At 70.6% G+C, this 115343-nt stretch carries 94 protein-coding genes and 1 pseudogene (2 of these 95 cut by a window edge); 41 read left to right on the plus strand and 54 right to left on the minus strand.

Features of this window, described 5'->3' with window-relative positions; all coding sequences use genetic code 11:
• A protein-coding gene (locus tag ABH927_RS01905; protein ID WP_370017657.1) for an alpha-mannosidase crosses the window boundary here: on the plus strand, nt 1-1199 show its 3' portion. Its footprint begins 1138 nt before the window's first position; only the last 1199 of its 2337 coding nucleotides appear in the window; the start codon falls outside the window, past its left edge; it ends in the stop codon at nt 1197-1199.
• Here ABH927_RS01905 and ABH927_RS01910 read toward each other — a convergent pair.
• The gene (locus ABH927_RS01910) at nt 1090-1401 is read right to left on the minus strand and encodes an endonuclease domain-containing protein (RefSeq protein ID WP_370017658.1); all 312 of its coding nucleotides are present in this window, start codon (nt 1399-1401) and stop codon (nt 1090-1092) included. The genes ABH927_RS01905 and ABH927_RS01910 overlap by 110 nt on opposite strands.
• A gap of 324 nt (nt 1402-1725) precedes the next feature.
• Entirely contained in the window at nt 1726-1935 is a 210-nt protein-coding gene (locus ABH927_RS01915) for a ubiquitin-like protein Pup (protein WP_370017659.1), read from the minus strand.
• Between the two features lie 301 nt (nt 1936-2236).
• Between ABH927_RS01915 and ABH927_RS01920 the strand changes: the two genes are divergently transcribed.
• Nucleotides 2237-3121, plus strand: a complete 885-nt coding sequence (locus ABH927_RS01920) for a serine/threonine-protein kinase (protein ID WP_370017660.1) — start codon at nt 2237-2239, stop codon at nt 3119-3121.
• 140 nt (nt 3122-3261) lie between these two features.
• Here ABH927_RS01920 and dop read toward each other — a convergent pair whose 3' ends face one another.
• The 4 genes from dop to ABH927_RS01940 form a co-directional block, all read right to left on the minus strand.
• Nucleotides 3262-4779, minus strand: a complete 1518-nt coding sequence (dop, locus tag ABH927_RS01925; protein WP_370017661.1) for a depupylase/deamidase Dop — start codon at nt 4777-4779, stop codon at nt 3262-3264.
• 82 nt (nt 4780-4861) lie between these two features.
• Nucleotides 4862-6037 carry an acyltransferase family protein gene (locus tag ABH927_RS01930; RefSeq protein WP_370017662.1) on the minus strand — a complete coding sequence of 392 codons (1176 nt, stop codon included), beginning with the start codon at nt 6035-6037 and terminating at the stop codon, nt 4862-4864.
• Nucleotides 6038-6217: 180 nt separating this feature from the next.
• Nucleotides 6218-7981: a proteasome ATPase gene (gene arc, locus ABH927_RS01935; protein ID WP_370017663.1), complete on the minus strand. Its 1764-nt coding sequence runs from the start codon at nt 7979-7981 to the stop codon at nt 6218-6220.
• Between the two features lie 205 nt (nt 7982-8186).
• Nucleotides 8187-9050, minus strand: a complete 864-nt coding sequence (locus ABH927_RS01940) for a tRNA (adenine-N1)-methyltransferase (protein ID WP_370017664.1) — start codon at nt 9048-9050, stop codon at nt 8187-8189.
• A 306-nt stretch (nt 9051-9356) separates the two neighbouring features.
• Here ABH927_RS01940 and ABH927_RS01945 point away from each other — a divergent pair, with 306 nt between their 5' ends.
• Nucleotides 9357-10466, plus strand: a complete 1110-nt coding sequence (locus ABH927_RS01945; RefSeq protein WP_370017665.1) for a GNAT family N-acetyltransferase — start codon at nt 9357-9359, stop codon at nt 10464-10466.
• Nucleotides 10467-10775: 309 nt separating this feature from the next.
• Here the strand turns inward: ABH927_RS01945 and ABH927_RS01950 are convergent, their stop codons facing one another.
• Both ABH927_RS01950 and ABH927_RS01955 read right to left on the minus strand, forming a co-directional pair.
• Nucleotides 10776-12008, minus strand: coding sequence for an aminotransferase class III-fold pyridoxal phosphate-dependent enzyme (locus ABH927_RS01950; protein WP_370017666.1), 1233 nt, complete (start codon nt 12006-12008; stop codon nt 10776-10778).
• A gap of 104 nt (nt 12009-12112) precedes the next feature.
• A complete protein-coding gene (locus ABH927_RS01955; RefSeq protein WP_370017667.1) occupies nt 12113-13015 on the minus strand; it encodes a carbohydrate kinase family protein in 903 nt (300 codons plus the stop codon).
• A gap of 55 nt (nt 13016-13070) precedes the next feature.
• On the opposite strand from ABH927_RS01955, the gene ABH927_RS01960 reads away from it, so the two are divergent.
• Entirely contained in the window at nt 13071-13661 is a 591-nt protein-coding gene (locus ABH927_RS01960) for a TetR/AcrR family transcriptional regulator (RefSeq protein ID WP_370017668.1), read from the plus strand.
• Nucleotides 13662-13777: 116 nt separating this feature from the next.
• On the opposite strand, the gene ABH927_RS01965 is transcribed toward ABH927_RS01960, so the two are convergent.
• Together ABH927_RS01965 and ABH927_RS01970 are read right to left on the minus strand one after the other, a co-directional pair.
• On the minus strand, nt 13778-15418 hold the full coding sequence (locus tag ABH927_RS01965; RefSeq protein ID WP_370017669.1) for an FHA domain-containing protein: 1641 nt from the start codon (nt 15416-15418) through the stop codon (nt 13778-13780).
• A 256-nt stretch (nt 15419-15674) separates the two neighbouring features.
• Nucleotides 15675-16802: a site-2 protease family protein gene (locus tag ABH927_RS01970; RefSeq protein ID WP_370017670.1), complete on the minus strand. Its 1128-nt coding sequence runs from the start codon at nt 16800-16802 to the stop codon at nt 15675-15677.
• Nucleotides 16803-16957: 155 nt separating this feature from the next.
• Here ABH927_RS01970 and ABH927_RS01975 point away from each other — a divergent pair, with 155 nt between their 5' ends.
• The 5 genes from ABH927_RS01975 (at nt 16958) to ABH927_RS01995 (ending at nt 23412) form a co-directional block, all read left to right on the plus strand.
• Nucleotides 16958-17818, plus strand: coding sequence for a RecB family exonuclease (locus ABH927_RS01975; protein WP_261588135.1), 861 nt, complete (start codon nt 16958-16960; stop codon nt 17816-17818).
• Between the two features lie 111 nt (nt 17819-17929).
• Nucleotides 17930-19144, plus strand: a complete 1215-nt coding sequence (locus tag ABH927_RS01980) for a sensor histidine kinase (RefSeq protein WP_370017671.1) — start codon at nt 17930-17932, stop codon at nt 19142-19144.
• Between the two features lie 52 nt (nt 19145-19196).
• Entirely contained in the window at nt 19197-19880 is a 684-nt protein-coding gene (locus ABH927_RS01985; RefSeq protein WP_370017672.1) for a response regulator, read from the plus strand.
• 173 nt (nt 19881-20053) lie between these two features.
• The gene (locus ABH927_RS01990; protein ID WP_370017673.1) at nt 20054-20878 is read left to right on the plus strand and encodes an ABC transporter ATP-binding protein; all 825 of its coding nucleotides are present in this window, start codon (nt 20054-20056) and stop codon (nt 20876-20878) included.
• Nucleotides 20875-23412: an ABC transporter permease gene (locus ABH927_RS01995; RefSeq protein WP_370017674.1), complete on the plus strand. Its 2538-nt coding sequence runs from the start codon at nt 20875-20877 to the stop codon at nt 23410-23412. Before ABH927_RS01990 ends, ABH927_RS01995 begins: the two co-directional genes overlap by 4 nt.
• Before the next feature lie 101 nt (nt 23413-23513).
• Here the strand turns inward: ABH927_RS01995 and ABH927_RS02000 are convergent, their stop codons facing one another.
• The 8 genes from ABH927_RS02000 to metH form a co-directional block, all read right to left on the minus strand.
• Entirely contained in the window at nt 23514-24557 is a 1044-nt protein-coding gene (locus ABH927_RS02000) for an ABC transporter ATP-binding protein (RefSeq protein WP_370017675.1), read from the minus strand.
• Complete coding sequence (locus ABH927_RS02005; RefSeq protein ID WP_370017676.1) at nt 24554-25582, minus strand: ABC transporter ATP-binding protein; 1029 nt, start codon at nt 25580-25582, stop codon at nt 24554-24556. Before ABH927_RS02005 ends, ABH927_RS02000 begins: the two co-directional genes overlap by 4 nt.
• The gene (locus tag ABH927_RS02010) at nt 25579-26598 is read right to left on the minus strand and encodes an ABC transporter permease (protein WP_370017677.1); all 1020 of its coding nucleotides are present in this window, start codon (nt 26596-26598) and stop codon (nt 25579-25581) included. Before ABH927_RS02010 ends, ABH927_RS02005 begins: the two co-directional genes overlap by 4 nt.
• Before the next feature lie 63 nt (nt 26599-26661).
• Nucleotides 26662-28440 (minus strand): ABC transporter substrate-binding protein, encoded by a 1779-nt coding sequence (locus ABH927_RS02015; protein WP_370017678.1) that lies wholly within the window; start codon nt 28438-28440, stop codon nt 26662-26664.
• 53 nt (nt 28441-28493) lie between these two features.
• Nucleotides 28494-29495: an ABC transporter permease gene (locus tag ABH927_RS02020; RefSeq protein WP_370017679.1), complete on the minus strand. Its 1002-nt coding sequence runs from the start codon at nt 29493-29495 to the stop codon at nt 28494-28496.
• A gap of 317 nt (nt 29496-29812) precedes the next feature.
• Nucleotides 29813-30331: a cellulose synthase gene (locus ABH927_RS02025; RefSeq protein WP_370017680.1), complete on the minus strand. Its 519-nt coding sequence runs from the start codon at nt 30329-30331 to the stop codon at nt 29813-29815.
• Nucleotides 30332-30486: 155 nt separating this feature from the next.
• Complete coding sequence (locus ABH927_RS02030; protein WP_370017681.1) at nt 30487-31128, minus strand: HAD family hydrolase; 642 nt, start codon at nt 31126-31128, stop codon at nt 30487-30489.
• Nucleotides 31129-31249: 121 nt separating this feature from the next.
• Entirely contained in the window at nt 31250-34714 is a 3465-nt protein-coding gene (gene metH, locus ABH927_RS02035) for a methionine synthase (RefSeq protein ID WP_370017682.1), read from the minus strand.
• Nucleotides 34715-34924: 210 nt separating this feature from the next.
• Between metH and ABH927_RS02040 the strand changes: the two genes are divergently transcribed.
• Nucleotides 34925-35779: a PAC2 family protein gene (locus ABH927_RS02040; RefSeq protein WP_261585664.1), complete on the plus strand. Its 855-nt coding sequence runs from the start codon at nt 34925-34927 to the stop codon at nt 35777-35779.
• A 288-nt stretch (nt 35780-36067) separates the two neighbouring features.
• Here ABH927_RS02040 and ABH927_RS02045 read toward each other — a convergent pair whose 3' ends face one another.
• The 7 genes and pseudogenes from ABH927_RS02045 to ABH927_RS02075 all read right to left on the minus strand — a co-directional run bounded on the left by ABH927_RS02045 (nt 36068) and on the right by ABH927_RS02075 (nt 41797).
• Nucleotides 36068-36304 carry a hypothetical protein gene (locus ABH927_RS02045; protein ID WP_370017683.1) on the minus strand — a complete coding sequence of 79 codons (237 nt, stop codon included), beginning with the start codon at nt 36302-36304 and terminating at the stop codon, nt 36068-36070.
• Nucleotides 36298-36927, minus strand: coding sequence for a hypothetical protein (locus ABH927_RS02050; protein ID WP_370017684.1), 630 nt, complete (start codon nt 36925-36927; stop codon nt 36298-36300). The genes ABH927_RS02045 and ABH927_RS02050 overlap by 7 nt, the downstream gene beginning before the upstream one ends.
• A 38-nt stretch (nt 36928-36965) precedes the next feature.
• Nucleotides 36966-37832, minus strand: a complete 867-nt coding sequence (locus ABH927_RS02055) for a sirohydrochlorin chelatase (protein ID WP_370017685.1) — start codon at nt 37830-37832, stop codon at nt 36966-36968.
• Nucleotides 37829-38992 (minus strand): uroporphyrinogen-III synthase, encoded by a 1164-nt coding sequence (locus ABH927_RS02060; protein ID WP_370017686.1) that lies wholly within the window; start codon nt 38990-38992, stop codon nt 37829-37831. The genes ABH927_RS02055 and ABH927_RS02060 overlap by 4 nt, the downstream gene beginning before the upstream one ends.
• Nucleotides 38989-39348: a nitrite reductase small subunit NirD gene (gene nirD, locus ABH927_RS02065; RefSeq protein WP_370017687.1), complete on the minus strand. Its 360-nt coding sequence runs from the start codon at nt 39346-39348 to the stop codon at nt 38989-38991. The genes ABH927_RS02060 and nirD overlap by 4 nt, the downstream gene beginning before the upstream one ends.
• A gap of 73 nt (nt 39349-39421) precedes the next feature.
• Nucleotides 39422-40808 (minus strand): annotated as a pseudogene (locus ABH927_RS02070) (molybdopterin oxidoreductase family protein); the annotation flags it as partial.
• A gap of 224 nt (nt 40809-41032) precedes the next feature.
• On the minus strand, nt 41033-41797 hold the full coding sequence (locus tag ABH927_RS02075; protein ID WP_370017841.1) for a hypothetical protein: 765 nt from the start codon (nt 41795-41797) through the stop codon (nt 41033-41035).
• A gap of 301 nt (nt 41798-42098) precedes the next feature.
• Between ABH927_RS02075 and ABH927_RS02080 the strand changes: the two genes are divergently transcribed.
• The 4 genes from ABH927_RS02080 to ABH927_RS02095 all read left to right on the plus strand — a co-directional run bounded on the left by ABH927_RS02080 (nt 42099) and on the right by ABH927_RS02095 (nt 48919).
• A complete protein-coding gene (locus ABH927_RS02080) occupies nt 42099-42575 on the plus strand; it encodes a peptide deformylase (RefSeq protein WP_370017688.1) in 477 nt (158 codons plus the stop codon).
• 212 nt (nt 42576-42787) lie between these two features.
• Complete coding sequence (locus ABH927_RS02085; RefSeq protein WP_370017689.1) at nt 42788-43927, plus strand: N-acetylmuramoyl-L-alanine amidase; 1140 nt, start codon at nt 42788-42790, stop codon at nt 43925-43927.
• A 522-nt stretch (nt 43928-44449) separates the two neighbouring features.
• On the plus strand, nt 44450-45169 hold the full coding sequence (locus ABH927_RS02090; protein WP_370017690.1) for a glycosyltransferase family 2 protein: 720 nt from the start codon (nt 44450-44452) through the stop codon (nt 45167-45169).
• A gap of 132 nt (nt 45170-45301) precedes the next feature.
• A complete protein-coding gene (locus ABH927_RS02095) occupies nt 45302-48919 on the plus strand; it encodes a lipopolysaccharide biosynthesis protein (protein ID WP_370017691.1) in 3618 nt (1205 codons plus the stop codon).
• Nucleotides 48920-48961: 42 nt separating this feature from the next.
• Here the strand turns inward: ABH927_RS02095 and ABH927_RS02100 are convergent, their stop codons facing one another.
• From ABH927_RS02100 to ABH927_RS02110, 3 genes are read right to left on the minus strand one after another with little or no spacing between them, the layout of a single operon-like run.
• Nucleotides 48962-49867, minus strand: coding sequence for a glycosyltransferase family 2 protein (locus tag ABH927_RS02100; protein ID WP_370017692.1), 906 nt, complete (start codon nt 49865-49867; stop codon nt 48962-48964).
• Between the two features lie 54 nt (nt 49868-49921).
• On the minus strand, nt 49922-51334 hold the full coding sequence (locus ABH927_RS02105; protein WP_370017693.1) for a GH39 family glycosyl hydrolase: 1413 nt from the start codon (nt 51332-51334) through the stop codon (nt 49922-49924).
• Nucleotides 51335-51344: 10 nt separating this feature from the next.
• Nucleotides 51345-52607: a cytochrome P450 gene (locus ABH927_RS02110; RefSeq protein WP_370017694.1), complete on the minus strand. Its 1263-nt coding sequence runs from the start codon at nt 52605-52607 to the stop codon at nt 51345-51347.
• Between the two features lie 185 nt (nt 52608-52792).
• On the opposite strand from ABH927_RS02110, the gene ABH927_RS02115 reads away from it, so the two are divergent.
• Together ABH927_RS02115 and ABH927_RS02120 are read left to right on the plus strand one after the other, a co-directional pair.
• Nucleotides 52793-53878, plus strand: coding sequence for a GNAT family N-acetyltransferase (locus ABH927_RS02115; protein ID WP_370017695.1), 1086 nt, complete (start codon nt 52793-52795; stop codon nt 53876-53878).
• On the plus strand, nt 53875-54945 hold the full coding sequence (locus ABH927_RS02120) for a GNAT family N-acetyltransferase (RefSeq protein WP_370017696.1): 1071 nt from the start codon (nt 53875-53877) through the stop codon (nt 54943-54945). Before ABH927_RS02115 ends, ABH927_RS02120 begins: the two co-directional genes overlap by 4 nt.
• A gap of 407 nt (nt 54946-55352) precedes the next feature.
• Here the strand turns inward: ABH927_RS02120 and ABH927_RS02125 are convergent, their stop codons facing one another.
• The 9 genes from ABH927_RS02125 to ABH927_RS02165 all read right to left on the minus strand — a co-directional run bounded on the left by ABH927_RS02125 (nt 55353) and on the right by ABH927_RS02165 (nt 65043).
• Entirely contained in the window at nt 55353-57185 is a 1833-nt protein-coding gene (locus ABH927_RS02125; RefSeq protein ID WP_370017697.1) for a DUF222 domain-containing protein, read from the minus strand.
• Between the two features lie 799 nt (nt 57186-57984).
• The gene (locus tag ABH927_RS02130) at nt 57985-58176 is read right to left on the minus strand and encodes an NmrA family NAD(P)-binding protein (RefSeq protein WP_370017842.1); all 192 of its coding nucleotides are present in this window, start codon (nt 58174-58176) and stop codon (nt 57985-57987) included.
• A gap of 202 nt (nt 58177-58378) precedes the next feature.
• Nucleotides 58379-59740: an LVIVD repeat-containing protein gene (locus ABH927_RS02135; protein WP_370017698.1), complete on the minus strand. Its 1362-nt coding sequence runs from the start codon at nt 59738-59740 to the stop codon at nt 58379-58381.
• 320 nt (nt 59741-60060) lie between these two features.
• Nucleotides 60061-61281, minus strand: a complete 1221-nt coding sequence (mshC, locus tag ABH927_RS02140) for a cysteine--1-D-myo-inosityl 2-amino-2-deoxy-alpha-D-glucopyranoside ligase (RefSeq protein WP_370017699.1) — start codon at nt 61279-61281, stop codon at nt 60061-60063.
• Nucleotides 61282-61315: 34 nt separating this feature from the next.
• Nucleotides 61316-62104 carry an NRDE family protein gene (locus ABH927_RS02145; protein WP_370017700.1) on the minus strand — a complete coding sequence of 263 codons (789 nt, stop codon included), beginning with the start codon at nt 62102-62104 and terminating at the stop codon, nt 61316-61318.
• 26 nt (nt 62105-62130) lie between these two features.
• The gene (locus ABH927_RS02150) at nt 62131-62892 is read right to left on the minus strand and encodes an SCO1664 family protein (RefSeq protein WP_370017701.1); all 762 of its coding nucleotides are present in this window, start codon (nt 62890-62892) and stop codon (nt 62131-62133) included.
• Between the two features lie 49 nt (nt 62893-62941).
• On the minus strand, nt 62942-63517 hold the full coding sequence (locus ABH927_RS02155; protein ID WP_370017702.1) for a DUF3090 domain-containing protein: 576 nt from the start codon (nt 63515-63517) through the stop codon (nt 62942-62944).
• Between the two features lie 9 nt (nt 63518-63526).
• The gene (locus ABH927_RS02160; RefSeq protein ID WP_370017703.1) at nt 63527-64228 is read right to left on the minus strand and encodes a histidine phosphatase family protein; all 702 of its coding nucleotides are present in this window, start codon (nt 64226-64228) and stop codon (nt 63527-63529) included.
• Entirely contained in the window at nt 64225-65043 is an 819-nt protein-coding gene (locus ABH927_RS02165) for an undecaprenyl-diphosphate phosphatase (protein WP_370017704.1), read from the minus strand. The genes ABH927_RS02160 and ABH927_RS02165 overlap by 4 nt, the downstream gene beginning before the upstream one ends.
• A gap of 35 nt (nt 65044-65078) precedes the next feature.
• Here ABH927_RS02165 and ABH927_RS02170 point away from each other — a divergent pair, with 35 nt between their 5' ends.
• From ABH927_RS02170 to ABH927_RS02180, 3 genes are all read left to right on the plus strand, one after another.
• Nucleotides 65079-66020, plus strand: a complete 942-nt coding sequence (locus ABH927_RS02170) for an aldo/keto reductase (RefSeq protein WP_370017705.1) — start codon at nt 65079-65081, stop codon at nt 66018-66020.
• A gap of 189 nt (nt 66021-66209) precedes the next feature.
• Nucleotides 66210-67229: a hypothetical protein gene (locus ABH927_RS02175; RefSeq protein WP_370017706.1), complete on the plus strand. Its 1020-nt coding sequence runs from the start codon at nt 66210-66212 to the stop codon at nt 67227-67229.
• Nucleotides 67230-67735: 506 nt separating this feature from the next.
• Complete coding sequence (locus ABH927_RS02180; protein WP_370017707.1) at nt 67736-68509, plus strand: nuclease-related domain-containing protein; 774 nt, start codon at nt 67736-67738, stop codon at nt 68507-68509.
• A gap of 23 nt (nt 68510-68532) precedes the next feature.
• On the opposite strand, the gene fabI is transcribed toward ABH927_RS02180, so the two are convergent.
• Both fabI and fabG read right to left on the minus strand, forming a co-directional pair.
• Nucleotides 68533-69297: an enoyl-ACP reductase FabI gene (fabI, locus tag ABH927_RS02185; protein ID WP_370017708.1), complete on the minus strand. Its 765-nt coding sequence runs from the start codon at nt 69295-69297 to the stop codon at nt 68533-68535.
• 65 nt (nt 69298-69362) lie between these two features.
• Nucleotides 69363-70067: a 3-oxoacyl-[acyl-carrier-protein] reductase gene (gene fabG, locus ABH927_RS02190; RefSeq protein ID WP_370017709.1), complete on the minus strand. Its 705-nt coding sequence runs from the start codon at nt 70065-70067 to the stop codon at nt 69363-69365.
• Nucleotides 70068-70143: 76 nt separating this feature from the next.
• On the opposite strand from fabG, the gene ABH927_RS02195 reads away from it, so the two are divergent.
• Together ABH927_RS02195 and ABH927_RS02200 are read left to right on the plus strand one after the other, a co-directional pair.
• A complete protein-coding gene (locus ABH927_RS02195; RefSeq protein ID WP_370017710.1) occupies nt 70144-71637 on the plus strand; it encodes a TldD/PmbA family protein in 1494 nt (497 codons plus the stop codon).
• 82 nt (nt 71638-71719) lie between these two features.
• A complete protein-coding gene (locus ABH927_RS02200) occupies nt 71720-73102 on the plus strand; it encodes a metallopeptidase TldD-related protein (RefSeq protein ID WP_370017711.1) in 1383 nt (460 codons plus the stop codon).
• 91 nt (nt 73103-73193) lie between these two features.
• On the opposite strand, the gene ABH927_RS02205 is transcribed toward ABH927_RS02200, so the two are convergent.
• Nucleotides 73194-73406, minus strand: coding sequence for a dodecin (locus tag ABH927_RS02205; protein WP_370017712.1), 213 nt, complete (start codon nt 73404-73406; stop codon nt 73194-73196).
• Between the two features lie 144 nt (nt 73407-73550).
• Between ABH927_RS02205 and ABH927_RS02210 the strand changes: the two genes are divergently transcribed.
• Nucleotides 73551-73826 carry a DUF3099 domain-containing protein gene (locus ABH927_RS02210; RefSeq protein WP_370017843.1) on the plus strand — a complete coding sequence of 92 codons (276 nt, stop codon included), beginning with the start codon at nt 73551-73553 and terminating at the stop codon, nt 73824-73826.
• Between the two features lie 230 nt (nt 73827-74056).
• On the opposite strand, the gene ABH927_RS02215 is transcribed toward ABH927_RS02210, so the two are convergent.
• The 3 genes from ABH927_RS02215 to moaA are packed head-to-tail and all read right to left on the minus strand — an operon-like array spanning nt 74057 to nt 75950.
• Nucleotides 74057-74314, minus strand: coding sequence for a DUF6457 domain-containing protein (locus tag ABH927_RS02215; protein ID WP_370017713.1), 258 nt, complete (start codon nt 74312-74314; stop codon nt 74057-74059).
• A gap of 9 nt (nt 74315-74323) precedes the next feature.
• The gene (locus ABH927_RS02220) at nt 74324-74944 is read right to left on the minus strand and encodes a molybdenum cofactor guanylyltransferase (protein WP_370017714.1); all 621 of its coding nucleotides are present in this window, start codon (nt 74942-74944) and stop codon (nt 74324-74326) included.
• 16 nt (nt 74945-74960) lie between these two features.
• Nucleotides 74961-75950, minus strand: coding sequence for a GTP 3',8-cyclase MoaA (gene moaA, locus ABH927_RS02225; protein ID WP_370017715.1), 990 nt, complete (start codon nt 75948-75950; stop codon nt 74961-74963).
• A 350-nt stretch (nt 75951-76300) separates the two neighbouring features.
• Here moaA and ABH927_RS02230 point away from each other — a divergent pair, with 350 nt between their 5' ends.
• A complete protein-coding gene (locus ABH927_RS02230; protein WP_370017716.1) occupies nt 76301-76480 on the plus strand; it encodes a hypothetical protein in 180 nt (59 codons plus the stop codon).
• 7 nt (nt 76481-76487) lie between these two features.
• On the opposite strand, the gene ABH927_RS02235 is transcribed toward ABH927_RS02230, so the two are convergent.
• Entirely contained in the window at nt 76488-76829 is a 342-nt protein-coding gene (locus ABH927_RS02235; RefSeq protein ID WP_370017717.1) for a hypothetical protein, read from the minus strand.
• A 413-nt stretch (nt 76830-77242) separates the two neighbouring features.
• Between ABH927_RS02235 and ABH927_RS02240 the strand changes: the two genes are divergently transcribed.
• Nucleotides 77243-77758, plus strand: coding sequence for a hypothetical protein (locus ABH927_RS02240; RefSeq protein WP_370017718.1), 516 nt, complete (start codon nt 77243-77245; stop codon nt 77756-77758).
• 147 nt (nt 77759-77905) lie between these two features.
• Nucleotides 77906-79060 carry an RtcB family protein gene (locus tag ABH927_RS02245; RefSeq protein ID WP_370017719.1) on the plus strand — a complete coding sequence of 385 codons (1155 nt, stop codon included), beginning with the start codon at nt 77906-77908 and terminating at the stop codon, nt 79058-79060.
• A 249-nt stretch (nt 79061-79309) separates the two neighbouring features.
• Here the strand turns inward: ABH927_RS02245 and ABH927_RS02250 are convergent, their stop codons facing one another.
• The gene (locus ABH927_RS02250) at nt 79310-80242 is read right to left on the minus strand and encodes a helix-turn-helix domain-containing protein (protein WP_370017720.1); all 933 of its coding nucleotides are present in this window, start codon (nt 80240-80242) and stop codon (nt 79310-79312) included.
• A 130-nt stretch (nt 80243-80372) separates the two neighbouring features.
• Between ABH927_RS02250 and ABH927_RS02255 the strand changes: the two genes are divergently transcribed.
• Complete coding sequence (locus tag ABH927_RS02255; protein WP_370017721.1) at nt 80373-83645, plus strand: S8 family serine peptidase; 3273 nt, start codon at nt 80373-80375, stop codon at nt 83643-83645.
• A 68-nt stretch (nt 83646-83713) separates the two neighbouring features.
• On the opposite strand, the gene ABH927_RS02260 is transcribed toward ABH927_RS02255, so the two are convergent.
• Both ABH927_RS02260 and ABH927_RS02265 read right to left on the minus strand, forming a co-directional pair.
• Nucleotides 83714-84646, minus strand: a complete 933-nt coding sequence (locus tag ABH927_RS02260; protein ID WP_370017722.1) for a DUF72 domain-containing protein — start codon at nt 84644-84646, stop codon at nt 83714-83716.
• A 123-nt stretch (nt 84647-84769) separates the two neighbouring features.
• Nucleotides 84770-86524 (minus strand): choice-of-anchor P family protein, encoded by a 1755-nt coding sequence (locus ABH927_RS02265; RefSeq protein WP_370017723.1) that lies wholly within the window; start codon nt 86522-86524, stop codon nt 84770-84772.
• 594 nt (nt 86525-87118) lie between these two features.
• Between ABH927_RS02265 and ABH927_RS02270 the strand changes: the two genes are divergently transcribed.
• From ABH927_RS02270 to ABH927_RS02280, 3 genes are read left to right on the plus strand one after another with little or no spacing between them, the layout of a single operon-like run.
• A complete protein-coding gene (locus tag ABH927_RS02270; protein ID WP_370017724.1) occupies nt 87119-88513 on the plus strand; it encodes a DUF2079 domain-containing protein in 1395 nt (464 codons plus the stop codon).
• Between the two features lie 43 nt (nt 88514-88556).
• The gene (locus tag ABH927_RS02275; RefSeq protein ID WP_370017725.1) at nt 88557-88895 is read left to right on the plus strand and encodes a PadR family transcriptional regulator; all 339 of its coding nucleotides are present in this window, start codon (nt 88557-88559) and stop codon (nt 88893-88895) included.
• Nucleotides 88896-88927: 32 nt separating this feature from the next.
• On the plus strand, nt 88928-90043 hold the full coding sequence (locus tag ABH927_RS02280; protein WP_370017726.1) for a hypothetical protein: 1116 nt from the start codon (nt 88928-88930) through the stop codon (nt 90041-90043).
• Nucleotides 90044-90105: 62 nt separating this feature from the next.
• On the opposite strand, the gene ABH927_RS02285 is transcribed toward ABH927_RS02280, so the two are convergent.
• Nucleotides 90106-91005 (minus strand): UbiA family prenyltransferase, encoded by a 900-nt coding sequence (locus tag ABH927_RS02285; protein WP_370017727.1) that lies wholly within the window; start codon nt 91003-91005, stop codon nt 90106-90108.
• A 117-nt stretch (nt 91006-91122) separates the two neighbouring features.
• Here ABH927_RS02285 and ABH927_RS02290 point away from each other — a divergent pair, with 117 nt between their 5' ends.
• The 8 genes from ABH927_RS02290 to ABH927_RS02325 all read left to right on the plus strand — a co-directional run bounded on the left by ABH927_RS02290 (nt 91123) and on the right by ABH927_RS02325 (nt 101620).
• Nucleotides 91123-92238, plus strand: coding sequence for a type III polyketide synthase (locus ABH927_RS02290; protein WP_370017728.1), 1116 nt, complete (start codon nt 91123-91125; stop codon nt 92236-92238).
• Between the two features lie 21 nt (nt 92239-92259).
• Entirely contained in the window at nt 92260-92820 is a 561-nt protein-coding gene (locus ABH927_RS02295) for an isoprenylcysteine carboxyl methyltransferase family protein (protein ID WP_370017729.1), read from the plus strand.
• Nucleotides 92817-93923, plus strand: coding sequence for an NAD(P)/FAD-dependent oxidoreductase (locus ABH927_RS02300; protein WP_370017730.1), 1107 nt, complete (start codon nt 92817-92819; stop codon nt 93921-93923). Before ABH927_RS02295 ends, ABH927_RS02300 begins: the two co-directional genes overlap by 4 nt.
• Before the next feature lie 226 nt (nt 93924-94149).
• Nucleotides 94150-94869 carry a sensor histidine kinase gene (locus ABH927_RS02305; protein ID WP_370017731.1) on the plus strand — a complete coding sequence of 240 codons (720 nt, stop codon included), beginning with the start codon at nt 94150-94152 and terminating at the stop codon, nt 94867-94869.
• Nucleotides 94870-95201: 332 nt separating this feature from the next.
• Entirely contained in the window at nt 95202-97850 is a 2649-nt protein-coding gene (gene lanKC / locus ABH927_RS02310; protein ID WP_370017732.1) for a class III lanthionine synthetase LanKC, read from the plus strand.
• Nucleotides 97850-97981 carry a SapB/AmfS family lanthipeptide gene (locus ABH927_RS02315; protein ID WP_370017733.1) on the plus strand — a complete coding sequence of 44 codons (132 nt, stop codon included), beginning with the start codon at nt 97850-97852 and terminating at the stop codon, nt 97979-97981. Before lanKC ends, ABH927_RS02315 begins: the two co-directional genes overlap by 1 nt.
• 145 nt (nt 97982-98126) lie before the next feature.
• The gene (locus ABH927_RS02320) at nt 98127-99860 is read left to right on the plus strand and encodes an ABC transporter ATP-binding protein (protein ID WP_370017734.1); all 1734 of its coding nucleotides are present in this window, start codon (nt 98127-98129) and stop codon (nt 99858-99860) included.
• Nucleotides 99857-101620 (plus strand): ATP-binding cassette domain-containing protein, encoded by a 1764-nt coding sequence (locus ABH927_RS02325; protein ID WP_370017735.1) that lies wholly within the window; start codon nt 99857-99859, stop codon nt 101618-101620. Before ABH927_RS02320 ends, ABH927_RS02325 begins: the two co-directional genes overlap by 4 nt.
• Here the strand turns inward: ABH927_RS02325 and ABH927_RS02330 are convergent.
• The 3 genes from ABH927_RS02330 to ABH927_RS02340 all read right to left on the minus strand — a co-directional run bounded on the left by ABH927_RS02330 (nt 101522) and on the right by ABH927_RS02340 (nt 105634).
• Complete coding sequence (locus tag ABH927_RS02330; RefSeq protein ID WP_370017736.1) at nt 101522-102178, minus strand: DNA-binding response regulator; 657 nt, start codon at nt 102176-102178, stop codon at nt 101522-101524. The genes ABH927_RS02325 and ABH927_RS02330 overlap by 99 nt on opposite strands.
• 272 nt (nt 102179-102450) lie before the next feature.
• Nucleotides 102451-103521, minus strand: coding sequence for a hypothetical protein (locus ABH927_RS02335; RefSeq protein WP_370017737.1), 1071 nt, complete (start codon nt 103519-103521; stop codon nt 102451-102453).
• A 277-nt stretch (nt 103522-103798) separates the two neighbouring features.
• A complete protein-coding gene (locus tag ABH927_RS02340) occupies nt 103799-105634 on the minus strand; it encodes a long-chain fatty acid--CoA ligase (protein ID WP_370017738.1) in 1836 nt (611 codons plus the stop codon).
• 143 nt (nt 105635-105777) lie between these two features.
• On the opposite strand from ABH927_RS02340, the gene ABH927_RS02345 reads away from it, so the two are divergent.
• Together ABH927_RS02345 and ABH927_RS02350 are read left to right on the plus strand one after the other, a co-directional pair.
• Nucleotides 105778-107262: a peptide MFS transporter gene (locus ABH927_RS02345; RefSeq protein WP_370017739.1), complete on the plus strand. Its 1485-nt coding sequence runs from the start codon at nt 105778-105780 to the stop codon at nt 107260-107262.
• A 6-nt stretch (nt 107263-107268) separates the two neighbouring features.
• Nucleotides 107269-107883 carry a trimeric intracellular cation channel family protein gene (locus ABH927_RS02350; RefSeq protein WP_370017740.1) on the plus strand — a complete coding sequence of 205 codons (615 nt, stop codon included), beginning with the start codon at nt 107269-107271 and terminating at the stop codon, nt 107881-107883.
• A gap of 23 nt (nt 107884-107906) precedes the next feature.
• Here the strand turns inward: ABH927_RS02350 and ABH927_RS02355 are convergent, their stop codons facing one another.
• Nucleotides 107907-109334, minus strand: coding sequence for a PLP-dependent aminotransferase family protein (locus tag ABH927_RS02355; RefSeq protein WP_370017741.1), 1428 nt, complete (start codon nt 109332-109334; stop codon nt 107907-107909).
• 63 nt (nt 109335-109397) lie between these two features.
• Between ABH927_RS02355 and ABH927_RS02360 the strand changes: the two genes are divergently transcribed.
• Together ABH927_RS02360 and ABH927_RS02365 are read left to right on the plus strand one after the other, a co-directional pair.
• The gene (locus ABH927_RS02360) at nt 109398-110003 is read left to right on the plus strand and encodes a YitT family protein (protein WP_370017742.1); all 606 of its coding nucleotides are present in this window, start codon (nt 109398-109400) and stop codon (nt 110001-110003) included.
• Between the two features lie 23 nt (nt 110004-110026).
• Nucleotides 110027-111781, plus strand: coding sequence for a glycoside hydrolase family 15 protein (locus ABH927_RS02365; protein ID WP_370017743.1), 1755 nt, complete (start codon nt 110027-110029; stop codon nt 111779-111781).
• Nucleotides 111782-111787: 6 nt separating this feature from the next.
• Here ABH927_RS02365 and ABH927_RS02370 read toward each other — a convergent pair whose 3' ends face one another.
• Both ABH927_RS02370 and ABH927_RS02375 read right to left on the minus strand, forming a co-directional pair.
• Nucleotides 111788-113524: a hypothetical protein gene (locus ABH927_RS02370; RefSeq protein ID WP_370017744.1), complete on the minus strand. Its 1737-nt coding sequence runs from the start codon at nt 113522-113524 to the stop codon at nt 111788-111790.
• Nucleotides 113525-113527: 3 nt separating this feature from the next.
• Nucleotides 113528-115343: the 3' portion of a glycoside hydrolase family 2 TIM barrel-domain containing protein gene (locus ABH927_RS02375; protein WP_370017745.1), read on the minus strand. Its footprint extends 1055 nt past the window's final position; only the last 1816 of its 2871 coding nucleotides appear in the window; its start codon lies off the right edge, out of view; the stop codon is at nt 113528-113530.

A 115343-nucleotide genomic window follows, 5' to 3' on the forward strand; every position in this document is an offset into this window, starting at 1 on the left:
TGACCGCCCGCCCCTTCGACGGCTCCGCCCCCGCCCCGGCCCTCCCTCCCGGCGCCTTGTACGGCTACCGGCAGGCGCCCGAGGGCACACTCGACAACGGCCTGCTGCGGGTCCGCGTCGCCGCCGACGGGACGCTGTCCATCCGCGGCCGGGACGGGACCGAGGTCCACGGCATCGGGCGCATCGCGCATGGCGGGGACATAGGCGACACCTACAACTACGCGCCCCCGCCTGAGGACGTGATCCTGGACAGCCCCTCGGACGTGCGGGTCGAGGAGATCTGCTCCGGGCCGCTCGTGTCCGTGCTCGAGGTCACCCGGACGTATGACTGGCCAGACCAGGCCGGGCTGGAGCCCGATGCCCCCGGCGCGACCGTGAACACCGTCGTCACCACGCGGGTGGAGCTGCGCGCCGGCGAGCCGTACACGCGGCTCGAGCTCACCATGGACGTCCGCTGCCGCGACCATCGCATCCGCTGGCACGCCCCGCTGCCGTCACAGGCCGCCGAATCGTTCGCCGAAGGCCGGCTCGCCGTCGTACGGCGCGGCCTCACCGCCGAAGGCGGATGCGGCGAGAAGCCGATCCCCACCTTCCCCGCCGAGTCCTTCGTCGCCGCGGGCGGCCTCGCCGTGCTCCTCGACCACGTCACCGAATACGAGCTGGTCCGCCACGCCACGCCCCTCGCCGGCGAGCTGGCGCTCACGCTGGTGAGATCGGTGGGCCACCTGTCCAAGAACCGGAACCCCTACCGGGACGAGCCCGCCGGGCCGCAGCTCGCGACGCCCGCCGCCCAGTGCCAGGGCCCGCTGTCCACCCGCTTCGCCGTGCTGCCCTACTCCGGGAGCTGGCACGAGGCCGGACTGCCGCGCCTGGCCGAGGAGTATCGCCATGAGCTGCCGGCCTTTCCCGGGACGGGATCCCCGGCGGCGGCCGCCACCGCGCGGGAGCCGATGGCGCCGGTGATCTCCGGAGACGGGGTCATGATGGCCGCGCTGAGAGAAAGGGACGGATGGCTGGAGATCCGCCTGGTGGCCGAGCATCCGGTAGCCACCGAGGCCGTCCTCCACGGGGGTTTCACCGCCGCGCGTCTCACCGACGCGCTCGGCTCCCCCGCCGCCCCGCTTGAGGTCTCGTCAGGCGCGGTACGGCTCCCGCTCCGGCCTTTCGAGATCGCGACAGTTCAGCTGTCGTGGGTGTAGGCGAACTTCCACTCGGCCTTCCGGTAGAACCGCCGGAGCGTCCGCTCCGCCTGGTTCGCGGCCACGCTAGATCCCCCTGGTCCCTGAACTGCCCAGGCCCGAGTTGCAGGGCATACCGGACCGCACCGGTGTCATGGTCGTGGTCGACGTGCTCGGGAGGCCGCTTCCAGCACACGGCGCACAGCCCCTGCTGCTCGGCCATCGTCCGATCGGCGTCGGCCCTTCTGCGAGCGGTTCTGGCCGAAATCGGCGTGCTGCTTGATCTCCTTGCACCGTGGACAGAACTTGTGACCCTCGGGAACGTCAATACGCTCCCGGACGGTCTTTCCCTGCTCCGCCTTCTTCTTTCGATAGCTGGCGGTGGACCGGATTCGGAAGCAGGCCTTGCGGTACCTGGCGCGGCCGTCCGGCATGCGCTTGTTCAGTCCGAATTCGGAGAGTTGCTTGCTGACACCACAGTCCGGGCACGTCTTCGTGCCGTCCTGCGAACCCACCCGATTTAACCTCCCCCTGTGTCCGGTTTGCTCTACTCTCCGCCCTTTTGGACGTAAGAGCGCACAAACTCCTCTGCGTTCTCTTCGAGAACTTCGTCGATTTCGTCCAGAATCGCGTCGACGTCGTCGGTGAGCTTCTCGTGGCGCTCCTGCACGTCCGGGGACGCCTGCGCCTCGGTCTCCTCGACCTCGTTCTCCTGGCGGCCGGCCTGCTTCTGCCCGCCGGTGTCCTTGGTCGCCATCTCCGCTACCTCCGCTGCTCGGGGGACCCTCTTCCCCATATCTTCCCCGAACCGGGCGACATTGCGCGCGAAAGGGCTCGCGATCTTCGCGGCCCGGTGCCGGGGCGTCTCGCCAGACAACCCTCTGCACGGCGTCAATGCAACCCACGGGCAGAATGATCCTCGCCGGGGCCTGCCGTACATCGGATCGTTATCCCGGCGGAGCCGCCGGTCGCCCGGAATCACCGTCGCCCCGGAGCGGCTCGGACCACAATGTGATCCCGGGTTCGAGATGCCGGTGCGGGGACGTGGACGGGGGCTGATGGCAACGGGCCGTGCGCGGCATCTGCTGGGGGATCGCTACAGGCTGCTGTCGCCCGTCCGCCGCGACGGCGGGGGAATCCTGTGGCACGGCCACGATCTGCTGCTCAAGCGCGACGTCGCCCTCAAGGAGGTGTCGCCGCCGTACGAAGTCGACATGCCGGACCTCCCGGCGGCGCGGCGGCAGGCGCTGCACGAGGCCCGGGCGGCGGCCCGGCTGAGCCATCCGGCGATCATCACGGTGCACGACCTGCTGGAGGACCGGGGCCGGCTGTGGATCGTCACCGAGCTCCTGTCCGGCCTGACCCTCGACGAGACGGTCGAGCATGTGGGGCGGCTTCCGGTCCGCTGGGCGGCGTGGGTGGGTTTCCAGCTCCTGGCGGGCGTGCGGCACGCGCACGCGACGGGGGTCGTTCATGGCGACATCAGGCCGGGCACCGTGCTGCTCACCGGGGATCGGGTCGTGCTCACCGACTTCGGGATCGCCGCCATGGGGAGGGACGCGGGCGGCTCCGCGCCGCCGCCTGCCCGGTCGGCGGCATATGTCGCGCCTGAGCGGATGCGGGGGGCGCCGGCCGCCCCGGAGGCCGATCTGTGGTCGTTCGGGGCGACGCTGTACTGGGTGGTGAAGGGCAGGGCGCCCTTCCCGGGCACGGGACCGCTGGCGGAGCGGGGAACGGCCGACCCGTGCGAGCCGGACCCTCCAGATGAGGCGGGGCCGCTGCGGCCGGTGCTGGAAGGGCTGCTGCGGCGGGATCCGGCCGAGCGGCTGACCGCGGAGGAGGCGACGCGCCTCCTCGTGGGCGTGCTGCGGCGGGAGGGCATCGCGGCCGCTCCGCCCGGCCGGCGGGCCGAGGAGCTCCCGCCGGACGCCTTTACGATGTAGATCCGGAACCCCGGGATCGCGCCCAGATCCGGGCCCGGCGCTGTTTCGTGGCCCCCTTGGAACCGCGTGACGCCTACGCGCGCCGGCGAGGCCGCGGAGGCCACCCGGCGCGGGCGGGGCGGGCGTCCGGGCCGACCGGCTCAGCCTTCGCCGGTCAGGGCGGCGACGAGGTCGGCGGCGGTGCGGCAGCGGTCGAGGAGGTCGCCGACGTGGGCCTTGGTGCCGCGGAGGGGCTCCAAGGTGGGGACGCGCTGGAGGGACTCCCGGCCGGGGATGTCGAATATCACCGAGTCCCAGGAGGCGGCGGCCACGGACTCGCTGTACTGGCGCAGGCAGCGGCCGCGGAAGTAGGCGCGGGTGTCGGTGGGCGGCATCTCGATGGCGCGCTCGATGTCATTGTCCGTCACCAGCCGCTGCATGCGGCCGCGGGCGACGAGGCGGTTGTAGAGGCCGCGCTCGGGCCGGATGTCGGTGTACTGCAGGTCGACGAGCTGGAGCCGGGGGTGGGACCAGGGCAGGTTGTCGCGGGTCCGGTAACCCTCCAGGAGCTCCAGCTTGGCGACCCAGTCGAGCTCTCGGGACAGCTGCATGGGGTCCTCGGCGAGCCGGGTGAGCACGGACTCCCAGCGGTTGAGCACGTCCTTGGTCATGTCGTCGACGCTGGAGCCGTACCGGTCCTCGACGTACTTGCGGGCCTGCTCGAGGTATTCCATCTGGAGCTGGATGGCCGTCATCTTGCGGCCGTTGCGCAGGGCGATCTCGTACCGGCAGGTGGGGTCATGGGAGACCGCCCGCAGGGCGGCGACCGGAGACTCGACCGACAGGTCGGTGGTGAGGAACCCGTCCTCGATCATGGCGAGGACGAGTGCCGTCGTCCCTAGCTTCAAATATGTCGAAATTTCCGACATATTTGCGTCGCCGATGATCACGTGGAGCCGGCGGTACTTCTCCGGGTCGGCGTGCGGCTCGTCGCGGGTGTTGATGATGGGCCGCTTGAGCGTGGTCTCCAGACCCACCTCGACCTCGAAGAAGTCGGCCCGCTGGCTGATTTGAAAGCCCTCTCCGCGAGAGTCCTGCCCGATGCCGACCTTGCCCGCGCCGCAGACGATCTGGCGGGACACGAAGAACGGCGTGAGGTGCCGGACGATGTCGGCGAACGGCGTCGCCCGGCGCATCAGGTAGTTCTCGTGGCAGCCGTAGGAGGCGCCCTTGGCGTCGGTGTTGTTCTTGTAGAGCTGGATGGGGGCGTTGCCCGGCATGGCCGAGGCGCGGACGGCGGCGTCGTGCATGACCCGCTCTCCGGCCTTGTCCCAGATGACCGCCGCCCGGGGGTTGGTGCACTCCGGCGTGGAGTATTCCGGGTGGGCGTGGTCGACGTAGAGCCGCGCGCCGTTGGTGAGGATCACGTTGGCCAGGCCGAGGTCCTCGTCGGTCAGCTGGCTCTGGTCCGCCACCTCGCGGGCCAGGTCGAACCCTCGGGCGTCGCGGAGCGGGTTCTCCTCCTCGAAGTCCCATCGAGCCCGGCGAGCCCGGGCGGCCGATGCCGCCAGGTACGCGTTGACGACCTGTGAGGAGGTCACCATCGCGTTGGCTCCCGGCTGACCGGGTACGGCGATGCCGTACTCGGTCTCGATGCCCATCACCCGCCGAACCGTCATGCGCACCCCGCCTGTTTCAGGCTGTCGTTCCGCCGTTATATCCCCGAGCCTAGCCTCTTCTCTATGCCCTGCTACCCGACACTTACGGCACGGATGCCTCGTGACTTTGCGCCGGGACGGGCGGCCGGTCCGGGGAATCGGGCCCCGGGCGGCGTCCGCGCCGGGGCCGCGCGTGTCCCAGGAGGGCCCCCAGACCGGCCCGTAGCCACCGCTGACCAGGCCTGTCGACGAGCCGGTACACGAGGTAGGCGAGCGCGATCGAGACCGTCATGGTGATGGCGACGAGCAGCCAGGGGTCGATCTCGTCCCGGTAGGAGGGGATGAGAACGGCCGAGACCGTCTGGTGGAGAAGGTAAAGCGGGTACGTCAGGGCGCCTACGGTGACCAGGGGCCGCCAGCGGAGCCACCGCAGCCAGCCGAGGGCGACCGCGGCCATCAACAGGAAGATCACTGTGATGGCGACGATCACTGCCTCCGGCGGGGCCGGGTAGTGCGCGAGGCCGATCGCGTCGACGCGCTCCCCGACCCGCCTCACGGCGGTGTGGAGGGACAGGCCGTACGACGCGGCGACGAAGATCCAGGCCGGCCCGGAGCGGAACCGGTGGATCAGGTAGAAGGCCATGCCCCCGATGAAGTACGGCGCCTGCTTCGGCAGGAACAGGAAGTCGAGCACGGCGTTCTGGGTGACCTCCGCGGCGATGACGAGGACGACCCAGGCCGACATGAAGACCAGGCATCGCCGTACCGTGATCCCGAACAGGGAGAACACCGCGACGAGGACGTAGAACCGCAGCTCCGCCCAGAGCGACCAGAAGACGCCCCCGGCGTGGCCGATGCCGAACGCGCCCTGCGACATCGTCAGGTTGACGACGTACTCCCCCGTCGTGAGCTTGGGGTCGAAGGCGGTGACGCCGCTGAACCGGTACATGATGAAGATCACGACGACGGCGAACCAGTACGCCGGGTAGAGCCGGGACACGCGGGAGACGGCGAACTCGCCGATGGTGTGCCCCCACACGCTCATCAGGATGACGAATCCGCTGATGAGGAAGAACAGCTCGACGCCGAGGATGCCGAGCGACGTGAAGCGGCTTACGGCCGGGAACAGGGTCACCGGGAACTCGCCCCAGAGCGACTTGCTGGCCGCCATGAAGTGGAAGGACATGACGGCGAACGCGGCCACGAACCGCAGAGCGTCCAGCTCGACGAGGCGCGGCCCTCTGGCCGTCGGGGGGGTCGTGCGACCACGGGGAGCCACAGGAGTCACCCGCGCACGCCTAGGGAGATCACGCACCTTTGACGTGATCGGATCCGTCCGGGTTCCCGGGGAAAGCCGCGTTTCCACGCAGCCGCCCCTTCCATGGCCGGTTCCGGGACGAACGGAACGGCGCGGCCCCTGGGGGACCGCGCCGCTCGTCTCTCTTCCGAGCCGGTGGGACTACAGGTACTGGCCGGTGTTGGCGACCGTGTCGATCGACCGGCCGGCCTCGGTGCCCTGCTTGCCCTGCACGAGGGTGCGGATGTAGACGATCCGCTCGCCCTTCTTGCCGGAGATGCGGGCCCAGTCGTCCGGGTTGGTGGTGTTGGGCAGGTCCTCGTTCTCGGAGAACTCGTCCACGCAGGCGGCCAGCAGATGCGCGATCCGCAGGCCCTTCTGCCCGGTCTCGAGGAACTGCTTGATGGCCATCTTCTTGCCCCGGTCCACGATGTTCTGGATCATGGCGCCGGAGTTGAAGTCCTTGAAGTAGAGGACTTCCTTGTCGCCGTTGGCGTAGGTCACCTCGAGGAAGCGGTTCTCCTCGCTCTCGGTGTACATCCGCTCGACGACCCGCTGGATCATGCCGGCGATGGTGCCCTCGCGGCTGTCGCCGTGCTCGGCGAGGTCGTCGGCGTGCAGCGGCAGTTCGCTGATGATGTACTTCGAGAAGATGTCCTTGGCCGCCTCGGCGTCCGGCCGCTCGATCTTGATCTTGACGTCCAGGCGGCCGGGCCGCAGGATCGCCGGGTCGATCATGTCCTCGCGGTTGGAGGCGCCGATGACGATGACGTTCTCCAGGCCCTCGACGCCGTCGATCTCCGACAACAGCTGAGGGACGATGGTGTTCTCCACGTCGGAGGAGACGCCCGAGCCTCGGGTGCGGAAGATCGAGTCCATCTCGTCGAAGAACACGATCACCGGGGTGCCCTCGGAGGCCTTCTCCCTGGCCCGCTGGAAGACCAGGCGGATGTGCCGCTCGGTCTCGCCGACGTACTTGTTGAGGAGCTCGGGGCCCTTGATGTTGAGGAAGAAGCTCTTGCCTGACTGGCCGGTCTTCTCCGCGACCTGCTTGGCGAGGGAGTTGGCGACCGCCTTGGCGATGAGCGTCTTGCCGCAGCCGGGCGGGCCGTACAGCAGCACGCCCTTGGGCGGGCGGAGCTTGTGCTCCCTGAACAGGTCGGCGTGCAGATAGGGCAGCTCGATGGCGTCCCTGATCTGCTCGATCTGCCGGCTGAGGCCGCCGATCTCCTCGTAGGAGATGTCGGGGACCTCTTCGAGGACGAGCTCTTCGACCTCGGACTTCGGGATCCGCTCGTACACGTAGTTCGAGCGGGGTTCCAGCAGGAGCGAGTCACCGGCACGGATGGGCTGGTCCAGGAGCGACTCGGCCAGCTTGACCACGCGCTCCTCGTCCGCGTGCGAGATGACCAGGGCGCGCTCGCCGTCCTCGAGGAGCTCCTTGAGCATGACGATCTCGCCGACGTCCTCGAAGCCGAGGGCCTCGACCACGTTGAGCGCTTCGTTGAGCATGACCTCCTGGCCACGCTTGAGCGAGTCGACGTCCACGGCGGGGCTGACGTTCACCCTCAGCTTGCGGCCTCCGGTGAACACCTCGATCGTGCCGTCATCCCTGGCCTCGAGGAACACGCCGAAGCCGGACGGCGGCTGTGCCAGCCGGTCGACCTCCTCCTTGAGGGCGACGATCTGGTCCCTGGCCTCCTTGAGGGTGGAGACCACACGCTCGTTCTGGCTCGTAAGGGCGGCCACCTGGGCCTGTGCCTCATGGAGACGTTCTTCGATGACCCTGGCCTGCCGGGGAGACTCGGCCAGCTTCCGGCGCAACGCGGTGATCTCCTCCTGCAGGAAGGAGACCTGTGTTGTGAGATCTGCGACCTCCCGTTCGCGCTGCGCGGCTCGAGCCTCAGCGTCGTCGCGAGCTGCCACGCCCCGTCACCTCCTTCCCCGTCGAGAACGACTACTCAAGACCCTACCTATCTTGGCGCTGTACGTAACCTGGCCGGGCAGTGTTCGTGTAGTTACGTTGGGTGTTCGGCGTTTGATACCTTATGAACCTTTTATTCGGGTAATCATAAGGAACACACCCTTATGTTCCCGTGTCACGCGGCTTTGCCGGTTTGTGGCTGAATCGTCACAGTGGTTCGATCCCCTCTCCATACGCTCCCTTGGCCGGGCGCCTGCGTCGCGGCGGGGGCGTCACGCCGTCCGCCATGCGACGGGCGCTGACGAGGAATCCCGTGTGGCCGACCATGCGGTGGTCCGGCCGTACGGCGAGCCCCTCGACATGCCAGTCGCGAACCAGGGTCTCCCACGCGTGAGGCTCCGTGAAACTCCCGTGTTCCCTGAGGGTCTCGACGGTTCTGGACATTTGAGTCGTTGTCGCAACATAGCAGCAGATAACGCCTCCCGGAGTGAGCGCCTTCGCGGCGGCGTCGACGCATTCCCAGGGGGCGAGCATGTCGAGGATCACGCGATCGACGTCCACCTCGTCGAGGGCGGAGACGAAGTCCCCGACGACCAGCCGCCACTGGTCCATGGGGCCCCCGAAGAACTTCTCCACGTTCTTGGTCGCCACCTCGGCGAAGTCCTCGCGGCGCTCGTAGGAGGTGACCGAGCCCTCCGAGCCGACCGCGCGAAGCAGGAAGCAGGTCAGCGCGCCCGACCCGACGCCGGCCTCCACGACGCGCGCGCCGGGGAAGATGTCGGCCATGCCGACGATCTGGGCCGCGTCCTTGGGGTAGATCACCGCCGCGCCGCGCGGCATGGAGACCGCGTAGTCCTGCAGCAGGTGCCGGAACGCCAGATAGGCGGTGCCGCCGGAGGAGCGCACCACGGATCCCTCGGGCTGCCCGATCAGGTCGTCATGCGGGATCGACCCCTTGTGCGTGTGGAAGACGCCGCCCTCTTTCAACGTCACCGTGTGCCGCTTGTTCTTCGGATCGGTGAGCTGAACCTGATCTCCGGCCTGGAACGGGCCGTGCCTGCGAAAACCCATGGTGAAAAGGCTATCGGTGATTGCCGTGTACGGCTGTCGCCCGCGGGAGCCGTACAGGCCCCGAACATAGCGCGACACACTGTGTCGCCGGGTTTCCTTTGCGTAATATCCCGATATCCCGGTTGCGACCGCAGCACGCCTCGAACAGGTCCTGGACGAGGTCCCCGGCATCGCGGCCGTAGCCGTTGAGGAAGAGATCACATCGGCGCCGTCGCCGGCGAGCTGCCGCGCGGCGTGCCGTACCGAGACGGGCCGTACGGGGAAATGGGATGGCCGCGGAAGCGGGGCGGCTGGTAGCAATGGGACATGTTGCCCCACGAGGTCATTTCCGCCGGTCCAGTGGTTCTGCGGACTCCCGAGAAGAGCGACGTGGACGCGATCACGCGCGCGTGCGCCGATCCGGATATCGCCCGGTTCATTCCCCTTGTCCCGTCGCCGTACACCCGTGACGACGCGCTGATGTGGATCACCGAACTGGCGCCCGGCGGCTGGGAGGCGGGCGGGGCCGAGTTCGTGATCGCCGGGCCCGGCGACGGGGAGTTCCTCGGCGTGATCGGGCTGAAGCCGGTCGACCGGCTCGGCAACGGCGAGATCGGCTACTGGGTGGCGCCATGGGCGCGGGGACGGGGGGTCGCGACGGCCGCCGTCCGGGCGCTCTCCGAGTGGGCGTTCGCCCACGGCCTGCCGCGTCTCGCGCTGCTCGCCGAGGTCGAGAACGTCGTCAGCCAGCGCGTCGCCTACGCGGCCGGGTTCGAGCGCGAGGGGGTGCTGCGCGGGGCGCAGACGTCGCGGGACGGCTCCCGCGCCGACGTGGTGGCCTTCGCCCGGCTGGCCACCGACCCCGGCGACCCCGTCCCGCCGTTCCTGCCGTTCTTCCCCGGGGGCTTCCCCGGCGGTTCGCTCACCGACGGCGTCGTGCTGCTCACGCCGCTCACCACGGGCGACGCAGCCGACTACCAGGCGGTGGCGTCGGTGCCGGACGTCGTCGAGCACCACGTCCCGCCTGTGACGCCGGACTACGCGGAGACCGTGGCGCGCTGCCGCCACGCGGGCCACCGGTGGCTCGCCGGGCAGATGGCCTCGATCGCCATCCGGGACGCCGAGACCGGCGCGTTCGCGGGAGACGCCCAGCTCACGAACATCATCCCGCCCCTCCGCCAGGCCATGGTCGGCTACAGCCTGCACCCGCGCTATCGCGGGCGGGGCTTCATGACCCGCACGGTGAACCTACTCATCGAGTGGGCCTTCGACAACACCTCGCTGCGGCGGATCGTCGCGGGCACCGCCCCGGACAACACCGCGTCGCACCGGGTGCTCGAACGGGCGGGGTTCACCCGCGAGGTTCTCGTCAAGGACTTGCTGCCCGGCCCCGGCGGCACCCGCGTCGACGACCTCCAGTGGGCCCGCACGCGCTGACCAAGAGCCCCAACGCCCATCCGTGGAACATCCAGCGAGTCGCCCAGGCCGTCGCCGTGATCATGCAGGATTTCCCGGGAAGCTCGGGGACGTGGGATTTCCCGGATCGTGATCATGCATGGATTCCGCCGTACGCGGTCTGATCAGTGCCGGCACCGTTTGTGATCATGCGATGTCCGTCCGTCGGGCGCACCCTCGTCATGCATGATCACGCCGCACAAAGCGTCAGGGAGGACGGTGCGCGCGGGAACACGCGCATGATCACGCTACACAAAGCGCCAGGCAGGACGGTGCGTGCGGGCTCTTGCCTCAATCGGCGCCGAAGGCGGCCCTGAGCTTGGCGAAGGCGGCGTCGGTGCCCCGCAGCGCGCGGTCGATCTCCGCGTCGGTGTGGGCGGCCGACAGGAACCAGTTGTGCCACGGGTGGAGGTAGACGCCCTCGTCCAGGCAGGCTCCGGCCCAGTGAATGGCCTTCTCCAGGGTCGCGTCGCCCTCGAAGGACAGCCACGGCACCTGCACCGGCCCGGTCTGGTTGACCACGAACCCGTGGGAGGCCGCCTGGGCCGCCAGCCCTTCCCGCAGGCGGGAGCCCGCGCGGTGCATGAGCGCCACGCCGTCGGTCTCGCGGAGGATCTCGATCGTCGCCCTGGCGGCGGCCATCGCGGTGGCGGAGAACCAGAACGACCCGGTCGAGTAGAGCGACTGGGCCGCGCCGCGCAGCGCGTCGGTGCCCGTGACGGCGGCGATGGGGAAGCCGTTGGCCATGGCCTTGCTCCAGGCCGTCAGGTCGGGCCGGACGCCGAGCGGCTCCCAGGAGCCCCGCAGGTCCAGCCGCCACCCGGCCCGCACGTCGTCGATGACGAGGGCCGCGCCGAGCCGGTCGGCCAGGGCGCGGACCCCGGTGGCGAAGCCCGCCTCGGCCAGCTCCTGGTCCTCGAACGAGTCGTGCTTGAACGGCGTGACCAGGATGGCGGCGACGTCTCCCTCCGCCTGGGCCGCGGCGGCCTCGGCGGACGCGAGGTCGTTGTAGGTGAACTCGATGGAGTCGGCGCGCTGGTTGGGGGTCACCCCGGACAGACCGGGAGTGCACCACGGGTCCGCGCCGTGGTACGCGCCGTGGGCGACCAGGACCTTGGTCCGGCCGGTCGCGGCCCTGGCCACCATGAGGGCCTGCGTGGTGGCGTCGGTGCCGTTCTTGGAGAACATCGCCCAGTCGGCCGACGGGATGAGGTCGACCAGCAGCTCCGCGAGCTCCACCATGACCGGGCCGGGGCCGTTGAGGCAGTCGCCGGACGCCTGCTGGGCCGCGGCGGCCTCCTCCACCCGGGGGTTGCGGTGGCCCACGATCATCGGCCCCCAGCTGCACATGAGGTCGACGTACTCGCGGCCGTCGGCGTCCCACTGCCGCGCGCCTTCCGCCCTGACGAAGAACTGCGGGTACTTGTCACCGTGCAGGGCCGCGTTGAGGTGGCCGTACATGCCACCGGGGATGACCTTGGCGGCGCGTTCCCGCAGTGAGGCGTCGCCGGGGATCTCGGGCATGGGTTCTCCTGTTCGAAGTCGTCGATGGCGGGGCCTCCCGCTGGGCCGGGCCCGCGCGGTCCGCGCCGTACGGCCCGCGAGAAAGGGGGGCCGGTACGGCGTGCCTAGCCGGTGACGGGGCCGTCGAGTCCGGCGTCGGAGCCCAGGCCGCCGGCCACCCGGGCCGCGACGGCCGTGCCGAGCTCGGCGGCTCCCACGACGTCGCGCCCGTCGAGCAGCCCGGCGGCGAAGCCCGCGCAGTAGGCGTCGCCGCAGCCGGTCGTGTCCACCACCGGCACGTCGAGCGCGGGGATCCGCGTGTGCCCGGACTCGGTGGCGACCAGGCTGCCCTCTGCGCCCAGCGTGACGAGCACGCCCCGGAGCCCCTGGCGGAGCAGCGCGGCGGCGGCCTCCTCGGCGGTAGCCGCCCCGGTCAGCATGAGCGCCTGCTCCTCGTTGGGCAGCAGGTAGTCGACGTGGGGCAGGAACGCCACGACACCCGGCATGAGATCGGGCATGTTGGACAGCAGGTCCATGGTCACGACGGCGCCGTTCTCGCGGACCTTGTCCAGCAGCGCGAAGAACGCGGGGTCGTGCAGCCCCCAGGTGACGTCCATGCCGCCGAGGTGCACGATCTTCGCGCCGGTGATCCGTTCCTGGTCGAGATCGGCCACGGAGAACCCGAGGTTGGCTCCCGGGACGTGGAAGGAGGGCCGCCCTCCGTCCGGCCTGATGGGGAGGATGGAGGCCGCGGTCTGCTCCCCCGGCTTGCGGACGATCCCGCCGACGTCGACGCCATGCCGTTCCATGATCATGATGAGGAAGTCGCCGAGCTCGTCGTCGCCCACCGCGCCCAGAGACGCCACGGGAACGCCGATCTTGGCGAGGTCTACCGCGGTGCCGGCGGCGGCGCCCGCCGCGGTGATGCGGATCTGCTCCAGCAGATGCGTGTCCTGACCCGCCGGAAGGGACTCCACCGGGCGCGCCAGGACGTCCACGATGTGGACGCCAACCGTGACAACCGTCATGTGCGGATAATAGACGGGCGCCCGACTAAAATGTCAACGGGAAGGGGGCGCCGGAATGCCCAAGATCGTTGACCATGAGGAGCGGCGCGGCGAGGTCGTCGCGGCCGCCCGCCGGATCATCCTCCGCGACGGCATCGAGGCCGCGACCACCCGGGCCATCGCGAAGGAGGCCGGATACTCCAACGGGGTGCTCACCCATTACTTCGCCGACAAGGACGACATCCTGGTCTCGGCCCTGGAGGCGTCACACCGCCGGATCGCCGAGCGGCTCGCGGACAAGCTGTCCGGCCTCGGCGGCCTCGCGGCGCTCCGGGAGGTGCTGCTCGACAACGTCCCGCTCGACGACGACCGGGTCCAGGAGACCGGGCTCGAGATCGGGTTCTGGGGCCGCAGCCTGACCAGCCCCGACCTCCTGGAGGTCCAGCGGCGGGAGGCGGCCGAGCTGCGCTACCTCGTGCTCAGCCTGCTCCAGTCGGCCGCCGAGGCGGGAGAGATCCGGACGGACGAAGACCTCGAAGACATCGCCGAGCGGCTGCTCGCGCTCGTCGACGGGCTCAGCGTCCACCGGCTGCTCTATCCGGGCAGGGTGACCGATGACCGCCTCGAACGGCTCATCCTGCGCGAGCTGGATCACCTCAGCCCATGAGCACCCGTCACCCCAAGCTCGCTGCTCCAGCCGGTCGGCTCGTACGGCTCATCCCGCACGAGCTCGATCACTTGGACCTGTGAGCGCCGGCCGGGCGGAGGCGCCCGGTTCGGGCACTACGCGTCGCGGTGGGACTCGTACCGCATCGTCCGGGACACCCCGAGGCGCACCGTCGTCCCGGGAGGGATCGGCACGTGCTCGTTCGGCGGGATGTCGTAGAAGTTCGGGTCGCCGGGCGGCTGGATCTGCGTGCCGTTCACCGACTCCAGATCGATGAGGGTGACGTCCCAGTTGTCGAGGGCGACCCGCAGGTGCCGCCGTGATACCGAGCCGTCGGGGCTGGTCACCCGGGCCGGGCGCGCCTCGCCGGACTGCACCTCCGGCGCCCGCTCGGGGTCGCGCCCCAGCACGTAGTCGGTCTCCAGCGGCAGCGTCATCCCGTCGTCCAGTAAAAGCACGCCGAGCGACGGGCGGGGCCCCTTGTACGGCACCACCGAGCGCTGGTCGATCGGGATGCCGCAGACCGCGCAGTACGGCGCGCGCGGGTCGTTGAAGTGGTCGTTCTTGCAGTCCACGCCGTACACCATGGGCCGCGGCCCAAGGTCGGGGGTGGCGTCGAACTGGGTGGCCTCCCCCGGGTCCTCGTCGCCGGCGGACCGGAACGGCTCGAACGGCGTGCCGCCCGTACCCCCTGTGCCACCCGTGCCGCGCCCGCCGTCCCGGCGCTGCGAGCCGTCCTCGACCGGACCGGACGCGGGGCGGGGCTCCGACAGCGGCGGGGACGACGATCCAGAGATCGGGCCTGACACCTGCTCCGAAGGCGGCGCGGGCGGCGAGACCGGGAACGGGTCGGAGGAGGGCCCAGAAGACAACCCAGAAGACGGGCCGGTTGACGGCAGGGGGGGCACGGGCGGCAGCGGCGACACCCGAGGCACCGGCGGCAGCGGCTGCGACGACTGAGATCCAGGCGGTGGCGACCCGGGCCCTTGGGACCCCGGCGGCTGCGACTGCGGCGGCTGAGAACCCGACGGGCCCGGCGGGCCGGACGGCGGGAGCGGCTGCGGCCCGGGACCGTGCGCGGGCTGGGGCACGTGCGCCGGCGCGGAGTCTCGTGGCGGGCCTGCCGGGGGCATCGGCGGCAGGGGCGGCATCGGGGGCGGCGGCACGATGGGCCCGCGCGCGGCGATGGGCTCCGGCGGCCCCACTGGAGGGAACTGCGGCGCCTGGTGCTGCGCCGACGGGCGCGGCGGCGGCAGGTAGGCCACGTCGCCGCCCTGGGCGAAGTCGCACTCGACGCCCGCTCCGGCCACGACGCCGCCGTCCAACCGGGAATACGGGCTCGACGGCCCCGCCCCGGGGAGGCGCAGCTCGATCCTGGCCACGGGCCCGTTGACGAGCCGGTCGGTCCAGGTCAGGGCGTCACGCCCGCTGAGGTGGACATCGCCGTCGGGGCCGCCGGACACAGTCGCGGTCGCGGCGCCGCTGACCAGCACCGCGACACCGCCTCCCGCCGGGCCGGCGATGGCGCAGGCCACCGGCTCCCCCGCGCCCGGCCCGTCCATGGCACGCGCGAGGACCTGGGCCGCCCGCCGCGCCAGCGCGCGGCCGTCCCCGCCGGTCGCCGCGGTTTCCCGCAGCGCTCCCAGCAGCTCTTCGACCAGCGGACCGGCTGCGCACACCAGCAGCAAGCCGTTCAGATGGGCGACAACGCCTTCACCCGGCAGCGGGCGGACCACCCCCACGCCCTGTTCCGTCACAGAACTCTCCCTCCCGGAAACGCCACCGGACGACCGCATTGATCACCACAGAACGTAGCAAAAAGAACGGTAGACGGCGTTCCGGAGTCGACGCCACCCGGCCGAACAGCCTGGAACGCAGGGTGGCGTTCAACGTCACCGGCACCTGACGGGCTCGCCACTTCACACTCCTGATCAGTTCACCAGAACCCTAGCTCCAGGCGACCCGGAAGACGAGTGCGACAAAACGGGTGCGGCACAACAGGGGGCGGGCCGTTCAGACACCGGAGAACATGCGGTTGACATCGGCCGTGGCCAGCACGCCGTAGATCTCGCCGCCGCGCTCGACCAGCAGGTACTCCCCCGATGGTGTGCCGCGCATGGCGTCCAGCAGCGACTCGCCCTCCAGATCGGCGCCGAGGACCAGGGAGGGCTCCAGGGTCCGGGCCAGGGAGCCGACGTTGACCCACGGCCTGCGCTGCTCGGGGGTGGCGTTGATGGCGGCCTCGTTGACGATGCCGAGGGGCCGGCCGTCGTGGTCGACCACCACCATGGCCCCCGCGCCCGCGTCCTTCGCGCGCCGCAGCGCCTCCGACAGCGGGACCTCGGCGGTGACCGGGAGCGCCCTCCTGGCGAGCAGGCGCGCGCGGAGCTGCGGCAGCCGGGCCCGGACCCGGGCCACCCTGAGCGACTGGGACGCCCCCATCCAGATGAACGACGCGAGCACGACCGACCAGAGGATGTCCCAGGTGCGGGGCTCCTGCCCGGCCATGAGGTTCAGCAGCAGGGGGATGACGACCACGGCGACCGCCACGCCGCGGCCCACCCAGGCGGCGGCCACGGTGCCCGTCGTCGAGTCCCGGGTGATCTTCCACACTCCCGCTCTGAGCATCCGGCCGCCGTCGAGCGGCAGCCCTGGCAGCAGGTTGAAGATGCCGACGATCAAGTTCGACACGTAGAGCTGCCAGATCAGCACGGCGACGATGCCCTCGGACGGGAGGTACCGCGACACCAGGTAGCCCATCCCCGCCAGCCCCAGCGAGACCAGCGGCCCGGCGAAGGCCACGTTGAACTCCCGCCCCGCCGTCTCGGGCTCGCGCTCGATCTCCGAGACCCCGCCGAGCAGGTAGAGCGTGATGCGGCGCACCGGCAGGCCGTAGTGCTTGGCGACCACGCAGTGGGCGAGCTCGTGCAGGAGGACCGAGAGATAGAGCAGGACGGCGAAGGCGAGCGCGACCGCGTAGGTGGCGATCTCGTTGTAGCCGGGCAGTCTTCCCGCGAACCACGGCTGGAAGCTGATCGTGATGAAGGCCGCCACGATGAGCCACGTCGGCGAGACGTATACCGGAATGCCGAACGGGCGCCCCATCCGCAGCCCCGGGGACCCGTTGACAGGTGTGCTCATGATGGCCGCCTTCCCTCCTTGACCTCGATGCTACGCGCGACGAGGTGAGATCAGCCTAGGTCGTGTCTCTTGGATCTCGCGCGCGACCGGCGAACCGCCGCCGCCCGGGCCGCGGCCGGGCGCGTTCTGTCGCCCCGGTGTCCTACAGTGCGGGCATGACCCTCGCCGAAGAGCGCGCGATCATCGGCGCCCTTTCCCCCTCTCGTGCCGGTGATTTCATGACCTGCCCGCTGCTCTACCGGTTCAGGGTGATCGACCAGCTTCCCGAGCGGCCCTCCCCCGCGGCGGTCCGCGGCACGCTCGTCCACGCCGTGCTGGAGCGGCTGTACGACCTGCCCGCCGAGGCGCGGACGGTCGCGGCGGCGCAGGGCCTGCTGGAGCCCCAGTGGGAGCGTCTGCTGGCCGAGGAGCCGGAGTACGCCGGGCTCTTCACGGCCGACGAGGAGCGCGACGCGTGGCTCGGGCAGGCCCGGGGGATGGTCGAGCGCTACTTCACGCTGGAGGACCCACAGCGGCTGGAGCCCGCCGAGCGGGAGATGTACGTGGAGGCCGTGCTCGACAGCGGCCTGCTGCTGCGCGGCTACATCGACCGGCTCGACGTGGCCCCCACCGGCGAGGTCCGGGTCGTCGACTACAAGACGGGCACGGCGCCGCGGCGCGACTTCGAGGCCAAGGCGCTGTTCCAGATGAAGTTCTACGCGCTGGCCCTGTGGCGGGTGAACGGGACCGTGCCGCGGATGCTCCAGCTCATGTACCTGGGCAACGGGGAGATCGTCCGGTATGTCCCGGACGAGGCCGACCTGCGGGCCACCGAGCGGAAGGTCGAGGCCCTGTGGGTGGCGATCGAGCGCGCGATCCGCACCAAGGAGTGGCGCCACCGGCCCTCGCGCCTGTGCGACTGGTGCGATCATCAGGCGCTGTGCCCGGAGTTCGGGGGCACTCCCCCGCCCGTCCCGGACCGGGAGCCCGGCATGTCGCCGCGCGTCTCGAGAAGGTCCGCCACGGACGAGCTGTGAAGACGTGTGAGCTGTGAAGACATGCTGGGGGCGCGGTCTCATCCGATCGAATGAGCGGGATATCCGTCGCGAGCAGGGTGGTGTGATCCTGTGACGTCCTAAATTTGATACGTGCGCACCACCCCCGGCGACTACCGGTCCTGGCTCCGAGCTCATCCCTTCATCGGTGACCTGATCCTCGCGGTGGTGCTGACGGCCGGCTCATCGGCGCTGATCCTGCTCACGAGCCCCGAGATGCTGGCCCGCTGGCAGGACGTCCCACACCTGGACCTCCGGCCTTCGGACGCCTTCAACGTCCTGTTGTCGGCGCTGTGCACGCTGCCGGTGGCGTTGCGCCGGCCCTGGCCGTTCGTGCTGCTCGTGCTGACCGGCATCCCGCAGTGGGTGCTCGACGCGCTCAGCTACAACAGCGGCTTCAGCGAGATCGCCGGGCTCGTCCTGCTCTATACGGTGGCCGCCTATCGAGGGCTGGCGCTGAGCCTGGCCGGCCTCGCCATCTGCGCCGCCCAGTACGGCATCAGCGTCGCCATCGGGGCCGGACCGCTGTCGTGGACCGACCACCTCGTGGTCGCCGTGGTGATCATGCTCTGCTGGGTCAGCGGCCGGAGCGTCCGGCTGCGCCGGGCGTATATGGCGGAGCTGGTCCATCGGGCCGACCGGCTGGAGCGGGCGAGGGAGGCCGACACGCGGGCGGCCCGGGCCGAGGAGCGCTCCCGCATCGCCCGCGAGCTGCACGACGTGGTCGCCCACCATGTCAGCGTGATGACCGTGCAGGCCTCGGCGGCGCGCAAGATGCTCGACAGCAACCCGGATGTCGCGCGCGACGCGCTGACCGCGATCGAGGAGATGGGCCGCACGGCCATGGCCGAGATGCGCAACATCGTCGGGGTGCTCCGGACCGACGGCCCCGCCGAGCGGGGGCCGCAGCCGGGCATGAGCGACCTTCCGACGCTGGTGGAGCAGATGCGGGAGGCGGGCCTGCGGACCCAGCTCTGGATCGAGGGCGAGCACCGGGGGCTGCCTCCGGGGGTGGATCTGGCGGCCTACCGCCTGGTCCAGGAGGCGCTGACCAACAGCCTCCGGCACGCCGGTCCCGCCGCCCGCGCCTGGGTGACCGTACGGCAGGAGCAGAACGAGCTGACGGTCCACGTCGAGGACGACGGGCGGGGCGCGGCGGCGGAGCTCGGGCGAGCCACCGGCACCGGGCACGGCTTGGTGGGCATCCGGGAGCGTGTCGCGCTCTATGGTGGAGTCCTGCGGATCGGCCCCCGGAACGGGGGCGGGTTCGAGGTCCGGGCCCGGTTCCCCCTCAAGGACAGACCATGACGATCACGATCCCTTCCACCCACGCCGGGGCATCACGCTCCTCGGACAGACCATGACGATCCGCGTCCTGCTGGTCGACGACCAGCCGCTGCTGCGCACGGGATTCCGGTTCATCCTGGAGGCCGAGCGCGACGTCACGGTCGTCGGTGAGGCCGGAGACGGGTCGATGGCGATGGACCAGTCGCGGGCGCTCCTGCCGGACGTGGTGCTCATGGACATCCGCATGCCCGGGATGGACGGCATCGAGGCGACCCGGCGCATCGTGCGGGAGGCTCCGGCGACCGCGCACGTGCCGAAGGTGCTGGTGCTGACCACGTTCGACCTGGACGAGTACATCGTGGAGGCCCTGCGGGCCGGGGCGAGCGGGTTCCTGTTGAAGGACGTGCCGCCGGACGACCTCGTGCAGGCCATCCGGGTGGTGGCGGCGGGCGACGCGATCGTCGCGCCGAGCGTGACCCGGCGGCTGCTGGACAGGTTCGCCACTCGGCTGCCCTCCGCCCAGCAGCAGGCGACCCCGGCCCGGCTGGACCGGCTCACCGAGCGTGAGCTGGAGGTCCTGCGGCTGATCGCCAAGGGCATGTCGAACGCCGAGATCGCCGCGGAGCTGGTGGTGAGCGAGACGACGGTCAAGACCCACGTGGGCAACGTGCTGACGAAGCTCGCGCTGCGCGACCGGGTGCAGGCGGTCGTCCTCGCCTACGAGACCGGCCTGATCACCCCCGGAGCTCTACCGTGAAGCACAGCGCTCTACCGTGAAGCACAGCGCTCTGCCGTGAAGCACAGCGCTCTCCCGTAAGGGTCCTACTCCTCCGGGAGTAGGGGCGACCCCGGGTCCTCCTGCTGCGGGGGCAGGCGAAGTCGGTCCCGGAGGCCGATCTTCCGGGACGTGAGCGGCAATAGCGTCGAGCCATGACCTCTCCTGTCGCCTCCATTACCACCGGGACAACCGGCACTGCTGACTTTTCCGGCGCGCTCGCGCCGACGACCGATGACGCCATCCGCGCGGCCGGGCCGCTCGCCGCCCGAGCGGTCGGCGTGACCAAGGTGTACGGCACGGGCGACGCCCGGGTGAGCGCCCTCGACGGGGTGACGCTGGGCATTCCCGGCGGCCGTTTCACCGCCATCATGGGTCCCTCGGGCTCCGGCAAATCCACGCTGATGCACTGCCTGGCGGGCCTCGACACCGTCACGGACGGACAGGTGTTCGTGGGCGAGGTGGAGCTGAACCGGCTGGACGACAAGCGGCTGACGCGGCTGCGCCGGGACAAGATCGGTTTTGTCTTCCAGTCGTTCAACCTGATCCCGACGCTGACGGCGCTGGAGAACATCACGCTGCCCATGGACATCGCGGGCGTGAAGCCGGACCAGGTGTGGCTGGACACGGTGATCGACACGGTGGGCCTGCGGCCGCGGCTCAGGCACCGGCCGTCCGAGCTGTCCGGCGGACAGCAGCAGCGGGTCGCCTGCGCGCGGGCCCTGGCGAGCAAGCCTGAGATCATCTTCGCCGACGAGCCGACGGGCAACCTCGACTCGCGCTCCGGCGCCGAGGTGCTGTCCTTTCTGCGTAACTCGGTGCGGGAGATGGGCCAGACCATCGTGATGGTGACCCACGACCCGGTCGCGGCGTCCTACGCCGACCTGGTGGTCTTCCTCGCCGACGGCCGGATCGTCGACCAGCTTCCCGAGCCGACCGCCGAGGGCGTCCTGGAGCGCATGAAGGGCCTGGACCGGTGATAGCCCGGCTGACGTTGAAGAACCTCGGGGCGCACAAGCTGCGCCTCGCGCTCACCGCGCTCGCGGTGATCCTCGGCACCGCCTTCGTGGCGGGTACGCTGATCTTCTCCAGCACGACGAACAAGGCCTTCGACGAGCTCTTCTCCGAAGGCGCGCGGACCATCGACGTGATGGTCCAGGCCAAGCAGGCGTTCGCGGGCGACGACGCCGACACCTCCGCCAAGCCCATCCCGGCCTCGGTGCTCGACCAGGTCCGGAAGGTGGAGGGCGTCGCCGAGGCCCGCGGCCACGTCATGGGCTTCGCGGCGATCGTCGGCAGGGACGGCAAGGTCGTCGGCGGGAAGGGGCCGCCCCAGTTCGGCGTCGACTGGTTCGGCTCGCTGTCGGAGTACGCCCTCACCACCGGACGGGCTCCGGCGGCTCCCGGCGAGGTCGCGATCGACTCGGTTACCGCCGGGAAAACCGGATACCGGGCCGGCGACCGGGTCAAGGTCGTGGTGAAGGGGCCGGCCGAGCCGTACACGGTGGTCGGGATCTTCAAGGTCGGCAGGAGCGGGATCACCGGGGGCGCGACCTACGCGGCGTTCGACCAGGCCACCGCGCAGCGGCTGCTGCTCAAGCCTCGCGCCTTCTCGGGGATCGTGGCGAAGGCCGCGGGCGGGGTCTCGCAGGCCGAGCTGGCCAAGCGGGTCGGCGCGGTCGTCCCGGCGGGCTACGAGGCGATCACGGCCCAGAAGGCGGCCGACGACGCGGCGAGCGACGTGAAGGAGTTCCTGGGCTTCCTGAACACGTTCCTGCTGACGTTCGGCATCATCTCGATCTTCGTGGGCTCGTTCATCATCTTCAACACGTTCTCGATGCTGGTCGCGCAGCGGACCAGGGAGCTCGCGCTGCTGCGGGCCGTCGGGGCGTCGCGCCGCCAGGTGACCCGGTCGGTCATGGGTGAGGCGCTCGGGGTGGGGCTGTTCGGCTCGTTCGCCGGCCTTCTCGCGGGGGCTGGGCTGGCGATCGGGCTGCGCGTCCTGTTCAAGGCGATGGGCGCGGACCTCCCCACGACCGGTCTCGTCATCGCGCCCGGCACGGTCGTGTGGACGTTCGCGGTCGGCGTGGTGGTCACGCTGTTCGCGGCCTACCTCCCGGCCCGCCGCGCGGCGAAGATCCCTCCGGTGGCGGCCCTGCGGGACGACGTGGCGATGCCGGTCCGGTCGCTACGCTACCGCGCGGTGACGGGCGGCCTGTTCGCGCTCGCCGGCGGGGCGGTCCTCGCGGCCGGCCTGGCGGGCGGCGGCAACCCGGTCGCGCTGGTCGGCGCGGGGGCGGTGCTGGTCTTCCTCGCCATCTCGATGCTGAGCCCGCTGTTCGCCAGGCCGGTGACGAGGGTGCTGGGCGCGCCGTTCGCCCGGCTGTCCGGCGCGGCCGGCAAGCTCAGCAGCCAGAACGCGCAGCGCAACCCGCGGCGGACCTCCGCCACGGCCGCCGCGCTGATGATCGGCATGGCGCTGATCGCCACGGTGTCGGTGCTCGCGTCGTCGATGACGGCCTCCATCGACAAGGCGCTCGACAGCGGGCTGGGCGCCGACTTCCAGGTCTCGTCGGGCGGGGGCTTCGGGCCTCCCCAGTCGTTCGACCCGTCGGTGGCGGCCGGGCTGGCCGCGGTGCCCGGAGTCGAGAGCGCCACCCCCATGAAGTACACCCAGATCAAGCTGAAGGACGAGACGACCCTCGTCACCGTCGCCGACCCGGCGAGGCTCGCCAAGCCGTTCAAGATCGAGCTGGAGTCCGGCGCTCTGGCCGCCGGCACGGACGAGATCCTGGTGGACGCCAAGACGGCGAAGGCCAACTCGTGGAAGGCCGGGACCGCCGTGCCCGGTCAGTACGCCGACGGGGCGACGGCCTCGATCAGGGTCGCGGGGATCTACAAGGACAACCCGATGGCGGGGTCGTACCTGCTGGGAGAGGGCACCTACGCCGCTCACTACCCGAGCGCGCAGGTTTCGTCGGTCCTGATCGTCAAGAGGCCGTCCGCGGACGCGGCGACGGTGAAGAAGGCGCTCGACGGCTTCCTCACGGCCTATCCGAACCTCACCCTGCAGGACCAGTCGGACATGAAGGAGCAGGCGCGCGGCAGCGTGAACCAGCTCCTCACGATGATCACCGCCCTGCTGGTGCTCTCGATCGTCATCGCGATCCTCGGCATCATCAACACGCTCGCGCTGTCGGTGGTGGAGCGGACGCGGGAGATCGGCCTGCTGCGCGCGATCGGGATGGGCAGGCGGCAGCTCCGCGCGATGATCCGGTACGAGTCCGTGGTCATCTCGGTCTTCGGGGCCCTGCTCGGCGTCGCGGTCGGCGTCGGCGTCGGCTGGGCGGTCCAGGCGGCGCTGGCCGGCGAGGGGATCGACGTGCTGGCGATCCCGGGCGGGCGGCTCGCCGGATACCTCGTCGCGGCCGGGCTGGTCGGCGTCCTGGCCGCCATCTGGCCCGCCCGGCGGGCCGCCAGGATGGACGTGCTGCGGGCCATCGCCACGCAGTGACAGACCCACCAACAGACCCGCCGGTACGGCTCCCGCGGACGGTCTGGGGGGACAGGGCGGGAGCCGTACCGGCGGACAGAGATTCCAGGGTCAGTTCGGGATCAGCCCGCCGACGTGACGGGAGCGGCGGCGGTCGCCGAAGTGGGGGCGTTCTCAGGGAAGTGGCAGGCGACCTGGTGGCCTGGGGCGAGGAGCTCCAGCGGCGGCTCGACCGTCTTGCAGATCTCCTGCGCCTTCCAGCAGCGGGTGTGGAACCGGCAGGCGGGCGGCGGGTTGAGCGGAGAGGGCACGTCGCCCTGGAGGCGGATGCGCTCGCGCTCCTTGCGCCGCTTGGGGTCCGGGATCGGGACGGCCGACAGCAGCGCGGTCGTGTACGGGTGCATCGGCGACTCGTACAGCTTCTTGCGGTCGGCCAGCTCGACGATCTTGCCGAGGTACATGACCGCGACCCGGTCGCTGATGTGCCGGACCACCGACAGGTCGTGCGCGATCACCACGTAGGTGAGGTCGAGCTCGTTCTGCAGGTCCTCCAGGAGGTTGACCACCTGGGCCTGGATCGACACGTCGAGCGCGGAGACCGGCTCGTCGGCGATGATGAGCTTGGGCTTGAGCGCCAGCGTCCGGGCGATGCCGATGCGCTGCCGCTGGCCGCCGGAGAACTCGTGCGGGTAGCGGTTGTAGTGCTCCGGGCTGAGGCCCACCAGTTCCAGGATCTCCTGGACGGCCTTCTTGGTGCCGTGCTCGGTCTTGATCCCCTGGATCCGGAACGGCGCGCCGACGATGGCGCCGACCGTGTGCCGGGGGTTGAGCGAGCTGTAGGGGTCCTGGAAGATCATCTGGACGTCGCGGCGGAGCGGGCGCATCTTGCCCTGCGACAGGTGCGTGACGTCGTGACCCTCGAAGACGATCTTCCCGCCGGTCGGCTCGATGAGGCGGGTGATCAGGCGGCCGGTCGTCGTCTTGCCGCAGCCCGACTCCCCCACCAGGCCGAGGGTCTCGCCCTTGAGGACGTCGAAGCTGACGCCGTCGACGGCCTTGACCGCTCCGACCTGCCGCTGGAGCAGGCCCTTGGTGACCGGAAAGTGCTTCTCCAGCCCCTGAACGGACAGCAACGGCTCACCGGTTCGCTCGCTGAGCTCACTCACGACGCGGCCTCCAGGTTCGGCTTGATCTCGTTCTCCCAGATGGCCCGCCGCAGGTCACGCGGCATGTGACAGCGGACGAGGTGGCCGCCCTCGGTCTCCAGCAGCTCGGGCACCTCGGTCTTCGCCCGGCCCTCGGTGCGGTCTTCGAACGCGCAGCGCGGGTGGAAGGCGCAGCCGCTCGGCACGTTGATCAGCGAGGGCGGCGAGCCCTTGATCGGCAGGAGCCGCTCGGTCGGCTCACGGTCGAGGCGTGGCATGGACCCCAGCAAACCCCAGGTGTACGGGTGCTCGGGCCGTTCGAAGATGTCCTCGGTCGTGCCGTACTCGATGCACTTGCCGCCGTACATGACCAGGATGTCGTCGGACAGCTCCGCGACGACGCCGAGGTCGTGCGTGATGATGATCAGCGCGGCGTCGAAGTCGCGCTGGAGGTCGCGCATCAGGTCGAGGATCTGCGCCTGCACGGTCACGTCGAGCGCCGTGGTCGGCTCGTCCGCGATCAGCAGCTCGGGGTCACAGCTCAGCGCCATCGCGATCATCGCGCGCTGCCGCATCCCGCCGGAGAACTCGTGCGGGTAGCTGTCCACCCGCCGGTCCGGCTGCGGGATGCCCACCCGGCCCAGCAGGTCGATCGCGTGCTTGCGCGCGACCTTCTTGCTGACGTCGTTGTGGATGCGGTACGCCTCGACGATCTGCTGGCCCACCGTGTAGAAGGGGTGCATCGAGGACAGCGGATCCTGGAAGATCATCGCCATTTTCTTGCCGCGCAGCGTCCGCACGTGCTCGGCGCTCGCGCCGACGAGTTCCTCACCGTCGAGCCAGATCTCACCGCTGATCCGGGCCCGGCCGCCCTTGTGCAGGCCGAGGATCCCGAGCGACGTGACGCTCTTGCCGGAGCCCGACTCGCCGACGATGCCGAGCGTCTTCCCCCGCTCCAACGAGAAGGACAGCCCGTCGACCGACTTGACCAGGCCGTCGTCGGTCGGGAAGTGGATGCGCAGATCCTTCAGTTCGAGAAAGCTCATGACAGCCTCACTCTCGGGTCGACCACCGCGTAGAGGAGGTCCACGATCAGGCTCGCGAAGACCACGAAGAAGGCCGCGAGCATTGTCACGCCCATGACCTTCGGAAGGTCGTTGGCGATGATCGCATCGATGGCGTACTTGCCGATGCCGGGCAGGGAGAACGTGCTCTCCGTCAGCACCGCGCCACCGAGGAGGAGCCCGAAGTCGAGGCCGAAGATCGTGATGATGGGGGTGAGCGCGGCGCGCAGGCCGTGCTTCACGACCACGGACCGCTCGTGCAGGCCCTTCGCCCGGGCCGTGCGGATGTAGTCCTCGCCCATGGTCTCCAGCATCCCGGCGCGCGTGAGCCGCGCGTATCCGGCGGCGTAGAGGAACGCCAGGGTGATCCACGGCAGCAGCAGGTTGTACGCCCACGTCGCCGGGTTCTGCTCGAACGGCGTGAACGTGCCGCCCGGAGCCGTGATCCGGAAGGGGTTCCCGTAGCTGAACACCACGAGCGACACGAGGCCCGTGAAGAAGATCGGCAGGGAGACCCCGGCGAGCGCGACGCTCATGGCGGCCCGGTCGAAGAAGCTGCCTCGCTTGAGTGCGGACAGCACGCCGGTGGCCACGCCCGCGATCAGCCAGATGACCGCCGCACCGATCGCGAGGGACGCGGTGACGGGCAGCCGGTCGAGCATGTCCGGCCAGACCGGAAGGCGGCTGAGGAACGAGTACCCGAAGCAGGGCGCGGAGCAGTGCTCGACCCCGGCGCCGTAGTCGTAGTCGGCGCCGACGAATATGGCCTTCACCCACCGGCCGTACTGCACGATCACCGGGTCAAAGAAGCCAAGCTTCTCCGCGGCGGCCCTGGCCATCTCCGGTGACGCGGTCCGCCCGACGTATCGGGTCGCCATGTCGACCGGAGTGGCTCCCGCCCAGCGGGGGACCACGAAGAAGATGGAGAACGTGACCATGCTGACGACCGCGAGCATGACCAAGGCGCCGATCAGGCGCCGGATGAGATAAGTGACCACTGTGCCCCCGGCTCCGGGGGCCGGCCCGCCGGGCCGGCCCCCTTAGCCTCGCTCGGTTGGTTGTTACTGGACGCCGAGCGCCAGGTAGTCGTACATGCCGTAGGCGTCGTTGACGAACACGTTCGTCAGGCCCTTGCCACGGACCGTCAGAGCCTTGGCCCAGACGGCGGGGAGAACGTAGGCGTCCTCCATGACCTTCTTGTCGATCTCGGCCCAGACGCCGTTGCGGGCGGTGGCGTCCGCCGTCGTCATCGCCTTGTCGATGAGGGCGTCGACGGCCGGGTCCTTGACGCTCATGTTGTAGTTGCCGGCCTCGCGGATGACGCGGCTGTCGACGATCTGGGACAGGAAGCCGAAGCCGTCGTTCCAGTCGGCGCCCCAGCCGTTGGAGGCGAGACCGATGTTGTTGTCCTTGTTGAAGGACGGCTTGCCCGCGTACAGCGCGAAGTAGTCACCCGATGGGTAGCCCTTCAGGGTCAGCTTGATGCCGACCCGGGCGAGGGACTGCTGGAGAGCCTCGCCGGCTGCCTTCTCCTTGGGCCGGTCGGCGCGGTAGGCCGCGTTGATCGCGAAGCCGTTCGGCTGGCCGCAGGCGGTCAGCGCCTCTTTGGCCTTGTTCACGTCACCGTGGTTGTCGGCGCCGGCCGGGTACAGGTTGAAGTCCTGGTGACCGGCGATCGACGGCGGCATGAGGCTGGTGGCGATGTCACCACCGGCGAACGGGCCGTTGTAGGCCGTCTGCAGCGCGACCTTGTCCGCGGCGAACTGGATCGCCTTGCGGCAGTCGGCGTTGTCCAGCGGCTTGGTGTCGCCGATGACCGACCAGTACCAGGTGCGGGCCGCGGTCGGGTTGTCGGAGCGGGACTTCAGCGTCGGGTCGCCGAGGACGCGGCTGAGGGTGGCGGGCTGGACGCCGGTGCCGGCCAGGTCCACCTGGATGTCACCGCTGATCAGCCGGTTGTCCAGGTCATCCGCGTTGGCCTTGGCCTCGATCTCGTAACCGTCCGGCAGGGCCTTGCGGTTCGGGTCGGTCGCCGCGTCCCATGCGGGGTTGCGGACGAGGCTGTAGCCCTTGCCCGCCTCCGCCGACTTGAACATGTACGGGCCGGTCGCGACCACGTGCTCGCGGTACTTGACGCCGGTGTCCTTGGCCTGCGGAACCGGGATCGTCGAGGGCAGCGCGGCGAAGTTGTCGAAGCCCGCGTAGGCCTTCTTGAGGTGGAAGACGATCGTCTGGTCGTCGGGCGTCTCGATGGCCGAGTCGGTCTTGACGTCGGGGGACTTGTAGACGCTGACGAAGTCCTTGGGGAGGTCCAGCCAGTCGTTGAAGTACGTCGGGCCGTTGGGGAAGGTCTTCTTGTCCAACGAGCGCAGCACGGCGTACTTGACGTCCTTGGACGTGACCGCGGTGCCGTCCTCGAACTTGACGCCCGCGCGCAGCTTGTAGGTCCAGGTCTTGTTGTCGTCACTCGACTGGCCGAGCGCCTCGGCGAGGTCGGGGACGACCTGGTTGCCCTCCTGGCCGGGGGCCGACTTGTAGGTGACCAGCGAACGGCCGTAGACGCGGAGGAAGTTCCACGCGAAGCCGTAGTAGGTGTCCGCCGGGTCCACCGAGTCGAAGTCGTCGGAGATGGCGAACTTGATGGTGCCGCCCTTCTTCTCCGACGGGTTGAACACCTTGCCGATGCCCGCGTTGAACGCGTCCGCGGCGGCCGGGGCGGCGGCCCCGCCGGTGCTACCACCGCTCGGCGACGTGGACGTGGAACCGCCACCACACGCGGCGACGCCGAGCAGTAACGCGCCGCTCAGTGCCGCGACGACCAACGGAGATCTTCTTGTCATTCTTGTTTATCCCTTTGTTGTGAGGAGCCGGGGGGTTACCGGGGCTACTGGAACTACCGGGAGGACCTCGGGTCGAGTGCGTCCCTCAATCCGTCACCGAACAGGTTGAACGCCAGCACGGTGAGGAAGATCGCCATTCCGGGGAAGAACATGAAGTGCGGCACCGTGTAGAAGTGCACCGCGTCCGACAGCATGCCGCCCCAGGTCGCGGTCGGCGGCCGGATGCCGACGCCGAGGAAGGACAGCGCCGCCTCGAACAGCACGTTCGTGGGGATCAGCAGCGTCGAGTAGATGAGGATCGGCGCCACGAGGTTGGGCAGGATCTCGCGGAACAGGACGTACGGCCCGCGCGCTCCGAGGCTCCGCGCCGCGTCCACGAACTCCCGCTCCCGCAGCGACAGCGTCTGACCTCGGATGATGCGCCCGATGTACGGCCAGCTGAAGAACCCGATGATGAACACCAGGAGCACGATCCGCAGCGTGTCGCCTTCCAGGCCGAACGCCTTGTCGGGGATGACCCCGGCCAGCGCGATGGCGAAGACGAGAAGCGGGAAGGCGAGGAAGACGTCCATCGCCCGGCTGATGATCATGTCGGTCCAGCCGCCGAAGTATCCGGCCACGATGCCGAGCACGGTGCCGATGGCCACGGAGAGCATGGTGGCGAAGAAGGCGATGAGCAGGGAGATGCGGGCTCCGTAGACCACCCGGCTGAACAGGTCGCGGCCGTTGACGGGCTCGACGCCGAACAGGAAGTCCTTGTTGATGCCGCCCCAGCTCGCCTTGGGCCCCATGGTCTCCGGGTTGATCATGTCCTGGTGGAACTCGTTCGGCGGGTGGCCGAGCAGGCCCGTGATCACCGGAGCGAAGATCGCCATCAGGATCAGGAAGATCACGAATATCGCGCCCGCCATGGCGACCTTGTCGCGCTTGAGGCGCATCCACGCGATCTGACCGAGCGAACGGCCCTGAATGGCCTTGGCGCCCCCCGCTCCTTCTACGACGGCTTCCGGAGCGGCCTGCAACTCCGTGCCGGAGACGTCCAGCGGCGCGGTCATGGAACCTCCTTCAATGGCCCCACGACGCGGGTGCTGTGCCTGTTGATGACCTTGCTTCGCGCGGCCATGGGTGTCGGCCCCCTGGATCCCAGACGACATTGTGCGCGGGGCCCCGCCGATCGCAAGGCCCTCTGAAACGCACAATGTATGCGCTGAGCTGCGGTGACCAGTCCTTCAAGGCTCCCTGTGGCTCAACTGTGATTCATGCGAAACTCATTCGTGTTGATCTTGAAAAGTTTGTCGGAGTCCCGTACGGGTTGTGTCGCGGAACTGTGACATTGCACTGACGGGTAACTTACATCCCAGATTCTGAGATTTCAGGAGATGCCGCGCCGCTTCAGGATCGCCTCGATATCGGAGAAATCGTCGGCCGCGGCGTTGCCCGTGGACTGCTCGACCGGCTTGGCGGCGGCCGGCTTCACCGGCTTGTCGCCCTTCTCCGGCCGGCCCGGCCTTCCCGCCGCGCCGCCGGACGAGCCGGACGCGCCGGACGCGCCCGGCTGCGCCGTGCCGGCCGTACGGGCCCGGGAGAGGGCGCGGCCGCGCAGGGCTCCGGACACGAAGAAGAGCAGGGCCGACAGCCCGGCGAGGGCCACACCGGCCCAGACCACCGGCGACAGGACCAGGCCCGTGACGAAGCCGACGAGGCTGGAGCCGATGTTCCACAGCGTCCGGTGGATCCCGGTGAGATAGGCGGCCAGCGGCAGCAGCGACCAGGCGGTCGCGCGAAGGCCGGCCGTCACTCCCCTGCGACGGAAGGCCAGGTAGCTCAGCGCGATCCCGACGGCCGTCAGCCCGGCGCAAAGCGGCAGCCAGGTGATCTGGTCAAATGTCATGACGGGCTCCTCAACGCGGCGTACTTCCATCCTGGCACCCCCGCCGTGATCATGCGCAGGCTCCCGCCCGCCCCGCCCGACCAGCGCACCCGCCCGCCGTGATCAGGCGTACGTTCCCGCGCGGCGGCCCCCACCCGCGCGAACGCCAGACGTGATCAGGCGATCAGCGAGCGGAGCAGGTCGACGTCCACGTCCAGCAGCGACGGCATGACGAGCCGTCCCGTGGCCGGGGCGATGGGGACCACGCTCGGCACGGCCACCACCCGGAAGCCCGCCGCCGTGGCGGACGCGACGCCGTTCGGCGAGTCCTCCAGTACGGCGCAGCGAGCCGGATCCACCGACAGCAGGCCAGCCGCGGTGAGGTACGGCTCGGGGTGGGGCTTGGTGCACGTGACGTCGTCCGCCGTGACGATCACCTCGAAGAACTCCCGGCCGATGCTCTTCAGCACGGCGTCGGCGATCACCCGCAGCGACGAGGTGACCAGGGCCGTCCGGACGCCGTGGTCTCCGAGGCTGCGCAGCAGCTCCAGGGCTCCGGGCATGGGCGTGACCCCGCCCGCGAGCCTGCTCTCCATGCCGTCGATCAGCCACTCCCCCACGATGGCCGGATCCACGTCGGTCTCGGTCAGCGCCAGCATGTAGGCGACGGTCCGCTCCCAGGAACCCCCCACGAGCTGCTCCTGGTGCTCCGGCCCCCACGATCCGCCGAGACGCGTGACGACCTCGGCCTCCACCTCGAACCACACGTGCTCGGTGTCCACGAGCAACCCGTCCATGTCGAACAGCACCGCGTCCACGTGGCCCCTTCCCCCAGCGAGCGCCCCACGATAAGAGGGGGGACAACATGGTAGAGGTCGACCCGGAATGCCCGTTCGGCGGGAGCCGGGTAGCGGCCCCCGCCGAACACACCCCGGCGGGTCAGACGTTGAAGTACTTCGCCTCGGGATGGTGGGAGATCAGCGCCGACGTGGCCTGCTCGGGGTGGAGCTGGAACTCCTCCGACAGGGTCACGCCGATGCGCGACGGGTCGAGCAGCTCCATGACCTGCACCTGGTCCTCCAGGTTCGGGCAGGCCGGGTAGCCGAAGGAGTAGCGGCAGCCCGCGATGTTCACCTTGAGCATGTCGGCGAGCGTCTCGTCGCCCCCGATGCCCAGCTCCGAGCGCACCCTGGCGTGCCAGTACTCGGCGAGAGCCTCGGTGAGCTGGACGGACAGGCCGTGAAGCTCCAGGTAGTCGCGGTAGGCGTCCTTGGCGAACAGCTCGGCCGTGGCCTCACTGATCCGGTTGCCCATCGTGGCGACCTGGAAGGCGACGACGTCGACCTCGCCCGACTCGCGCGGCCGGAAGAAGTCGGCCAGGCACAGATGCCGGTCGCGGCGCTGACGCGGGAACGTGAACCGGGTCCGCTCGTTCCCGGCGTCGTCGAGGATGATCAGGTTGTCGCCCTCGCTGACGCAGGGGAAGTAGCCGTAGACGACGGCCGCCTCCAGCAGGTTCTCCGTCTGGAGCCGGTCCAGCCACATCCGGAGCCGCGGCCGGCCCTCGGTCTCGACCAGCTCCTCGTACGACGGCCCGTCACTGCCGCGGGCGGCCTTAAGCCCCCACTGGCCCATGAACGTGGCCCGCTCGTCGAGGAACGCGGCGTAGTCGGCGAGCGGGATGCCCTTGACGACCCGGTCGCCGAGGAACGGCGGCGTGGGCAGCGGGTTGTCGGCCGCCACGCTGGAGCGGGACGGCAGGTCCTCGACCGCCGTGCGCTGCAGGACGGCCCCGGTCTTGACCCGGCGCTCGCGGAGCGCGGGCAGCTCGGCCCCCTTCTCACCCCGCTTGACCGCCATGAACGCGTCCATCAGCCGCAGGCCCTCGAACGCGTCGCGGGCGTAGCGGACCTCGCCCCGGTACAGCTCGGCCAGGTCCTGCTCGACGTACGCCCTGGTCAGGGCGGCGCCGCCCAGGAGCACCGGATACTTCTCGGCGATGCCCCGGGAGTTCATCTCCTCGAGGTTCTCCTTCATGATGACCGTCGACTTCACCAGAAGCCCGGACATCCCGATGACGTCGGCCTTCTTGTCCTCCGCGGCCTCCAGGATCGCCGACACCGGCTGCTTGATGCCGAGGTTGACGACCTCGTAGCCGTTGTTGGACAGGATGATGTCCACGAGGTTCTTGCCGATGTCGTGCACGTCGCCCTTGACCGTGGCCAGGACGATCCGGCCCTTGGTGGTGCCGTCGACCCGCTCCATGTAGGGCTCCAGGTAGGCCACCGCGGTCTTCATGACCTCGGCCGACTGGAGGACGAACGGGAGCTGCATCTGGCCGGAGCCGAACAGCTCGCCGACGGTCTTCATGCCGTCGAGCAGCACGTCGTTGATGATCTCCAGGGCGGGCCGCTGGGCGAGCGCCTCGTCGAGGTCGGCCTCCAGGCCTTTCTTCTCCCCGTCGACGATGCGCCTCTTGAGCCGCTCCCAGAGCGGCAGCCCGGCGAGCTCCGCCGCCTTCCCGGCCTTGAGCGCCGCCGCGTCCACGCCCTCGAACAGCTCCATGAACCGCTGCAGCGGGTCGTAGCCGTCGCGGCGGCGGTCGTAGATCATGTCCAGGGCGATCTGGCGCTGCTCGTCCGGGATCCGCGCCATCGGCAGGATCTTCGAGGCGTGCACGATCGCCGAGTCGAGCCCGGCGTTGACGCACTCGTTGAGGAAGACCGAGTTCAGCACCATCCGCGCGGCCGGATTGAGGCCGAACGACACGTTGGACAGGCCGAGCGTGGTCTGCACGGTGGGGTAGCGCCGCTTCAGCTCGCGGATCGCCTCGATCGTCTCGATGCCGTCGCGGCGGGTCTCCTCCTGACCGGTGGAGATGGGGAACGTGAGGCAGTCGACGATGATGTCCTCGACCCGCATGCCCCAGTTGCGGACCAGGTCCTCGATGATGCGGACCGCGACGCGGACCTTCCACTCGGCGGTGCGGGCCTGGCCCTCCTCGTCGATGGTCAGCGCGACCACGGCGGCGCCGTGCTCCCTGACCAGCCGCATCATCCTGGTGAAGCGCGAGTCGGGGCCGTCGCCGTCCTCGTAGTTCACCGAGTTCACGATCGCGCGGCCGCCGAGCATCTCCAGACCGGCCTCGATGACCGCGGGCTCGGTGGAGTCGAGCACGATGGGCAGCGTCGAAGCGGTCGCGAAGCGGAACGCCACCTCCTTCATGTCCACCGTGCCGTCCCGGCCGACGTAGTCGACGCACAGGTCGAGCATGTGCGCGCCGTCGCGGGCCTGGGCCCTGGCGATCTCGACGCACTCCTCGTAGTTGCCGGCCAGCATCGCCTCACGGAACGCCTTGGACCCGTTGGCGTTCGTCCGCTCGCCGATCGCGAGATACGACGTGTCCTGCCGGAACGGCACGTGCTGGTAGAGCGAGGCCGCCCCCGCCTCGGGGCGCGGACGCCGTACGGCACGGGCCTTGCCGCGGACGCGCTCGACCACCTGGCGGAGGTGCTCGGGCGTCGTGCCGCAGCAGCCGCCGACCAGCGCGAGGCCGTAGTCTCGGGTGAACCCCTCGTGGGCGTCGGCCAGCTCGCCGGGCGTGAGGGGGTAGTAGGCGCCGTCGGAGGTGAGCTGCGGGAGCCCGGCGTTCGGCATGCACGAGATCGGCAGCCGCGCGTGCTTGGCCAGGTAGCGCAGGTGCTCGCTCATCTCGGCCGGGCCCGTGGCGCAGTTGAGGCCGATCAGGTCGACGCCCAGCGGCTCGATCACGGTCAGCGCCGCGCCGATCTCGGAGCCGAGCAGCATCGCGCCGTTGGTCTCGATGGTGACCTGGGTGATGATCGGGACATCCCGCCCCGCGGCCTCGATGGCCCGCTTCGCGCCGACGATCGCGGCCTTGACCTGGAGCAGGTCCTGGCAGGTCTCGATGATCAGCGCGTCCGCCCCGCCCGCGACCAGGCCCGCGGCGTTCTCCTGATAGGCGTCGCGCAGCGTCTCGTACGGCAGGTGCCCCAGGGTGGGCAGCTTGGTCCCGGGGCCCATGGAGCCGAGCACGAACCGGGGATGGGCGGCCGTGGACCACTGGTCGGCCTGCTCCCGGGCCAGCCGCGCGCCGGCCTCGGACAGCTCGAAGATCCGGTCGGCGATGTCGTACTCACCGAGGGCGGCCCGGTTGGCGTTGAAGGTGTTGGTCTCGACGCAGTCGACGCCCACCGCGAGGTAGGCGTCGTGGACGGCCCGCACAATGTCGGGTCGGCTGACGTTGAGCACGTCGTTGCAGCCCTCATGGCCCTGGAAGTCCTCCAGGGTGGGGTCATAGGACTGCAGCATCGTCCCCATGGCCCCGTCGGCGACCAAAACTCGCTCGGACAGCACTTCACGGAAGGACGGTCTGCTGGTCATGGAGCAAGCCTATCGGGACAGCGCCCCCGCGACTTGAACGTGATGTCCAATTCAAGGGATCTTCGAGGGGTCTTCTCATGTCCACGTCACTTCCGCGCGGCTGTCGGCGCAGCACAACGAGCCGGTGAGACGCGAAGGTGACGCCCGGGTACCCTCACCGAATAGTCTTGGGTTGAACCATGCCGTGTGGGCCAATGAGGGAGGCGGCGCGTGATCGAGCTCGAAGGGCTCCCAGAGCTCGTCGACCCGGTGCTCATCGCCGCGTTCGAAGGGTGGAACGACGCAGGTGAGGCGTCCAGCGGCGTGCTCGCCCACCTGGAGACGGAGTGGAAGGCCACACCGCTGGTCGAGCTCGACCCCGAGGACTACTACGACTTCCAGGTCACCCGGCCCATCGTGGAGCTCGGCGAGGGCCTGACCCGTTCCATCATCTGGCCGACGACCCGGCTGCTGCTCGCCCGCCCGCCGGGCGCCAAGCGCGACGTAGTGCTGCTGCGCGGCATCGAGCCCAACATGCGGTGGCGGTCGTTCTGCGCCGAGATCGTCGGGCTCTGCCACGACCTGGGCGTCGAGCTGGCGATCCTGCTGGGGGCGCTGCTGAACGACTCCCCGCACACGCGGCCGGTCCCGATCGTCGGCTCGGTGAGCGACCCGGGTCTCGCCCGCGCGCTCAACCTGGAGCTGACGAAGTACGAGGGGCCGACCGGCATCGTCGGCGTGCTGCAGCATTCGCTGAGCACCGCCGGGCTGCAGGCCGTCTCGCTGTGGGCGTCGGTTCCCCACTACGTGGCCCAGCCGCCCAACCCGAAGGCGACGCTGGCGCTGCTGCGCCGGATCGAGGACATGCTCGACATCCCCATGCCGTACGGCGAGCTGGCCGAGGAGGCCCGCGCCTGGGAGCACGGTGTCGACGAGCTCGCGGCGCAGGACACCGAGGTCGCCGAGTACGTCAGGGAGCTGGAGGAGCGCAAGGACGCCGCCGACCTGCCCGAGGCGAGCGGCGACGCCATCGCGGCCGAGTTCGAGCGCTACCTTCGCCGCCGCGACCGCGGCACCGACGGCTAGGGCCCCTTAGAACCCCGGTCAAGTAGGGGCAGAACGATGTGCGACGTGTGATGTGTGGATGCCTTGCCTCCGAGCCGCGGCGTGATCATGCACATGTTCCCGCGCACACCGTCCCACCTGCCGCTTCGCGCCGCGTGATCATGCATGACGAGGGCACGCCCGCCGGACGGGCACTGCATGATCACAAAGAGCGTCGGCGCTGATCAGACCGCGTGCGACGGAATCCATACATGATCACGATCCGGGAAACCCCCACGGTGTCCGAGCTTCCCGGGAAACCCTGCATGATCACGACACGGACGGGTCGCCTTCGCCGGAAGGGCCGGGAGGCTCGGGGGCCCGCTCCTGGGCGGCCCGGATCAGCGCCGCGTCCTGGTACGCCCTGGTCACAGCGGCGAACATGGCGGCCAGCGCGACGAGGGGCCCCACCGGCCAGACGTATTTCCCCGGCAGGAACAAGGCGGGAAGAACCGGCGAGGCGGCCAGGGCGACCCACAAGCCCGGCTCTCCTGGGATCCTCACCATCTGCTCTCCCACACGTACCAAGGGCCGTCCATGTGCGTGTACACGGTGCGGGACTCTTCCGTTGGCGGCGCCTTCGGGCTCCACGCGAAGCCGTACTGGTCCAGGAAACCCGTGTCGCTCACCAGGAACCGCGCGCCGCCCTCGATCCGCTCGATCGACGTCACCGGATAGAGCCCCACCCACCGGTCGCCGCTCTCGGGCTCGGTCCCTGTCGCGACCGCCCGCGCGACGCGTTCCAGGCTTGCCTCGGAAAGCGCGAACCTGGCGGTGAAGGGCACGTCGAAGTGCACCAGCCCGGCCACGGCCAGCCCCATGACCGGAGCGGCGGCCCAGCGCGCCCAGTGCTTGAGGAGCCCGGGGCGGCCGTCGGACCGCAGGAGGCCCACCCCGAAACGGGGGATCCAGACGATGACCGCGATGAACGCGATCAGGAGCCCAAGCAGGAAAATGGCAATCGGGCCGCCACCGGGGAGGCTCCTGTCGTGCAGGAGGATCAGCCCCGCCAGCGCGACGAGGGGAAGCAGGACCCGTCCGGGAGGACCCGTCAACACCCGGGTGAGCGCGGGTAATCGCGGCTGCTCGGCGGCGTCGTCTAGCGCGCTTTCCGGGGCGCTTTCTGGCATGCCAGAGCGTACCGCGATCTTGATCGCCCGGCCAAGGGTCAGCGAGGGGCGGCCCGCTTGGTACGGCCGGCGGGGCGGCGAGGGCGGCGGTTCGTGGCAACAGGGACGCTTGAGCCGCCCTCAGACGCGGCGCCGGAGCCCGTCATGAGCCCCGTCGTGAACCCGTGAACCCCGTCGTGAACCCCGTCGTGAACCCCGTCGTGCGCACCGCTATAAGCGCCGTCGAGAGCTCTGCGGCAGGTTTCGTCGAAGCGGGTCCACACCAGGGCGGCCAGGTCGTCGTCCACTCCGAGGGGGGCGCTCACCACGTCGGCCCCGCTGTCGGCCAGGCGGCTGTGGAACAGGCCGGGGGCGAGGAGGTACGACGCGATGGCGACCCTCGGGGCGGGCCCCGACCTGACCTGATCGAGCGCCTCGGCGACCGTGGGGCCGCCGGCCGACGCGAAGGCGGCCGTGACGGGCCGCGACAGCCGTACCGACAGGAGGCGGGCGGCGGCGCGGACATCCTCGAGGGCGGCGGGGTCCGAGGATCCGGCCGCGCCGAGGATCACCGCGTCGCAGGGCCGCAGCCCGGCCGAGGCGAGCCGCCGGGCCAGCACGGACGTGAGCAGCGGGTGCGGGCCGAGTTGCCCCGCCACGTGGGCGTCGGGCCGGACCCGCGCGACCACGGCGGGCAGGTCGATGTGCACGTGATATCCCCCGGCGAGCAGCAGGGGGACCACCACCACCGGCCCCGGCACGGCGGCCAGCACGTCGGACAGCAACGGGGAGCTGATCTCCAGGAAGCCGAGCTCGACCCGGCTCCGGGGGCGGGCTCGGCGGACCCGTCCGGCGAGAGAGGCCATGACGGACTCCCAGTCCCCGCTGCGCGCCCCGTGCGCGGCGAGCACCAGGGTGGCGGTCATCGGTCGTCCCGCCCGCAGGCCAGGCGGTAGCCCCGCTTGACGACGGTCTCGACGATGCCGCCGGGGCCGAGCGCCCGGCGCAGCCGGGTGATCGCCATCTCGACCGCGTGCTCGGCGGAGTCGCGCGACGGCCCGCCGGGGAGCACCGTCCGCAGCTCCGAACGTGCCACGACGTGGCCGGGGCGCTCGGCGAGCCGCTTGAGCACGGCCATCGGGGCGGGCGGCAGCGGCTTGAGGTCACCGTCGACCACGACGGCGTGGCCGCGGATCTCCAGCTCGTGGCCGCCGGCGGACAGCCGGGTGACGCTGCTCGCCGGCAGGTGGCGGGCGAGCGTCCGGGCAAGGGCGCCGAGCCGGGGCCGGTCGGGCTGGATGACCCGCACACCCCGCGCCGCGAGCGGCCCGGAGGTGACCGACCCCACGCAGGCCGCCACGACGTCGGTGTTGAAGGCCGCCAGCAGCGCCTCTTCGAGCCCGTCGGCGCGGGCGGCGTTCAGCATGGCGATCACGGCGGGGGCGCTGGTGAACGCCACCGCGTCCACCGAGCCCGAGACGGCCTGGGTGACGAGGCGGCGCAGCGGGGAGGTGTCCCGGTAGGGCAGCCAGCGGTAGACCGGCGCCTCGATGACCTCGGCTCCGGCGTCGCGAAGCGACTCGACGAAGCCGGTGAGCGGCTCGCCGTGCAGTTGCACCGCGATGCGCAGACCGCGCAGGTCGCGGGCGAGGAGGTACTGCTTGACCTCCTCGCACGACTCGGTCGCCGGGGTCCAGTAGTCCGTCAGCCCGGCCGCGCGGACCGCGCCCCGCGCCTTCGGGCCTCGGGCGAGCAGCCGGGAGTCCCCGAAGTGGGCGGCGATGTCGGTGGACAGCCCCCAGCCCTCCGCCGCCGCCATCCAACCCCGGAAGCCCACGCCGGTGGTGATCACCACGTAGTCGACCGGCGCCTCCAGGCACGCGCGGGTGGCGGCCAGCAGGCCGGTGTCCTCGGCCAGCGGGACGACGCGGATCGCCGGGGCCTGGACCACCCGGGCGCCGCGCCGCTCCAGCAGCGCGGAGAACTCCTCGCGGCGGCGGGTCGCCGTCACCCCGATGGTGAACCCGGCCAGGGCGTCGGGCGCCGTCTCGGGGGTGACAAGGGGATCCTCCAGAAGCGCGGTCATGCCACGCTCACCTCCACGGTTCCATCGGTGACGCGAATCGGATAGGTCGGTACGGCTTTCGCGGGGTCGTCCAGGCAGACACCGGTGACCAGGGAGAAGACCTGCTTGTGCATGGGGGACGCCACGGTGGGCTCACCGTTCCTGGTCCCGACGATGCCCCGCGACATGACGCAGGCCCCGCTGAAGGGGTCCCGGTTGCCCACGGCGTAGAGGTCTCCGTCGAACGTGCGGAACACGGCGACCTGGCGCGTGCCCACGAGCGCCGCCGCGCCGCGTTCGGGGAGGAGGTCGGCGTAGGGGCAGACCGGTGTCCAAAGGCCACCGGACAGCGGGGACGCGTCCTGGAGAACGCTCATCCGGTCACCACTTCCAAGGGGATCAGCACGGGTTTGATCTGGTCGCGTTCGGTCTCGAACGAGATCGACGGGGCCGCGGCGTCCCCGGGTGCGGCTCCTCCCCGGGCTCCACCGCGGGGCAGGGCCAGAAGACGCCGGTTTCGGCCGCGATCCTCTCGTAGGTGATCCCGGAGTTGTCGGCGGTCCCGTCTTCCGAGGCCCGGCGCAGTTCCTCGAAGACCACGCGGGGGTCCGTGGGGAACTTCTCTCCGCAGCCGAGCCGGTCGGCGATGCCGTACAAAATGGACAGGTCGCTCCGCACCCCGGGAGGCGGAGACACGGCCTGCCGCCGGAGCAGGACGCGGCCCTCCAGATTGGTCATCGTGCCCTCTTCCTCGGCCCACTGGGTCGTGGGGAGCACGACGTCCGCCATCGCGGCGGTCTCGGAGAGCACGAAGTCGGACACCACCAGGAGGTCCAGCGCGGCCAGCCGCTCCGCGACCCGGGTGGCGTCCGGCGCGGAGATCACCGGATTCGACCCGAACAGCAGCAGCGCCTTCGGCCCGCGCGGGGTGCCCAGCGCGTCGAGGAGCTCGTAGGCCGACCGGCCGGGTCCGGGCCAGGTCGGCCGGGGAGACTCCCCAGACGGCGGCGACGTGCGCCCGCGCCGCCGGGTCGTCGATCTTCCGGTAGCCCGGGAGCTGGTCGGCCTTCTGACCGTGCTCACGGCCGCCCTGGCCGTTCCCCTGGCCGGTGACGCAGCCGTAGCCGGACCCCGGGCGGCCGGGCAGGCCGAGGGCCAGGGCGAGGTCGGTGCCCGGCGTCACCCGCAGGTGCAGGTCGGCCAGCTTGGCCGTCCGGGTGACACGAGGATCGACGACGACGAGGCGGCCGCCGTTCGCCCGCATGGCTGTCAGATGCCGGACGAAAGGCGGCATGGTCTCCGCGACGTTGCCCCCGGCGAACAGCACCGCGCCGGCCGCGCCGATGTCGGTGATCGGGAACGGCAGGCCGCGGTCCATGCCGAAGGCCCGGTTGGCGGCCACGGCCGCCGACGACATGCGGAACCGGCCGTTGTAGTCGATCTGGCTGGTCCGCAGCGCCACCCGGGCGAACTTGCCGAGCTGGTAGGCCTTCTCGTTCGTCAGCCCGCCGCCCCCGAAGACGGCCACGCCGTCGGGGCCGTGCTCCGCCCGGATCGCCCTGATCCGGCCGACCACGAAGTCCAGCGCCTCGTCCCAGCTCACCGGGCTGCCGCGCAGCAACGGGGAGGTGAGCCGCTCGGGCGAGCCGAGCAACTCGGCCGCCGTCCAGCCCTTCTGGCAGAGGCCGCCGGCGTTGGCCGGGATGTCCGTACGCGGCGTGACCTCACCGTCCGCGATGAACATGCCGCACTGCAGGGCGCAGTAGGGGCAGTGCGTCGCCGCGCCCACCGGCGGCCGCGACATCACAGGCCCCTCGGCGGATAGTGAGATCGGCATGGGTCCGATGGTGCTTTCAGGCGGTTTCACCGCTGGGTCCCTCCTGTTACTGCTGTGCTACAAGCCGCTAACCGCGCTCACTTACGCGTCCGGCGAGATGTGAGCCCGCTCGGAGCGTGGCCCTGGACCTGTGTTCGCCGGGCCCGCGGTTTCTGAACCCGCGTTCTCTGGACCCGTGTTGCCGGACCGGTGTTGCCAGACCGGTGTTGCCAGACCGGTGTTTTCTAGACGCGGGCCGCCGCCAGGCTGGGGGCGACCTTCACGCCCACGGTCCGCAGGTAGCAGAACCACGTGAGCGCGAAGCACAGCGCGTAGAAGACGGCGAACGCCCCGATGGCCGCACCCGCGCCGCCCGTGGCGGCGATCGACGTGCCGAAGCCGCGGTTGATGAAGAAGCCGCCGAAGGCGCCGATCGCGGAGATGATCCCGATCGCGGCGGAGGCGTCGCGCTTACCGGCGGCGACCGCCTTGTCCAGGGCGGCCTCGTCGGCGGGCGGCACGCCCTCGACGGCCTGGGCCCGGAAGATCGCCCGGATCATGCGGTAGGTCGAGCCGTTGCCCACCCCCGCGGTGGCGATCAGCAGCAGGTAGGCGCCGAAGACCAACCCGGCGCTGTGCGCGCTCAGGCCCTGCCAGACCAGGAACAGCGCGCCCGCCATGGCCGCGAAGTTCACGAACGTCACCCGGGCCCCGCCGAGCCGGTCCGACAGCCAGCCGCCGGCCGGGCGGACGAGCGAGCCGAGCAGCGCCCCGAGGAAGGCGTAGGAGATGAGCCCGAGGTGCTCGGGGCACTGTGACTTGATCAGCAGCGGGAAGGCCGTGGAGTAGCCGATGAACGAGCCGAAGGTGCCGATGTAGAGGATCGACATGACCCACGTCTGCCCCCTACGACGATCTTCAGCTGCAGTCCAGAGCGTGAAGCCCAGGTGCTCCGCGAAGATCGACAGGATGAGGTACGCCGGGCGACGCGCCTGCCCGTGCTCTCCCAGAACGCGGGTCGTCGGGGCGCCAGTCGCTGATCCAGCGGCCTTTCTCGGACGTGGCCCCGGCCACCTCGGTCATCGTCATCGTTCCTCCCGGTCTGTCGGGGTTCAGCTGGGTTCTGCCCCGAAATTAGGAGGAACGGGTTACGCGCCTTGACTATGTGTGACGGTGCGGCGGTTACATGTGCCGCACCGGTGAAACATCCGATCCATAGCTGTCACCAATGCAACATGGATTTAACAAAGGTTGGTACCGCCCATAGATGGGAATTTCGTTCTCGTGTCGTCGTCGCCGCGGGGAGCGTGCATGGCTGTCCGGCAGATCCGTATGTTCGCCGATCCTGCGCTACGTGCCGTAGCGGAGCCGGTGACCACCTTTGACCGATCCCTTCGGGAGCTCGTCCGGTCGCTCACCGCCACCATGCGGGCGGGACCGGGACGGGCCGGGCTGGCGGCGCCGCAGATCGGCGTCCCGCTGCGGGTGCTCGCGTTCGACGTGGACGGCAGGGCCGGGCACCTCGTCAACCCGCGCCTGGAGCTCTCGGGCCGCACGATCCTCGCCGACGAGGCGTGCCTGTCCGCGCCCGGGATGTGGTGGCCGCGGGAGCGGGCGTTCTCCGCCGTCGCCCGCGGCCGCGACATGTACGGCAAGCCGGTCACGATCCGGGCGATCGGCATGCTGGCCCGGGTCCTCCAGCACGAGGCCGACCACCTGGACGGCGTCCTTTTCATCGACGGCCTGCCCGCCGAGGACCAACGGCGATTCCTGGCCGCCATTCCGTGACCGGGTCGGCGATTTGCTGGTAATTCTCGCAATGGTGCCGTTACGTCGGCGACCTGGGGAATTGCCGTCCGGGAATAGCTCGGACATTTTGGTTGAGATGTGACCGGTTTTCGGCTCCGAGGAATATCCGGAGCCGGAGCCGGGGATATGGATCCAACCTCCCGCCGGAACGTGGGTCCCCCGAGGACCCGCGCTTCACTCGGGGAGGCCGCATGCCAGCGATCTCGGACGGATCCGTCACGCGCCGGGCGTTCCTGTCGGCCGGGGGCGGGCTGGCCGGGGGGATCCTGCTGGGAACGGCGGGCCGGGCCATGGCCCAGTCCACCCAGTCGACCCAGTCCGCCGACGACGCGAAGGCGGGCCGTCCGCGCGTTTTCACGCGCGACGCCTGGGGCGCCGCGCCGCCGAAGAGCAAGGCCCTCGTGCTCGACCGCGCGCCGGACCGGATCGTCATCCACCACACGGCGACGGTCAACACGGGCGACCGGAGCCTCGACGCGGCGTTCCGGCTGTCGCAGGCCATCCAGCGCTTTCACATGAAGCACAACGGCTGGGAGGACATCGGCGAGCACTTCACGGTCAGCCGCGGCGGCCACATCCTGGAGGGCCGCAACCGGACGCTGCCCGCGATCGAGGAGGGGAAGCTCGCGATGGGCGCGCAGACGGCCAACCACAACCGGCACACGATGGGGGTGGAGACCGAGGGCACGTACATGACGGAGCTCCCCACCTCCCCCCAGCTCGCCTCGCTGACGTCGCTGCTGGCCTGGCTGTGCGGCGTCTACGGCCTCGACCCCAACGTCGCGATCATCGGCCACCGTGACCTGAACACGACCTCGTGCCCCGGAGACCGCCTTTACGGATACCTCCCCCAGCTCCGGGCGAACGTCGCTCGGCGGCTGGGCGACCGCCCGTCCCGGGCGCGGCTCGCCGCCATGCGGCCCCTGCCGGAGCCGCTGTCAGAGCCACTACCTGAGCCGTTGCCTGAGGCGCTGCCGGAGCCACTGCCGGAGCCACTGCCTGGGCCCCTGTCACAGCCCGCGCCGCCCTTCGAAGCCGGGGCCTCCCCCCGGCCCGCGCCGTACGCCGGGAGTGAGCCCCCATCCCCGCCTCCGCTCGACGCCGGACCGGAGGAGGAAGCACGACGCGCCGCATCCCGGCCCGAAGCCGCGCGGATCGCCGCACCCCGGCCGGAGGCCGCACGACTCGGCGCGCCCGGACCGGCGCGGCTGGCCGGGCCGGTCGCCCCCTTCGACCACGGACCGGAGGTCGGCCCGCTGGATCGGCGAGCGCCCCGCGCCCGTCCGGAAGGCATGACGGATTTCCCGATCACGATTCGGATACGACGGTGAACGGAAAGGCCGGGCCAAACGTCCGCGGTTGACAGTCAACCGGCCACTTGGTCAGATAGGTATAACGATCAGCGGCCGCCCAGGTTACGCCGCCTCGTCACCCCGAAGCGGAGTAAGCGGGCTGAGCTGGCCGTTCTTCTGGATCCCGGCGAGGGTGGGGGCATCGATGGCGTTCTTTTCCATGAGGGTGGCGGCGGCGGATTCACCGGGTGGGCCACCCGAGGCAAGATCGGGAAGGTAACCTCGGTTTTCGGCGGGGTTTCGGACGGTCTGCCGTCCATGCCCGCCCTCAGTGACCTACCCGGTACGTTTCCCGGTACGTTTGAACGTCCTCGCAGCTGAGCGAAGGGCAACGTGCCTTGTGCCAATGACGCCGCCAGCACCATGCCCCCGGAGGATCCCCACAACATGAATCCCGAGAGCACCAAGTCTTTCCAGGTTTCACAATTAACGACGCTCTCGCCGAAGCCAGCCGTAGACGGATTTATCCGGATTTCGCCGCTTATGGCCATATCGCCCCGAGTGAGCGTGGTGGTGCCCGCGCTCAACGAGGCCGAGAACCTGCCGCACGTCTTCGCGACCCTGCCACGCTGGATCCACGAGGTGGTCCTGGTCGACGGCAACTCGACCGACGACACGGTGGCGGTGGCGCGGCGGCTGCGCCCCACCCTCAGGGTCGTGCAGCAGCGCGGCCGGGGCAAGGGTGATGCGCTCGCCGCGGGCTTCGCCGCCTGCACGGGCGACCTCATCGTGATGATCGACGCGGACGGGTCGACCGACGGCCAGGAGATCATCCGGTTCGTGGGCGCGCTCGTCGCGGGCGCCGACTACGCCAAGGGGTCGCGCTTCGCCAGCGGCGGCGGCAGCGATGACATCACGCTCAGCAGGCGGTTCGGCAACTTCGTGCTCAGCTCGCTCGTCAACCGGCTGTACGGCACGCGCTACACCGACCTGTGCTACGGCTACAACGCCTTCTGGGCCTGCCACCTCGACACGCTCGCCCCCGACTGCGCCGGATTCGAGGTCGAGACCCTAATGAACATCCGCGCCGCCAAGGCCGGGCTTCGCGTCCACGAGATCCCCAGCCACGAGCGCAACCGCATCCACGGCACGAGCAACCTCCGGGCGATCCGCGACGGCTGGCGGGTGCTGAAGACGATCGTGCGAGAGAGACGGACCGGGTCTCCTATTGTGGAGCGCGACCGTTCCACGGTTTCCGCCGCCGACCGCGGCGCGGCCTGAAGGACCCCGCCGCGGAAGCCTGACAGACTCCCGCCGGGGAAGAACCCCCTCCCTGACATCCTTCTGACATGTAGACCGCCGCCGGGGCCGTGCTGTTGCGAGTGTCTCGCGAGCCAAGCAAGATCGAACTAAATGACTGACATCGTACGGCCCGAGGACGCACCCACCGATCACGAGGAGGGATGGCGCAGCACGCTCAGGAGACGTCTCCCGGCGGACCTCGACGACCCGCTGCTGCGCAACGCGTACGCGCTGATCGTCAACGCGGGCATCAGCGCGGCCCTGGGCGTCGGCTACTGGATGATCGCGACGCGGTTCTTCCGCACCGAGGACGTCGGGCAGGGCCAGGCCCTGATCAGCGCGATGCGCATGCTGGCAGCGCTCACGTCCTTCGGGTTCGTCGGCGCGCTCACCCGGTTCATCCCCGAGACCAGCCACCGGACCCGGCACTTCATCGGCGGCGTCTACCTGGTCGGCGCCGTTCTCGGGCTGATCGGCACCGTGATCTTCCTGGCGGTGGCCGGGGACGAGCCGAACTACCGGATCCTGTCCGGGTGGGGCCCCGGGCTGGTCTTCGCCGCCGTGGTGGTCGTCTGGTCCGTCGCCACGCTGCAGGACGTCGTCCTCACCGCGCTGCGCAAGTCCGCCTGGGTGCCGATCGTCAACATCGCGGTCAGCCTGCTGAAGGTGGCCGCCGTCGCCGGGTGCGCCGTGATGCTGGCGGGCCAGGGCAGGGAGGTCTCCTGGGAGGTCTTCCTCGCCTGGATCGTCCCGGTCGCGATCGGCATCCTGCCGGTCAACTACCTGGTCTTCCGCCGGCTCATCCCTAAGCACATCATCGAGACGGCCCACCGGACCCCGCCCTCGCTCCGCTCGATCGCCAGGTTCGTCTTCGGCGACTACTTCGGGTCCGTCTTCACGCTCGCGGCGACCTACCTCATCCCCGTGATGATCGCCACGGAGGTCTCCAAGGCCACCTACGCCTACTACGGCATCGCGACGACCGTGGGCGGGCTGCTGGAGGTCTTCGCGTTCACGATGGCCACCTCGCTCACCGTCGAGGGGGCCTTCGACCCGGCGGCGCTGGGGGCGATGTGCCGGCGCGCGCTCCAGCGCAGCCTGCTGGCGCTCACCCCCATCGTCGCCCTGGTGCTCGTGGCCGCGCCGTGGGTGCTCTCCGTCTTCGGGGAGCAGTTCTCCGAGAAGGGCACCACGCTGCTGCGCCTGCTCGCGCTGGCCACCCTCGCGCGGGCCGTCGTCGAGCTCTACCTGGGCGCGCTGCGGGCCCTCGGGCGGTCGCGCTCGCTGCTGCTCATCCAGGCCGTGCGGTGCGTCCTCGCCATCGGCCTCACCATGGTTCTGCTGCCGCGCATGGGCATCACCGGCGTGGGCGTGGCGATGCTCGTCACGCAGATCCTGATGGCCACGGCGATCGCCCGGAACCTCCACAGGATCTGCGATGGCGAGCCCATCGAACAGGTCAAAATGGAAGCCGTGACGTCCGCCGGAGCCGTCGGCTCTCCCCCCGCCGTCCAGGACGAGGAACGGCCCGCCGTGGGCGGGGTAGCCTCGGGACGCCAGGCCGTACGGCAGTTGCTGGAGACGGCGGGGCGGACCCGGCGGCAGGCGACGCGGGGGCTGGTCTCCCTGATCCGGCGGCCCGGGACGTGGCTGGGACCGGTCATCACGATCGAGGCCCTCGTCATGTACGTCATCGCCATGCGGGCCCACCCGGGGGCCCTCGTCGGCGTCGACCTCTACCGGATGAACGGGCTCGGCCTCATCTCGGTGATGCCGCCGGTGTCGCTCGCGGCGATCGGCCTGCTGATCCTGGTCTTCTTCGACACGCTCATGCGGCGGCGGCATCGGCCGTTGCTGCTGCTCCTCCAGATCCTGGCCATCCTGTTCACGCTGCACGGCGCGGCGATCCTCGTCGAACCGCTGCCGCGCTTCCCCGTCGCCTGGACGATCGCGGGTTTCGTCGACTACATCGCCCGCACGGGAGACACGCTCCTGTCGCTCGACGCCCGGTTCAACTGGCCCGGGTTCTCCACCTTCGCGGCGTTCCTCATCCGCGCGGCCGGCGTCACCGACCCGGCGACGCTGATGAACTGGTGGCCGCTGATCTCCAACGTGCTCTACCTGCTGCCCCTGCTCGCCATCGCCCGCCGGATGCGGGCCGACCGCCGGGCGAAGTGGCTGGCGATTCTGATCTTCGTGGTGGCCCAGTGGGTCGGGCAGGACTACTTCTCGCCCCAGGGTCTGACGTACCTGTTCTATCTGCTCTTCGTGGCGATGCTGATGACGTGGTTCGTCAAAATCGACCCCTCGCCGTCCTTCTGGCGCAAGCGCTGGACGCTCCAGCCCGGCGAACTGCCCGCGCGCAAGAGCGGCAGATCGGACCGGATCATCGTCCTGTTCGTGATGGTCCTCCTGTTCGCCGCCACGACCGCGGCGCACCAGATCACACCGTTCATGATGGTGGGCGTGCTGGGCGGCCTCGTGGTCTTCCGCCGCACGCGGCTCAGCTTCCTGCTTCCCGTGCTGTTCGCCGTCCTCGTCGCCGCGTACGTCAACTACATGGCCGTGGCGTACTGGTCGGGGCACCTGAGCAGCATGGTCGGCGGTGTGGGGCAGGTCGGCGGCAACCTCACCCAGAACACCACCGGCCGGATCAGCTCGACCGACCCCGACCGCCTGATCGTTCTCTACACCCGGCTCGGCGTCACCGCCGTGATGCTCGGGCTCGCCGGGCTCGGGTTCCTGCGCCGCCTCCGCCGCGGCATCGGCGACCGCGTGATCCTGGTCATGCTGCTCGTCCCGGTCATGTCGCTGGCGATGCTGAGCTACGGCGGGGAGCTGGGGCTGCGGGTCTACCTCTTCACGCTGCCCGCGACGAGCCTCCTGGTGGCCTACCTCTTCTTCCCCGACCTGCCGAGCCGCACGGCGGGCGGCAAGGCGGCCCTGAAAGCGGCGGCTCTTACCGCGGGCGCCAGGTCGGCACGGTCCCGACTGCGGTCGATCCTGCTCGGGCTGCGTCCGGTCGCCGCGTGCGTGTGCGTGCTCGCCCTCGCCGGGGCGTTCCTGCTGGCGCGATTCGGCAACGAGAAGTACGAGTGGACCTCACCGCTTGAGCGCGCGGCGGTCGACTACGTCTACGCCCAGAAGCTGCCGACGACCCGGGTCCTCTATCTGGTCGCCGACGGGCCCGGCGGGTCGAGCATCGCCTGGAGTGTCAAGGGGGTCGAACGGGTCAGGCAGGTCAGGACTCCGACCTCGCGCAACCCCGACGATGTGAAGGCCGTCATCGACCAGCTCCGCGACGCGGGCCCGGGGTCGTTCCTGCTCGCCACCCGGAGCCAGGACGCCTCACTGCAGATCGACGCCAACTACCCCGCCGACTGGGGGCCCCGGATCCGGGCGGCGCTCTCCAGGAGCCCGGAGCTGCGCACGGTCCTGTGGAACGACGACGCGGCGGTCTTCACGCTGAAGAACCCGCCGAAGGGCAAGTTCCCACCGGCCCTTGAGGCCCTGCCGTTCCGGGTGGGCTCGACACCGGCCACGCCGTACGGCGTCGCGGCGCTCGCGCTGCTCGTCATCGTGGTGCTGTCCCGGGAGATGATCCGCATCCTGCAGCCGAGGGGCGCGTGGTGGTGGAGCCGCAAGCTCGCCCTCGCGTCGCTGCCGCTGCTCATCATCGTCGCCGGCGTCGTCCTCGAACGCTTCAGCGTCCTCGCCGGAGGAGGCTGACGGTCCAGACCGGGTCTCAGGTGCCTGCCTCAGACGCCTGTGTCAGGTGCCGCTGCCGCGGGCCTGCACCTGGCGCAGCACCCACTCCCCCGTCACGAGGCGGGAGCAGATCGCCAGCGCGGCGTAGGTGCGCGGCTCCAGCGGGCTCGCCAGGAGGGCACGACGGGCCCAGCGCAGCGAGCGCGCGCGGTTGCCCGCCATCGAGCTCTCGAACGCCACCTGGCCCGCGAGCCGCGCGTAGCCCCGCCGAGTCCGGCGGAACTCCGGGTAGTGCTCCAGCAGCCACTCGTGCGAGTCCGCGATCTGCTCCCAGCGGCCGTAGAAGTGCGACCCCTCGTGCGGCGGCACCTCGACGAGCACCTCCCGCACGTACGGGATGGGGGCGTGCCTGGCGGCGCGCAGCAGCAGTTCGTAGTCCTCGGCGAAGCCGCGCGGGATCTCCTCCGAGAAGATGCCCACGGGGCCGAGCAGGAGCGATCGGCGCATCAGGAACGACGAGGTTGTCGCCGAGGGAAGCCGGGAGCGCAGCAGGTCGTCGAACGTGATGTGGTCGCCCGGGAAGACGCGCTCCTGGGTGGACACCATCCCGCAGGACGCGAGCGCGGCCTCCGGCTCGGCGGAGAAGAGCGCCACCTGGGCGCGCAGCTTGCCCGGCCGCCAGGTGTTGTCGTCGTCGCAGAACGCGACGAGCTCGGTCTCAGCGGCGAGGATGCCGCTGTTGCGGCTGCCTGCCACGTTGGGCACGCGTGTGTTGCCGGTCCAGGTGACCCGGCGGTGCGGGTCGTCGCTCAGCACGCCCAGATCGGGCTCGCACCGGTCGAAGACGACGACCGCCGTGATGTCTCCGGGGTAGTCCTGGTCGGCCACGCTCTTGAGCGCGGCCCGGAGCATGTCCGGCCGGTTGCCCGTCGTGCAGACGACCACAGTCACCGGCGGCCACTGGTCCACGGTTCCCTCTCCTAACGGTGCGGTTCCTAACGGTGCGGTCTCACGCGGCGCTTCTCAACGGTCCAGCCAGCGGATCTCGTACGGGCCGAGGTCGACCTTCTTGCCGTCGACGTCGACGGTCAGCGACTCGTCCTGGGTGTTGACGACGACCATCTTCTTCGGCTGGGCGAGGACCCGCACGGTCGGCGGCGCTTTAACCGTCACCAGTTTGGTGCCCGCGGGGAACCACCGGGCGAAGTTCTGCATCAAGGTGAGCGCCGGGAGCGGCTTGCCGCCCTCGGGCACGTCGGTGTTGGTCCACAGGCAGCCGGGGCATTCCTCACCGGTCGTCTGAGGGCTCCAGTAGAGGGCGGCCGCGGCGCCGCTCTTCGCGAACTCGATCATGCCGCTGGCCTGTACGGCGGTGCGCTGTTCGTGTGTCCAGTCCTCCTCGGCCGGCGAGAAGTACCATTCCGCCCACCAGATCGGCAGGTCCGTCTGCTTGCGCAGCCAGGCATCGACCGCGGTGAACTTCTCCAGGGCGCGGAACTCGTCCGGATACATCCCCTTCGACGACTCCGAGGTGCCGTCGACGACGACGAAGTCGGCGCCGTGCTTGTTGCGCAGCCAGTACTTGATGGCGTTCAGCCCGCGCTGGTCCTCGCTGCCCCAGGGCCCCTTCAGTTCGGAGTCCCAGCCCGGCCGGTCGGTCACGTTGATGTACGGCCCGCCGACCTGGATGTCGGGGTTCACCTTCTTGAGCGCGTCGTAGACGCGGTTGTACAGGTCGGTGTAGGCCTCGTAGTCCCACCGCTTGAGGTGCTCGTCGAAGAAGCCCTTGAACTCGTTCCAGACGATGTAGTGCTTCACGAACGGGTAGCGCTTGGCGACGGTCGCGGCCAGCTTGGCGAAGTCGTCGTAGTGCTTGCGCAGCGGCGCCTGGGTGAAGTACTTCTCCTGGGTCTTGCCGGCCTCGCCGCCGGCCATCCAGTCCGGGGCGCAGCACAGCGTGATGACCGGGACGCCGTGGGTCCGCCGGATGAGCTCCATGCGGCTGTCGAGGCTGCCGAAGTCGTAGTGTCCGGGCGACGGCTCCGGGTTGAGTGCGCCGAAGCCCATGATGTGCTGGTTCTGCAGGACGGGGCGGCGGGCGATGGCCGCCTGCGCCCTGTCAGTCGGAGCCGAGTCGCCGGAGTCGGCGCTGAACCTCGTGTGGGTGAAGCCCCACACCGGCCAGTTCTTCCCCATCGAGGAGCCGCCGACGGTGTCGACCGTACCGAGACCGGACTCGGCGATGCGCTCCTCGGCGGCCGTGTCCTGCGGGGCCTTGAGCGGCCGGGGCGGCGGCGTGCTCGGGTCCGGGCCGGCCATCGCCATCACCAGGACCACCGCGCCCACGATGGCGGCCGTGACCAGCAGCAGCGACAGCCACGGCAGCGATCGCGATCGGCGGGCGTGACGGTAGTGCTCCTGTGCTTGCTCGGTCACCACGCCGTCCTCAGAACTCGAACCGCAGCTCGGTAAGGCCATTCTCGAAGTTGGAGCGCAGCTGCCGGGGCTTCCCGACGGCACGGATCTCCGGGAGCCTGCGGAAGAGCTCCCGGAAGGCCACGGTCATCTCCTTGCGGACCAGGTTGGCGCCGAGGCAGAAGTGGATGCCGGGCGCGCCGAACCCGACGTGCGGGTTGGGGTCACGGGTGATGTCGAAGGCGTCGGGATCGGTGAACACCGTCTCGTCCCGGTTCGCGGACAGGAAGTACAACACGACCTTGTCGCCGGGGAGGAACGTCTGCCCGTTGACCTCGTGCTCGGTCGTGATGGTCCGCCCGGTCCGCATGCCCGGCGTGACGTACCGGATGATCTCCTCGATCGCCGTCGGCATGTAACGGTCGAAGTCCGACAGCAGCAGCTCGCGCTGCTCGGGGTGCTCGGTGAGCAGCCGCAGGCCGTGCGCCATGCCGTTGCTCGCGGTGTTGATGCCGGCCGTCACCAGGAGCGTGAAGAACGCGCCGAGCTCCATGCTGGTCAGCTTCTCGCCGTCGATGTTGGCGGTGACCAGGGATGAGATCACGTCCTCCTTCGGACTCTTGCGGCGCTCCTTGCCCAGCTCGATGACCATTGAGCGCAGGCCGAGCATGCCCCGGGTGTTCTTCGCGGCGAGCCGCAGCGAGGACAGGAAGCCCGGCCGGACGCCGGTGTAGTCGGCCCACGTGTGCACCCGGTCGATGACCAGCTTGCGATGCTCCTCCGGCACGCCGACCATGTCGCAGATGACGCCCGCGGCGACGGGGTTGGCGACCATGGTGATGAAGTCGCCGCCGGGACCGTGCTCGATGACCCGGTCGATGATCCGGTTGACGTTGGCGGTGACGTCCTCCTCGCTCTTGTTCAGCATCCGCGGCGTGAAGGCCCGCGCGATGATGCGCCGGAGCCGCCCGTGCTGCGGGTCGTCGAGGTTGACCATGGAGTTGCCGAAGATGTACTTGGCCCACCGCGGCGGCGGCGGGATCGAGACCGACGGGTAGCTGCTGAACACCTGGGGGTTGCGCAGCGCGTCGGTCACCTCCTTGTGCCTGACCAACGCGTGGAAGCCCTTGCCGGACCGCAGCCCCGGGACGCGGGGCTCCCCGAAGTACATGGGTTTCTCGATCTGCCTGAGCCGCTCGAACGCCGCCAGCCGGTCCTCGTGCGGACGCGCCCAGAAGCTCAAGCTGCCCAGATCGATGTCGCTGATGGAGCGATCTACGGGCGCGGCAGTCATCACGGGATTCCTTCGTCGGGGGAAATCATCGGAATCGTCGGGGCGAAACATCGGGGAAGCATCAGGGTGCATCGGGAAATCGCTGTCAGTCGGCGCGACGGCGGCCGTCATCCACCACGGCCGAGGATCGCAACGTGATTATTATGGCGCGGTCACGTCCCCCTAGCACACCGGATCCGCCCCACATGAAGATCGAAGTCGTCCGACCCCGCGATCTGGGTCCGTCCGAGCTGGCGGCCTGGCGGACCATGCGCCGCGCGTCGCCACACCTCGCGAGCCCGTGGCTGGCGCCGGAGTTCGCCGTGGAAGTCGGCGCGGTGCGCGAGGACGCTCGGGTCGCCATCATCTCCGACGGCGGCGAAACCGCGGGATTTCTCCCGTTCGAACCGTCGGGATACCGCGCCGCCCGGCCCCTGGCTTCGTGGGTGACGCTGGCCCAGGGCGTGGTGCACTCCCCCGGGGCGGAGTTCGACGGACATGAGCTGCTCAGGGGGTGTGGTCTCGACGTCTTCGAGTTCGAGTACCTTGTGAGCGGCCAGCCGTGGTTCACGGGCGGTTCGCCCAAGCAGGCGCCGTCTCCCAAACAGGCTCTTCTCCTGGACCTCGAAGCCGGACATGAGGCCTATATCACGTTTTTTCGCGAATCGTCGCCCAAGTCGTTTAAGACATTGCAGTACAAAGAGCGCAAATTAGGACGCGAAATCGGCCCCGTCACCTACGACTACGACGTTCGCGATCCAGAGCAGTTCGCGCTACTGCTGAAGTGGAAGTCCGACCAGTACCGCCGCATCGGCCGCGCCGACAGGACCGCCGAGCCCTGGGTCGCCGAGTTGGTCGAGCGCCTCCACGACGTTCGGACCGGCGACTTCCGCGCCCCCCTGTCGATGCTCTACGTCGGCGGCCGCCCGATCGCGGGGCACTTCGGCCTGGTCAGCGAGGGCGTCATGGCGGGCTGGTTCCCCGCGTACGACACCGAGCTCGGCGGCTACTCCCCCGGCATGCTCCACCACCTCCACCTGGTCGAGGCGGCTGCCGGGCACGGCATCCGGCACATCGACACGGGCACCGCCGGGGACTACAAGCAGACGATCTGCAACGGCACCCTGCCCCTCTCCGAGGGCGTCGCCAGCCGTCCGTCCGCCGGAGCCGGGCTCCACTGGCTCCGGCGCGCTCCGGTGCGCCGCGCGCGCGGGCTCATCCTCGGCAACCCCCGCCTGTACGGCCTGGCGGACCGTGCGCTCAAGACCTACGGAAGGCTGCGGAACCGGTGAAGATCGAGGTGGTCCGCCCCGGAGAGCTCGGTCCCGCGGAGCTGGAGCGTTGGCGGGCGTTGCAGCGCGCCCACGACACGCGCCCCAACCCCTTCCTGTCACCGGAATACTCGGTGGCCGTGGGCGAGGTCCGCGCCAACGCCCGGGTGGCCGTCATCGACGGGGGCGAGGCCTTCTTCCCCTTCGAGCGGCACGCCGCGGGTGTCGGCAAGCCGATCGGCGCGGGCCTGTCCGACCTGCAGGGGATGGTCCACGCGCCCGGCCTGGAGGTGCCCCCGCGCGAGCTGCTGAAGGCCTGCGACCTCGCCGTCTGGGAGTTCGACCACCTCGACCCGGCGCAGTTCCCCCGCCATCACAAGGCGCTCCACCCCTCTCCGATCATCGATATGAGCGACGGCTACGAGTCGTACGCCAAGGAACTCGCCGAGCGCTCCAACAAGATCTACAAGTCGACCTTGAAGAAGGAGCGGCGGCTTGGCCGCGAGGTCGGCGAGGTCCGTTTCCTGTTCGACTCGCCCGACTCGGACGCGCTGCGCACGCTGCTGCGGTGGAAGTCCGCGCAGTACCAGCGGACCGGACGGTCCGACCGGTTCGCCCAGCCGTGGATCGTCCGGCTCGTCGAGCGGCTGCACCAGATCAACACCGACGTGTTCGTCGGCACCCTCGGCCTGCTGTACGCCGGAGACCGCCTGGTCGCCGGGAACTTCGGCGTACGCACCGAGGACGTGCTCGTCGGATGGTTCCCGACCTACGACCCCGAGTACGCCCGTTACTCCCCCGGCCTGATCCACCGGCTGCGTCTTTGCCGCGCCTCGTCCGAGGCCGGGGTCACCCTCATGGACCTCGGCCGCGGGGAGAAGGGCTACAAGGACAGCCTGAAGAACGGCGAACTGATGGTCGCCGAGGGCAGGATCGCCCGGCCGTCCCTCTCCGCCGCCGCCCACTGGCTGACGTACGAACCTCGCCGCCGCATCGGCAACCTCGTCCTCGGCACGCCGGTCCTCTACAAGACGGCCGACCGTGCCGCCAAATGGCTCGGCGCCCGCCGCACGGATACCCGGCCCTAATCCCGCCGGTACGTGCACAGCGGCCCCAGCGGCCAAGTCCACGGCCCCCTACGCCGATGTGCCGGAGCCAGCCGAAGTTCAGCGAGCTCAGCGAGTTTCGCGGAGTTCAGCCCAGCAGTGGCCTCGCCCTACAGCCCCAGCGCTCAGGGCTGCCCGGACCGGTTCGTCCTGATATGTACGGCTCCGCGCTGCGCCACGGCTCAGCGCTGCCGCCACAGCTCGGCATGCGCGCGCGGTTGAGCGCCCCAGCAGGCATCGTCGCCCGTACGGCCCAGCGCTAGCGCAACCTGAGCGGGTTGACCGTGGCTCGTTGTCCGGCTCAACAGGGCCCGCGCGTGCTTAAGCAGGGCTCGTGCGTGTTCAGCAAGCCTGTGCGAGGTTCAGCATGATCAGTCTGGGCCTCCCGCTCAGGTTCGGAATCGGGCGGCGTAGCGGCCTTTTCTGCCGAGGTGGGTGAGGGTCCAGGTGCCGTCGGGGTTGCGGTGGGTGGTGTAGCGGTCGGGGTGGGCGGCTTTGTCGCGGTTGTGCCAGGGGCAGGCGGGGGCCAGGTCGTCCAGGTTGGTGTCGCTGCCGTTGATCCAGCCTTTGACGTGGTCGATTTCGGTCATGTCGGAGGGGATGGCGCAGCCGTCGCAGTAGCAGGTGGCGTAACGCGCAATCAGCGCCTGGCGTTGGGCGGGGGTGGCCAGGCGTACGGCGCGGCCCATGTTCAGGACCTGTCCTTGGGCGTTCACGACCATGCGGACCAGGCGGGAGGTACGGGCCAGCCGCTGCACGTCACAGATGGGCAGCAGTTGCCCGGTCGCGATCAGCAGCCCGGGCGCGAGCCGGTCGGGGTTGTGCCCGCACCTCCCGCACGCCGCGTCCCCCGCCCTCTGGCCCGCAGCGCCGCCAGCGTCCGCACCGGCACCTGCGCCGTTACCGGCACCCGCCCCCGCGCTGGTGCCCGCGCCCGCCTCCGCACCCGCCTCCGCACTCGCGTCCGCAACCCGACGTCCGGCATCTGCCCCAGGGGAACCCGCACCGGCGTCGTGGCACCTTCCGTCGGCACAGCACGTGGAGCCGTCACCAGGCTGAGACGAGCCAGGCCGAGCACCACTGGGGTCAGCCGCTTCAGTGGTGGGGCCGGCGGCCTCGGTGCCGGTAGCGGTGGCGGTGGCGGTGGCGGTGGGGTTGTCGCTGGTGGGCTTGTTGGGGGTGATGTCGTCGGGGAGGGATTCGGCCCGGACCAGCACCAGGAGTTCGGTGCTGACCTTCTTGCTCAACAACGCGGCCAGCGCGTCGGCCTGCCGCACCCGCAGCGGCCGGTCGTCGTCCTTGCCCTTCGGGCGGGCGTAAGCGGTCAAAAACTCGCGCAGCCGGGCGCCGGCCTCACGCGGCAACCGGAACTCGCCTTCCACCCCACCCGTGGAGGAGGGGCGGACCAGCAGGAACCGCGTCGCGTAATCAGCATCCGCCTCGTCGTCCAGCGTCCCCGGATCCAGCAACTGGCGCAGGTACCGCCCGGCCTTGGAAATCTCCGCCGGGGTGGCATGATCGGCCAGGTCCACCAGGATCGGCTCCACCAGCGCGGCCTGCTCATCGGTCAGCCGGGAAGTCACCTGGGTGATCACATCGACCGGCCCCTCAGCCAAAGTCCCGGCCGCGAACCGCCCCCGCACCACCGGCAGCCGGGCCAGCTCCGTCGCCAGCCGGAGCAACCGCGACGCCCCCGCACCGGTCATCCCCGCCGCGCCGCGCAACCACGTCCCGGTCGAGGCATACCCGACACCCTTGGCCTCCCCAGCGGCGTGCACCCGGCCCACCCGCGCGGCGATCGCCGAAGTCAACCGATCCCGCGCGTACAGCAACTCCTCCACCTCAACCAGACACAAGGCGGCGGTGCCGGGAAGGCCGGCCACCGCCAGCCGGGCCGCCATCTCCCGCAACTCCGACACCAACACCCCCGACCCCACCGGCTGACCGCCAGACGGCTCACCGTCGAAGGACTCGCTGCCGGAGGGGTCGGAATCACTCGAGCTCGTGGAGGAACCGGAGGTGCCGGCGTCGGAAGAGGGTCCCCGGACGAACTGACGGTATGCCTCGTGCTGCCAGGCGTCGCCGTACGCCTCGTCGGCGGAACGCTGCGGCGGAACATAGTCAGGGTCCAGCACAGTGCCCTTGAGGACGTCGGGCAGCTTGCGCCTGGCGGCACGCGCCGTATGAGAGGAGCCCAAGACGTCGATCGGGGATCCGACCATCAAAACGCACCTCCCCCGGGCTCCAACGGATCTCAAGAACTGCCCTCACGCTATCCAGCACCTACGACAAAACCAGGACTTGATCAACCACAGAGCCGCAGGTCAGAAGGGGTACAGAAAAGATCTACCTTGCCCTCGGACAAGCTACTCTCACCGGCCTCGATCACCACGAGCACGCACCCGCTTAGAAGTCGGAACGGCCAAGGGGACCGACGCGCCCAGGCGTACGGGCCAGGACAGCGCGGGCAGGCGGCGTGGAACGGCAAGCAGGGCGGCGCAGGCCGCGCGGCAAGCAGGGCGCGCAGGCCAGGACGGCGCGGACTGGAAAGCGGCGGGCGGGCAGACGGCGCAGGCGCAGGCGGCGTGTTAGGGAGACGACGCGGACGGGAAAGCGGACAGGGGGCGCATAGGGAGGCCCGGCCCCGCCGGGGCGAAGGACCGCCCGTCCTCTCCCCCCGAACAGGGCGGGCACACCTCGCCATCAGGGGCGCTTGGTCGCCGGCCCGCCGATCCCCGTCCCCGGCACGCCCATGCGCGTTTGGCCTCATTAACTTTTCTGAACGGAACGCCCCGGCCCTCCTACGCGCGTGGCGGTGCCACCTCACGGACGACCCAGCGGACTCAACGCCGGTGCGCGCAGGGTTTGAGGTACGCGCTTCCCGGCGGGGTGGGCATTCGCGGGTGGGAGCGAGCTCCATGTCCATCCTGTCGATGGCCTTCTCATGCGGCCATGACGTGCTCCCAGTCGACCGTGTGCGCCATTCGGTGAAGGTATGCGGTCGGCGCCGCGCACCGAGGATTAGACCAGGTGGACGCCGAGCGCGGCGGCGACGTCGACCAGGAGGCGGCCTTGGGCGACTTCCTCCTCCTTGCCGCCCCTGCCGAAGGGCACCGACAGGCCGAAGACCGCCTCGACTCCGGCGACCGCCTTGGTCAGGGCGTCACGGTCTGCCAGGTCTCCGGTGGCCAGGCGAACGCCCCGTTCGGACAGGCGGCGGGCGGCTGAAGAGCCTGGGGAGCGGACGTAGGCGTGACGTCGTGGCCGCGCTCAGGAGCAGGACGGTGACGGACTTTCCGCTGCTCGCAGGCCAGGTGCACCCTGGTGGTCAGCCCACCCCTCGAGTCCCAGGGGCGATCAACGACACGCCAGGCGAGTCCCAGCCACCAACCGGCGCCCGCTATCTGAACAAGCCTTAGTACGACTCCTGGGTCTGGGCGTTGAGGCCCTTCAGATGGATGTCGTCAGCGGGGTCGGTACGGGGGTCGGTGACCTTCAGGACGTCGAGGCCCTTGGTGATGTCGCTGGAGTAGATGTAGCCGTTGTAGTAGTAGGCCGACCACGAGCCGCCGAGCGCGTGGGCGCCGGGGAGCGCCTCCCTGTCGAAGTACGCGATCTCACTCGCGGCGGCGGGATCGGTGAAGTCCCAGACGGACACCCCTCCCTGGTACCAGGCCTGGACGAGGATGTCCTTCCCATGGACGGGGACGAGCGAGCCGTTGTGGGCGACGCAGTTCTCCGTATCCGACTGCACTCTCGGAATCTTGTAAAGGCCCAGCCGGACCAGCTTGCGGTCGGCGGTGATCTCGTAGATGGCGTCCCCACCCTTGTTGTGCGGGATCTCGGCGGTGCACATGGGCGACTGTCCACCGCCGAGCTCGTCGGTGAAGACGACCTTCGTGCCGTCGTTGTTGAAGGTGGCCGAGTGCCAGACGGAGAAGTTCTGGTGGTCGCTCACCTGCTGGAGCACCTTGGGCCGCAGCGGGTCGGCGATGTCCAGCAGGATGCCGTCCCCATAGCACGCCCCGGCCGCCAGCTTCTTCTCCGGATAGACGGTCATATCGTGACAGCCGCCGAACTTGCCGGCGTCGCGTCCTTGGAACAACGTCGGGGTCGCCGCGACCCGGGCGGCGGCCGGGTCGTTCACCGGCACCTCGACGATCGAGATCATCTCGTGCGGGGGGCCGCAGTTGGCGGTGTCCGGGATGGGGCCGGGAGAGGAGACGTAGAGATAGTCGATGTCCGGACCGGGGATCAGCGCGTGCGTGTGCGAGCCGCACTCTGTGCGGACGGCCTTCACGTACCGCGGGTTGCCCACATCGCTGATGTCGAAGATCCTGATGCCCTCCCAGGACGTCTCCAGCGACGGGTCACCGCGCCCGCTCTCGCAGCCCTCCCCCGCCCTCGGCTCGTCCACGGAGAGGAACAGCAGGTTCCCGTAAACGGAAATGTCGTTCTGCCCGGCGGGACAGAGGACCCGCGTGAGGACGAAGGGCTTCTCCGGGTCGCTGATGTCGAAGACCGTGAACCCGTCGTAGTTGCCGACGAAGGCGTAGTTTCCCTGGAAGGCGAGATCGGTGCCCCACGACTCGGGCCCGTCAAATGGCGCGTCCAGGGGCACGTTGGCCACGAGCCGCAGGTTGTCGCTGTGCAGGACCTTCTCTGAGGGGACGGTGCCGGAAGGCCTGGCCGAGGCTCGCGTCCTGGTGGCCGGTTCCTCGACGCCGGCCGAGCAGGCCGCGAGCAGCACGACCGCCGCCAAGGAAACCAGTCCCATGATGCGCTTCACTGCCGTCCTCATCTCCCCCGCTGGTAAATATGGACGCTATGTCGCCCTCAGGGCGATCGCGGGCATCATCGGTAACGGTTGGATGCCAGCATCCTGTGACTCCACACAACCGACACTCAGCCGACATTCAGCCGCCACTCGACCACCACTCACACCCCGCCGACCGGCGTCGCCGATGATCGCGACGCCCATCACCGCGTCCCGCAGGCAGGAACACAGCAGGAAGACAGGCAGGAAACAGGCAGGAACAACTGACACCGCGCCGTCGCCGATCAGCGCGTCACCGGGGCCTGCGGCGCTAGTCGGCGCTAGTCGGCGGCGACCGCGACTCCGAGCAGGCTGTCGGCGATGTCTCGGACCAGACCCGGGGCGGCCGGGTCGTCCCCCTCCGCCGCCGCCCACTGGTCGATGACGGCCAGGGCCCCCGGCGCGTCGAGGTCGTCGGCCATCCGCTCGCGCACTCCGGTCAGTACGGCTGTCGCGTCCGGGCCGGACGGCCGGGCGAAGGCGACGCGCCACCGGGCCAGCCTGGCCTCGGCCTCGGCGAGCTGCTCGGGGGTCCACTCCCAGTCGGAGCGGTAGTGGTGGGTCAGCAGCGCGAGCCGTACCGCCATGGGGTCGGCCGTCTGCCGGAGCTTGGAGACGAAGACGAGGTTGCCCTTCGACTTCGACATCTTCTCGCCGTCGAGGGCGACCATCCCGGCATGCACGTACGCCCTGGCGAACGGCCACTCCCCCGTGGCCACGTGGCCCTCCGAGGCGCCCATCTCATGGTGGGGGAAGATCAGGTCGGAGCCTCCGCCCGCGACGTCGAACCCGCTGCCGAGGTTCCGCAGGGCGATCGCCGTACACTCCACGTGCCAGCCGGGGCGGCCAGGGCCGAACGGCGCGGGCCACGACGGCTCTTCCGCGCGCTCCGCGCGCCACAGCAGCCAGTCGAGCGGGTGGCGCTTGCCCTCGCGGCCGGGGTCGCCGCCGCGCTCGGGGAAGAGCTCCAGCATCCGCTCCTCCGAGTAGCCGGAGACGGCGCCGAACTTGGGCGCCGCGGCGACCGAGAAGTACACGTCGCCGTCGAGGTCGTAGGTGGCGCCCCGCTCGGTCAACCGGCCGACGAGCTCCGCGATCTCCTCGATGATCTCTGTGACCCCGACGTACTCCCGTGGCGGCAGGATGCGCAGGGCCTCCATGTCGGACCGGTACAGGTCGATCTCCCGCTCGGCCAGGGTCTGCCAGTCGACCCCCGTCGCCTGGGCGCGCTCAAGGAGCGGATCGTCCACGTCCGTGGCGTTCTGCGTGTAGTGGACGTCGTGGCCCGCGTCCCGCCACACCCTGTTGACCAGGTCGAAGGCGAGGTAGGTGTTGGCATGCCCGAGATGGGTCGCGTCGTAGGGAGTGATGCCGCAGACGTACATCCTGGCCTCGCCCGTGGGGCGGGTCTCGCGGACAGCGCGGGAGGCGGTGTCGTACAGGTGCAGCGGAATACCCGAACCGGGCAGCCGGGGGACGTTCGGAGCAGACCACGATCGCATGCTGTGAAGCCTATCCGCGCTCGGTGATGTCCGATCAGCCGGGAGTGCGAACCTCGTGCCAGGATGACGGATCCTCCGGCTGCGGACAGAAGTCGTAGCGCATGCCGCCCTCGCTCAGGGCGATCAGGGTGACGGACAGCGTCGCGAAGATCCGCCCGTCCTCCAGCCTCTGCCTGACGAGCAGGGCCCTCGGGTCGTCGTGGGCCAGCCCGGCGCCGGACGCCAGGGGAAGCCATTCGCCCCAGAACCGCTCCGTCGAGCCGCTGCCCGGCCACCGAGGCCGTACGGCTGCCGCGAACCGGGACCGGAAATAGGAGACCCGGGGATTGTCGTCGCCGCGTTCCCAGCCGGTGTTGACCAGCATGTGCACGCCCGCGGGCAGCTTCTCCTCGGTGAGCCGCTCTCCGTTCCAGCTCCAGATCCGCACGCCGTCGAGACCCCCGACCACGAGATGAAAGGGGTCGTACGCGGGGAGATCGACCGGTGGGAGCTCCCCCGCGACGGCGGCGCGCAGCGGCAGGTCGCCACGGGAGCGGCGGATCTCCTGGGAAGCGAGGGCGCCCCGGCCGTTCAGCAGCGCGGCCACCCTCCGGCCAGCCGGGTCGGCGGCCAGCCACGTGCCGCCCGCCATGAGATCCCGGCCGCCGACCAGCCCGGGGTACTCGGACCAGTAGGGCGCCGGGGACATCCACGGCCGCGTGACGAACTCGTCACGCACCCCCGCGAGGAGCACCGGAGCCTCGGCTTCCGGCTCCACGCTCACGATGACCGTACACAATGCGCGTTCCCTCCAGAATCGGTAGAGACCTTCTGCAGAGTGCACAATCCACGCAGTTTGCGCAAGTCACCTTAAATCGGGGGCCAGGGGATCGCCGGCCAGTCTTCCGACGGATAGGGATGGATGCCGGTGTCCAGCAGCCGCCTGACCCGCTCCCACGTGGCCTCCACCTCGGCGGGGGCGAGCAGCTCCCGCAGCCGCCGGCCGAGGCGGCCGCGCTCGATCTCGTGCTCCAGGTTGACCAGCACCGTGACCGCCTCGCGCGGGAGCGGCTTGCCGCGCCACTGCCACAGCACGGTCCGCAGCTTGTCGTCGGCCGCGAAGCACACACCGTGGTCCACGCCGTAGATGTGCCCGTCCCGTAACGGCAGCAGGTGGCCGCCCTTGCGGTCGGCGTTGTTCACCACGGCGTCGAACACGGCCATCCGGCGCAGGGCGGGGTGCCGGCTGCGCACCAGGGCGAGCAGGTCGGTCTCGGGGTCGGTGTCGATCCAGAGCTGGACCATGCCCGGTCCCAGAGGGCCGTCGCGGTAGACGGTCGGCGGCACGATGCGCCAGCCCGTGGCCGCCGCCACCTCGTAGGCGGCCACCTCCCGGGCGGCGAGCGTGCCGTCGGGGAAGTCCCACAGCGGGCGCTCGCCGCGCACCGGCTTGTACACGCACGCCGCCACGTGCGCGCCGTTGCGTATCGAGCAGTAGAGCGTCATGTTGGTGGCCTCGACCAGCCTGCCGGCCACGTCGAGCGTGCCGTCCCGCAGCAGACGCATGGCCGTGGCGTCGTCCAGCCCCGGCCCCTCTTCGTCAGTGATGCTCGGCTCGCCCTCCGCTGTCATTCAGTTCCCCGCCGGACCGCGGCGACGATCATCGCGCTGCTTCGCTCCCTCACGCTGACAAACCCCCGGGGTGGTGGCCGTTGAGGCGGACACAGATGTGGCCCTCGGCGTCCAAGGGCTGGCCGCACAGCGGGCACGGCGGGCGGCCCGCGGCGACGATGTCCAGCGCGCGGCGGCTGAACGCGCGCGCGGCGGCGGCGCTGATCCGGACGCGGAGGACGGCGGGCTCGGGCCGGTCGTCCACGATCGGCTCGTCCTCCACCTCCTCCTCGTCGGCGTCGGTGGCCTCCTGCGCCTCGATGATCACCTGTGCCGTCTCCGGGTCCCAGGCGAGGGCCATGGTGCCCACCCGGAAGTCCTCGTCGATCGGCAGGTCCAGCGGAGCCTCGTCGGTCAGGTCGGCGGGGGCCATGGCGGGGACGGGGGCGCGGCCGCCACTGCGGCGCAGCACCTCGTCGAGCAGCTCGTCCAGCCGGTCCGCGAGCACGGCGACCTGGAACTTCTCGAGCGCAACCGTCGTGATCCTGCCCTGCCCACGGGCCTGCAGGAAAAAGGTTCGTGCCCCCGGTTGCCCCACGGCACCGGCCACGAACCTGTCAGGCGGATCGTAGTCGAAGACCGGCATAGCCCGACCCTATGTCGTCCCGGGTCCGCCGCCGACGGCGGCATCGCTCCCGGTGGAGTTTTCTCCCCCGTCTTTGTGCTCCGGAACCTCGCTGGGAGGCACGAGATTGCCCACATCGCCCCCCACGTCGTTGGATCTGAGCAGGAAGGGACGCAGGGGGGTGTAGCGGATCACCGTGAGGGAGGCGGGGTCCGCGGTGATCCGCTGGAACTGGTCCAGATGGAGCCCGAGCGCGTCCGCCACGATGGCCTTGATCACGTCGCCGTGGCTGCAGACGAGATAGGTGGCCTTCTCGCCCAGCCGCTCGTTCCAGTCCCGTACGGCCCGCACGGCCCGGCTCTGGGTGTCCGCCAGGGCCTCGCCGCCGGGGAACACCGCCGCGCTGGGGTGGGCCTGCACGACCTGCCAGAGCGGCTCCTTGGCCAGCTCCTTCAGCGGCCTTCCGGTCCAGTCGCCGTAGCCGCACTCCCCGAACCGGTCGTCGGTCTCCACGGACACGGCCCGGCCGCGGGCGATGGCCGCCGCCGTCTCCTGGCACCGCTCAAGGGGGCTGGAGACGATCGCGTCGAGCTCCAGGGGCCCGAGCCGCCCGGCCAGGGCCTCGGCCTGCTCGCGCCCGCGCTCGTTCAGGTGGACCCCCGGCGTCCATCCCGCCAGGACGGGCCCGGTCATGGCCGTGAGGCCGTGCCGTACGAGAAGGACGGTCGTCACGACTTGATCACATCCAGGGTGAGCAGCGTGAGCAGGAACGTTCCGGCGAAGACCCGGTAGACCACGAACACGATCGTCGAGTGCCTGGCGACGTAGCGCAGCAGCCAGGCGATCGAGGCGTACCCGACGACGAACGAGATCACGGTCGCGATCAGCGTCGGCGCCACGGGCACCCCGCCGCCGTCGCCCACGTGGCGGAGCTCGAAGAGGCCCGACAGGATCACCGCCGGGATCGAGAGGAGGAACGAGTAGCGCGCCGCGGCCTCGCGCGTGTAGCCGAGGAACAGCGCGCCGGTCATCGTCGAGCCCGAGCGGGAGGCGCCGGGGATCAGCGGCAGCATCTGCCAGGCGCCGATGATGAGGCCGTCGCGGAGGTTCAGGTCGGCGACGTCCTTCTTCTTGCGGCCCATCTGGTCGGCGACGAGCAGCAGGAGGCCGAAGACGATCAGCATGCTCGCGTTCAGCCACAGGTTTCGGGCCGGGCCCTCGATCGCGTCCTTGAACAGCAGGCCCGCGACGCTGATCGGGATGGTCCCCAGGCCGATGTACCAGCCCATCCTGGCGTCGAGGTCGTCGCGGAGCTCCGGGGTCCACAGGCTGCGCAGCCAGGTCCAGAAGATCCGCACGATGTCGCGCCAGAAGTAGATCAGAACCGCCAGCATCGTGCCGAGCTGGATGACGGCGGTGAACGCCGCGCCGGGGTCGCCCCATCCGGCGAGCTTGGGCACGATCAGCAGGTGGGCGGAGCTGGAGATGGGCAGGAACTCCGTCAATCCCTGCACGATGCCCAGCACGATGGCCTGAAGTACATCCATGGTGCGGACAGCCTATCGGCTAGTCTTACCCGACAATGGATCAGCGATTTGTCGGGCGCAGCGGTCTCTCGGTGTCCAGGATCGGGCTCGGCACGATGACCTGGGCCCGCGACACCTCGGCGGAGGAGGCGACGGCGCAGCTCACCGCGTTCGCCGAGGCCGGCGGCACGCTGATCGACACCGCCGACGTCTACGGCGGGGGCGACGCCGAGCGCCTGATCGGCAGGCTGATCCGCGACGTGGTGCCGCGCGCCGACCTGGTGATCGCCACCAAGGCGGTGCTCACTCCGGATGGCGGCCGGAACGGCTCCCGCCGCCACCTCGTGAGGGCGCTCGACGCCTCCCTGGCCCGGCTCGGGCTGGACGAGGTCGACCTGTGGCAGCTGCACGCGTTCGACCCCGACATCCCGCTGGAGGAGACGCTCGCCGCCGTCGATTTCGCGGTCTCCACAGGCCGTACGGCTTACGCCGGCGTGTGCAACTACACCGGCTGGCAGCTCGCCGCGGCGGCCGTCTGGCAGCGGTGCGGCGAGTCGCGCGCCCCCATCGTGACCGCCCAGGCGGAGTACTCCCTGCTCGCCCGCGACGCGGAGGTGGAGCTGCTGCCCGCCGCCGGGCATGTCGGGGCGGGCGTCCTCGCCTGGTCGCCGCTCGGGCGGGGCGTGCTGACGGGCAAGTACCGCACCGGAATCCCGGCGGACTCGCGAGCGGCCACGCCGCATTTCGCCGAGTTCGTCCAGCCCTATCTCGACGAGCGCTGCCGCCGGATCGTCGAGTCGGTGACCACCGCGGCGGAGGGGCTCGGCGTGTCACCGCTCTCGGTCGCACTTTCCTGGGTACGCGACCGCCCGGGCGTGTCGTCCGCGATCGTCGGCGCCCGCACCCACGCCCAGCTCCTCGGCGTGCTGCAGGCCGAGAAGCTCACCCTCCCCTGGGAGATCCGCGAAGCCCTCGACGACGTCTCCGACCCCGTGTGACGGCCCCCGCCTCCGGCGGGAGGGCGGGGCTGGGGCCCTTCAGACGATGCCTTGCGACAAGAACGAGAATCGACCTCGCGTATCACGCATCGATACCGAATTGCAACTTTCCACTGCAAACTTCGGCGCTCAAGCGAAGAGTGTGGGGCATAGCGGGGATTGGACACCCGGGTGGCGAAAGGGGGATAAATGGGGCTCTTACGTAAGACCTCCACGATCTCTGCCGGAGCACTGGCGATCGCCCTCAGCGGAGGACTCCCCATGGTGGCCTCGGCGCCCGCGCACGCGCTCGACTGCACGGGAAGCGGTCTGCTCGGCGGCGTGACCAGCAGCCTGTGCTCGGTCGCGGACGGCGTGACCGACGCGGTGGACAGCGCGACGGGCGGCGCGACGGCCCCCGTCACCAAGGCCGTGGACGACACCGTCGACACAGCGGGCGGCGCGGTGGGCGGCGCGGTGGGTTCGGTGGGCGGCGCGGTCGAGGGCGCTACCCAGGCAGTGGGCGGCACGCTGGACAAGGCGGTGGACAAGACGGTCACGGACACGGTGAACGGGGCTACGTCAGGCTCACGCGGCTCCTCCGGCGGCGCATCGGGCGGGACGTCAGGAGGGACGTCAGGAGGGACATCGGGTGGCTCGTCCGGCGGATCAGCCAGCGGATCATCTGGCGGCCTGACCGAGGGCCTGCCGGGAACCGGGGCGATCACCGAGGGCCTGACGAGGACCGTCCAGGACACGTGCCTCCCGATCGTCGGCGGGGCGCAGTGCGACTCCGACGACGCGGACGAGCCGCCAGGGGGCCGGCAGGCTCCGGGGCGGCCCAACCCGGCCACCACCGGGACGCCGGACGGAACGCTACGGGTCGAGCCCTATCGGCCGCCGGTGGACCTGCCGGGGTTCATCCCGGCGGGCGGCCAGGGTGTCGCCCCCGCTCCCCATGTCGACCCCGACAGGGACGCCGGCATCCCGCTGCTCTGGCCAGGGCAGGACGTCCCCGGGCTGACTGGCCAGATGAGGGGCGACCCGTTCCGGCCGCAGCAGCCGTACGACGCGGTGGGAACCGCCCTGACGGCGGCGCTGCTGCTATCGGCGGTGCTGGCCACGCGCGTCGTCTCGGCGCGGCGCGCCCGCACGGAGAGGCACGAGTCGATCCCCCTGGAAGGCGGCATCGGGCTCCCCAGCGCCTCCGGACGCCACCGCCTCGCCTAGGGAACCGGTCAGCTGACCATCGCCGTGATCATGCAGGGTTTCCCGGGAAGCTCGGGGACGTGGGGTTTCCCGGATCGTGATCATGCATGGATTCCATCGCACGCGGTCTGATCAGTGCCGGCACCGTTTGTGATCATGCGGTGCCCGTCCGTCGGGCGCACCCTCGTACTGCATGATCACGCTACACACACCAGGTAAGACGGTGCGTGCGGGAACACGTGCATGATCACGCGGTAAGGGCGGGGCGGCGGGGTACTCACACCTTCTTCCCTTACTTGACCGGCGCTCCAGAGAGGCTCCGCCTCGGACCTCGCGCCCTCAGCCCGGGCCGCTCCGCTGCGGCCCTCTTGTGGTGCTCTATTGAGTGCTGTGACGCCTGGTGGGCGATTCGACCTATTCCGTGTCACCCTGTCGGTTTACTTCCGTAACCTGTCTAGATATGTCCCGATCATTCGCGTATATGAATGATCAAGGGATATAGCTGCCAGTCACCTCGGGGGTGCCGGTTGTCCAGTGGATCGATCTACGTCTCTCCGGATGAGAAGTTTCACGGAAGCTCCCCGCAGTGGTGGTATGAGAAGTTCTGGACCGAGGCCCGTCCCACACGACTGCGACGCAGGCGGTGGATCACCGGCATCGGAGCCGTCGCCGGAGCCCTGCTCGCCATCCGGTTCTCGCTTCCCCTGGTCCTGATGGCCCCGCTGGGCGCGGCCGCCGCGGCGGGCGGCGACCTCCTGTTCTCTTGGTGGGATCACGAGAGGACGGCCGTGTGGCGCGGCAAGCGCCGCGGCGAGGTCCGCACCGGCCGCCTGCTCCGCCGCGGCCTCACGAAGTACGGCTACAGCGTCCTGGACGGCCGGGCCGTACCCGGAGAGGCGTCGATCGACCACCTGGTGATCGGTCCGGGCGGGGTCTGGATCGTCGACAACGAGGCGTGGGGGCCCGACGTCCACATCGCCCAGTTCGGCGGCAAGCTGTTCTTCGACGAGAAGAACGGCTCCGCGGTCGCCAAGGGGCTGACCGACGCGGCGGCCGCCATGGCGGGCCTGCTCTCCCGCGAGTCCGGCATCGACGTGGAGATCCAGCCGGTCCTCGCGGTGCACGGCGGCAAGCTCTTCACGGCCGGCCGCCCGCGTGTGGTCGTCGCCGAGGGGCTCGTCCTGGCGTATCCGAGGACCGTGTCCCGGGTCCTGCGCGGCAGCGGGCACGCGGGATACAGCGAGGAGCAGGTCGAGCTGCTCAGCCGTACCGCGGCGAGGATCCTGCGCCGGATCTTCTAGGGAGTGTGGGGGTTCGGCCGGGGTCAGACGCCCATGGCGTGGACGCCGCCGTCGACGTGGACGATCTCACCGGTGGTGGCGGGGAACCAGTCGGACAGCAGCGCGAGGCACGCCTTGGCCGCCGGGGCCGTGTCGGTGAGGTCCCAGCCGAGCGGGGCCTTCGCCGGCCAGCTCTCCTCGAACTCCTGGAATCCCGGGATGCTCTTGGCGGCCATGGTGCGCAGCGGGCCGGCGGCGACCAGGTTCACCCGGATGCCGTGCTTGCCCAGGTCACGGGCAAGGTAGCGGGAGCAGGACTCCAGACCGGCCTTGGCCACGCCCATCCAGTCGTAGACCGGCCACGCCTTGGTCGCGTCGAAGTCGAGCCCGACGACCGCGCCGCCCTCCTTCATCAACGGGAGGCAGGCGACCGCGAGCGACTTGAACGAGAACGTCGAGACGTGCACGGCCGTCGCGACGTCCTCCCACGTCGTGTTGAGGAAGTTGCCGCCCAGGGCCGTCTGCGGGGCGAAGCCGATGGAGTGGACAACGCCGTCGAGCCCGTCGACGTGCGCGCCCACGCGGTCGGCCAGGGTGTCGAGGTGCTCGGTGTCCTGCACGTCGAGCTCGACGACGGGCGGCGGTTCGGGAAGCCGCTTGGCGATGCGCTCGACCAGGCTCAGGCGGCCGAAGCCGGTGAGCACGACCTGGGCGCCTTCCTCCTGGGCGAGCTTGGCGACGTTGAAAGCGATCGAGGAGTCGGTGAGGACGCCGGTGACCAGCAGTCGCTTCCCTTCCAGCAAACCCATGTTCAGCTCCAGTCTCTCGTCCGTCCGGGATGCGCGCGGGCCGCTCGCGACCCGGTGCCGATGGCTCAGTGGCCCATGCCGAGGCCGCCGTCCACCGGGATGACCGCGCCGGTGATGTAGGAGGCGTCGTCGCTCGCCAGGAACCTGACGACCCGGGCGACCTCTTCCGCCTTGGCCTGCCGGCCGAGCGGGATGCTCTTGCGGATCTGCTCCTGCTGGGCGTCGTCCAGCAGGGCGGTCATGTCGGTCTCGACGAACCCGGGCGCCACCACGTTGACCGTGATGCCGCGCGAGCCGAGCTCCCGGGCCAGGGACCGGCCGAAGCCGACCATGCCCGCCTTGGACGCGGCGTAGTTCGTCTGCCCGGCCGACCCGAGCAGGCCGACCACCGAGGAGATCAGAATGATCCGGCCGCGCCTGAGCCGGAGCATGGGCCGGACGGCCCGCTTGGCCACGCGGTAGGCGCCGGTCAGGTTCGTGTCGATGACGTCGGTGAAGGTCTCTTCCTTCATCATCGGCAGCAGCGTGTCCTTGGTGATGCCGGCGTTCGCGACCACGATCTCCACCGGGCCGTGCTCGGCCTCGGCCTTCTCGAAGGCCGCGTCCACGTCGGCGGAGCTCGTCACGTCGCAGCGGACGCCGAACAACCCCTCGGGGGGCTCGCCGGAGCGATAGGTGACGGCGACGGCGTCTCCCGCGGCGGCGAGCTCGCGGGCGATCGCGAGGCCGATGCCGCGATTTCCACCGGTGACGAGAACAGAGCGAACCATGCGACCGACGCTATCGGCTACCACCGGGTAACCACTTGTCCGCAGGGCACAAGATCACAGGGTTAGTATCGTGGACATGCGCCAGATCGACCCCGACTTTCTCGCCCTGCCGCTGCGGCGGCTGGCGGACGCGGCCCTCCAGCGCGCCCGCGACCTGGGAGCCGAACACGCGGCCTTCCGCCTCGAACGGGTGCGCGCCGAGACGCTGCGCCTGTTCGACGCCCGGCTCGAGGGTTCCATGGACGCCGACGACCTCGGCTTCGCCGTACGGGTGATCAAGGACGGCACCTGGGGGTTCGCCTCCGGGATCGAGCTCACGCCGGAGGCCGCGGCCCGCGCGGCCGAGGAGGCGGTGCGCGTCGCCGCGGTCAGCGCGCCGATCAACCGGGAGCCGGTCGAGCTGGCGCCCGAGCCGGTCTACGGCGACGTCACGTGGGTGTCCGCCTACGACGTGGACCCGTTCGAGGTGCCGCTCCGCGACAAGGTGGCCCTGCTGGGCGACTGGTCCTCCGGCATGCTGGGCGCGGTCGACCACGTCTCGGCCGCCCTCATGCAGGTCAAGGAGCAGAAGTTCTACGCCGACACGGCGGGGACGATCACCACGCAGCAGCGGGTCAGGGTCCACCCGTCGCTCACCGCGATGAAGGCCGACGGCGACCGGTTCGACGACATGCGCACGCTGGCCCCGCCCGTCGGCCGGGGGTATGAGTACCTCACCGGCACCGGCTGGGACTTCCCCGCCGAGCTCGCCGAGATCCCCGGGCTGCTGGCCGAGAAGCTCAAGGCGCCCTCGGTCGACGCCGGGACGTACGACCTGGTGGTCGATCCCTCCAACCTGTGGCTGACCATCCACGAGTCGATCGGGCACGCGACCGAGCTGGACCGCGCCCTCGGCTACGAGGCGGCCTACGCCGGGACCTCGTTCGCCACCTTCGACAAGCTGGGCACCCTGCACTACGGCTCGCCGATCATGAACGTCGCCGGTGACCGTACGGCCGAGCACGGCCTGGCCACGGTCGGATGGGACGACGAGGGCGTGGAGGGGCAGTCGTTCGACATCGTGCGCGGCGGCACGCTCGTGGGCTACCAGCTCGACCGGCGGATGGCGCTGCTCAAGGGTCTCGGACGCTCGAACGGCTGCGCGTTCGCCGACTCCCCCGGTCATGTGCCGATCCAGCGGATGGCCAACGTGTCGCTGCGGCCGGCCGAGGACGGCCCCTCGACGGACGAGCTCATCTCCCGCGTCGAGCGGGGCATCTACGTCCTGGGCGACAAGAGCTGGTCGATCGACATGCAGCGGTACAACTTCCAGTTCACCGGGCAGCGGTTCTACAAGATCGAGAACGGCCGTCTGGCCGGGCAGCTCCGCGACGTCGCCTACCAGGCGACGACCACGGACTTCTGGCGGTCGATGGAGGCCGTCGGCGGGCCGGAGACCTACGTGCTCGGCGGCGCGTTCAACTGCGGCAAGGGCCAGCCCGGCCAGGTCGCGCCGGTCAGTCACGGCGCCCCGTCGGCCCTGTTCCGCGGCGTGCGGATCCTCAACACCGTCCAGGAGGGCGGCAAGTGATCGACCTCCGGCACGACCGCCCCGCCTCAAAGGCGCCCCGAGCCCGCGCGAGCGAAGCGAGCGCAATGAACAGGAGGACGGCATGACCACGCCACAGGAGACGGTCGAGCGGGCGCTCGCGCTGAGCGAGGCCGACGGCTGCGTCGTGATCGTGGACGAGGGGTCCACCGCCAACCTGCGCTTCGCGGGCAACACGCTGACGACCAACGGGGTCGCCCGGTCGTCGCAGCTCACCGTCATCTCGGTCGTGGGGCAGGGCGTGGGCGTCGTGTCCCGCGCCGCCGTACGGCCGGACCAGCTCGCCGACGTGGTCGCGGCGGCCGACAGGGCCGCCAGGGACGCACAGCCGTCCGAGGACGCCCGCCCGCTCGTGGAGCCGTCCCAGCCGTCCGGCTCCGCCGGAGAGTGGGACCGCGCGGTCGAGCCGACGTCGATCGAGGTCTTCCGCGACTTCGCCCCGGCGCTCGGTGAGTCGTTCGCCGCCGCCGAGGCCTCCGGCAGGAGGCTGTACGGCTTCGCGGAGCACATCCTGACGTCCACGTTCATGGGGTCGTCGTCGGGCCTGCGGCTGCGCCACGACCAGCCGACCGGGCGGCTGGAGCTCAACGGCAAGTCCGAGGACATGTCGAGGTCGGCCTGGACGGGCGTGGCGACCCGCGACTTCACCGACGTGGACGTCGCCGCGCTCGACGCCACGCTGGCCCAGCGGCTGGAGTGGGCCAAGCGCCGAGTCAGCCTGGAGGCCGGGCGTTACGAGACGATTCTGCCGCCGACCGCGGTCTCCGACCTGCTGATCTACCTGTACTGGTCGGCCGGCGCCCGTGACGCGGCGGACGGCCGGACGGTCTTCTCCAAGCCCGGCGGCGGCACGCGCGCCGGTGAGCGGCTGTCGGACATCCCGCTGCGGCTGTACAGCGACCCGGCGTATCCCGGCATCGAGTGCTCGCCGTTCGTGGTCGCGCACGCCTCCAGCCGGGAGCAGTCGGTCTTCGACAACGGGCTCCCGCTGGGCGCGACGGACTGGATCTCCGGAGGCACGCTGGCGAATCTTCTGCAGACCCGTTATTCGGCCGAGCTGACCGGGCTGAAGGCCACCCCGCCGATCGACAACCTGATCATGACGGGCCCGGAGGGCGGCCGATCGCTGGAGGAGATGGTCGCCTCGACCGAGCGGGGGCTGCTGCTGACCTGCCTGTGGTACATCCGCGAGGTGGATCCGCAGACGCTGCTGCTGACCGGGCTCACCCGGGACGGCGTCTATCTGGTGGAGCACGGCGAGGTCGTCGGCGAGGTCAACAACTTCCGGTTCAACGAGTCGCCGGTGGACCTGCTCGGGCGCCTCACCGAGGTGGGCGCGAGCGAGCAGACCCTCCCCCGGGAGTGGAACGACTACTTCACCCGTGCCGTCATGCCGCCGGTCCGCGTGCCGGACTTCAACATGTCGACGGTGAGCCAGGCCAACTGAGACCGGCGGGCCGCCTGCTCAGCGGCGTCTCAGGGACCTCAGGATCTCACTGGTCTCAGCCGTCGCGGCGTCTGGGCGGTCTTCGGGTCGCTCAGGCGTCTTCGAGCCGGAAGCCGACCTTCATGCCGACCTGGAAGTGGGCGACCTCGCCGTCCTCGATGTGCCCGCGCACCTCGGTGACCTCGAACCAGTCCAGGTGCCGCAGCGTCTGGGCGGCCCGCCGGATGCCGTTGCGGATGGCCTGGTCGACGCTCTCTCCCGAGGTTCCGACAATCTCTGTCACTCGGTAGGTTCGGTCCGACATCGTGCTCCTCCTCGTGTCTGGTGAGCATGATCGTATCCCCGCCGCGCCGCGGCACCCACGGCGGCTGGGAGTGGCGAGGGGACTACCGTGGTAATTGTGAATCCATGGCGCAGGCTCAGAAAGGGCCGCGCGGTCGTCCACCAGGTGACGGACGCGCAGCCATCGCTCTCCGACGACATCAAGCGCCGCGAGATCAGCTATTTGATCAAGATGGGCATCCGTCTCATATGCCTCATTCTTGCCGTGGCCGTCCCCGCTCCGTGGCCCATCAGGGGGCTGTTCGTCGCGGGGGCCGTTCTTTTGCCATACCTTGCCGTCGTTGGGGCAAATCAACGAGGTCAGGGGCTTCCTCCACCCATGGACATGACTGGATCTAACCAAAACGAGATACCACGCCATCGACGCGAGATCGGGTCGTGACAAAGTCTTGACGCAACCCATGGGTTGTAGGTGTACAGTTTAGCCAAGCGCTCTGGTCCCCCGTCGGAGCGCTGGTGCCGGCGTTCCGGGCCCCCGTCGGAACGCCGATGAAAGCGACGCCGGGTGGTTTGCCCCCGTAACCACCCGGCGTCGCCCTTTGTATTTACCGGACCCCTTATTTACTGGGCTCTGTATTGACTGAGCCCTTGTATTGACTGAGTCGTCCGGGGCTACGCGTCCCCCAGGGTCTCGGTCGTGGCCCTCTCCCAGTCCCGGGCCAGGCTCGACAGCCTCTCCACCACGTCCGGCGGCGCCGTGCCCGCCCCCTGCGCGAGCCCGACCAGGTAGGCCGTCAACGGCGCGGCGGGCCGCGCGACGCCGTGGGCGACGTCCCTGGTCAGATCGAGCACCGCGTCCCTGTCGACCCGGGCCGGGTCGATCCCCAGCTCGCGGCAGACGAGGGCGGTCCACTCCTCAAGCACGTTCATGCGCACTCCTCATCCCTGGCGGGCCCGCTTCCGGGCCGCGCCGAGATCGTCCATCGTGTCGCAATCGAACCACGGCGGCCACTCGTCCCCGGACGGGGCCAGATGGACCCGCGCCGGTTCGAGCGGGCCGAGCAGCCGGTGCAGCGACCGGCCCTCATACCGCTCCAGCGCCTCCGCCAGCACGGCCGAGCGCCACACCCCGGTCAGCCACTGCTCCCTGCCGCCGTCGTCGACCAGTACGGCTCCCGCCGCCGCGGGCGACGCGGCCCGCATGAGGGCCGACACGTGGGCGGCGGTGAGGAAGGGCAGGTCGGCGGCGAGCAGCACCACCCACTCGGCGGTGACCTCGGCCAGCCCGGCGCGCAGCGCCGGCACCGGCCCTCCTCCGGGGGGATCTTCCCTGGTGAAGACGGCCCTCGCGAGCAGCGCCGGGCTCACGGCCGATCGTCGAGGCCCCACGACGACGAGCGTGCGGGCGCGGAGCACCGCCGCCGCCACGCGCTCGATCAGCGGCGTGCCGCCGACCAGCGCGCCCGGCTTGTCGAGGCCGCCGAGCCGCTGGGCCCGTCCCCCCGCGAGGATCACCGCGTCGTACGGCATGCCGCCCGGGTGGTCCTGGAACGCGTCCATCTTCCGGCGGCGGCCCTCAGCCGCCGATGGCCGACATGGGGCGGGCCGGCTGGAGGAAGCTCGGGTCGTCGATGCCGTGCCCGGCCCTCTTGCCTCGGACCGCCGCCGTCCACCGTTCCGCCAGTTCGTCGTCCGACGCCCCGGCGCGCATTGCCGTACGGAGATCGGACTCCTCGGTGGCGAACAGGCAGTTGCGGACCTGGCCGTCCGCCGTGAGCCGGACGCGGTCGCAGGCCCCGCAGAAGGGGCGGGTGACCGAGCCGATCACGCCGACCCGGTCGGGGCCGCCGTTGACGAGGAACATCTCGGCGGGGGCGCTGCCGCGCTCGCGCGGATCGTCCTCCGTGAGGTCGAAGGCGTCCTTGAGCAGCCCGAGGATCTCGTCGGCCGTCACCATGTCCTCCCGCCGCCAGCCGTGCTGGGCGTCGAGGGGCATCTGCTCGATGAAGCGGAGCTCGTAGCCGCGCTCCAGGCAGTAGCGGAGCAGCGGGACCGCCTCGTGCTGGTTGACGTCGCGCATCAGGACGGTGTTGACCTTGACGGGCCTGAGCCCGGCCCGGTCGGCCGCCGCGAGGCCGTCGAGCACGTCGCCCAGCCTGTCCCGGTGCGCGAGCCGTACGAACACGTCACGGTCGAGCGTGTCGAGCGAGACGTTGACGCGGTCGAGCCCGGCGCGGGCGAGAGGCTCGGCGAGCCGGGACAGGCCGATGCCGTTCGTGGTGAGCGAGACCTGCGGGCGCGGGAGCAGGGCCGTCGTCGCGACGACGATCTCCACGAGCTCCCGGCGGAGCAGCGGCTCGCCGCCGGTGAACCGGACTTCGGTGATGCCGAGCCGTTCGACGCCGATCCGCACGAGCCGGTCGATCTCCTCGGCGGTGAGCAGGTCGGGCTTGGGGAGCCAGTCGAGTCCCTCGGGCGGCATGCAGTACGCGCACCGCAGGTTGCACCGATCGGTGAGCGACACTCGCAGATCCGTCGCCACCCGACCGAAGGAGTCAACCAGCACGAGGAGACCTCCGTTGCGAGAGAAGACTCAAGCCTATGGCCTGTGCTCTCTCTGACGACAACCGCGTCCGTGCGCTCGTCATTCCGATGCCGCCGGCCTCCGGCCGTCCCATATGCGCGCCGGCCCGTGAACCCTGCGGCACTGCCGGCGCTACACACCTGCCGACGGATGGGGAGTCAGGGAGATGACGCTGGGCTGGAGAGGTGGTTCGCATACATGGGAGGCACACCTCCTGGCCAGGATCGCCGGCGGTGACGCCGGTGCGCTGACCGATCTGTACGAGCGCTACGCCGGGCCGTTGTTCGCGTTCCTCTACGGGCGGGGAGCTGGTCTCCCGGGGGGATCGGCGGGTGTGGACGGTCACGACTTCCGGTCCCCCGCTCTCCGTCGGGAAGATCGTGGCCGCCCTCTCCGACGGCGCCGGGACACGCTACCGAGTCGTCGCGCCCGCACCTCCGGCTCCTGGCGCGCAACCGGCCGATCCGACACTGGAGGACGGCTACCTCGCTCTTATGGAGACCTGCCCCTGAAGCCCGGTCAGTCCAGGGAGAGCATCGCGTAGGGGAACCAGCAGGCGAGCAGGATCATGAGGATGAGCCCGGCCACGAAGAGCCCGATCGCGATACCCAGGAGCCTCCCGCCGCGACCGCCGATCCGGGCCGAGGCCCCGGCGAGGGCCCCGAGCGCCGGCACGCCGAGGAGGACCAGCAGCGGGCCCACCACCTCGGCCAGGCCGAGCTCGCCGATCTCGATGACCACGCGTCGCACCGGCATGATCGCGAGGACCAGGCTGAGGAAGATCAGGAGGACCGTCAGCGGCGCGTGGCTCGGCTCGCGGGAGTCCGGAGGATCGGGGGTCACGCCCCGTGAGCCTGGCACCGCCCCACTCCCTCGTCAAGATCGACCTGAGCGTCGGCGCGGCCGGGCCGGGGTGTAACCGGGGTACATCGGGAGCGCGGATTCGTCCACAGATCGCGGCCGGCTTCTTCCCTACCGTCGGCACTCGCACCGGGAGTCGGTGCTGAGGGTAAGGAGAGAACCGCGAGATCACATTTCCGCGCGGCCGGGGTGCTGGGGGCGGCCGTGGCCGTGGCGACCGCCCGCGATCAGTCCCAAGATGTGAACCGGAGGGTAATGAAACCGCTTCGGTCGCCGATGTGCATCAGGACCATTGATCGTTCCACGGCAGGCGACGTGGCGTGGGCCCCGCTCAGGAGGTATCGATGGCAGAAGAGGAGCCGTCACGCGAGAGTCGGCGGTCACGGCAGCACCGAGCGACGACAGTGGGCCTCGTGGTGGGCATTGCCGGTTTGCTGGTCGCCGTTCTCGCATTCGGCCGGGATCTGCTGGATTACACCTTTCTCAACCACTCCACCGAGGTTCCGGCACCGCCGGTCCGGCGTGAGGGGCCGCTCATCTTCCGCGCGGGTATCGCCTACGACCTGGATTCGAAGGTGACGGACTGGGTCCCCACCAACGATGCTTGGAAAGGCGGTCAAGACGTCGGGTACGCGGGGGACAACGACAGCGACTGGATCGTCGGGTTGAACGGCACGAAGGCCCGCCCCAGTGGGGAATCGGTAGCCGCGATCCCGGCGTCCCAGTCATGGGACTTCAACACCTGCGCGAAGATCCGGCTGGGTGACAAGAAGCTCGCGCCGAGGAACGATGCGATCAACCCGAAGCACGCCTTTTGCCTGTTGACGACCGAGGGCCGGTATGCGCTGGTCCGGATCGATTCACGCGGTCAGGGGCTTCTGCGGACGCATGTAACGGTGTGGGAGGCCGACGACAGCGAATCGAACTGACATCACGTCCCCTCGGCACTGTGAACGGTCCGGTGTCCAAGGGCTGAGAGCCGACTTTCCGTTCGGAGCGCTCAGGGGCGTTGAATAATCAGTGGGATCTCAGCGAAGACATCGGCACAGTAGATCTCGACCGTAGAGGAGATCATCATGCCGAACGAGGTCGCACCGAACCTCCTGTCCTGGGCGAGTGACGTCGACCCGGGCACGATCGAGCAGGCTGCGCGCGCCGCGCGGATGCCGTTCGTGTCCGGACATGTCGCCCTCATGCCGGACGCGCACATCGGCATCGGGGCGACGGTCGGATCGGTCATCCCCACCGAGGGCGCCATCATACCGGCGGCGGTGGGCGTCGACATCGGCTGCGGCATGGTCGCGACCGAGACGACGCTCACGGCCGCCGACCTTCCGGAGTCCCTCGGCGCCCTGATGCCGCTGGTGGAGAGGCGGATCCCGGCCGGCGTCGGCAAGGGCCACGACGACCGCGCCGCGGACCGCGCTCTGAGCGAGCTGGGCCTGCCGCACACCGATCTGACTCCGAAGCAGGAGAAGACCGTGGCGTCCCAGTTCGGCACCCTCGGATCCGGCAACCACTTCGTCGAGGTCTGCCTCGACGAGCGTGACCGGGTCTGGACGGTGCTGCACTCGGGGTCGCGCGGAATCGGCAACCAACTGGCCACCAAGCACATCGTCGGCGCGAAGGGCCTGATGAGGCGTCAGGCAATGGGCTTGGAGGATCCGGACCTGGCCTACCTCGTGCAGGGCACCGCCGAGTTCACCGCGTACATCGAGGACATGCTGTGGTCCCAGCGGTACGCCATGGCCTCGCGCGCCCGGATGGACAAGGTGCTGAGCAACGCGCTGTTCGGCGTCGTCGGCAAGGGCTCACGGGTCAGAACGATCAACTGCCACCACAATTTCACCCAAAAGGAGACGCATTACGGCAAGGACCTGTGGATCACCCGGAAGGGCGCCATCAAGGCCGACACCGGTGACGAAGGCGTGATCCCGGGCTCGATGGGCACCCGGTCGTACATCGTGCGTGGGCGGGGGAACCCGGCGTCCTACAACTCCTGCTCTCACGGGGCGGGCCGCAGGATGTCCCGCGCCCGGGCCAAGCGCGAGCTGACCGCCAAGTCCCTGACCGAGGCGATGCGCGGCCGGACGTGGAACGCCAACCGGGCCGCTTACCTGGTCGACGAGCACCCCGAGGCGTACAAGCCGATCGACCAGGTGATGGCGGACCAGAAGGACCTGGTCGAGATCCAGCACACGCTCCACCAGGTGTTCAACTACAAGGGCTGATGCCAGGTCCTGCGCCCCGTCGTCCCGGCCCGGCGACGGGGCGAGCAGTTCGCGCCGGCCGGTGACGGGGTGCTCATACCTGCCCCTGTCGACGCTCGTCCGCCCCAAGCTCACCATGGGAATCCGCTCGTCCACGCTCACACTCCGTCAGCCCGGAGACCGGCGGTAGCTCGCTGAGGTCGATCGCCGCTGGGAGGACTTGGGGGCGGCGCCCGCCGGCCCGGGGAGCGGGGCGGGTGCGCAGTACGATTAGAGCCAGCCTTCGCGCTGGGCGTGCATGCCGGCCTGGAAGCGGGTGCGCACACCCAGCGTGTCCATGAGCCTGCGCACCCGCCGCTGCACGGTCCGCGGGTGCCAGCCCAGTTGGCGGGCGATCGACTCGTCGGTCATCCCGGCGGCGAGCAGCGTCAGCAGTCGGCGGTCGTCCCCGCCGAGCGGGTCTCCCGCGAGCGAGTACGGCGAGGCGCGGTTCCACACCGACTCGAACAGCGCCCGCAAGGCGGTCAGCAGCGACAACGAGTGAATGATCATTACGCTGTCCGCGGTGGCCGGCCGCCAGAGGGAGATCATGCCTACGTGGTCGTCGGCCAGCAGCAGCTTGACCGGCACGTCCGAGGCCACCCTGGCATGCTCGCCGTGCTTGATGTGCGACTCGATGTCCTCCAGCCGCCCGGGGACGGTCAGTGCCGTGGTGTCGTAGACCACCCGGTATTCGACGCCGTGGGCGTGCCGCTCGCTCTGCACCGGGTTGGACTGGGTGAGGTACGGCGGGCAGTCGAGCACGCAGATCTCGTGCCTGGCCGCCTGCTGGAGCTGGATCCAGCGCTGCCGTACGGCGTCCACCCCTTCGAGCGTCTCGACGAGGGCGCCGGCGCCCTCAGGGCGGCGTGCCGCGCGGAAGCGTTCGGTCAGCAGCAGGGAGTCGACCCTGACCCTCTGCAGTTCCTCTTCGCGGGCGCGGATCAGCATCTCGACGGCGACCTCGGGCGGCGCGGCCGAATACCGCGTGGGACGTCCGGCGAGCCGGGCCACGAGGCCTTTGTCCTGCAGCGCGCGTAGCACGGCGGAGACGGTCGCCATCCCGGTCACCTCGCGGAGCCCGGCCTCCGTCATCGCGGGGTCGTCCAGCAGCGCCTGGTAGACAGCCTCCTCCCGGCCGGTCAGCCCGAGAGCTTCGAGCACGCGTCACCTCCCCGTAGTGCCGCATTTACGTTATTGCCCGGTTTTTGCCAGTGTGCAGTGTTCCGTACGGATTCCTGCCTGTGCAAGTCTCCGACCTTTGGTCCTCTCTTGAACTGCACCAGGAGCCTGCATGCGGTCCTCCCCCCGGCCACTACTCGCGGCTGCCGCCGCCCTTGTGGCGGCCTGTCTCACCCCAGGACTCTCCGAAGCCGCCCGAGCCGAGGTCACTCCACTGGCGGAATCGGCCCGGCAGGCGGCACCGGCCACGGTCGATCCGGGCGCCGGCCCGGTTTCCGGCACCGTCACCCTCATCACCGGCGACGAGGTGACCGTCAACGTGCTGCCCGACGGCTCGCCGGGCGTGGTCTTCCGGCCGGGTCAGGGCCGCGAGGGCATGCCGTTCACGCAGTCCGTCGAGGGCGGCAAGGTCTCGGTCGTGCCGTTCGACGCGCAGCGGCTCCTCGCCACGGGGGCGCTGGATCCGGCCCTGTTCAACGTGTCGGAACTGCTCGACAACTGGAGCGCGGGCTCCAGCACCCTGCCGCTGATCGTGAGCTATCCCTCCGCCGGGGCCGTCAAGGAGGGCACGGACGACCTCCGCATGGACGGCGCCCAGGTGAAGCGGGCGCTGCCGTCGGTCAACGCCGTCGCGGCCACGGTCGCGCGCAAGGAGACGGCCGGGTTCTGGAAGGGGATCAACCCCACGGCCCCGGCCCAGGCCGAGCGGCTGGCCGACGGGATCGCGAAGGTCTCGCTGGACGGCACCGCCCGGCCGCTCGACGTCGAGAGCGTCGAGCAGATCGGCGCGCCGGCCGCCTGGAAGCGCGGGTTCACCGGCGCGGGCGTGAAGGTCGCGGTGCTCGACACCGGGATCGACGCGGCGCATCCGGACCTCGCCGGCAAGCTCGGCGAAACCCGCGACTTCACCGCGAGCTCCACGGGCATCACCGACACGGTGGGCCACGGCACGCACGTCGCGGGGATCATCGCGGGCTCGGGCCCGCAGCCGGGCGTCGCCCCGGGAGCCACTCTGATGATCGGCAGGGTCTGCACGAACTCGGGCTGTCCCAACTCCGCCATCATCGCGGGCATGGAGTGGGCGGCCGCGTCCGGCGCCAAGGTGGCGAACCTCAGCCTGGGCGGCGCCTTCACCGACGGCACCGACCCGATGTCGCAGTCGCTCAACGCGCTCACCGCCAAGTACGGCACGCTGTTCGTCGTGGCCGCGGGCAACTCGGGCGGCGACCGTACGGTGAGCTCCCCCGGAAGCGCCGATGCCGCGCTCACCGTGGGCAGCGTCACCAAGGACGGCCAGCTCAGCACCTTCTCCAGTCGCGGTCCCAGGGTCGGCGACGACGCCGTCAAGCCGGAGATCTCCGCGCCCGGTTACGCCATCGTCGCCGCACGCGCCGCGGGCACGAGCATGGGACTGCCGCTCGACGACCGCTACACCATGGCCAACGGCACCTCGATGGCCACGCCGCACGTGGTGGGCGCAGCCGCGGTCCTCGCCTCCCAGCACCCCGGCTGGTCTCCGGCACGGCTCAAGGCCGCGCTCGTCAGCACGGCCGAGCCCATCGACGACGCCACGGTGTTCGGGCAGGGTGTAGGGGTCGTGGACCTGGACCGGGCGACCCGCCAACTGGTCCGCGCCGAACCCGCCACGCTCAACCTCGGCACCGCCACCACCGGCACGATCACCTACCGCAACGACGGGGACCGGGCCGTGAAGCTGCACCTCGATGTGCCGCACGGGAGCGACTTCACCCTCGACCGGCGTCACGTCGAGGTGCCTGCCAACGGCGAGGCCCAGGTCACGGTCACAGCGGGAGGCACCGGCACCCGGGGCGCCCTGATCACCGCACGCGCCGGACAGGACATCGTCAGGTCCGCCGTCTCCGCGTCCTCCACGCCGGTCACCCACCAGATCACCGTCAACACGATCGACAGGGACGGCGTGACCAACGGCAGGACGTACGGCTTCGTCGTCTATCTGGCCCGGCACGAGACCGGCCAGTTCTACGGCGGCGGCACGTACGGCAGGCCGATGCAGGGCCCCCTGCCGGAGGGCGAGTACACGGCCTTCTCCTGGATCCCCACGAAGAACCCCGCGCGTGAGCCGTGGATCCCCTCGTTCACGCTGGTCGCCAAGCCCGTGACCCTCGGCAAGGACGCCGAGGTGACGCTCGACGCGCGCGAGGGCGTGAAGGTCGCCGCGACGCTCAACGGCACGGAGGCCGAGGGCGTCAGCGGCACGGCGCTGGGGCTCGCCGGGACCGGCCAGGTCTACGCGAGCCAGGCCACCGAGGCGTACGTCGCCCCGGCGGAGACGCCCGGCATGGTCTACACGGCCTCGCAGTACCTCCGCGGGGTCGCCGGTAGCGCCACCTGTGGCCCGGACGGCGCCGCCGTGTGCAACATCGCGGTCGCGAGCGACAGTGGCCCTGTGGTGACCCATCCGGTCATCGGCGACGCCGACCTGGCGAAGGTGCGGGCCGACGTCGGTGCGCAGGGCGGCGCGGGCACCGCGGACCGGATCGACTACGCCCTGCAGCGGGGATCGGCCTCGCCGCCGGCCGAGCCCATCAGGACCACCGAGATGAGCCTGCCGGGCACGCTCACGTCCTACTTCCACGGCACCGGCCCGGTCGGCTGGTCCTCGGTTCTCTACAAGACCACTCCCAAGCTGGCCCAGCTCCAGAACCAGACGTGGCGGCAGTACGCCGAGGGCCAGGAGTACACGGAGTCGTGGATGTCGGGCGTGCTCGGGCCGGTGGTCGGCGCGACCACGCTCACCCGCCAGGGCAATGTCATCACGGCCGTCCTGCCGCTGCTGTCCGACCCGGCCCCCGGTCACTACGCGTACGGGACGTGGGGCGGCGCCACGGGCAGGACCGAGCTCTACCGGGACGGCAAGATCTTCGCGGGCGGGCTCACCCCGAACGGCGCCGGCTTCCAGGTGCCGTCCGACCGCGCTCACTACCGGCTGGTCATGTCCGCGACCCGTCAGGCGGACGTCTCCACGAAGGTCCAGGCCGCATGGGAGTTCGACTCGAAGGCCACCCGTGACACCACCGCGCTGCCCCTGCTCGCCGTACGGTTCTCGCCGCAACTCGACGGGGCCGCCTCGGCGCCTTCGGGCGGCGTGTTCCAGATCCCGTTCCAGGTCGACCGGACCGCCACGGCGGGCCGGGTCCGCGAGGTCGGGGTCGAGGCGTCGTTCGACGACGGCGCGACCTGGACGAGGGCCGAGGTCCGGCGGGACGGCGACGGCGGCACCGTGACGATCACCCATCCGGACCTCGCCGGGTCGTCCGGCTACGTGTCGTTGCGGGCGAGCGCCGGGGACGTGCACGGCAACACCGTGACCCAGGACATCCTGCGCGCCTATCGGCTGCGCTAGGAAGTCGCGGGCCGGGGGTGTTTCCCGCCTTGGCGGGGAACACCCCCGGGACGCGGACCGCAGTCCGATTAAGCAAGGGGCTCGGCCGGGCGGACCTGGCAGGCGGGCATGGCACTGAGCAGGCCGGCGAGCTGGCGGGCGTTGGTCTGGGCGTAGTCGCGGTAGCAGTTGTTCATGAGAACGTGCGTCTCCGAGGTGTCCGCGCCGAGTTCGCACAGTTTGGGCGCCCACTCCTGCAGCTCCTCGGGCGAGTAGCGGTAGCCGAAGCGCTCGTGGATGTCGCGGCTGGTCCACTTGTCGCTATGCCCGTGGAACCGGACGATCTCCAGGTCGGAAGTGGCCGCGACGACCGGCGGCACCGAGTCGGGATAGCCCTGCGGCATGTCGACGCACACGTACGGCAGGCCGTACGAGCGGAGGAAGTCGAGGGTCTCCGCCCGGTTCTCCTCGCTCATCCAGGTGTGGTTGCGGAACTCCACGGAGATCCGCAGGGGGTCGCAGCGCCGCTCGCACTCCAGGATGTAGTGCTTGTTGCCCCGGCTGATCGGGAACCACCGGGGGAACTGGAAGAGCACCGCGCCCAGCTTGCCGGCCTCCCAGAGCGGCAGCAGCGCGGAGACGAAGCGTTCCCAGACCTGATCCACGATCGCGGGGTCCAGGTCCTGAACGTACAGGTTCTTCGTGTCCGGCGGGTTCTTCGTGTCCGGCCCGGTCTCTCCCCGCAGGTCCTTGGGCAGCGCGGCCGGGCGGGTGGGGTGGCGCGTCAGCAGCGAGAACGCCTTGACGTCGAAGGTGAAACGCGGCGGGGTCCGGTCGGCCCACAGCCGGACCGTGTCCTCGGCGGGCGGCGCGTAGTAGGTGGAGTCGACCTCCACGAGCGGGAACCGGCCCGCGTAGTAGCGCAGGCGCTCCTCGGCCGTCGTGACGTGCGGCGGATACCACCCGGAGGCCAGGAGCGTCTTGTCGGTCCACGACGCCGTTCCGACCAGGATCTCCCCCATACCTCACCATAGGACGCCGCCCGGCCCACGGCCCCGGACGGCCTCCAGCGAGCGGGGGGCTCGCCCATGCCGTACGGCGCGGGCGAGCCCTGGGCGCGTCAGAGGGCGCGTCAGGAGGGCGCGTCAGACCGTGGGGCAGGGTTGCCCGGGGAGGGTCAGCGCGGCCCTGGCGTGGCTGATGACGATGTCGGTGCCGGCCGTCGTGTGGACGTGGACGGCGTTGACCACGACTCCGCGGCCGCCCGCGATCGGAACCCGCTCATTGATCGTAATCTTGCCGACGAGCGGGATGTTGATCACGAGGTTGGCGCCGGGGTCGGTGATGGTGACGCCGTTGACCCTCAGGTTGGCGAGCCTCACCTCGCCGCCGGTGCTCACCATGCCCGTGTCGTCGTCCTGGGCCCTCGCCACGGCGGTCACCGTGTCGGCCGTGACCAGGCCGCCGAGCAGGTTCACCCGGGCTGTCTCGGCGGACGCTCTCGCCATGCGCAGCCCGTCCGGGTCGACCGTCCCGGCCGCGCTGGTGGTGATGACCCCCACGGAGCCGAGGGTGGACAGCGTGGCGCTGAGCAGCGTCTTGCCGTCCTTCCCCGCGGTCTGCGTGCAGGTGAGGTCCGAGGGCGCCAGCGGAGCGACGGACACCAGCGGCGCGGTGACCCGGCCGCCGTGCGCGTGAGCGTCGAACACCAGCACGGGGGCGACGAACCGCACGTCCGCGCAGGAGGGCGGATTCACCCCGGCGTAGCTGGTGAGGTCGTCCGGGCAGGTGGTGTAGGTGCCCGCGTGCTTCGACGTGACCGGGACGGTGGCGGTGCAGAACTCCCTGCCCGCGGGCAGGGTCCCGGTCATGGTGATCCGGCCGCCGCCGGCCGGCGCGGTGACCGTCGCGCCCGCGCAGTCGGTCGTCGCCGCGGTGCCTCCGACGGTCAGCCCGGCCGGCAGGTTCTCGGTGAACGACCAGCCGCTCTTGACCGCCAGCTCGCTGGTGTTGGTGATGGTGAACTTCATGGCCGCTTCCGTGCCGACCTCGGCCGGAGTGGAGCCGAACCCGATGCCCAGTTGCGGGGTGACGTCCAGGACGCGCACGTTGTCGAAGGCGGCGTCGTTGCCGTAGCCGCTGCCCTGGAAGTTCACCAGCCGCAGCCCCACCGTGGAGCCGTCGAACAGCACTGGGCTGTTGCTCGTGAACGTGCCGACCCGGATCCCGTCCAGGGTGGTGGTCGCCTGGGCACAGGGCTCGATCGGCGTGGTGAAGGTGGGCACCGCCCTCGCCCCGTCGAGCAGGTAGAAGCCCAGCTTGGCGTGGTTGCCGTGGCAGTTCGTCTCCGCGACGTCGACCGAGAAGGCCAGGAACCGGTCGCGCGCCCCGATGGCGATCGGCGTGCTCGTCTCCAGCTGGGTCTTGTTCGGTCCGGGGTCGCTGTTGGTGTACGCGGTGACGGCGTGGTTGGCCGCCGGGTCGGCACCGGCCCACCGGCCCAGCGTGCCGGCCAGTTGCATGACCGATGTCCACCAGCCTCCGCATCCGGCGGCCGGCGGCGGGGTCGCCGGGTTCCGCTGGGAGGCGATCCAGCCGTTGCAGGAGGCCAGCCAGGCCGGATCGGCGGTGTAGGTCTCCTTGGCCGGCGCCGCCCCCGTGTAGGCGGTGACCAGGATGGGCGTCGCGCCCTGCCCGTTCTCGAAGTCCTCGGAGAAGACCGTCACCGGGGCCTTGGGCGTGCCCAGATGACCGGCGATCGAGCCGGGCGAGCCGGGCGCCGCCAGCGCGCCGCCCTGCGTGGCCGCCACCAGCGACACCGACGCGGCGAGCGCGGCCAGACCGGCCAGCGCCCGCCGCCCCAGGCCCCTGCCGGGCCCGCGCACATGTGAACCGTTCACGAGCGAATTCCTCCAGAGAATACAGCGCGCGCTACTCGGGGAAACGCCCGCATAACGAGGATGACGTGAGTAGCGCGGCGAAATATCGACTCCTTGCAACAGACAAAATGGCGGGCACTTCGTGAACTGTCAACGACGACCCGCCCGGCGGTTCCGCGCACCGTAATGAGGAATGCACCATCGAGGACGCATTCACCCCAATCAGCTGTACGGCATAGCGGTATTTCCTGGATAAACCGGCGACATGAATTTCGGGGGGACGTCTGCCGCTCCGCGCTGCTCGGGAACGTCGCGTCGGGGCCCGGCTTCGGGGTCCAGCTTGGGGCCCAGCTTTGGGGTCTGGCACACCCTGCCGTTACACGGCTGCCGATAGCCTGTCTCGTTGGACGCGGCTTTCCGCCGAACCCGGCAAGTGATGTGATGGACGCTCGGATATCGCCTGCCCGAATGAGAATCGGCCCGCCGGTGCGCACGGATCCACGCCGGGCCGGGGTTCGGCGGCCGTTCTCCCGGACAAGACGCAAGAGACCCGACATAACCGGAATAGTCCTCATCACGACTGTTTCGGCGGCCTTGTATGCCTATTACTCGTTGATGTCATTGGCCCGATTCCGGGCCGGGGCGTACGATCTCGTGATCTTCGATCAGGCGGTCAGGTCGTATTCGCGGTTCGGCCCGCCCGTCTCGATGATCAAGGGTGTGCACAACGGGTTCGGGCCCGGGTTCTCCGTGCTGGGCGACCACTGGTCGCCGATCCTGGCCACGCTGGCGCCCCTCTACTGGATCCACGACGGCCCCGAGACGCTGCTCGTCGCGCAGGCGATCCTGCTGGCGCTGCCCGTCCCGTTCCTCTGGGCGTACGTCTCGCGGACCTTGAGCGGGGCTCTGACGGCGTCCGGCGCGCGCCGTGCCGCCTACTGCGTCAGCGTCGCGTACGCGGTCTCCTGGCCGATCGCCGAGACCGTCGCCTTCGACTTCCACGAGGCGGCGTTCGTGCCGCCGCTGACCGCGATCCTGCTGGAGCGCCATCAGGCCGGTCGCCCTGGGCACGTCGCCCTCGCGGCGGCGCTGCTCCTCCTCGTCAAGGAGGACATGGGCCTGTTGGTCGCCGGACTGGGCCTCTTCATGATCACACGGAAGGACGGCAGGCGGCTGGGGGCGGCCTTCGTCGCCGCGGGCGTCGTGACGGCGTACGCGACGAGCCAAATCTTGATCCCGCACTTCGGCGGCCGGGCGGACTACTACTGGGCCTACTCCGCCCTCGGCGGCGACTTCCCGAGCGCGGCCCTGCATGCCGTGACGCGTCCCGGCGACGCCCTGGGACTGCTCGTCAACCCTCCGATGAAGGCGCGGACGGTCGCGCTGCTGTTCCTGCCCGTGCTGTTCACCGCCGTGTTCTCGCCGGTCACGCTGGCCGCGATCCCGTTGCTCGCGGAGCGGATGCTGGCGAGTTCGTTCCCGAACTGGTGGGTTCCGCACTACCACTACGGCGCCTTCGTCGTGGTCGTCGTCTTCGCCGGCGGGGTGGACGGCGCCCGGAGGCTCGCCGGGCACCTCGACGCTCTCCGGGGGAGACGGGCGAACGCCGTCCGAGGGAGACGGGCGAACGCCGTCCAGTGGTGGGCGGTGCTGACCCTCGCAGTGGGGCTGGCGAGCGTCCCGTTCTTCGGGTTCGGCGGGCTCCTCACCCCCGGCTTCCACGCCTCCACCGAGCGGACGCGGGCTGCGGCGCACGCCGTGGCGGTCGTGCCCGACGGCGCACGGTGCGAGGCGGCCGGCAATCTCGCGCCCGCCCTGTCCGGCCGCACCGAGACGCTCCTGTGGGACCGCACCCCCCGCTGGGCGCCATGGGTCGTGGCGGACGTGCGGCGGCAGACCTTCCCGTTCGTCTCCGTGAAGGAGCAGTCGTCCCGAGTCCGCTTCCTGCTGCGACACGGCTATCGGCTCGTCTTCCAGGAGGACGGCTATCGGGTCCTGCGCCGGAGCTGACTTACCTCTCCCAATATCTTGTCAGCCGATATATTATGGCCGCATGAGCCCTCGGACCATGACGGAGCCCGCGTTCTTCGTCCTCACCGCGCTGGTCGACGAGCCCCGGCATGGCTACGGGATCGCGCGGGAGGTCGAGAAGCTGTCGGACGGGCGGGTGCAACTCAAGATCGGCACGTTGTACGGCGTGCTCGACCGGCTGGCCGCCGACGAACTGGTCGCGCCGGACCGGGAGGAGGTCCAGCAGGGACGGCTGCGCCGCTACTACCGGCTGACCGATTCGGGGGCGCGCGCGCTGGAGGCGGAAGCCGTACGGCTGGCCGCCAACGCCAGAAGCGCCAGCGAACGTTTGCAGGCCCGGCACGCGGGAGGCGCGGCATGACGGGGATGGACGATACGACGGGGACGACTGGCATGACGGGCATGTCCCTTCTGGAGGAGCGCTACCGGCGCGTGCTCCGGCTGCTGCCCGCGTCCTACCGGACCGCGCGGGAGGACGAGATGGTCTCGGCCTTCCTGGAGGGCTCGGAGGGGGTCGTGGACGACGACAACCCCCGGCCCCGCTGGTCGGAGGTCGCGAGCGTCGCGGCGCTGTCGGTCCGGGTCCGTCTCGGCGGCATCGGCGCGGCGCCGAGGTTCTTCGCGTGGGGCGAGACCGTCCGGCTGGTGGCCCTGCTCGGGCTCGCGTTCCAGGCCGCGCTGGGATACGTGACATTCGGGAACGGGCTGCAGGGCTATGGCCTCGTCGGCCCTGCGCACCCGGACTACGCGGCTCCCTTCGGCGACCCGGGATCCGCGGACCGGTTGTGGCATGTCATTCGGCTGGCGGCGGACCTGCTCGGGCCCGCGGCGTTCGTGGCGCTGGTCCTCGGCCGCGTCCAGATCGCGAAGGCGGCGGCGCTGCTCGGCCTCGCGGCGGCGGTCTACGACGTGGCATCGGCCCACGCGCCGGGGGACGTGATGCTCCGGTCCATGGCGCCCGTCGTCCTGATGCTCCTCGTGCCCGTGCTGGCCCTGCTCGCCGGATTCCACCGGGACGCGCCAGTGGTGCGCCGCCCGCTCTGGGTGGCCGCGCTTCCCATCGTCGCGGGCTGCCTGCTGTACGGCGTGCTGACCGTGCTGGGCTCCATGTCACTGGCTCCGCTCATCGACGTGCGGGTATGGCCGTGGATCTGGCCATGGATGGCCCCCTCCGGGCTGGCCTGCCTGGCGATCCTGCTCGCGAGCGTGGCATGGGCCGTACGGAGCGGGCGGGCTCGGCGGAGTGGCCGAACCGGGCAGACCGGGCGCAGGCCGTCGGTGCCGCTCGCGCTGGCGATCCTGATCGTGCCCGTCCTGCTCGCCATGGCCGCGAGCCTGAATCTCACGGCCGTCGACCCGTTCAGCCGGACGATGACGGTCATGACCGTCGCCCAGCTCACCGCCCTCGTGGTCTGCGGGATCGCACTCATCGTCGCCGGGGTCAGGGCGCTGCCTCCGTCCGACGCGCCGGCGGCGGGCGGGATCGCCATGCCGGATCCCGCTGCATAGCCCGGGCAGCCACCGGCGGGTCCGGACACGAAGACGCCCTGCGGACGACTGCCGTGCGGCATTCAGAGGGAGGTGATGCCGGTGCCTGTGGCGATGAGAAGGACGACGTCGACGGCGGCGCAGACGATCGCCGCCGCGAACGGGGCCTTGGGCGACCGTCCCGCGAGCAGCAGGCCGGCCGCGCCGGACAGGGCCACGGCGGCCAGCCCCACCCAGCCCAGCGCGGACGGGGCGCCCGGCGGCGCCAAGACGAGCAGCGCGGAGGCGACCATCGGCGGCACCGGGATCAGGGCCCGCACACGGCCGGGACCGAGGCGCTGCGGCCAGCCGCGGACACCGGTGGCGACGTCCGCGGTGATGTCGGGCAGCACGTTGGCGAGGTGTGCTCCGCAGCTGAGAAGCGCCGCGGCGGCGACGGCCCACCACGCCGGCCACTGGCGCCCCGGCAGACCGGCGGCCACGAACACCGGCACCGCGCCGAATCCCGTCGCGTAGGGAAGCCAGGAGAACACGGTGGCCTTGAGCCCCAGGTTGTACGCCCAGGCCGCCGCGACGGCGATGAGGTGGACGGCGCCGGCGGCCAGGCCACAGGCAAGCGAGAGCGGCACGCACAGGACCAGCGCGATGATCGCGGCGGCGAAGACCGTCCGCGCGCTCACCAGGCCGGCGACGATGGGCTTGGCCGTGCGGCCCACGGCGGCGTCCCGTCCGGCGTCGACCGCGTCGTTGCACCAGCCCACCGAGAGCTGGCCGGTCAGCACGGCGACGGCCACGAGCGCGCAGCCCGGCGCGTCGCGGCCGCTCGCCACGGCGAGCGCGGTGACCAGAGCGGTGACCGCCACGGTCGGCCCCGGATGGCAGGCCCGCCCGAGCCCGGCCACCACCGCGGGCCGGAACCCCCGCCCAATGAAAGCCTGGGCGCGCCGATCGGCGGTCTCGCCTGAAGCCCCGCTCTCGGTCACGCCCCGAGCGTAACCTCTCGCCCTCATCGTGACGATCATCCCGAGCCGGCGAGGCATGGCGATGGCCAAGACGGGCAAAAGGAAGGTGTCGCTGCTGTCGCCGGCACGGGGGATGAGATGACGCGAATCGCCGCTGTCCACGGTGTCCTCCCTCCGAACCGCTACTCCCAGGCTGAGATCACCGACGTGGTGGCCAAGGTGTGCCTTCCCGCGGGCACCGACCGGAGGCTGCTCGACCGGCTGCACGCGAGCGCCCAGGTGGGCCACCGCAACCTCGTGCTGCCGCTCGACCAGTACGGCAAGCTCGACGGCTTCCGGATGGCCAACGACCTGTTCATCGACGCGGCCGTGGAGCTGGGAGTCGAGGCGATCGGCGGGGCCCTGGACGCGGCCGGGCTGGCGCCCGCCGACATCGACATGATCATGTGTACGTCCGTCACCGGCATCGCGGCGCCCTCCATTGACGCCCGGCTGGCCGGCCGTCTCGGGCTGCGCCCGGACGTCAAGCGCCTGCCGGTCTTCGGCCTCGGTTGCGTGGCGGGGGCGGCGGGGATCGCCCGCCTGCACGACTACCTGCGCGGCTGGCCCGATCACGTGGCCGTGCTGCTCTCCGTCGAGCTCTGCTCGCTGACCCTCCAGCGCGCCGACGGCTCCGTGGCGAACCTGGTGGCGAGCGCGCTCTTCGGGGACGGCGCCGCCGCCGTGGTCGCCTGCGGCCCCGAAGCCCGCCCGGCATCCGGACGCCCAGCATCGGGACACCCCGAACTCCAACGCCCGGGGCCGCCTCAGCGCTCCCCCGGACCGACGGTGGTGGCGACCCGCAGCCACCTCTATCCCGGCTCCGAACGGGTGATGGGCTGGGACGTCGGCGACACCGGGTTCACGGTGGTGCTGGACGCCAGCGTCCCCGACGTGGTCCGCACCTACCTCGCCGACGACGTCAACGGCTTCCTCGCGGACCACGGCCTCACGACGGACGACGTGACGGCCTGGGTGTGCCACCCCGGCGGCCCGAAGGTCCTCGAGGCGGTCGCCGAGACCCTGGGGCTCCCTCCGGGCGCTCTCGACCTGACGTGGCGTTCCCTGGCCGAGATCGGCAACCTGTCCTCCGCCTCCGTCCTGCATGTCCTCCGGGATACCCTCGCCCTGCGGCCTCCGCCGCCCGGCACACCGGCACTGCTCATCGCCATGGGTCCCGGATTCTGTTCCGAGCTCGTCCTGCTGCGCTGGTAGCCGACCCGGAGGTTCCCGGAAATGTCGCCCTGGTACGCACTGCTCGTGTCGCTCGTCGGCGCGGAACGCCTCGCCGAGCTGGTGGTCGCCCGCCGCAACGCGCGGTGGAGCCTCGCCCGCGGCGGGGTGGTCGCCGGGCGCGGCCACTACCCGTGGATGGTCGCCCTGCACACCGGTCTGCTCGCGGGGTGCCTGCTGGAGGTGTGGCTGGCGGACCGGCCGTTCGTCCCGGCGCTCGGCTGGCCGATGCTCGGCCTGGTCGTGGCCGCGCAGGGGCTGCGCTGGTGGTGCGTCTCGGCGCTCGGACACCAGTGGAACACCGAGGTCATCGTGGTGCCAGGACTGCCGCTCGTGAACCGCGGGCCGTACCGGTTCCGGTGGCTGCGCCACCCCAACTACGTGGCGGTGGCGGTGGAGGGTGCCGCGCTGCCGCTGGTCCACAGCGCGTGGCTCACCGCGGCCGCCTTCACCGTGCTCAACGCGGCGCTGATGGTAGTGCGGATCCGCTGCGAGAACGCCGCCCTGGCCACGCTGGCGCCACGCGAGCCCGCCGTGCGGAGCTCGGGCGGGACGGCCCCGTGATCGACGTGCTCGTCGCCGGCGGAGGTCCGGCCGGTTTGGCGACCGCGATTCACGCGGCGCTCGCCGGGATGGAGGCCGTCGTGGTCGAGCCCCGGACCGGGCCCGTGGACAAGGCGTGCGGGGAGGGGCTGATGCCGACGGGCGCCGCGGCCCTCCGGTCGATTGGCGTCGTCATGGAGGGCAGGCCGTTCCGCGGCATCCGCTACCTCGACGGGCGCCATCGGGTCCAGGCGGCCTTCCGGGACGGCCCAGGGCTCGGTGTGCGGCGGACCTCGCTTCACGCGGCGCTCAGCAGGCGCGCCGAGGAGCTGGGCGTCCGGATCGTCCCCGGCCACGTCGGCAGCGTGCGCCAGGACGCGGACGCCGTCCATGCCACAGTCCATGGCACCGGCCACGCCGCCGTTCACGCCGCCGTTCACGCCGCCGCTGACGCCGCCGTCCGCGAGGCCGGGAACGGGCGCGGCTCAACCGAGGTCCGCGCGCGGTGGCTGGTCGCGGCGGACGGGTTGCACTCGCCGCTGCGCGCCCTGCTCGGGCTGGAGCTCCCCGCGTCCCGCCCCCGGCGGTACGGCCTGCGCCGGCACTACCGGATGGCCCCGTGGACCGACTTCGTGGAGGTGCACTGGGCGCCGGGCGGCGAGGCGTACGTGACGCCTGTGGGCGACGACCTCATCGGCGTCGCCGTGCTGAGCTCGCAGCGGCGGAGCTACCCGGAGCACCTCGCGGAGTTCCCGGACCTGTTGTCCCTGCTGGAGGGCCCGCCCGCGACGCGGGTGCGCGGAGCCGGGCCGCTGCGCCAGCGCGTGCGGTCGCGGGTGGCGGGGCGGGTGCTGCTGGTCGGTGACGCCGCCGGATACGTGGACGCGCTCACGGGCGAGGGACTGTCGCTGGCGCTGCTGTCCGCGGAGGCCCTCGTGGGCTGCCTCCGGGCCGGCCGTCCCGCGGCGTACGAGGACGCCTGGCGGCGGCTGTCGCTGCGCCACCGGCTGCTGACCGCCGCCCTGCTGGAGGCCCGTCATCACCCCCGGTCCGCGCGGATGATCGTCCCGGCGGCCCAGCGCCTGCCCGCCCTGTTCCGGGCGGCGGTCCGCGCGCTCGCGTGAGGCGGCGACCGGCCCGCGCGCCAATTGTCTATGGCCGGAATTCCCCATTCTCGGGCAGCCGAATTCCATGATGCGAACAGATCGCCGGTGATGGCGGGAAGGCCGAAATAGAATAGAATTCCATCGACGTCAAGTCACCATATTTCTTGACTTGTATGCAAGGATCTAGCCTGTGCACCTCAAGGAGAGACCGATCTTCCTGCGAGCATGACTGGAGGATCCTCCCTTGCCCAGGCCTGTCATGCTCGCGCTCGTTTTGTCACTGGGGTGCATCCTGTGCGCCTCCCTTGCCGTCCTCGCCGTAGTCCTGCGCCGGCTGCGGCGGGCACGGGCCACGCAGGCCGAGGCCGTACGGCAGGCGGCGGCCGAGGCGCGGGAGCAGTTCGGCCGGGACGTGCACGACCTGGTCAGCAGCCGATTATGGCTGGCGTCCCTCACCGCCGAGCTCGCCTATCGCCTCGCCGACCAGAACGCCCCCGTACGGCCGGCTCTGGCCGACGTGATCGAGTCGATCCAGCAGGCGGCCACCGACATCCGCAACCTGACCCGGTCCTACCAGGAGATCTCCCTCTGGTCGGAGATCGCCAACGCGCGGGCGGTGCTCGGGGCGTACGGCATCGACTGCAAGGTGGAGCTGGCCGACGTGGAGCTGGCGCCCCAGGTGGGCGCGGTGCTGGCCGTGACGGTCCGCGAGGCCGTGACGAACGTGCTGCGCCACAGCAGCGCGCGGCTGTGCGTCATCGAGATGACCCTCGAGGGCGGGTCCGTGACCCTCACCGTGGCCAACGACGGAGTCGAGCCCGTGGCCTCGCGGCAGGGGGCCGGCAGCGGCATCGACAACCTCCGCAGCCGCGCCGCCGCGCTGGACGGCGTGGTGGGAACGATCCGGGACCTCGACGGCTGGTTCCGGCTCGTGGCGGAAATCCCCAACCGCACCCGGCGTTAGAGGCCCCGTGGTCTCCGTTCCCAGGGTGTGCCATTCACATAACTCCCGAGTTAACATGTAGGTAATCGGCGACGGAAATGCCGGCCCCTGACGGGTACTGCGGGAAATCCCACATGCTTCGGACGTGCCGCATTCTCCCACTTTGACCTGCGAATTAACAGGTGATCACGGCAACGCCGCCACGGTACGGCTGTGGAGTCCATCACGGGGCACCCATTACCGCGTCACGGTCAATGACATGAAATTCACATAGCAATCTGTTGACACTCGTAACTTGGCCCGTCCCGCTATTTCCGGAATTCTTTGATGTGACCGGCCTAAGGGGACATCCTGTGATTAGTAAGTACGAGATTTACTGCCTCGCGGATCCCTTCTTCTACGACACCCTCGACCAGAAGCGTGCGGATCACCCCGACTTTCCCATCGCCGAGCGGCCCGTCCCCGACGGGTGGGCGCACCAGGCGACGGACACGTGGATGCACTACGCGCCGGCCGGCGGCGCCCTGCCCCCGCAGGGCTGGAAGATTCACATCTCCTCGTGCATGGACCAGGCGGAGCGGGTGCTGGCGGCGGCGTGGGACTACTGCGTCTCCCGCGGGCTGGCGTTCAAGTTCCTCCGCGGCCGGCGCGTCATGATGATGCAGAACTCCAAGTACGCTTTCCGCGGGTCGAGCGGCAAGCTCGTCACGATCTACCCCGTCGACGAGGTCCAGCTGGAGCTCGTGCTCAAGGAGCTCGCCGAGACCCTCGACGGCGTCGCCGGGCCGTACATTCTGAGCGACCTGCGCTACGGCGAAGGCCCGCTGTTCGTCCGGTACGGCGGGTTCGCCGAGCGCTACTGCGTGACCGGGAACGGCGAGCGCGTGCTCGCCATCGAAGACGCGGACGGCACTCTCGTGCCCGACGTGCGTGGTCCCGGCTTCGCCCTCCCGCCCTGGGTCGGCCTGCCGGAGTTCCTCGAACCGCACCTGGCGGCGAGGAACGCGGTCACCCTGGAGGGCCTGCCGTACCAGGTGGACAGCGTGCTGCACTTCTCCAACGGCGGCGGGGTCTACCTCGGGCGCGACACGCGAACGGGTGAGCAGGTGGTGCTCAAGGAGGCGCGGCCGCACGCCGGGCTCGACGCGGCCGGACGCGACGCGGTGACCCGCCTGCGGCACGAGGCGGACATCATGGAACGGCTCGCCGGCCTGGACGCCGTGCCCGCGCTCCGCGACTACTTCACGCTCGGGGAGCACCACTTCCTGGTGCAGGAGTACGTCGACGGGACCACGCTGAGCCAGCTCATCGCCCAGAGGCACCCCCTCACCCGGGCGGACCTGACCGAAGAGATCGTCGCCGGCTACACGGAGTGGGCGACCGGCATGCTCGGCCGGGTGAGGCGGGCGGTCTCGGCCCTGCACGAGCGGGGCGTGGTCTTCGGTGACCTGCACCCCTTCAACATCCTGGTCGACGGCGACCGCGTGGTGATCATCGACTTCGAGGTCTCCTCGCTCGCGGAGGACCGGGTGCGGGCGATGCTGGCGCACCCCGGCTTCGTGCCCCCGGCCGACCGGCTGGGCGTCGAGGCCGACGAGTACGCGCTGGCCTGCCTCCACCTCGGCATGTTCGCCCCGATGGCCACGATGATGCTGCCGCTTCACCGGGCCAAGGCCGTCCAGCTCGCCAGCCTCATCGAGGACACCTTCCCCGTGCCGCCGGGCCTGCTGGGCGGCGCCGTACGGACCATCCTCGGGAAGGAACCCCCGCCGCCCAGTCGGCAAGGGGCGCAGAGCAGGCTGGCGGACGGCTGGCCGGCCATCCGGGACGCCGTCGCGAAGGCCATCCTGGCGAGCGCGACACCCGAGCGGGACGACCGGCTCTTCCCCGGGGACATCGTCCAGTTCGAGCCCGGAGGGGGCGTCAGCCTCGCCAACGGCGCGGCCGGCGTGCTGTACGCGCTGGCGGCCACGGGAGCCGGGCGGTTCCCCGAGCACGAGGAGTGGCTGCTCAAGCGGGCGAAGGATCGCGGCGCCGGCATCGGGTTCTACAGCGGGCTGCACGGCGTGGCCTACGCCCTGGAGGCCCTGGGCCGCAGGCAGGACGCGCTCGACGTCGCCGGGATGTGCGGCCGGGAGTCGTGGGAGACGCTCGACCTGAGCCTCTACCGGGGCCTCGCCGGGATCGCGCTGAACCTGTTCCACCTTCACGACGCCACAGGTGAGCCGTCCTTCCTGGAGCTGGCCGGCCGGATGGTGACCGCCACGGCGGACCGGCTCGGCGGACCGGACGACGTCCCCGAGATCAGCGGCGGGGTCCACCCCCACGCGGGGCTGATGTACGGCTCCTCGGGCCCGGCGCTCCTGTTCCTGCGCGCCTACGAGCGCACCGGCGACGAACGGCTGCTCGACCTGGCGGAGACGGCGCTGCGGCAGGACCTGCGCCGCTGCGTCACCCGCGAGGACGGCCAGTTCCAGGTGCAGCAGGGCTGGCGGACCAACCCCTACCTCGACGAGGGGTCGGCGGGCATCGGGCTGGTGCTGGAGCGCTACCTCTCCCACCGGGAGGACGAGGCGCTCGCCGCGGCCCTGGCCGCCATCCGGCCGGTCAGCCGACTGGCCTACTACATCCAGCCGGGGCTGTTCGCCGGCCGCGCCGGGATGATCGCCTGCCTCGGAACCGGAACCGGAACCGGAACCGGGACGCGGCCCGACCACCGGGCGGCGGCCGAGCAGATCGCCCTGCTGGCCTGGCACGAGCTTCCGTACCCCCTTCCCGGTCGAGAGGACGGGCTGGCCTTCCCCGGGGCCCAGCTCCTCCGCCTTTCCATGGACTTCGCCACAGGGAGCGCCGGAGTGCTGTTCGCGCTCGGCACCGTGCTGCACGACGAGCCGGTCCGCCTCCCGTTCTTCGAGCCCCCCGGACGGCCCCAGGCGCAGGGGCCCCTGCGTACCGCCGCCGGGTGCCATGTCCCCCCGAACGATGGAAGGAGGTGTTCGTAATGGCACTCCTCGACCTTCAGACCCTCGAGGCCCCCGGTGGGGGTCACGGTGGCGGTGGCGGCAGCAACCTGAGCCTGCTGGGCTGCACCCCGCACGAGAACAGCAGCCTGAGCATTCTCTGCGGTAACTAGAGATATACGTGACCTGGGCGGCCCTCGTGGCCGCCCAGGTTCCCGTTTTCGTGGGTCGTTTCGCGTGGTCGTTTCGCGTGGTCGTTTCATGTGGTCGTTTCATGGGTGGCCGTTCCGTCCGGCCGCTCGTCAGGAGAGGAGACCGATGTCGCCGGCTTCGCTGTCCCGCGATCTCCCATCCGCTTCCCGGACCGCCGACACCCTGATCATCAAGGCCGTACGGCGCGGCGGCCCCTGGCTCGCGCTACTGGCGGCGACCGCGCTCCTCGGCGCCGTCGCCGAGCTGCTGCTCCCCCTGGCCCTGGGCCGGACCATCGACGCCCTCGTGTCAGGCGAGCCCGGCCGGGAGGCGCGGCTCCTGACGACCAGCTTGCTCGTGACCTTCGTCGTGGCCTGCGACGCGCTCGGAGTCCTCGCCTCGGGGGCCAGTGGCGCGCGGGCCGCCTTGTGGCTGCGCCGCCGCGTCGTCACCCACGTCCTGGCCGTCGGCATGGCGATGACCCGCCGGTTCACCCCCGGCGAGCTGGTGACCCGCGCGGGCGTGAACGTCGAGGAGGCCGGGCGCACGCCCGAGGCCGTCGTCACCGCCGCCGCGCTGCTCATCCCCTCGGCGGGCAGCGTCGTGGCCCTCGCCCTCATCGACCCCTGGCTCGCGGTCACGCTGGTCGCCGGGCTCGGCTTGATCGTGGCCGTGCTCCGGGCGTTCATGCGCGGGACGACCGCCGCCTCGGGCGGATACCAGCAGGCCCAGGGGGAGATCGCGGCCCGGCTCGTCGGCGCGCTGGCCGGGACGCGGACCATCACCGCGGCCCGGACCGAGGACCAGGAGGCCCGCCGCGTCCTCGCGCCGCTCCCCCGTCTCCGGGCTCACGGGCTGGCGCTGTGGCGGCTGCACGCGCGGGCCGGGGTCCAGGCCGCCGTGGTGATCCCTCTGCTGGAGACGGCGGTGCTCGCCGTCGGTGGCCTCAGACTGGCGGACGGCCACCTGACCGTCGGCGAGCTGTTCGCCGCCGCCCGTTACGTGGTGCTGGGGGCCGGCCTCGGCTCGGCGATCGGCTACGCGGGCCGGCTCGCCCGCGCCCGCTCGGCCGCCCAGCGCCTCACCCAGGTCCTCGCCGAGCCGCCCATGCCGTACGGCTCCAGTGCGCTCCCGCCGGGCCCAGGCACGCTGGAGTTCCGCGGGGTCACCGTACGGCTGGACGGCCGGGCGGTGCTCAGCGACGTCTATCTCCTGGTGCCGGGCGGATCCTGCGTGGCGGTCGTCGGCCGCTCTGGCTCGGGGAAGTCGTCGCTCGCCGCCGTGGCGGGCAGGCTGCTCGACCCCGAGCGCGGGTCGGTGCTGCTCGACGGCGTCCCGCTGTCCGAGATCGGGCGGGAGCGGCTCCGCCGGGCCGTCGGCTACGCCTTCGAACGCCCGGTCCTGTTCGGCGAGACGCTCGGCGAGGCCATCGGAGGCGGCCGGAAACCCCGCGAAAAGGGTGAAGAGGCCGAGGTCCGGGCCGCGTCGGAGGCCGCCTGCGCCGACGCCTTCATCCGGCGGCTGCCGATGGGCTACGCGACCCCGGTCGCCGAGACGCCGATGTCCGGCGGGGAGATCCAGCGCGTCGGCCTCTCCCGTGCGTTCGCCCAGGCGGAGCGGCTGCTCATCCTCGACGACGCCATGTCGAGCCTCGACACGGTGACCGAGCGCCAGGTCGGCCGCGCACTCACCGGACGGCTGGCCGACCGCACCCGCCTCGTCGTCGCGCACCGGGTCGCCACGGCCGCCGCGGCCGATCTCGTCGTCTGGCTGGATAACGGTCGTGTCCGCGCCAGCGGCACCCATGAGGCGTTGTGGGACCACCCGGACTACCGGGCCGCCTTCGAGGCGGCCTCATGAGGCGCTTCCTCCGCCGGGCGTTGCTGCGGGAGCCCTACCGGATCGTCCGGCTCGCCGGGTGGTCGCTCGCGGAGGCCGTGCCCGCGTTCGCCGGAGGGCACGCGGTCGCGCGGGCGATCGACGACGGCTTCGCGGCGGGCCGCCCCGGCGCCGGCCTGGGCTGGCTCGCCGTTCTCGGCGCGGCCTGGCTGGTGGCGGCCGTGGCGGCCCGGCAGATCCTGCTGACCATCGCCGGGATCGTCGAACCGTTCCGGGACGAGCTGCTCACCCACGTGGTCACCGGCGCGCTCCGTGAGGGGAACGGCGGCGACGCCGCCGCGGTGGCCCGGATGAACCACCAGGTCGAGCTGGCGAGAGACTCCTTCGGCGCGGTCATCACCGTGGTCAGGTCGTTCGTGTTCACGATCGTCAGCGTGGCTCTCGGCATGATGACGCTCGCGCCCGCCGTCCTTCCGCTGGTGCTACCGCCGGTCCTGGTGGGGCTCGCCCTGTTCCTGACGTCCCTGCGGGCCCTGGCGCGGCGGCAGCGGGACTTCATCGTGGCCGACGAGCGAACCGCCGCCGCGGTCGCCGCCATGGCCGGCGGGCTGCGCGACATCGCGGCCTGCGGGGCGGAGACCCGCGTCGCCGCCGCCGTGGGGCGGGAGGCCGCCCGGCAGGCGCGGGCCGCTCGGGCGCTGGCCGGGGTCACCGCCACGCGGACCCTGTCGCTCGCCGTGGGCGGGTGGCTCCCGATCGTCCTCCTGCTCGGGGGCACGCCCTGGCTGCTGGATCGCGGCGTGACGGCGGGCGTGATCCTCGGCACGCTCACCTACGTGACGCAGTCCCTGACGCCCGCGCTGGGCGGTCTGGTCCAGGGTCTGGGCGTCAGCGGCGTACGGCTGGCCGTCACGCTGGACCGGATCCTCGGCACGGGAGGGCGGCGAGAGGCCACGCCGGAGCCGCGGCCCGCCGCCGGCGCGCGGCTGGAGCTGCGCGGGGTCACCTTCTCCTACGGCCCCGGGGCCGAGCCGGTGATCGACGGGCTCGACCTGGTCGTCCCCGAAGGTGACCACCTGGCCGTGGTCGGACCGAGCGGCATCGGCAAGTCCACTCTGGCCGCTCTGGTCGCCGGGGTGCTGCGCCCGGCCTCGGGTGCCGTCCTGATCGGCGGCGTTCCGGCCGACGAGGTCGGCCCGGCGGCCCGGGTTGTGATCCCGCAGGAGGCCTACGTCTTCCACGGAAGCCTGGCCGCCAACCTCACCTACCTCGCCCAGGACGCGCCCATGAGGGCTCTGGACGAGGCCGTGGCGGCCTTCGGGCTGGCGGGCCTGGTCCGGCGGCTGGGCGGCTACGAGACGGAGATCGACCCCGCCCAGCTCTCGGCGGGCGAGCGTCAGCTCATCGCGCTGGCCAGGACCTCTCTCGCCCCCGCACGCCTGGTCGTCCTCGACGAGGCGACCTGCCATCTGGACCCGGCGGCCGAGGCGCGGGCCGAGGCGGCCTTCGCCGCGCGCGGGGGCACGCTGGTCGTCATCGCACACCGGATCTCGTCGGCCCTGCGGGCACGCCGCGTCCTGGTGATGGACGGCACCAGGGTGCTGCTGGGAACCCACGACGAGATGGTGGCGGCGTCACCGCTCTACGCCGACCTGGTGGGGCACTGGGCTCACCATGGGGAGCTACCGCCGGGGGCGGTAGCGCAGGACGCCGATCTCGCGCCCGCCCACCGGCCAGAGCCAGCCGGACTCCGAGGCGATCTGAATGGCCTCGACGCGTGAGCGGGCGCCCACCTTGGTGAGGATGCGGGACAGGTAGTTGCGGACCGTTCCGCGGGAGAGGGAGAGCTGGTCGGCGATCTCGCTGACCGTCGCTCCCCCGGCGGCGGTCTCCAGGACGTCGAGCTCCCGGGCGGTCAGGGGGTTGCTGTCGGAGTCGAGGGCGGCGACGGCCAGTTCGGGGTCGATGACCCGCTGGCCGCCGCGAACGCGGCGGATGCAGTCGACGAGATGGCTGGGCAGGGCGTCCTTCACGACGAAGCCGCGCACGTTGGCGTCCAGCGCCCGCCGGAGGGCCATGGGCGTGCCGAGGCCGGTGAGGATCACCGTCTTGCAGTTCGGTAATCGGCGGTGCAACTCGGCCGCCGCGGTCAGCCCGTCGACTCCGGGCATCCCGATGTCGAGGACCGCGACGTCGGGGCGCCGCAGGCAGGCGAGCCGCACGATGTCCTCCCCCTTGGCGGCCTCGGCGACCACCTCGATGTCGTCCTCGCAGGACAGCAGGGCCACCAGTGCCTTCCGGATGAGGTGCATGTCCTCGGCGAGGAGCAAACGGATCACCACAGGTCCCCTTACGCAGGCCTTCGATTGGCTCATCGACGTCACCCGGCCGGTTTCGCTTACCCCACCATGACCGTCTCTCGCCGATGCCGGGACCTCTCTACCCCATCCCTCACCTTTAATCGCGTGACGTGTTAGCTAAATTCGCATAGTCGCGAAACGCCTGGTAGACGGTCGTACGCCCGGTTCCGTCAGCCGAAACCGGGCTATTCGGAGCGATTCGAAGTGATTCGCAGTGATTTATAGTAATTTACGGTCATTTAAGCGGGGGTTTACGGGTTTCTGTCCGAGCTGGTGTCCGGCGCGTAGTGACCGGTCCCGGCGTACTCGGCCCGCCACATGCCGTCACCCGCCGCGCGGACCCGCGCGGAGAACCAGCCGTCCTTCCCCGTCACGGCGGTCGCCACGGTGCGCCATGCCTTCGACCCGCCGGGGCGGAAGCAGATCACCACGGGCTGGCCGGGGAAGGGCCGGTAGTCGACCCGCCCGACCGGATCGACCCGCAGCAGCGTCCCGGTGATCCGGACCCGGTCGTCGGCGCGGACGGCGTTCACTCCCTCCAGCTCGGTCGCCCGCTTGAGGAAGAACGTGGTCCGCGCGGTGACGGTGCCGCCCGCCGCGTCCTTCGCCGTGGCCGTCACGGTCCACGGGCCGCTCGGATACCAGCGTGAGAGGGCCTTTTCCGGCAGGAACCGCCAGGTCTCCCACTCGTTGCCGCGGCTGCCGCCGCCCACGGGCGGGGCCGGCATCCGCACGCCTCGCAGGGGCGGCCGCGAGGTCGACGACGTGCTCGGCGCGACAGCGGGAGAGCCGCCGGGAGAGGAGGCGCCCGCCGCCGGCACGGTCTCAACGGCGGGAGCGGGAGAGCCCTGTGCCGGAGCGGGGGAACCCGGGGTGGGAGCCGGAAGGCCCAGGGAAGGAGAAGCCTGGGCCGGAAGGTCCGGCGCCGGGTCCTCCCCTGCCACAAGGGCAGGAGCGGGGTTGCCGGGTGCGGCCGGCGGCGTCGCGAGGCCCGGCGCGGAGAGTGGCGTGACGATCCCCGGAATGCCGGCCGGGCTCTCCTCCGGCTCCCCCCGGTCCGGCGGGTTCGCGGGGTTGGACGCGTTCGATGGGTTCGCCGGATTCGCCGGGTTGCGTGCGCGGCCCGGTTCGAGGGCGACCGAGACGCTCGTGGCGCCGCGTGCCACGACCTCGATCACCAGCTTGACGGAGCCGGTGGGGCCCACCACGGGGTTGGCCGGCTTCACGGTGATGGACCGGATGGCCAGATCGCCGGTCGCGGTCGCCGGAGCCATGGCGGCGGCCGACAGAGCCGCCACCGCGAGGATCGGCGTCGCAATCAAACGTCTCATCATGGGCTGAGACCGTATGCGGCGCCAAGTAATCACCCGTCCCCTGAAACACACCCCAACAAGCAAAAACCCGCCGTGATCATGCACACCTTCCCGTACGGCTGGCTGACCAGCGGGATCGCGGCCGGTGATCATGCGATCCGGAATCGCATGATCACGGAACTCCTCCTGCCAGCTCAGGCCGAAGGCGGGGGACACCATGCATGATCACACTCAGAGAAGGCCCCTGGCCTGCCGTGCGTCCCGGGAACCCGTGCATGATCACCCACTAGTACATGGAGGTGATGACCTCGTCGTATTTGGCGTGGATGACGCGCCGCTTGAGCTTGAGGCTGGGGGTGAGCTCCTCGGTCTCGGCGGTCCACTCGACGGGCAGCAGCCGCCACTTCTTGACCTGCTGGACGCGGGCGAGCTTCCCGTTGGCCGCCTCCACCGCGGCCTCGACCTCCTTGAGCACGTCCGGGTGCTCGGCCAGGTCGGCCAGCGACGTGAACGCGATGCCGCGCGCCTGCGCCCATCCCGGGGCCACCTCGCCGTCGAGGGTGAGGATCGCCACCGGGTACGGCCTGCCGTCCCCGTAGGCGAGGGCCTGCCCGACGAGGGGGTGCTCCTTCAGGTAGTTCTCGATGTTGGCCGGGGAGATGTTCTCGCCTCCGGCGGTGATGATGATCTCCTTCTTTCGGTCGACGATCCGGACGAAGCCGTCGTCGTCGATGGAGCCGACGTCGCCGGTGTGCAGCCAGCCGTCCGCGTCGATCAGCTCGGCGGTCGCCTCCGGCCGGTTGAGGTAGCCGCTGGTGTTGAGCGGGCTCCGGGTCAGGATCTCGCCGTCCTCGGCGATCTTGACCTCCACGCCGGGCTCGGCCCGGCCGACCGTGCCGAGCTTGAACTTCTCCGGGCTGTTGGCGGTGAAGGCGCCCGTCGTCTCGGTCATGCCGTACACGTCGATGACCCTGAGGCCGAGACCGGCGAAGAACCGCTGGACCTCGGTGGGCATGGGGGCGGCGGCGCTGGCGAGCCAGTGCGCGCCGTCGAACCCGATCATCGCGCGGATGATCGACAGCAGGGCCGCGTCGGCCTGCTCGTAGGCGGCCTGGACCTCGGGCGAGACGGTCTGGCCGTACTGGAGGCCCTCGACATAGGCGAGCCCGGCCGCCATCGCCTTGCGGACGTTGTCCTGCTGCTCCTCCGGCTGGGTGGCGAGCAGCGCCTGGAGCTTGGCCATCATCTTCTCCCACACCCGGGGGACGCCGAAGAACATCACCGGCCTGACCTGGCCGAGCGTCGCGCCGAGGTTCGCCAGGTCCGTGCAGAAATGCACATGGGAGACCTTGAACAGCGGGAGATAGAGGCTGAGCACGCGCTCGGCGATGTGGGCGTAGGTGAGGTAGGAGATCTGCGTGCCGTGCGTCGGCAGCGAGGTCATGCGGTCGGTTGACTCGACCTCGAACAGCACGTTGGCGTGCGTGAGCGGCACACCCTTGGGGTTGCCGGTGGTGCCGGAGGTGTAGAGCACGCTGAGCACGTCGCCGGGGGCGACGGCCTTCCAGCGGGCGTCCACGGCGGCCGGGTCGGCGGCGAGGGCCTCGGCGCCGAGGGCGAGGAAGTCGGCCCAGCCGAGGAAGCGGTCGTCGCCGTCCGGGGCGCCCTCCAGCATGATGATCTTGCTGAGACCGGGCAGCTCGCCGAGGATCGGCTCCCATCGGGCCAGCTCAGCGGGCCCGCCGAGCACAGCGATCTTGGCCGACACGTCCCTGCCCACGAACGCCACCTGGTCCGGGGCGAAGGTACCGTAGACGGAGCACGGGACCGCGCCCGCGTGGACCGCGCCCAGGTCGGCCAGCACGTGCTCGCTGCGGTTGACCATCATGAGAGCGACGGCGTCGCCCGGCCCGGCTCCAAGGGCGGCGTAACCGGCCGCGATCTCAAGTACGCGCTGCCGCGCCTCGGCGTAGGTCAGCGTGGCCCAGCCACCCCCCGCGACGGGGTCGGAGTAGGCGGGGGCGTCGGGGTGCTCCTCGGCCACCTGCCTGAGCTGGCCGCACACGGTCCTTCCGGCGATCTCGCTCAGGATCGCGGCCCGCACGTCAACAACCCCGGCCATCGCCCGCCTCCACATGGGTGCCCTGCTGGATGAGTGGGATGCATCGCATCACACCGCACAACTCCGATCAAGACCCTGAAAGGAAGAAGAACGTGGACCCTTGCCCCGAAGACTCATCTGGCCATCCCTCCTCCCAGAGCCCAGTGGGAGGAGCGGCCACGGCGACCCGGTCGCCCGAGCGGGAGAAGACGTTCTTCGGCCATCCGCGCGGCCTCGCCACGCTGTTCGGCACCGAGATGTGGGAGCGCTTCAGCTACTACGGCATGCGCGCGATCCTGGTGCTGTTCCTGTCGGCGCCGGCGGTGCGCGGCGGGATGGGCCTGTCGGAGACGACGGCGGCGGCGGTCTACGGGGTCTACATCGCGTCGGTCTACCTCCTGGCGCTGGCCGGGGGCTGGATGGCCGACCGGCTGTTCGGGCCGCGCAGGACGGTCCTCTACGGCGCCGTAGTGATCATGTGCGGGCACATCAGCATGGCGGTCCCCGTGGGCGGACCGTTCGTCTGGCTCGGCCTCGCCCTCATCGCGCTCGGCAGCGGCCTGGTGAAGCCGAACATCGCGGCCCTGGCCGGTGAGCTCTACCGGCACGCGGACGACGCCCGGCGCGACGCGGGCTACACGATCTTCATCATGGGCATCAACCTGGGCGCCTTCCTCGGGATCATGGTGGTGCCGTGGCTGCAGCGCGGCGACCGGTGGCACCTGGCCTTCGGGGCCGCGGCGGTGGGCATGGCCGTCGGGCTGGTCACGTTCGTCCTGGGCCGGTCGAGGCTCGGGGGCGTCGGCGAGCAGCCCGACCACCGGCTGACGCCCGAGGAGCGGCGCCGCTTCACGATCGTGCTGTGCGTCGCCGTCGTCGCGGTGGCGGCGGCGCTCGCCGCGTGGGCGGCCACCGGCACGTTCACCATCGACCGGTTCGCCCTCGTCCTGGCGATCGTGGCCGCGGCGGTCCCCGTGGCGTACTTCGTCTTCCTCTTCACCGGCTCACACGAGATCACGCCGGAGGAGCGCGTCAAGCTCCGCGCCTACCTGTGGCTCTTCCTGGCGGCGGCCGTCTTCTGGCTGGTGTACGACCAGTCGGGGAGCGCCCTCACGCTGTTCGCGCAGAAGAACACCGATTTGACCATCATGGGCTTCGACATGCCCGCCGGCTGGGTGTCCAACGTCAACTCGCTCGCGATCATCATCCTCGCCCCCGTGTTCGCCTACCTGTTCCTGAAGGCGGGCGAGCGGATCAGCACGCCGCTGAAGTTCGCGATCGCGCTGCTGCTGATCGGCCTGAGCTTCGTGGTGATGTCCGCCGCGGCCGGTGCGGCGTCGGACGGCACGAGGGTGTCGGTCATGTGGCTCATCTCGGTCTACCTCATCCAGACCATCGGCGAGTTGTTCCTCAGCCCCACCGGCCTGTCCGTGACCAACAAGCTGGCGCCCCGGGCGTTCGAGAACCAGATGATGGGCGTGTGGTACCTCGCCATCTCCCTCGGCGACGCGATCGGCGGACAGGCCTACCGCCTGACAAGTGTGGTGCCGATGCCGGCGTACTACCTGAGCCTCGCCCTCGTGGCCCTCGTCGCCGGCCTGGTGCTGCTGGCGTCCATCCGGAGGCTCCAGGCGCTCATGCGAGACTGAGGACCCGTGACTCCCCTCCTCGATCTCACCGGGATCCTCGTCTTCGCCCTGTCGGGAGCGCTCGAAGGGGTCCGCAAGCGGCTCGACCTCGTCGGCATGGCGGTCCTGGCGTTCTTCACCGCGGTCGGCGGCGGCATCCTCCGGGATCTGTTCATCGGGGTCCAGCCCGCCGCGTTCCGCGATGTCGGCTACCTGCTGGTCCCCCTGGCGGCCACCGCGATCGCGTTCTTCTGGCACCCGCAGGTCGAGCGGGCCATGCCGGCGGTGCTCATCTTCGACGCGGCGGGCCTCGGCCTGTTCTGCGCGCTCGGCACCCAGAAGGCGCTCAGCTACGGCCTCAGCGGGCCGCACGCCGTCTTCCTCGGTGTCTGCACGGCGGTCGGCGGCGGCATCATCCGCGACGTCCTGTCCGGTGAGATGCCGAGCCTGCTCTACGACCGGCAGCTCTACGCGGTCCCCGCGATGCTCGGGGCGACCGTGATGGCGACGCTGCACGGCTTCGGCGTGCTCGGGTCCGTCGCCACCCTGGCCTCCGCCGTGCTCGCCTTCGGCCTGCGGATCGTCGCCATGCGGTACGGCTGGCGGGCCCCGCTCGCCCGCGGGGTCAGAGAGCCGGGGTGACCCTCACAGCGTCGGGGTGACCCTCACAGCGTCGGGGTGAGCGGCGTCCGGGGGCGGTAGCCGTACGGGGCGGGAGAGCCCGCGATGCGGCGGACCGCCTCCTCCAGGATCTGCGCCGGCTGGGTGAACGGCAGCCGAAGGTAGCGTTCGAGCGTCCCCTCGACGCCGAACCACGGGCCCGGCGCGAGCCGTACGCCGCGGGAGGCGGCCGCCTCGGCCACCGCGCTCGCCACGGGAGAGTCCAGCCGCACCCACAGCGAGCCCCCGCCCGAGGGCGTCGTGAAGCTCCAGGAGGGCAGCTCCTCGCGCAGCGCGGCGATGAGGGCCGAGCGGGAGTCGCCGAGTGCGCGGCGGCGCTCCTCACGGGTCTCCTCGATGCGCCCGAACAGGTGCGCCACGACGAGCTGCTCGAAGACCGGGCTGGCGATGTCCACGGCCGCCCGCAGCATCGCGAGACGGCGGACCAGCGCGGCGGTGCCCCTGACCCAGCCGATCCGCAGGCCGCCCCACCACAGCTTGGACGCCGACCCGATGCTGATCACCCGCCCGTCGGTGTCTAAGGACGCGAGGGGCGGGGGCGAGCCGACGTCGTCGATGGCCGTCTCGGCCCAGGTCTCGTCCACGAGCAGCGTGGTGTCGTACCGCCGCGCGGCCGCCACGAGCTCCGCCCTGTCCTCGTCGCCCATGAGGTGGCCGGTGGGGTTGTGGAAGTCCGGGATGACGTAGGCCAGCCTCGCCGCCGACTGCCGCATCGCGCAGGTCACCAGGTCGAGATGCCAGCCGTCCTCGGGGATGCCGACCGGCACCAGGCGGGCGCCGCGCATCCGCGCGACGTCGATCGCGTGCGGGTACGTCGGCGACTCCACGAGCACCGGGTCCCCCGGCCCGGCGAACAGGGTCATCAGCAGGTGGATGGCCTGCTGGGCGCCGGTCGTGACGATGATCTGGTCGGGCCGGGTGGCCACGCCGCGCTCGCGATACCGCCCGGCGATGGCCTCCCGGAGCGCCGGCAGCCCGATGGGGTCGTAGCCCATGCCCAGCGCGTACCGGTGGTAGCCTCGCCCGGCCTCGGCGATCGCCTCGCCGAGAAGCGCGGGCGCGGGCGGCGCGGCGGTGTGCAGCGGGAGCAGGCCGTCGTGGTCAGGGGTGATCCACGGGTTGTCGGCCCCGAGCGTGCCCGGGTCCGGCAGGGCGGTCCAGCTTCCCGACCCCTGGCGGCTCTCCAGGTAGCCCTGCTCGCGCAGCCGGTCGTAGGCGGTGGTCACGGTCGTCCGGCTGACCCCCAGCGCCTCGGCGAGGTGGCGCTCCGCCGGGACCCGCACCCTGACGGGCAGCCGCCCGTCCAGGATCAGGCCGCGCACCGCTTCCGCCAGGACCTTGTAGTACGGCCGGGCGTCCGGCGGGACCTCCAGGAGGCGGGCGAGCTGCGGCGCACTAAGATACCGGTCCATAAGGCCACTTTTCCTGATTGGCTCTTTATTTACAAGTAAATGGCCCGAAAGATGGAAACCACTATGAGTGAGCTTTCGCTGCCCCGGTCTGGTTCCCTTTCGTCTCGGCTTCTGCGTCTCTACCTCGGTCTCACCGCCTACGGCTCCGGGATCGGGCTGCTCGTCCAGTCCGGCCTCGGCCTCGACCCCTGGGAGGTCTTCCATCAGGGCCTGTCGGTCCGGACGGGCTGGTCGATGGGGGTGTGCATCAACCTCGTCGGCGCCCTCGTCCTGCTCCTGTGGATCCCGCTGCGCCAGCGGCCCGGGCTCGGCACGATCAGCAACGTCCTGCTGGTGGGCACCTTCGCCGACCTCGTGATGTGGCTGGTCCCCGAGCCCGGGCAATGGGCGGCGAAGTGGGCCTTCCTGCTGGGCGGCATCGTCTGTATCGCGGCCGCCTCCGGCCTCTACATCAACGCCGGCTTCGGCCCCGGGCCGCGGGACGGGCTGATGACCGGCCTCGCCCGGCTGGGCCTGTCGATCCGGCTGGGCCGTACGCTCGTGGAGCTCACCGTGCTCGGCGCGGGCTGGCTGCTCGGCGGCACCGTCGGCGTGGGGACGGTCGTCTTCGCCGTCACCATCGGCCCCCTGACCCAGCTCTTCATGAAGGTGCTGCGCGCCTCCAGATAGACCCGCCGGGTAGCGTGGCGCCCATGCGGATCGAGGACTACGCCCTCATTGGCGACACGCAGTCGGCCGCCCTGGTCGGCCGCGACGGGTCGGTCGACTGGCTCTGCCTGCCCCGGTTCGACTCGCCGTCGTGCTTCGCCCGCCTGCTCGGGGACGAGTTCAACGGCTTCTGGCGGCTGGCCCCGGCGGGGGCGGAGACCGCGACCCGGCGCGCCTACATCGCGGACACCCTGATCCTGGAGACCGTGTGGGAGACGCCCACGGGCGCGGTCAAGGTCACCGACTTCATGTCGCCGCGCCACACCAGCCCCGACCTGATCCGGATCGTGGAGGGCCTGACGGGCACCGTCGAGATGACCGCCGAGATCCGCATCCGCTTCGACTACGGCCGGATCGTCCCCTGGGTCCGCCGCGCCGACGGCGATCTCCACGCCATCGGCGGCCCCGACTCGGTCTGGCTCCGCACCACCGTCCGGCTGAAGGGCGGCGGCTACCGGCACACCGGCACGTTCACGGTGTCGGCCGGGGAGCGCGAGACCTTCGTGTTCACCTGGCACCCGTCGCACCGGCCGCGGCCCGAGCCCGTCGACCCCGTCGCACAGCTCGCCGAGACCCAGCTGATGTGGGAGGAGTGGGTCGCCCGCTGCCGCTACAACGGACCCTGGCGGGACGCCGTCGTCCGCTCGCTCATCACGCTCAAGGCCCTCACGTACAGCCCCACGGGCGGCATCGTCGCCGCCCCCACCACGTCGCTGCCCGAGAATCTCGGCGGCGTCCGCAACTGGGACTACCGCTTCTGCTGGCTGCGCGACGCCGCGATGACGCTCGACGCGCTGACCCTGTCCGGATACGTCGAGGAGGCCGGCGCCTGGCGTTCGTGGCTGCTCCGGGCCATCGCGGGCCGCCCCGAGGACCTGCAGGTCATGTACGGCGTGGCGGGCGAGCGCCGGCTTCCCGAGCTCACGCTCGACTGGCTGCCCGGTTACGAGAGCTCCCGGCCCGTGAGGATCGGCAACGCCGCGGCCGGCCAGCTCCAGCTCGACGTCTACGGCGAGGTGATCAGCTGCCTCTACCAGGCCCGCAAGCAGGGGATGCCGCCCGACGACCACGCCTGGGCCATGGTCCGGAGGCTCATGGAATTCCTGGAGTCCAACTGGGACAAGCCCGACGAGGGCCTGTGGGAGGTCAGGGGCCCCCGCCGGCACTTCGTGCACTCCAAGGTCATGGCGTGGGTGGCGGCCGACCGGGTCGTCCGCGTGGTCGAGGAGCTGGGCCGCACGGGCCCGGTCGACCGCTGGCTGGCCCTTCGGGACCGGATCCACGCCGAGGTCTGCGAGAAGGGCTTCGACCCCGAGCGCGGCACGTTCACCCAGTCGTACGGCTCCCGCGAGCTGGACGCGGCGCTGCTGCTCATCCCCATCGTCGGGTTCCTGCCGCCCGAGGACCCCAGGGTGATCGGGACGATCGAGGCGATCGAGCGGGAGCTGATGACGGACGGCTTCGTGCTCCGCTACCCGGTCGCCGAGGACAACGACGTCGACGGGCTGCCGGGCGGCGAGGGCGCCTTCCTGGCCTGCAGCTTCTGGCTCGCCGAGGCCCGGGCCCTGGTGGGCCGCAAGGCCGAGGCCCTGGAACTGTACGAGCGGCTGCTCGCCGTCGCCAACGACGTCGGCCTGCTCGCCGAGGAGTACGACCCCCGGCACGGGCGCCAGCTCGGCAACTTCCCCCAGGCGTTCAGCCACATCCACCTGGTCCGCACGGCCCTGGCGCTGAGCTGACGTCAGTTATCGGATCTTCCTGATCCGCAATGGCCGCTCGTCGACATCGTGCTCGATGTCCGCGTCGGAGCACGCCCGGAGGACGATGTCCCAGCCCTCTGGCCCTGAGCGCACGATGCCGTTGTCCCTGAAGCGAATGCCCTGGGTGCTCGCGGCATCGAGCGCCGGCGCCTCGTCGAGCACGAAGCGGTTCCCTTCGACGACGACGCCGCGGTGGACCGGGTGCGCGGAGTCGGCCCGCGCGATCCGCGGATCAACGAAGACCGCCGGCCCACCCGGTTCGACGAACTCGTTGCCGCGGACGGTCAGATCGCGCACCGGCCCGGATTCCCACCACTCGCCGGCGTCGCAGGAGACGTAGACGCCGGCCATTCCCGGGCGTTCGAAACGGTTCTCCTCGATCAGGACCTGCCGCCGGGTGGTCACGAGCACGCCGCGCGTCGGCACATTGCGGAAGACGTTGCGGGCGATGTGCACGGCCGGCGTGCGGGTGACGTTCTCCACCGCGGCCAAGTCGGCCAGATCACCCGGAAGCTCGGACGCGCAGGTCAGGGTGATGCTCCTGAGCGGGCGGGTGTGGTCGCGACCGCTCGGCTGCTGTACGCGCTCCACGGTCGCCGAGGCGATCGGCTGGAGCGTCTCCCGATTGACGATCTCGATCTGGTCACCCGGGGAGAACTGGGGCAGTCCGGCCGTTTCCGTATGCGCGTACTCGAGCTCCAACGTGCGGCGATCCGGCTGACCGGCGACGCGGAGATAGGTGCCGTGCACGTTGACCGGGTCGTCGTGCGGCCCGTCGAAAACGCAATCGCGCACGACGGCATGACCCGAGCATCCGGAGAACTGAACGAAGTCGGCGAAACCCGCCGTGTGCCGCCCGCTGCCCGGTGGAGTCCGGAACTCACAGCTATCGATGGCGACGTCACGGCTCCCCTGCGCGACGACGCCGAAGCCGTGCAGGAATCGGAAACGCAGCCCGGACAACGTCACGTCTGAGCTGTCGAACACGAGCGCGCCAGGGTGATCGCGTGTCGTCAGGCGCATCTCGTAGACGAGACCGAGATCGGCCGGTTCCTCGTCATGGTCGTAGTCGATCCGGACCTCACGGTGTCCCACCGCCTCGATCGACCGGACGTTCTCGAAGAGCGGGTTCGGACCACGGCGCGTCCGCCCGCTGGAGGGATCATGGATCTGTGTGTACTCGAGCGAATCGCGGCCCTCCCAGGCGACGGCGCCCGAGCCGAGGACCTCTCCGTGCCAGCGAATCGAGCGTCCTTCGACGGAGAACAGCGTGGTCTCGGGCACCCGGATCACGCGGAACGGCCGCCCCGCCGCGACGCCCGCCTCCACTACCGTGGCGTCGACGACCGTCGGCACGGCGAAATCGAACTCGAGCCCGTCGACCCGCACCCGGCGCGAGTCGATGACGGCGAAGGTCGTCTGGATACCGTGGAGGATCAGACGGGCCCCCTCCCCCGAGATGACGAGATCATCCATCGCCTCGATGAGCAGGGCGATCGTCTTGTCGCGATATCGCGAATCGTCCCCCACCGTGTTGGAAACGTACAGCTCACGACGTTGTGCGACCTCCGGCCAGAGATGGTAGTCGCCGGGGGGGAAACGGAGCACCACCGGCCGCCCCAAGGCGGCGACGGCCTGGAGGGCCGCTCCGACTGCGGGCGCCGCATCGGAGTGACCATCGGGAATCGCCCCGAAGTCGGTGACGGCGAGCGATGCCCGCACCAGCTAGCTCCTCTCGCTGACGAAATCGAGGACGAGGCGCGCGCGCCCGGCACGGTACTGCGCCCGCCGCCGGACTCCCGGACCGCAGGCCGCCGACCCCAATCCCGTGACGCCCGCCGCCAGATGGACCCAGAGGAGCCCGTCTTCGTCGAGCTCGGCAAGGTGCCGGGCACGTTCGAGCCGCTCGGTCGACCACGGACGCACGGCGGCGTCGAATTGGTGCAGGCTCTCGATGCGCAGGCAGCCCTCGGGTACGGTGAGACTCAGCCGGGAGACCTCCGATCGGTTACCGTTCTCCTGCGGAACGACGTAGGGCACCTGCGCCTCGCGGACCGTCATGCGATGCCGTCCATACCAGTTGGCGGAACGGGAGTCGGGATAGCTCTCCCCCGGTCCCAGCCCGAGCCATTCGAGTACGGCGGAGCCGGGGTCGGCGGCGCGCAGCGCGAGGACGATCCCCAGCCGTGGAAGCGGGAGCCGCCATTCGCCGCGGCGCTCGATCGTGACCTCGAGACGGAAGCCGTCGCCCCGTGCGGTCCAGAGGTAGTCGACGTCGAATCCCGTGTCGAGCCCCGCGGACCCGTATCGCGCGGCGCGGCGCGCGGACGCGCCGCTCACTTTGACGTCGGTCGTCCGCTCGACGAGGCGGTCGAAGCCGGCCTCTCGCCAGCGGCTCTCCAACGACGACGTCTCGCCGTTGCCGGCATACCGGTCGTTCTCCGTCGGGGCACGCCAGATGTCGAGACCCACGTGGGCGACCGGGAAGTGCCCCAGTGCCTCCGGGTGCCCGGAATCGTCGAATCGCCGGGCGGACGCCGTGTCGGGTGTCCGCGCGGAAGCACGTCGCGGCGCGGTGGCGCGGCACCGCTGTTGGGCCCGTGAGAGGACGTGTCCCGCTTCGACACCGGGGCTCGCGCTCCCGGTCGTCGCGGTCACCGTCAGCCAGAGGTCCCCGCCCGGAGGTGCGCTCGACTCGGCGGCGCGTACGGCTGGCGGAAGCGTGAACCGCGCGGCCGAGAGCGGTCCCACCACGGGCACGTCCAGCGGCCCGCTGCCCACGGCTTCGCCGTCCGACTCCAGTGACCACGAGAAGACCACATCACCCGTGGTCGTGAAGCTCCAGCGGTTCTCCACCACGAGGTCGCCTCCGTCGACGCGCATCCGCACGGGCGCGATGACGGCGGCGAACTCGGCCAGGGCGGGTGAGGGCGTACGGTCAGGGAAGACCAGACCGTCGATCACGAACGACCCGTCGTGCACCGGCTCTCCGAAGTCGCCTCCGTACAGGTACGTGCGGCGCCCATCGGGACCCGCACCCTCGAGTCCGTGGTCGATCCATTCCCAGACGAAGCCACCGGCCAGCCGGGGATGCGCGTCGACGATGGCCTCGTAGTCCGCCAGCCCGCCGGGGCCGTTCCCCATGGCGTGCCCGTATTCGCACATGACCATGGGCAGCGCCCGCCGATGCGCGTCCCGTGCGGGATCGGCCGACTCCGGTTCCTCATGCCGGCCGATGGCCTCGAGTTCGTCGAAGGTCGGATACATACGACTGTAGACGCCGGCTTCCTCGCACTCGGTGTCCTGCTCGTAGTGGATGGGACGGCTCGGGTCGCGTTCCTTCGTCCATCGGGAGTTGGCGGCGAGATTGCGCCCCCACCCGGCCTCGTTCCCTAGGGACCACATCACGACGCTCGTCGCGTTCTTGTCACGCTCGACCATGCGCCGCATCCGGTCCAGGTACACCTCGCCCCACGCGGGATCGTCGGACGGATTTCCGCGCCAGTCGACCAGCGAGAATCCGTGCGTCTCGATGTCGCAC

Source organism: Planotetraspora sp. GP83 (assembly GCF_041262585.1).
In the GTDB taxonomy this organism is placed as follows: domain Bacteria; phylum Actinomycetota; class Actinomycetes; order Streptosporangiales; family Streptosporangiaceae; genus JAOEGB01.

Bases quoted from the DNA above. Each gene is read 5' to 3' on its own strand.
- ABH927_RS01910 (WP_370017658.1), bottom strand. From the start codon at position 1,401: ATGGCCGAGCAGCAGGGGCTGTGCGCCGTGTGCTGGAAGCGGCCTCCC.
- ABH927_RS01915 (WP_370017659.1), bottom strand. From the start codon at position 1,935: ATGGCGACCAAGGACACCGGCGGGCAGAAGCAGGCCGGCCGCCAGGAG.
- ABH927_RS01920 (WP_370017660.1), top strand. From the start codon at position 2,237: ATGGCAACGGGCCGTGCGCGGCATCTGCTGGGGGATCGCTACAGGCTG.
- dop (WP_370017661.1), bottom strand. From the start codon at position 4,779: ATGACGGTTCGGCGGGTGATGGGCATCGAGACCGAGTACGGCATCGCC.
- ABH927_RS01940 (WP_370017664.1), bottom strand. From the start codon at position 9,050: ATGGGTTTTCGCAGGCACGGCCCGTTCCAGGCCGGAGATCAGGTTCAG.
- ABH927_RS01945 (WP_370017665.1), top strand. From the start codon at position 9,357: ATGTTGCCCCACGAGGTCATTTCCGCCGGTCCAGTGGTTCTGCGGACT.
- ABH927_RS01950 (WP_370017666.1), bottom strand. From the start codon at position 12,008: ATGCCCGAGATCCCCGGCGACGCCTCACTGCGGGAACGCGCCGCCAAG.
- ABH927_RS01955 (WP_370017667.1), bottom strand. From the start codon at position 13,015: ATGACGGTTGTCACGGTTGGCGTCCACATCGTGGACGTCCTGGCGCGC.
- ABH927_RS01960 (WP_370017668.1), top strand. From the start codon at position 13,071: ATGCCCAAGATCGTTGACCATGAGGAGCGGCGCGGCGAGGTCGTCGCG.
- ABH927_RS01970 (WP_370017670.1), bottom strand. From the start codon at position 16,802: ATGAGCACACCTGTCAACGGGTCCCCGGGGCTGCGGATGGGGCGCCCG.
- ABH927_RS01975 (WP_261588135.1), top strand. From the start codon at position 16,958: ATGACCCTCGCCGAAGAGCGCGCGATCATCGGCGCCCTTTCCCCCTCT.
- ABH927_RS01985 (WP_370017672.1), top strand. From the start codon at position 19,197: ATGACGATCCGCGTCCTGCTGGTCGACGACCAGCCGCTGCTGCGCACG.
- ABH927_RS01990 (WP_370017673.1), top strand. From the start codon at position 20,054: ATGACCTCTCCTGTCGCCTCCATTACCACCGGGACAACCGGCACTGCT.
- ABH927_RS02005 (WP_370017676.1), bottom strand. From the start codon at position 25,582: ATGAGCTTTCTCGAACTGAAGGATCTGCGCATCCACTTCCCGACCGAC.
- ABH927_RS02015 (WP_370017678.1), bottom strand. From the start codon at position 28,440: ATGACAAGAAGATCTCCGTTGGTCGTCGCGGCACTGAGCGGCGCGTTA.
- ABH927_RS02020 (WP_370017679.1), bottom strand. From the start codon at position 29,495: ATGACCGCGCCGCTGGACGTCTCCGGCACGGAGTTGCAGGCCGCTCCG.
- ABH927_RS02025 (WP_370017680.1), bottom strand. From the start codon at position 30,331: ATGACATTTGACCAGATCACCTGGCTGCCGCTTTGCGCCGGGCTGACG.
- metH (WP_370017682.1), bottom strand. From the start codon at position 34,714: ATGACCAGCAGACCGTCCTTCCGTGAAGTGCTGTCCGAGCGAGTTTTG.
- ABH927_RS02045 (WP_370017683.1), bottom strand. From the start codon at position 36,304: ATGGTGAGGATCCCAGGAGAGCCGGGCTTGTGGGTCGCCCTGGCCGCC.
- ABH927_RS02050 (WP_370017684.1), bottom strand. From the start codon at position 36,927: ATGCCAGAAAGCGCCCCGGAAAGCGCGCTAGACGACGCCGCCGAGCAG.
- ABH927_RS02055 (WP_370017685.1), bottom strand. From the start codon at position 37,832: ATGACCGCCACCCTGGTGCTCGCCGCGCACGGGGCGCGCAGCGGGGAC.
- ABH927_RS02060 (WP_370017686.1), bottom strand. From the start codon at position 38,992: ATGACCGCGCTTCTGGAGGATCCCCTTGTCACCCCCGAGACGGCGCCC.
- nirD (WP_370017687.1), bottom strand. From the start codon at position 39,348: ATGAGCGTTCTCCAGGACGCGTCCCCGCTGTCCGGTGGCCTTTGGACA.
- ABH927_RS02080 (WP_370017688.1), top strand. From the start codon at position 42,099: ATGGCTGTCCGGCAGATCCGTATGTTCGCCGATCCTGCGCTACGTGCC.
- ABH927_RS02085 (WP_370017689.1), top strand. From the start codon at position 42,788: ATGCCAGCGATCTCGGACGGATCCGTCACGCGCCGGGCGTTCCTGTCG.
- ABH927_RS02095 (WP_370017691.1), top strand. From the start codon at position 45,302: ATGACTGACATCGTACGGCCCGAGGACGCACCCACCGATCACGAGGAG.
- ABH927_RS02110 (WP_370017694.1), bottom strand. From the start codon at position 52,607: ATGACTGCCGCGCCCGTAGATCGCTCCATCAGCGACATCGATCTGGGC.
- ABH927_RS02115 (WP_370017695.1), top strand. From the start codon at position 52,793: ATGAAGATCGAAGTCGTCCGACCCCGCGATCTGGGTCCGTCCGAGCTG.
- ABH927_RS02125 (WP_370017697.1), bottom strand. From the start codon at position 57,185: ATGGTCGGATCCCCGATCGACGTCTTGGGCTCCTCTCATACGGCGCGT.
- ABH927_RS02135 (WP_370017698.1), bottom strand. From the start codon at position 59,740: ATGGGACTGGTTTCCTTGGCGGCGGTCGTGCTGCTCGCGGCCTGCTCG.
- mshC (WP_370017699.1), bottom strand. From the start codon at position 61,281: ATGCGATCGTGGTCTGCTCCGAACGTCCCCCGGCTGCCCGGTTCGGGT.
- ABH927_RS02150 (WP_370017701.1), bottom strand. From the start codon at position 62,892: ATGACAGCGGAGGGCGAGCCGAGCATCACTGACGAAGAGGGGCCGGGG.
- ABH927_RS02155 (WP_370017702.1), bottom strand. From the start codon at position 63,517: ATGCCGGTCTTCGACTACGATCCGCCTGACAGGTTCGTGGCCGGTGCC.
- ABH927_RS02165 (WP_370017704.1), bottom strand. From the start codon at position 65,043: ATGGATGTACTTCAGGCCATCGTGCTGGGCATCGTGCAGGGATTGACG.
- ABH927_RS02170 (WP_370017705.1), top strand. From the start codon at position 65,079: ATGGATCAGCGATTTGTCGGGCGCAGCGGTCTCTCGGTGTCCAGGATC.
- ABH927_RS02175 (WP_370017706.1), top strand. From the start codon at position 66,210: ATGGGGCTCTTACGTAAGACCTCCACGATCTCTGCCGGAGCACTGGCG.
- fabI (WP_370017708.1), bottom strand. From the start codon at position 69,297: ATGGGTTTGCTGGAAGGGAAGCGACTGCTGGTCACCGGCGTCCTCACC.
- fabG (WP_370017709.1), bottom strand. From the start codon at position 70,067: ATGGTTCGCTCTGTTCTCGTCACCGGTGGAAATCGCGGCATCGGCCTC.
- ABH927_RS02195 (WP_370017710.1), top strand. From the start codon at position 70,144: ATGCGCCAGATCGACCCCGACTTTCTCGCCCTGCCGCTGCGGCGGCTG.
- ABH927_RS02200 (WP_370017711.1), top strand. From the start codon at position 71,720: ATGACCACGCCACAGGAGACGGTCGAGCGGGCGCTCGCGCTGAGCGAG.
- ABH927_RS02205 (WP_370017712.1), bottom strand. From the start codon at position 73,406: ATGTCGGACCGAACCTACCGAGTGACAGAGATTGTCGGAACCTCGGGA.
- ABH927_RS02215 (WP_370017713.1), bottom strand. From the start codon at position 74,314: ATGAACGTGCTTGAGGAGTGGACCGCCCTCGTCTGCCGCGAGCTGGGG.
- ABH927_RS02220 (WP_370017714.1), bottom strand. From the start codon at position 74,944: ATGGACGCGTTCCAGGACCACCCGGGCGGCATGCCGTACGACGCGGTG.
- ABH927_RS02245 (WP_370017719.1), top strand. From the start codon at position 77,906: ATGCCGAACGAGGTCGCACCGAACCTCCTGTCCTGGGCGAGTGACGTC.
- ABH927_RS02255 (WP_370017721.1), top strand. From the start codon at position 80,373: ATGCGGTCCTCCCCCCGGCCACTACTCGCGGCTGCCGCCGCCCTTGTG.
- ABH927_RS02260 (WP_370017722.1), bottom strand. From the start codon at position 84,646: ATGGGGGAGATCCTGGTCGGAACGGCGTCGTGGACCGACAAGACGCTC.
- ABH927_RS02270 (WP_370017724.1), top strand. From the start codon at position 87,119: ATGTCATTGGCCCGATTCCGGGCCGGGGCGTACGATCTCGTGATCTTC.
- ABH927_RS02275 (WP_370017725.1), top strand. From the start codon at position 88,557: ATGAGCCCTCGGACCATGACGGAGCCCGCGTTCTTCGTCCTCACCGCG.
- ABH927_RS02280 (WP_370017726.1), top strand. From the start codon at position 88,928: ATGACGGGCATGTCCCTTCTGGAGGAGCGCTACCGGCGCGTGCTCCGG.
- ABH927_RS02290 (WP_370017728.1), top strand. From the start codon at position 91,123: ATGACGCGAATCGCCGCTGTCCACGGTGTCCTCCCTCCGAACCGCTAC.
- ABH927_RS02295 (WP_370017729.1), top strand. From the start codon at position 92,260: ATGTCGCCCTGGTACGCACTGCTCGTGTCGCTCGTCGGCGCGGAACGC.
- ABH927_RS02315 (WP_370017733.1), top strand. From the start codon at position 97,850: ATGGCACTCCTCGACCTTCAGACCCTCGAGGCCCCCGGTGGGGGTCAC.
- ABH927_RS02320 (WP_370017734.1), top strand. From the start codon at position 98,127: ATGTCGCCGGCTTCGCTGTCCCGCGATCTCCCATCCGCTTCCCGGACC.
- ABH927_RS02325 (WP_370017735.1), top strand. From the start codon at position 99,857: ATGAGGCGCTTCCTCCGCCGGGCGTTGCTGCGGGAGCCCTACCGGATC.
- ABH927_RS02340 (WP_370017738.1), bottom strand. From the start codon at position 105,634: ATGGCCGGGGTTGTTGACGTGCGGGCCGCGATCCTGAGCGAGATCGCC.
- ABH927_RS02355 (WP_370017741.1), bottom strand. From the start codon at position 109,334: ATGGACCGGTATCTTAGTGCGCCGCAGCTCGCCCGCCTCCTGGAGGTC.
- ABH927_RS02360 (WP_370017742.1), top strand. From the start codon at position 109,398: ATGAGTGAGCTTTCGCTGCCCCGGTCTGGTTCCCTTTCGTCTCGGCTT.
- ABH927_RS02365 (WP_370017743.1), top strand. From the start codon at position 110,027: ATGCGGATCGAGGACTACGCCCTCATTGGCGACACGCAGTCGGCCGCC.